Here is a 115343-nt window from a genome sequence, read left to right on the forward strand (position 1 = left end):
AACCCGCTCGACTTGCATGTATTAGGCACGCCGCCAGCGTTCGTCCTGAGCCAGGATCAAACTCTCCATAAAAGTGGTCCGAAGACCGTTATGTTAGAGCTGATTGCTCAATTGTTCAAACGTTTGGCTTCATTGTTTTGCTGCTCGTTGTTCAGTTTTCAAGGAGCTCGTTTGTTTCTTCGTCGTTCTCTTCTTCAAGAGGCGACTTTTTTAATATACCACATTGTCATGCATCTTTGCAAGCATTATTTTTTAATTTCTTGCTTGCCTTGCTTCTTTTGCTCATCCGCTGTGTTTCTTGTCTCAGCGGCGAAAATTAATTTAACATATACAGACAGGATAAGTCAAGGGGTTCGACAATATTTAATTTGAATCCTTAAAAACCCCATAATGAATTTCCAGGGAAAACAGCTCTTCCTCCGCCGGAACGGCTACTTCCTTAATGATGGATTTGCGCGCCAGCTTGTTTAACATGAGGGGAATATTCGCCGTAGACATGCCCTTCAGGAAAGGATGTGCCAGCAGCTCCTGAACGCTTATGGGCTTCTCTGCCTCCTCCAGAATCCCGATCAGGAGGGCACAGCAATCTTCCATTTTGGACATGACGGAAAATTCGCAGGCCAAGAGAACCAGCTCCACACGCTGCTTCAAGGTTTCCGGGCTCTCCGTCAATTCCTCGTACAGCTTGTACACCTCGGGGTTGCGTCCGCGGATCTGCTGCCACATGGTGATTTCGGGAAGAACATCCTCTTCAATAAGCGTAATCCGTCCCCAATGATGAATGGCCCGCAGCAGGCTGCCGTAAGCATCCAATATCTCATCGGCGAAGATAAACTCCTTGCATTGCAGCGAGCGCTTCAGGAATAAGGAAAACTCGCTCAGAAGCTTCTGCTGTTTAAGCAGTGCGGGATACTTCAGGAAGGAGGCGCGGATACCCTCCAGATAGTCGTCCCGGTCCACCCAGATGTCTCCCTCTATAATCAGACGCGTAACCGCCCGGTCATCACGCATGGCCAGCAAGTGTTCAATGTGGCCTTTGGACAACCGCCGTTCCTGGATGCGAATACCGTCCTGAATATAGTGATACGTGGACGAAGCAGGGCTCTCATCCTCCAGTACGACAATCAGGAGCAGATCATTGCCCTCTGTCAGCACGGAAAAGCCGCTGGCATTCCATAAAGCCACAATTCCCAGCAAGCCGCGCAATTGTGAAAGACCGGCAACAAGCTGCTCTTTTTGAGTAAGGATCTGGGCGTTCATTCATGTGTTCCCCCATTCATGCAATCCGTCCGTATGCAACCGGCAAACCGCCAATGGCAAGCCGCACGCTTTTACACATGTTTATTCTACGCGGGATTAACCTTTTCCTCCTTAAGATCACATGTTCGCAAAATTTTTTCGTGATCCTGTTTCATTACAATAAAAAACGGGCCGAGGAAAATCCCCAGCCCGTACTAAACGGTAAAACAATAAGAATTATGGCCGTTTCTCCAGCGTCTCCTTAATCAGCGGCCAAATACTTGCTTTCTCCTGCCCGCGGCTCCAGGAGGCTACTCCCGCCAGATCATAGGTTTTTACCAGCTCTATCCGCTTCTTCATGGATACCTCATCCTCGATCCAGATCCTCACGGTGGTGCTGCTGTCTTCCTTGTACTCCACATAATTTTGGCCGGATGCCTCATCCAGGGTAGGCTTCAGCTTTTTCTCTGCCAGCAGCTTGTCAATCGATTCCATGCCAACAGCCTTGGAGGTGACGGTGGTTTTGCCGTCCTTGGTTTTCTCTGTCCAGATCCGGGTGTAATACGGTACGCCTAACAGCAGCTTGGAAGCAGGAACGTCGTCCTCCTTCATAATCTGTACAATCCCCTTCTCCACCCACGGCAGAGAGGCCACAGAGCCCGCTACAGGGCTTGATCCCCAGTGCTCGTCGTAGGTCATGACCATCATATAATCCACCGACTCCGCCAAGGCTCTGCGGTCCAGGAACAGGGAATAGGTTTCGGAGCCGTCCTTCACCGTTACATCCACCGATACCACTGCCCCCTGCTCATGCAAAAAGGGTGTAAGCTCACGGATAAATTGGACAAAAACGGCCTTGTCTTTGAGATAGACATTTTCGAAATCCACATTGATGCCCTGAAGCTTGTAAAGCTGGACGAAGGACACAATCTGGCGGATCATATTCATACGCTTGTCGTAGGTGGACAAGGCCTCTGACGTCCGTTTAGGATCAAAACCGTTGTTGAACAGCGCCCATACCTGCAAATTCTGGCTCCGCGCCCACTGCATAAAGGAGCTGTCCGCGGTTTGCTTGATGGTCCCGCTGCCGTCGGCCAGCATAAACCATTGAGGACTAATCACATTCAGACCCGGCATAGGTCCATACTTGGTGGGGTCGGGAGTTTTGTTATACACCTGCTGCCAGGTTAAATTGATTTTGCCGCCTACAGGCTTCCATGGCACATACGGGGTTTCCGGTTTGGCAGGCTCCGGCAGCACCTCCGGCTGCTCCAAGGTCAGGTCCTGCTTACGCATATAGCCGGTATAACCGTTTTCCAACTGGACGAAAAACCAGTCCTCCGCATCCTTCCAGATCATCACCCGCTCACCCTGGGGCACATCGGTATAAATATCCGCCTTTACCGTAGGTCCGGCCCGCAGTGCACGGGTTTCATCGGGTTTATCCCCTTTCTGCTTGGCGGAAGCCCATGCGATAGCGTCCCCCTTCTTATGAACGATGACAGCGCCCGTATCGGATGACTGCCTTAGCTCAATGGGGTACAGCTCCTTGAGAGGCTCGATGGGCACATATACGGTATCTCCTTCTTTTTCAACGGGAAATTGAAGCTTGAAGGGTTTCTCATTAATGGTGCCGGTTAACTGGCTGGTCTTCAGCCGGATCACTTTATTGGCCGTGGTAACAATAACGGACTGGCTCTCCGCTTCATAATGAATAGTAGGATCGATTATAGTCCGAATCAGCTCGAAAGGAAGCTTCAGCCCGTCACCGCTGCCTTTGGCGGACGGCTTAAGCTCCTCGCCTTTATAGAATACGGGATTGCCCGGCTCGTTGAAGGTATAGTCTCTATGCTGGCTGCTGGGCCAATATACATGCCAATAATAAGCGGCAGCACCGGCAAGCGCGGCGGCAAATAACAACAGCGCAAAGGTCCGGAGCAGTCCTCTGGCGGACAGACGTCTGGCGGATCTCAAAACGTTTCGGTCACATCCTTCCTATAATGGTTAACAAAAAAGACATGCCCCGCTTATTGGAAAAACAGCGGCATGTCTATTATACTACACGATCCGACAAAAAGAAGTCACACAAAATCAGTGTTTGGTAGGATTCGCACATTCCTTGCACAGCCCGTGAACCTCAAAACGGTGCCCGTGAACGACAAAACCTGTAGATGCCGCGGCCATTTCTTCGACTGCGGAGAGGGGGGGGTACATGAAGTCCACCATTTTGCCGCAATTCTCGCATTGGGCATGATAATGATGGTCCATATTGGCGTCAAACCGGCTGGAATCATCGCCATAGGTCAGCTCCATAACCAGACCGGCTTCAATAAACACCTTGAGGTTATTGTAGACCGTTGCGACACTCATGCTGGGAAAACGCTCTTCAAGCGCCTTGTAGATATCATCTGCTGTAGGATGAGCGGTAGAATCCAATAAAAAAGAAAGAATGGCATGCCGTTGGGGGGTCATCCGTACCCCGGTTGTTTTTAATTTATCCAGGGCCTGTTCAAAACGATAATTCATACTTTCACCACCTAACAAGTATTTGTCAAGAGTCATTACTATGTTAAACTCATTGTACGGGTGGCGAAAAGTGATTGTCAACGACGTTCACCAATCTGTAAAGCTATTGGACAGGCAAATTAGTCTAAACTGTTAACGTAAATTTTATTGTTCGTGTCAATTTTGATTTGATGCAGGCCAGTGCCTAATATTCCGGTGATTTTTTTGCCTTCTACAGTCAGAGGCAGGTTCGTGTTGATGGAGCCGTACGAGGTGGAGCCTTTGACTTGTACGTCGGCCATAGCGGGAATATGCAGCTCGATGGAGCTGGTGGTATTTTTGAGGGTGTAGTCCCCGCCAACTTTGCCGACAGTAATGGAGATGGTTCCATTAGTGGCATTGGCCTTAATGCCCGCCTCCGCATCCACCACCGTAATTTTGCCGTTCAGTGTCTCGATATCCGCATCCCCTTGAACCCGTTGCACCTTCACCGCTCCGTTGGTGGTATCCACCTCCAGCTTTCCGCCCACAGCCATAGCCGTCACGACTCCATTGGTTGTTTCCACCGAGGCATCTCCCCCGATATCCGAAACATCCACCGCTCCGTTGGTGGTATCTGCCGTGATGTTCCCGTCAATGTCCGCTACCGTAATCGCTCCGTTGGTGGTTCTCACAATCAACACTTCTTTTACCGGCACATGCTCCGCAATGACCTTGCCGTTCAGAAGCTTCAGGTGATAATCCGCCTTAATGGCCTCCGGTACCGTAACCTGCAAATTGACCCGAGGCTTACGCTTATTAGGGAACCCGCCTGTATACTCCTTGGCGTTGGTCATAATCTTGAAGGTGCTGCCCCCGGAATAATCAATGGTGGATTCCTCTGCAATCCGGGCAGCTTCCGTTTCATCCACTTTATCCACCCACACTACAGCCTGGATGATCATGTCCTTTACATCGCCGCCGCGGATTTCCACACTTCCGTTGGGATTCTCCAGTTCTATCCGCTCTACTCCCTTGGGGAGGGGAATGGCCTGCTCGGGTTTATTGAAGCTGTACCCGCTTTCGGAGGAAAAGGACAAATTCAGGGTACTGATATTGAAATTCAAATTCCCCAGCCAATCCTTGGGCAGACGGTCAGCCTGGGTGATCCCTACCACCACGGCCGAAATCAGCACGGACAAAACCAGGCCGCCCCAATCCAGCCGGAAGGACGTTTCTTTTTTGCGGTAGATAAAATTAAACAGCAGATATTCAACACCAAGCGTAATTAAGAGTACCGGCCACCAATCCAAGAGCAATGCCATATATCCGGTGCCCCGGGTTTGATCCAGCAAAAGGAGCAGGCCCACCGACAAAAGCAGAAGCGCCGCTGTATACCGTCCCACCTTCAGCATGATTCCATCTCCTTCCCATCCTTCACCTGTAACCGGTCCCGATCAATGACTTATCTTTTTTTGGACTCATTCAAAAACAGCAAAAGCCCCACACCGATCAGCAGCACCGCGCCTACATAAGACCCCATAATCTTGAACAGGTCCTCCAGCCAGGCCGGTTTGGCGGAAACCAGAAACAGCACCACGCCGATTCCCATGAAGCCAATCCCAAACACCCCGGCATGAATTTGCTTGCCCAGTGCATCGGTACCTGCAGGCGAAGGCGGAATATGCCCTGCACGTACAGCCTTGCGGTAGGCGTTCACCTGGTCAGTGGATTGCAGCGCGTCGAACAGACTATAGAAATACGTTACCGGAATTAAACAGCCCAGAACCACAACCAGCGGCAAATAGGTATTCCCGCTGAAGTTGTTGGCTTCCGTGGCGAACACCATGGCGGCAATGTTGAAAATAAACATCAGCATGATCAACAGGCCCTTTTGCATCAAGCCCAAATAAAAGTGCCCCGTGCCGGGGACAAAAAAGGAAAACAGCCCCGCAAGGAACTTCCGTTTCAAGGGCAGGTTCAAAAACGGGTCCATACCCGGATACCCCATGTTGGGATAACCAAAAGGCTCCTGTGCCTGCTTGCCCATTGGGATACCCTCGTCGAAATAAGTGCGTCCCCCGGTATACGCGGGTCCGCTTTGCTCTGGAAAATCCATGTTTTATCCTCCTCTTGATATGTATTCACCGTTTAATTGAAGCTTCCAAACCACTGGCCTACAACCTGAAAGGCTGTCCCCAGTCTGCTAAACACATGGATTTCCAATGAGGCTTGATTCAGCGCCACCACAACCTTTAATGCGCCGCTGGCCACAAACAGATACGTAGCGGCAGCTGCAACCATGATGTTCACGATTTCGGATCGCAGGATCATTCTCCGCTTTACCGGCACTGGCTGGACCGTTCCGGATGTCCGCTGTTCCACCTCCAGCCTGGCTATCAGCTTGGAGGTAAAATCGTCAGTGAGAGATTCCGCAGCAGCGCTGTCGAGAAGAAGCTCCAGCCTTTCCATGTCCCTTACGCGGCGGGAGCACAACGGGCAAACCTCCACATGTGCGGAAATATGCTGCTTTTGCTCAGGAATCAGCCTTTGCTTCCGGTACTGTTCGAGCTGTCCGTCGTTGGGATGCACTGTCTTCATGTTGATCCACCTCCAGCCATCGTTCTTTGAGAAGCTGCTTCCCCCGATACAGGCGGGTTTCTGCGGTTTTCACCGGGATTTGCAAAAGCAGGGCGACTTCCGACAAAGCCATTTGCCTGTAGTGGTAAAGCACCAGCACCTCCCGGTATTTGGGCGGTAACCCGGCCAGGATGCCCGCTACGGTTTGACGCTCCTCGGACCGTACAGCCTCCGCCTCAGGCTCCTCCCGAGAATCGGTGAACCATCCCTTCAGCGTTTCCAGCACCGTTGTAACGGGGCGCCTCTTCTTCATGCGGAGATGATCCCGCACCGTATTAAGGGTTAGGCCATAAAGCCAGGTGGTGAATCGGGCATCTCCCCGGAAGTCCGGCAGATGCCGGTACAGCTTCAGAAAAACCTCCTGAGCCAAGTCCTCAGCCGTTTCCCGGATCTCCACCCGGCAGCGGATAAATTGGAAAACGCCGTTTTTGTGGCGGTCCACCAAAGCGGCGAAGGCGTCCATGCTGCCCTGACGGACCCGCTCAATCAGTTGTTCATCCGTCAGCTGCTCCATGCACTCACCTTCCCCTGCCGCGGCCATGTTTTTTACATCATTCTATTAGACGCCGGATTTCCGGCAATCCCTTCATTAAATCAAATTTTTTTAAAAAAAGTGTTTTCTTTCCGGGGGCTCCCCCAAAAGTAATCGGAATAAGCTTCGAAGCATTTGCTTCACTTTTGGGGGAATCGCTTACGCTCCGTATTCCACATACACTCCGGTAATAAACTTCAGCTCCCGGATTTCATCCGCAAGAAGCAGCGCCTTCATGCCCTTGGGCAGCTTGACGGACATGGTGACCCGCAGATCCACTTCATTTTCGTTGCGGTCATCTTCCTCCGTGGACAAGCGGATGATTACCACACCCTGCCGCTCCAGAAGAGATGAAATCTCATTAAGAACCCCATGTGTGCGGGTCGCATGGATTTTCAGCAGATAAACCCGCTTGGAGCTGAAGAACCGCTTTTCTACCGCATTCAGCATCCACAGACTGAGAAGCACCATAATAGTGCTGAGGATCGCCGGAAAATAAAATCCTGCGCCTGCAGCCAAACCAATGGCGGCAACCACCCACAAGGAAGCGGCCGTGGTCAGACCGGTGATGGAAAGCCCGTTGCGCAGGATAGTGCCCGCACCCAAAAAACCAATCCCGCTGATGACTTGCGCCGCCAATCTGGCCGGGTCCATATTGACGCCGGGCTGCTTGGCGAATTCGGGAAAGCCGTGGGCGGACAGCAGCATGATTAATGCCGATCCGAGGCATACCAGAATATGAGTGCGGAAGCCTGCAGCACTGCTGTTGCGCTCCCGTTCGAAACCTATAAGCCCGCCCAGTATAAGGGCGAGCATCAGCCGTCCGGCCATGTAAATCGGATCAAGATGCCAGGGACTCATGGCGCTTCAGCTCCTGTTCGCAGATGGTTTGCATTTCATTGTAAAGCTATATTATAGCAAGGGGGACCGGGAATAAAAACAGACCGGCAATTTTTTTGTTGCTCACAGTCCAAAAGTAGCCTACACTCTAGTTTAAAGGTTTCAATTAATCAGATTTCCACGAATGGAGTGTGCCATTTAACGTGACCAATCATATAGAGCGCCGCCAAGAAGTGCTGGTTTTTGCCGCCGAAACGGCCTTTCATCTGCCCCGCCTGGAAAGCGGCTTCTGGTTTCACCGGGATATGCGGGACAACCTGTATTATGCCATGCATCTGTACGCTGCAAGCACAGATCCGGAAGTAACCGTATCTTTTCCCAAGGATCAGGGAGCCCGGCTTGGCGAAGAAATACTGCTCTTAGTGCTGAAGCTTCAAATAAAAGAGCCAGATGCTCCTATGTACGGGCATTGGCCGCTGAATCTGGGGAATGACCCCTTTTCGGCGTCCCCCCATACCTTGCCCGTCGAGCTGTTGGGTTCGCTGATTGCCTGGTATCATCATTCCTTCGGGGCGAGAATGGGCATTGAGCTGCGGAGCGCCTTCGAGGAAGCTATGCGGCATGCCTATATGGGGGATTATTACCGGAAGCCGGTAGAATATTTTAACCACCATGAATCCAAATACATCGCCCAACAGATCATTTGGGGCGAGCTGTTTCGGGATGAGGCATTGGCGGCGGAAGGACAGGCCAATTTGCGTCTGCTGCTGGAAACCATCCAAGCTAATGGTATGAGGGAATACAGTGCTATGCCCTGGTTTTGGCATTGGGTCCAGTCCTTCTCCTGTGCCCGTGCGCTAGCCAAGGATGCGGATACGCTTCAGCTTCTCCATAATATGCTTGATTACCTGTGGGAAGTGCGGTCCCTTACTTACCTGAAGGGAGCATGGGCCGGCCCCCACTCCCGCGGTTTGGGCCATGATATCCCGGCTGACCGCAACACGCTGCTGGATTATGTGGAATATGGGGACTTTCCTTTGCCTGATTCCATTGCGCGCCTTGAGGCAGCGGGGATTTTGCCTGCATCGCCCTCTACGAAGGAAATCACCTTTGAAGCAGCAGCCAGAACCGATGTGCGGGAGGTGCGGCGCCTGATTCCGATTCATCCGCAAAATCTGGCGGAGGGCTGCTTGCACAGCTATACATTTATGACTCCGGACTTCGCTGTAGGCGGTGTGTGGGAACGTGCGACGGAGTTTGATAACGAGCAGCACCGTTGGGACGTGACCCTGCCCGCAAACCGGGACGGAAGCGTTAATAAGGCGTATTTTTTCCGGCCCGGCAACGGGTTTTCCGAAGGGGATTATCGGCATGAGGGCGGTCTGTCCCAGGTACTGTTACACCGCAATGCGGCAGTGTCCTTGTTTGCACCGTCTGAGGAGCCCGTGAAAGCGGAGCTGATCCTTGGTGTGCTGCCAAAAGGGGATTGGCTGTTCGGCGACCGGCAGATGGCCGGATTGGTGGGGGATGTGTATCTGGTGGTGCATATTATGAATCCTTATACCTGTGTGGAAAATGAAGAGCGGGGCTGCATCGAAGTCAGGTCCGAAGGCGGCGCAAACGGCGTGGCTGTGGAGGCCTTTACCGCCGGGACCGCATCAGCCCGCGGATGGGGCAGCTTGACCGAGGTGGCTGCCGCGGCAAGCAGCCAAGCGCAAGAGGGGCTGTTCAGCAGCATGGACGGAGTCCTTCAATTTACCGGCAAAACACTTGCAGACGGCACGGAGCTCCGGCTGGATATCTCAACGGGCGGGTCCGTAAAGCTGCGGACCATCAATGAAAGCCCGGTGTCCTTCGAGGGGTACACAGTGGCTTTATAGGCTGCCGCCGGCATCTCCGGGCGCTGCCTGTACGGCGGGCTTCGCGACCATCTCGTTCAGCGTAAGCCCGCCGATGGCGGGATGCTGCCGGATGGTCTCAAAGCCAAAGCGGCCGTACAGGGCCATAGCCGGCTCATTGATGGACACCGCCAACACGGCGGTGTCCAGCCCATCGGCGGCGGCAAGCTCCAGCACACGGCGCAGCAGGGCCGATGCAATGCCGCGGCGGAACATGCCCGGCTGGACCATCATGCGGCAGATATGCAGCCGCTCCGGCCCGGGCGGAGCCGCCAGCAGAGAGGGCTGCTCCCGCTTCAGTGAAACCGCGCCGGCCAGCCCTTCCTCCGTGAAGAAACCATAATAGACCTCTCCCGAAGCCCGCACGGACTGCGGGGATTGCAAAAGAGGCGGAATGTCGGCCAGGCCGACCAATTCCGCCTCTTTGTTGTATGCAGCCGCCTGAAGGGCAAGGAGCTCCAGCATCTCTTGGGTATTGTCCAAATCGATAAGCCGGACCATGTGTCTTCACTCCTGTCAGCTGTTGCTTAATACCTCAAGAATAAGCTTGTTGGCCAAAGCCGGGTTAGCCTTGCCCTTGGAGGCCTTCATTACCTGGCCTACCAGGAAGCCGATGGCCTTTTCCTTGCCGGCCTTGAAATCCGCCACGGATTGAGGATTGTCCGCCACGACCTGCTCAACGATGGATTTAATAGCCCCTTCGTCGCTGATTTGGACCAGCCCTTGCTCCTCTACGATCTTTTCCGGATCCTTGCCGGTTTCCAGCATGCCCTTGAAGACGGTTTTGGCGATTTTGCCGCTGATGGTTCCCTTTTCAATCAGGGAAATCATGCTTCCGAGGCTTTTTCCCGTTACCTTCGTTTGGGCAGGGTCCAATCCGTTGGCGTTCAGGTAACCCAGCAGGTCGCCCATAATCCAGTTGACGGCTGCTTTGGCATCGGTGGTGTATTGGAGACTTTCCTCAAAAAGATCAGCCAAGCTCTTGGAGGCGGTAATGACCTCGGCATCGTAGCCGGACAGTCCCAGCTCTGCCGTATAACGGGCCTTCCGGGAATCCGGAAGCTCGGGAATGCTGCCGCGGACACGGTCCTTCCACGCATCGTCAATATGCAGGGTCACCAAATCCGGGTCCGGGAAATACCGGTAATCATGGGCCTCCTCCTTGCTCCGCATGGAGAAGGTTTTGCCTTGGGCGTCATCATAACGCCGGGTTTCCTGAACGATTTTGCCGCCGGAACGGAGCACCTCCGCCTGACGGATTTCCTCGTATTCCAGCCCCTTCTGCACACCGCGGAAGGAGTTCATGTTCTTCAATTCTGCTTTGGTGCCGAACTGCTCCTGGCCGTAAGGGCGAAGGCTTACGTTGGCGTCGCAGCGCAGGGAGCCCTCCTCCATCTTCACGTCGGACACTTCGCAATACTGCATAATAGTGCGGATTTTCTCCAGATAAGCTCTGGCTTCCTCCGGGGAGCGCAGGTCCGGCTCGGAGACGATCTCAATCAGAGGAGTCCCCCCCCGGTTAATATCGACGAGAGAGGCATAACCGCCGTCCACGTGATTCAGCTTGCAGGCATCCTCCTCCAGGTGAACCCGGGTAATGCCGATGCGCTTTTCCACACCGTTCACTTCAATATCGATATACCCGTGTTCGCCGATGGGCTTGTCAAATTGCGAAATCTGATAGGCCTTGGGCAGGTCGGGATAAAAATAATTCTTCCGGTCGAATTTGCTGACAGAGGCGATCTGGCAGTTCAAGGCCATTGCCGCCTTCATGGCATACTCCACCGCCTGGCGGTTCAGCACCGGCAGCACGCCGGGATGTCCCAGGCAGACGGGGCAGGTGCGGGTATTGGGCTCGGCGCCGAAGGAGGTGGCGCAGCCGCAGAAAATCTTGGTTGCGGTATGCAGCTCCACATGGACCTCAAGGCCAATGACGGTTTCATACCGGGTTGCGGATGTGGTGGTCATACGGTTGCCTCCTTGATGTCGGCGGCCAGGGAAGGACGCAGGGTATGGTAAGCGGTGTTCTGCTCAAAGGCATGGGCTGCACGCAATACGGTTGCTTCATCCAGCGCCTTGCCGATAATCTGCAGGCCTACCGGCAAACCGCCGCTGTGGCCGCAGGGAATGCTGATGGCGGGAATGCCAGCCAGGTTCACCGGAATGGTGAGAATATCGTTGAGATACATGGTCAGCGGGTCGTCCACCTGTGCCCCGATGGGGAAAGCGGTGGTCGGAGCCGTAGGCCCGATAATTACATCATAATTTTGGAACACCTTCTCAAAATCCTGGCGAATCAGGGTCCGGACCTTCTGCGCCTTCAGGTAGAAGGCGTCATAATAGCCGGAGCTCAATGCGTAGGTGCCCAGCATAATCCGGCGTTTCACCTCGGCGCCAAAGCCTTGGCTGCGGGATTTTTTGTACAGGTCCAGCAGGTTCTCGGCATTCTCGGCGCGGACGCCGTAGCGGACACCGTCATAACGGGCCAGGTTGGAGGAGGCCTCCGAGGAAGCCAGGAGATAATAAGTAGCGACGGCATATTCCGTATGGGGCAGGGATACCTCTTCCCATACGGCGCCTAAGCTCTCGTAAACCTTGAGGGCAGCCAGCACCGATTCCTTCACGGCCGGATCAACACCGGCTCCCAGATATTCCTTGGGAACCGCAATGCGCAATCCCTTCACATCACCCGTAAGAGCAGAAATGTAGTCGGGAATCTCCACGTTCAGAGAGGTGGAATCCTGCCCGTCATGTCCCGCAATGGCCTGGAGCACGTAGGCGGCGTCCTCCACATTTTTGGTCAATGGACCGATTTGATCCAGGGAAGAGGCAAAGGCCACCAGACCATAACGGGATACCAGGCCGTAGGTAGGCTTTAATCCCACAATGCCGCAATAGGAGGCCGGCTGCCGGATGGAACCGCCGGTATCGGAGCCCAGGGAGAAATAAACCTCGCCTGCGGCTACAGCAGCTGCCGAACCGCCGCTGGAGCCGCCGGGTACATAGGCTGTATTCCAAGGGTTATAGGTGGGATGGAACCCGGAGTTTTCGTTGGAGCCGCCCATGGCGAACTCGTCCATGTTGGTTTTGCCCACCAGTACAGCTTGGGCGTTCTTCAGCTTGGACACGGCCGTCGAATCATAGATAGACTGGTAGTTGGCCAGGAATTTGCTGGCGCAGGTGGTCAGTGTACCCACCGCGGTCATGTTGTCCTTAATGCCTGCGGGCAGACCAAACAGCAGTCCCCGGTCGCCGCCGTTCTTCAGCTGCTTGTCCAGCACGGCAGCCTGTGCCCGGGCATCCTCCTCATATAGATGAAGAAAAGCGGAAACCTGGGGCTCCACATGGGCAATCCGCTGGTAAGAGGCGTCCACCAGATCAGTGACGGACAATTCCCCGCCCGTTAGCTTGTCATGCACTTCCTGCAATCGCAAATCAAACAATGACACGTGTAACCCTCCTAAGGGCTTTCTGTAAAGAAAGCCTGCATCGTAAGCATCAACTGTTTTCGCGGGAGCGAAAACTGGCATCGTAAGCATAAGCTAGGGCTTTCTGTAAAGAAAGCCTGCATCGTAAGCATAAGCTGCATTAAACCTCCGCTAATTTCGCGGAGCGGAAATTCTCCTTATTCCAAAACCGCCGGAACCTTGAATTGGCCGTCCTCTTCCTCCGGCGCGTTCAGCATAGCGACCTCTACGGGAATCGAAGGCTTCACTGTGTCCTCCCGCATGACGTTAAAAAGAGGCACCGCATGGCTGGTCGGCTCCACACCCTCCGTATCCAGGGCATTCAGCTGCTCTGCATACTTCAGGATGGCGTTCAGCTGGCCGGCATACACGTCCTTCTCCTCCTCAGTCAGCTCCAATCTGGCCAAAGCGGCGACATGCTCCACATCTTTTACAGTTATGCTCATCACTGCACCCCATTTTTCTCCAAAATACTTCATTCCATTATAGCCTACCGGAAAAATGAACTCAATTGCCGATTTCCAAAACTTCCGCCAGCCCCATGCTTACCTTAGTTAAGCCTCTTCCCAGTCTCCACCAGTATGGTCCATTCTAACGGCGGCCAGCGCCGCTATTTGCCACAAAAACGGCTTTTCCTATTTCTAACGGCGCCAGAAGACGCTATTTCCCCCAAACCACCCCATTTTGCCTCCCGTCAGCTCAAATAAAGGCTCCTGCCTCCGTTAGAATTCCAGCACCGCCATTTTCGGCATAATAACGGCTTCTGTGTCCGTTAGATTTTCAGTCCTAGCTCCGAGTCCTCTACCAGTTGCCCACCCCCCCAGCCGAAAAATAAAAAGCCGCCCCCATCTCCGGGAACGGCTCAACCCATCAAACAATCTTAAATCCAGGCCTTCAGCCCCACCTGGCGGATAAAATCCTCTCTGCTGATGACTTCCTTGTTGCTATCGCCATCTGCAGGGGGATTCTCCTCAGGGTCACCGTTCATCAGCCGGCGGAATAACGCTTCATTATGAGTAGCCAACGCAAAATCGATCAGCGCCTCCCGCTCAATCCGCTCCGCCTCCTGGGAAAGCAGCAGTTCCTCGGTCTCTATATCACTGCCCGTCACGAAAAAATGCTTATTCGTTTTGGGCACGCGAACCACATATTCGAATACATTATCCGGATTCCGGTCATACGCAATGATGTATCCGTGCTCTCCAATAGGCAGGTTTTGTTCAAAGCTGTCGGCGACAATAAATACCTTTTGACCCAATGGCAGCATACCGACTCCTCCTTTGCCTGGCCCGGATTAACCGCGCACAGTCTAGTAGCCTATGAATTTGCTTCTTATGTTACTAGAAAAATCCGGTTGTGTCCAATTGAAAGATTCGCACAAAAAAAGCGCCGCTTCCGTAAGGAGGGCGCTTGCTCTACTCCTATGTGCGCCGCCCTGTTCTGCGGACGGTGAAATAATACACAATTAAAGGAAGCGGGGCGTGGATTAGTCCCCAAAGCCCCCATAACCAAGGGAAACGGCCTCTTTTGCGGGCATCGATAAAAAGATACAGCGCTTGTGCGATCAGAATCGGCAATGCGAGTATAATAGCCCAAACTTGTGCATCCGTCATCCTTCCCTCACCCTTTCCTTTTCTTTTTCCTTATAGGCCAGGATAGCCGGGAGTAAAAAGCCTGCCCCATACAACACCATAAACAGCATCGGCATCTTAAACAGCATAAGCCCCATTACACCAAGGAGTGAGCAGGCGGCAGCCAAAAAAAGCAGCAAATCTCCCACGAACCGTTTGCGCAGCATACGCCGCTGCTCTTCCAGCCGCGCAGCGAAGGCAGCGGAGTCCGGCTCGGTTATGGAAACCGTCCGTTCCAATGCATCCAGACCGGAGCGCAGGAGCTCCGCCAGCTGCTGCTCCTCCTTCTCCGCAGAAAGATTTTCGTCCTTATTCATGCTTCCAGCTCCTTTCGCAAGGCCCTTACTCCGTTATGGACCCTGGACTTCACCGTACCTGCGGGAATCCCGAGAATTTCCCCGATTTCCTCGTAGGCATATCCGTAATAATGCTTCAATATAACAGACACACGATGCTCCTCATCCAGTGCGGCAAGGGCCTCCCAAATTTCCGTACCGGTTTCCTCCATCTGCTGCGCCTGCCACTTCAGCTTACGTACGGCTTGCTCCTGCTCCAGCAGAAACCGTTCCCTTTTTTGCTTGCGGGTATAATCGATGAATAACCGGGAGGCGATGGTCATCATCCAGGTGGAAAATCGGGATTTCCCGTTGTACAGCCGGATTTTCTCCATGCAGCGAAGCATGGTTTCCTGCGCCAGATCCTCCGCCAGATAAGGCTGCAGGGTGATTTTAACCAGATATTTAACCAAAAAGGTATAGTGAGTCTGAAGCAGGATTTGCATTGCTTGTTTGTCTCCGCGCCCGGCCTGCTCAATGAGCCTGCTTTCCTCGCCGTCCTGCAAGAATATCACCTGCTTTCTTGAACCCGCGGTAATTCGACTATAATACGACTGCCGGACAGAAATCGTTCATGCCGCCCATCAATAAAAACAGCCCACTCCCAGTTTTGAACGGTGATCCGCAACAGAGCCACTTTTGTCAAAGTGTCCCTCCTTGCGGGTCACAGTCCAGTTTAACTGGCGGCGGGCTGCCTCGAAGCTTACAGCACCAGCTCGGCACTGCTTTTTACCGTCCAATATACAGGCTTTAATACATTGTACATCCGGGGATACCGGACCTCAATAATCATCACAACACCGGGCCGGTTCAAGGTCACGGCATAGTTATAAGCAGGCTGCTCGTACCGGTACGGAAAAGTTTGTTCCGTCCCGATCACCTCCAGTGCCAGCACCGATACCTGCCCCTGCAGGAACGTATCCGGCAAGGGCACCAGCCCTTCATCCAGCCGTAGATTCTCCCGCAGGTACAGAAGGGCCGTCTCCCTGGCCGCATCCTTGTCCAGATCCACCCTACCCTGCGCCAGCAGCGTCTTGTCCACGGCTTGGGCTCCCGCATGGGCAGCCCGGTTAACCCCGTGCTTCAGATCAAAATACTGGTGCATGGCTAATTCCTCATCGGCCTGCAGCGCAAACAATGCCATGCAAAACGCAACCAGCAAAATAAACAGCAGAAGCTTGTTCATGGCACATATTCGCTCATTTTCATCCCAACCGCTCCCATCCGGTCCGAGCTTCCCGGGGAGCTGATTCCAAGAAGCCGGTCGACGCCGAACAGGTTGCCGTAGGGATAGGTAATCACCAGGCGCAGGCCCTCCCCCCGGGGAAGAGGACGGTCCGGGTCCATCGGGTCCCGTCCGGATTGGGCCGTTACCGTATAAGTCAGCTCATCCCGGTTAAACCCCACTTGGACCAGCCGTTCCCGGGAGGCCTCCAGCATGCTGCCGTCAATATACCCGTAGGCGCCGCTGGCACCCACCTCCAGGAGATAATCCGTTTCCTTCTGCAGCATGGCTTGGCGGAGAATAAGAATATGGCGGTAAACAGGGGAAAACATCAGCCACACCAGCATCAGCGAAAACAGCAGAAACACCAATATTTGCTTCATCGTATCAAGGGTTCAGCCGTTCGATAACGGGATGAACCCTGCCCCCTCCATCCCGCACCCGGCTTTCCATACCGTCAGGGCCTCCAATGGATGCCTGGTAGATTAGTACAATTACCGCTGTCAGCAGCAGCACAACCAGCAGTTCCTTCATAACACGACCCCTTCCCCTCTGCTCATCACGGCGATATCAAGGAGGTGATCTGCGAGTTAATGGACGAACCCTTGCCCTCAATTACGGCCTTGGTGCCGGTAGACGGCGCGGTGATTACTGTGGTGAACATCACCACAACCACGATTAACAACATAACGGTCATCAAAATATTGCGCATGAAAAATCCTCTCCATTCATTACGGGTATATGGTCTTAATTCAAACCCTGAAACAAACGCTGCCCTTCCTGAACCCAAGGGTATATAAAAATTTGAAAGGTATACATGATGGGAAGGGCCGCAATGACGAACAGCGCATATGAAGCGGATTCCTTGCGGCTGTCCCGCAGAAGCTCCAAACGCTCCTTGCAGTCATCCACCCGCCGTCTGAGCAAATTGTAATAGGCTTCATTGTCGTACAGCCTTAAATAATTCAGCGTTTCGGCAAAGCCGTATCCCTCCTCCGTCCCCAACCGGAGCCGGAAGTGTTCGATAGCCGTTTCCGCATCCTGATACCACTCATTAAGCAAAAGCTGCCAATCCTGCCTGATCAGACGGGTATACGTCATGCAGCGCATCAGCTTCCCGTGCAGGGGAAGAGGAGAAGCGGCAAAGTACAGAAGCTGCCGGGAAACGGCGTAAATCTCCTCCATAATAAAATTGGCTCTCCGCTTCTGTAATTGCTCCAGAAACGGGCGGTCCAGCCACAGACAGAACAGCAGTCCGGCCAGCACAGCCATAACCGCGTAGGGGGATATACTCAAGAGCTGTGCCACCACATCCCGCAAAAACCACACCGCCAGCAAAAGCAGGAGAGTAGCCCCCAACGCCGCCCTTCTTCCCAAACGGTACCATACCGGATGTATCCGCAAGCCCGCAGCCGCCAACAGCTGCCTCCGCTCCGCATCCCGTTCATTCCCGTCCCGTCCCGGCCTAATCCCCAGCAGCAGGGCTAGCCAATCCGGGGGATCAGATTGAGGTCCGCTCCCCGAACGGGCGCGGAAGCGCATAACCCGGGCAGGTCTGGATATCCCTTTCAGTAAATACAGGAGGGCAGCATAGCAGGTGCATGCCAGCAGCATAAGCAGCCCCGCCAGCACACCATACATCGTAAGCTGTTCCATTCCATGTCCCCCTCCTTACACACGCCTGATGGACAAATAAATCCCCATCAAAAGCGAGCCGAACATCAGCACAACCGCATTAAGGAGCATGTTTTTGCCCTCGGAGCTGTAAAAGTAAAAGCGGACAGAATTTTCATAGTTGAGCTTCAGGTTTACACCCATAAACAGCGCCAGAAAAAATGCGGGTGAAAAGCTGGCCAGCCGGATCTCCAATAGACGGTTCCGGGCACGCTGATCAAAAAGCTGGGCCCGGCGCATATCATCGATGAGCTCCTTCAAGCCCGAGGCCATATTCAAGCCCTCCTGCAGACCCAGCCGCATCAGATTGGCGAAATAATGGGCCCAGATATGTCCATGCTCCAGCTCAAAAATACGCAGAGCATCCTCCGGCTCCCTGCCTGCCGAAAGATTCCGCTGCAGCTGCTGGAAGCTGGGCTTCACGGAATAGGCCAGCCGGTCCTCGGCAATTACAGCCTGCAGCACATTGCGGAGATTGGGATGCTCCGTCAGCAAAAGCTGCTGGTAAAACACCTCGGCGGCAGGTAAAAACTGCAGCCGGGTGCGGAGTTGCCGGGAAAGCAGCTTAATCCTGAGTACCAGGTATGGTGCAATTCCGCAGACCGGCCCCAACACCGCCACTCCTTTCAGACTCTGGAAGAAAAACACGCCCAGAATGATCCCAGTCAATAACAGAAGCAAACAACAGGTGACAAATGCGCTTACAGACGGGAAGAAGCGGGTCACCTCCATCATGTCCTGAAGATGCCGACGGAAGGGGAGCCGGTGGAAGAACCGTTCTGCGGCAATTTTTTCTTTGCCGGAGGACAGCCGCGAACGGGCGGCATGCCGGTTTCCTACAACCAGCGCAAGACGCCGCAGCGTAATGAACAGCAGCATAAACAATAAGAGTGAAAGCGAACCCTGCAGGCTGGTCAGAAGCACCGGTTCATTCCTCCCTTCTCCCGGAGCCGCTCCAGCTTGGCATACCCCTCCGGGTCGGCCTGCCGGATTCGCTCCCTGGACCGTTGGGACAGCCCAAGCGGGTACTGCCAACTCCCGGCAGCGGGATCGTACCGGACCCAATCGCTGACCGTAACAGCCCCTTCGGCAAAGGAAAACTCACCGATACGGGTAATCCGGCGTTTCCCGTTAACCAACGCCATCTCGATTCCGATCTGGGTGACATATTGGGCAATCCGCCGGACCAGCCTGGCCGGCTCCATAGCCCGGTTCTCCATCAGGCACATATCCGCTATGGCGTCCGGCGCATCCTCCAGGGCACTGGCATGGACGGTGGTCATGCTGCCCTCATGGCCCCGGGTGCAGGCCCGGACATACAGAGCGGCATCCTGATCCCGGATTTCCGCATGGATGATCCGTTTGGGGGATTGCCGGAGAGCCAGCTTAAACGCCTGTGCGCCGTCATGCCGGGGATCATCCTCGTTGATTTCGTATTCCACACAATTCTTTTGCGGAAAGTCCCGCTTGATCCGCAGCTCGTACCGGGATTCGATGGTTACCAGCCGCTCATGGTCGGGCATCTCCCGGATCAGCGCCTTGATAAGGGTGGTTTTGCCCGAATTGGTGGAGCCGGTAATCACCAGATTGAAGGAGGCCCGCACCAATATCCGCATTAGCTCCGCCACCTCCTCCGGGAGTGTTCCGGTTTCAGGCCGGGACAATTCCTCCAGGTCGAACAGGGCTTGGGAATAAAACCGGATAGTCAGCGTAGGAGACGAGGTAAAGCCCATGCCCGTCATGGTGACCCGCGCCCCGTCCAGCAGGGTGACCTCCGCCCATTTTTTGCGGACATGGAGGGAGTCGCCGTTAAACAACACCAGATTCTGCTGCAGACGCTCCAGCTCCTTGGCAGATTGAAGCTTCACCGGCGATAGGGCGGGGTTTCCCTGCCGCACCTCAAATATCTGCTCGCCGATGACCTGAATCTCCTCCAGCCCGGACCTGTGGCGAAGCACCGTGTCCAGGACATTCCACCCGATCACCTCCGCAAAAGCAGCCTCGGCGAGGCTGGTGTACCGGGTGGAGGGCGGCGGCGGGCGGTGGATTCTTTTCTTGGCCAAAAGATCCACAATCATGCCCATAATAGCCCGGCGGGCAGGCTCGTAGCCGATGACAGCCCTGTTCAGGGTATCCGTGTAGATCCGGCGCTCCTCCTCCGTTTTCCCCCGGGGGGCCGCCAGCTCCTTGCGGATCTCGTCCATCAACACCCGGAACCAGCTGTCCTCCCCTTCCTGGCCGGGAGACCCGCCTCCGCTCCTGCGGCTTTTTTCCTCCTCCAGTTGGCGTCGTTTGTCCGCATAGGAGAGGACTGAAAACCGTTGTTCCATATTAACCTCCTTATAGGGAACCGCAGCATGGGCTGCAGTCTCATATTCATTGGTTCCTGCGTGGGGTCCGCCCTCCCAGGAAAAGCCGGCTTTGCCGTCCGAGCAAAGCCCATATCCCTTCCCCAGAAGCCGGCTCCTTGGGGGAGACCCCCAGCTCAGCGCACAGGGACAGAAGCGCCTGGGTAATCCCATCATTGCCGCCGATATATTCAGCCAGCCTGCCCTGGCCCAGCAGCCGCCTGAGCTCCGGGTCCGCCTTCACCACAGCCGCAAGACGCATGCCCGTTTCCTTGGCCGCATCCTGCGGGGTCAGGCCGTCGCTGCGGTTATGCTGTGTGACCGCCAGCAGGAACTGTTCGGAGCTCACACCGAACATGGGGGCCATCTGCTTTAGGCCACGGTTTACGTCCTCCTGGAAATGCCCCAGCTCCGTGGATGTGACCAGAATACGTTCATCCGCCTGCATCAGCGCTGCAAGCGTGGCGGCGTTATCCCAATAGGCATTGACTTCCACCACACATCGCGGAAAACACTGCGTGGCGATGTCCAGCAGATGGCTGATATCCTCCGGCTGAAAAAACTCCGCCTGCTCCCGCTGGAGCGAGCCAAACAGAACGTGAACACCTGGTACTCCCTTAACCTGTACCATGCGGGACTTCAGGAAACCGGGGGTCAATCCCCCGGAGCGCATTTCCGCCCGGATCTGGTCCACCCCGGGTGGGCAAGGATCTAAACCCGCATAATGGTGCAGCTTTGAGCTTTTCAAATTCAGGCATAGATGCCCCACCGGTTCGCCTGACAGCCGGGCCAGCAGGACCGCAGTGCCAAAGGCCACTACCGTGGTCCCGATATTGGGGGTGGAGCCGGTAAACACAATCAGCTTCCCGTTTCCGTTCATGGCTTCTCTCCTCCTTCCTCCTCCGGCTTGGATGCGGACAGGAAGGCGATTACCAGCTTGTTCTGCTTCGTTCCGCAGGCTTCGTCGATCACGCGCCATTGGTCCTCGGTCAGGTTCAAATTCAGCTGCTCCGCCTTACCATTGGCATCCCTACGGGAGGTATACAGCTTCTCCTTGTCGTTATTCACCTTGGCGATAATGCTCGGCTCCTTGGGATCATCCACCTCCGTATTGGCGGAGGACTTGATGGAGGCCACCGTTACCGCCTCCTCCAGCAGGCGGACCGTGCCGCTTTTGCCGGTAGCATAAACCGCCACCTGGTCCCCCGCCCGGATTCCTCCCGGAATGGACAGCACATATTCCTTGGGGACGGGAAAGGTGGCTTGTCCGGGAGCGGGCAGCAGGGAAAACCGGTCTATCTTCCAATCCAGGATTGGCTCACGTGTTCCCAGGGGAACCAGCGCCCATTTGCCCACAGCGGACTCCACCGTCTCGAGCATGCCTGGACGCAGCCCGCTTTTGACAACGGTGACCAGCTCCAGCATCCCTGCCTCCAGCCGGGTTCCGGCGGGAATAAAATCCTTCGGGGCTACAATGCGCACCGTTTGCTGCAGCTCCACCTGCCGGATTAAAATCATGTACACACCGTAGACCAACAGCACTGCCAGCAATCCCGCCACAAGGCTGTAGCCTAAATTTCTTCTTCTGGTCAACGCTCCCTCTCCTTTATGCCGGACGAAAAAAAGGACGCAAACCGGGGAAATTCCCAAGTTTGCGTCCTTCGCAAAACTAATGATCCGTTTATTCAAGTGAGGTTATCTTATCAGACATGCCCGGAATACGTCAAGTAAATATTTACAGTATTACCGGATAAAGCTTCCGCCGTATAGGTAGCGGTATGCCCAGGTTTTCCCCTCGATGGTGTCGATGCGCACTCCGCCGGATTCGGGCGAATAGGTATGCAGCATCTGGCCGTCGCCCAGGTAGATGGCCACATGGGTCACTTCCTCGGTCATGGGATTGACATTGGCATAGTCCGAGGCTTTGGAGCCGGCGTAGGACATAAAGAACATCAGATCGCCGCGTTTGAGATTCTTCCAATCCATCTCAATTCCGCCCAGCTCCTGGACGTATGCAGCCTGACCGCGGGAGTCGGCAGGAATGGCAGTGCGGTCACATTCCAGAAGGCCTGCAGCACAAAGTCAGAGCAGTCAAAGGTGGTAATGTCAAACCGGGTGGAGCCGAACTCATAAGGCGTGCCCATATACTTCATGCCTTCAGCGATAAAGGCTTCAATCAGGTCCGACTTGCTCAGCTTCATTTTGTAGACGTTGGTATTCAGCTTTATGTATTTGGTGCCGGCGCTGGCATACCCCTCGACACCTGCGGCATCTCTGACTTTAAACCAGCTGTCATTGGCCTTCTCCAGAACCAGCAGCTCTTCGCCCTTCGTGAGCATACGGACAACATCGCCTGAGGTGGAAGGGGCTTTTCTCATATTCACACCGTAAATGACTTCTGCGTTACTGGTGATCTCTATGTATTTGTCACTGGCGGAGACAAAACCTTGTTGGCCGTTCTGATCCTCAATCCGGTACCAGTAGGGGTTTATTTCATCCAGGACCTTAACTGTTTCGTTTTTCTTGAGCAGCCGGTAGAGCGTACTTGAGGTTGAAGGCTGGGACCGGAAGCTGACGCCAGCGATTACCTTGCCCTTCGTGGGGACCTCGTCCTCGGCGGCTGCTGCGGTGAGGGGAAGAAGCATAATGAGGAAGGTGACGGCAAGAAGCAGAGACAGGGTGCGTTTCATCATGTGGAACCCTCCATTAGGTATAATGTCGAAGTCATCGAAAGAGCACTCTTCCGGCCGAAAGAGTGCCCCTGAGGGTATCTTCTGTTCGGCAGCTGGCAGGCATTCCGCTTAAGCGGGGCAGCCCCTGTAGCTTTGCGTCACCGGCTTTCGCCGGGTTTGCCTTTATCGGAAAACCGGGTCGTCGATGTCTTCGTAATCCCATTATAAATTGAGGGGGTACTTGTCGAATATAGAGCAACAGACTCGATTTATGTCATTTCCTTCATGCCCCGGTACCTATTGACACACTGAAAAATTTTGGAAACTTTGTGGTGCTTTAGCCTCCGGTGGATTCAACTCCTCCTGCCTACCCGCCGTATCAAACAGCATCTTCTTGCGGAATTCATTAGGGGAGCATGCCTTGAATTTGCGGAACATCTTGTAGAAGTGGGCCATGTTGGACATCCCCACCTCTTCCCCGATCTGGGAAATGCTCAGATCCTTGGTAAGCAGCAGCCGCTCGGCCCGCCTGATTTTTTTGAGGGTAATATAATCCACGAAGGAAATCCCCATGGTTTTTTTGAAATACTTCACAAAATAATGGTAGCTCATATTAGCCAGCTTGCAGGCTTCCTCCACCTGGAGCTTGTCGCTCAAGTGTATATCGATGTAATCCAGAACCGGACGCAGCCGGATAATGTCGGAATTCTCCCGGGACGGGATGACCTTCCGTGAATCCGCGCGGAGCAAAGATAGAATGATCTGCTTGATCTGGATGCTGATGGCGATTTCGTAGCCGTCCTGCTTGGCCAGAAATTCCTCGTTGATGGATTGGATGCAGCGGGCAACCGTCTGCCGTACCTCATGGTTTTCCTGGAATATGTAATTCAGCCTGCTAAGAGGGACGGAAGGATCGGCAAAGTAGCGGTAATAAGGCAAACCGCTGTTTTCCAGATGCTCCTGGATATCAAATTGAAACACCAGATAAGAGCCGTTGTCGCAGGGATAATCCGTGTGCAGCTCATTAGACCCGATAAGAATCAGCTCTCCGGGCTGCAGGACAACGGGGGTTTCGTTGAGATAGAAGCCGTAGCGCCCCTGGAGCATCAGAATCAGCTCGATTTCCTTATGGTAATGCCAGCGCGTCACCTTCTGGTACGGCTGGCAGGAACGGACGGCATCAAAAATTTTCACCGCCAAAAATGGATGCTGGTACTGTATATTTTCCCGAATAGATTCCATAAGCGCCTCCGCATTCAAACCCTGTTGTTCTTTATTGTAACATAAGCATCCTGCGGAATAATACGGAGAAGCCTGAAGCGTTTTCTTTTCTGCCCTGCATTGTCCATTTTCCAGGAAATGCACAAGAATGTCCGTTCTCTTCCTCCCGGAAGCCTGCTATAATTAGAGCATGACAGACTATTACGGAAGAGCAATAAGCGGAGGACAGCGTATGGAAAGGCGTTTTGTGGCTGAAGCGGTTATGCTTGCGATATACGGCCAGCTCCTGGTGCCGGCTCAGCCGGTTGAATATGTAATGCCCTACTCCAGCCTGATGGAGCTTTATGATTTGTTGGAAAGTCCCGAGCCCATTATGTCTATGGAGGAGGATGACACCTATGTGCGCACATACATTAAGGGCCTGATCGGCTTTTTCGAGGAGCCCTTGAACAAGAAAAAAATTGAGCGCGCCTTGGTTTCCCCATGGAAAAAAAGCCCTGGTCTTCTTGTGAACCAGCGGGTTACCGTGACGGTGGTATATGCTCTGGAGAATGCCGAATACGGGGAGAGGTTTGATCCCATCGAGACCGATCTGATTCTTCTGTCTCTAAGAGAAAAGCTGCCTATTCTTACAGATCAGCTGGAATTTGTGGATAAGGTGATTCACGCCTCCATACCTGTGCAGGTATTCGACATTGAGGATTTCGATTATGCCGTTGAAGCGGATGTACCGATGGAGTTTTAGAAGAAAATCCCTGGCCCTGACAGTTATGTCAGGGTTTAATTATGCCCCGGAACCGCCTGTAAGCAGGCTTTCCGGGGTTTTTGATTTTTTCCGCGGCCCTCACTCAGGAGCGATTACATTTCGTTGTAAAAATTACCAACGAAATAAAGTGTTGTTGTATACAATCGAATATTGTCGAATCAAAACCTTACATGATATGATGCAAAATATAATCATTATAATTTTTTAACAATGATAAAAATGGAGGTGGTTCCAGCTTATACATTCTCCACCCACTGCGGCACATACATAAGACTACACCATGATCGATGAAACCCGGCCCGGATTTTAACACAACCACTAATCACCTGATGAAGGAGCATGCCTCTATGAAATGGTTCATGAATTGGAAAACGTCCACTAAGCTAATCTCCGCCTTCGTCCTTGTCGCCATTGTGGTGGGTATCGTCGGATTGTATTCCATCCGCAATCTGGGTCTGATGAACAACAACAGCAAGCAGCTGTACAATAATAACCTGATGTCCATCCAAACCTTGTCCGAAGCCCAAATCTCCTTTTTGAACGTGCGGGTTCTGACCCGGGATATCGCCACTGCCACCGCTAAGGCTGATAAAGACCGCATGAACAGCGAGGTGGATGCCTTAAACAAGAATGTACTGAAGCAAATTGAGGTGTACCGTCCATTGGCTACAACGCCGGAAGAGCTGGCCGTTTTGAAGGAACTGGACAGCCTTATCGGGCCGTATTACAAAATGATGGAAACCGGCATCGAGTTGGCTTACAAAAGCGATATTTCGGAATTCCAGCAGTATCTGAGCACTACCTTGGCGGTGGAGGGCAACAAAATCCGCGACCAGTTGGATAAGCTTATGGAAGTCAATGTGGAGCTGGGTGATAAAGCAAACGATGCTTCCCTTCAAACTTATACTGATTCGCGGAATATAACCGCAGCTCTGGTGTTGGCCGCTCTGATCATCAGCATCCTCCTGGGTTACGTGATTTCACGCCTGATTTCTAAACCCCTGAATCAAATCGTCACCCTTGTCGGCCGGGTATCCCAAGGGGATTTGCGGGACGAGGCCGATATTCACACCAAGGATGAAATCGGCCAGCTTGCCGACAGCATCAATGCCATGATTTATAATCTGCGGAGTCTGATCGGCGGTATCATGCAGTCCTCCCAAAGTGTGGCCGCCGCCTCGGAGCAAATCTCCGCCAGCACCCAGGAAATCGCCAGCGGCAGCACTACTCAAGCACAATCTGCCCAGTCCATTTCCGCAATGTTCAGAGAGCTCACCCTTGCCATTAATTCTGCCGCCCAAAGCGCGGAGGAAGCGGCCGAGCTGGCGGACAACACTGTGCAAACAGCCAACCAGGGCGAAGGCATCGTCCGAGCCTCCGCCTCCGGCATGCAGAATGTGAATGCCTCCATGAGCCTGTTGGAGGAGGACTCCCGGAAAATCGGAGCTATTATCGAGGTCATAGACGATATTGCCGACCAGACCAATCTTTTGGCCCTCAATGCAGCAATTGAAGCCGCCCGTGCAGGAGACCAGGGCCGGGGTTTCTCGGTGGTTGCCGACGAGGTCCGCAAGCTGGCCGAACGGAGCAGCGAGGCTACGAAGGAAATTACCTCCATCATCAAGGCCATGCAGGAAAATACACGGCAAAGCGTTTCCGCCGTATCCGAAAGCGCTGCTCAATCCGAAGAGATGAAGGAAGCCTTCCGCAACATTATCCGCACCGTGGACAACTCCTCCCAGAAGGTGAATGAAATCGCCGCCGCCTGTGAGGAAGAGGCCGCCCAGGCCTCCAGCGTGATGAGATCGGTGGAAGCCATCGCCGCCACCAGTGAAGAGACGGCTGCGGCCTCGGAGGAAACGGCTGCAACCTGCCAATCCCTTGCACATCTTGCCGACGAGCTGAATGTCTCCGTGTCCAAATTCAAAATCTAACAGATTCGGGTGTGAGCTTATGGCTACCGTTCAGCAGGACCAATATATCGAAATGACCGTGGGCGGCGAAAATTACGCCATTAAGATTGAGGATATCCACGAGATTATCAAAATGCAGGCGATTACGGATTTGCCCCACTCCAAATTTTATGTAAAGGGAATCATCAACCTGAGGGGAATGGTGGTTCCGGTGGTAAGTCTGCGCAATATGTTTGGGATGGCCGATGAGGCCTATACCAAAGCCACCCGGATTGTGGTTGTCCATCACCAGGAGGAAGCCGTGGGCATTATAGTCGATCAGGTCAATAAGGTGACCACATATCCGGAGGTACAGCCGCCGCCTGTTCAGATGGGCAGTGTGAACGGTGCGTTTTTTTCGGGCATAGGGCTCCGGGGACAGCATTTGGTCGGCATCCTGAAGCTGGATGAAGTCCTTCTGCAGGAATAAGGAAACGGGAGGCACAGCATAATGGAGGATCTTTCAGCCTACCGCGAAGCATTCATTGGAGAAATGGTGGATCAGCTGGAGCGTATGGAGCATTATCTGCTTCATTTGGAGCATGATACGTCCGCGGATACCATCCAATCGATTTTCCGCACCGCCCATACCATTAAAGGTTCATCCGCCGCCATGGGCTTTGATGAAATGAAATCCGTCACCCATGAGGTGGAGCATCTGCTGGATATGGTGCGCAGCAATAAGCTCCAGGCAGGCCGCAATCTGGTGAATCTGCTGTTCGAGGCCTTGGACCATCTGAAGCTTTTGCGCGACGAGTATATGGGGGAATCGGCTTTTTCGGATATTGCCTTCCTGCTGGTCAAGCTTCGGGAATTTGTGGACAATACCCCTTCCTTGGAAACCCCTAAAAAAGAGCTGAAGGAATTGACCGGGCTGACCCTGGAGCAGTCCCTCCGGCTGGAGGAAGCCCGGGAAACCGGGTGCAGCATCCTAAAGGTGCAGATGTCCCTCAGCTCCGGCTGTATCATGAAGGGCGCCCGCTACTACCTCATCATGCAGGATGTGCAGGCAAGATTCGGCGCTGTGCTCTATGCCGATCCGGCAGCCTCCGAGCCCGGAGCCGCATTCGATGATGAAGCGGAGGAAGCTTACAGCCGCGCCGTGTTTCTTCTCGCCACCCGGGAGAATGCGGAGACAGTGGCGGCCGGCTTGCGCGCCCACTCCGATGTGGAGTCAGCCGCAGCGGAGCTTTATCAGCCGCAGTCTTCCAGCGGGCCGAAAGCCTCTGTCCCCGCCTCCGCTGCCAAAGAGCATCCGGTCTCGGCGGAGGAGAAGCAGAATAAAGGCCCGCAGACCATACGGGTTAGTGTAGAACGGCTGGAGCATCTGATGAACCTGGTGGGGGAGCTGCTGATCGACCAGACCTCACTGGCGCAGCTGAAGCAATCCGTTACGCGTTCCCACCGCAATGAGGAGTTTGTGGAGCGGTTGGGGGATATTTCGGACCATATTTCCCGAACGGTCGGAGAGCTCCAGGACAGTGTGATGAAGGCGCGGATGCTGCCTATCCGGCATCTGTTCCAGCGGTTCCCGAGAACGGTCCGGGATCTGTCCCAGAAGCTGGGCAAGGAAATCGAGCTGGTGCTGGACGGAATGGAAACCGAGCTGGACCGGACCGTGATTGAGGAAATCGGGGACCCGCTGATCCACCTGCTCCGCAATGCGGTGGATCATGGCATTGAGATGGCGGACATCCGACTTGTCAACGGCAAACCGGCGAAAGGTACGGTACGCTTAAACTCATACCATGAGGACAACCAAGTGATTATTACCGTTGAGGACGACGGCGGCGGAATCCGTCCGGAGGCCATTCTGGAATCGGCCCTGCGCAAGGGGATCGTGACGGAGGAGGAGGCAGCCCATCTGTCGGACCAGGACGCCATTCACCTGATCTTCCGCCCCGGCTTCTCCACTGCCGCCCAGGTCAGCGAGGTGTCCGGGCGCGGCGTGGGTATGGATATTGTCCGCAGCCAGATCGAACGGCTGAACGGGATGATCCACATCGATTCCCGGCCCGGCACAGGCACCCGCTTCACCATCCGCCTCCCCCTTACACTGGCTATTATTACAGGATTGAAGGTGAAGGTCTCCCAACGGGATTATATGATCCCGATGACCAACGTCGTGGAGATTGTCCGGGTGTTGGACAAGGACATCAAAACCATCCAGGGACAGAGTGTACTGGTCATCCGCAAGGAAACCATCCCCCTGGTCTGGCTGAGTGATGTGCTGAATTATGAACGCCCCCTCAAGCTGAAGAAGCATCAGCCCATTGTGATTGTCGGTTCGGCCGAAAGGAAAATCGCCTTGGCGGTGGATGAGCTTCTTGGCAATCAGGAGGTTGTGATTAAGACGTTGGGCAGCTACCTGGGCAAAATCCCCTATGTAGCCGGAGCCGCTATTCTGGGCAACGGCCGGGTGGCGCTGATTGCGGAAATCTCCTATTTGTTCCAGATGCTCAAAGGATAACAAAAAGCTCTCCGGCTGAATGAACAGCAGGAGAGCCTTTTTGTTTTTTTATGACACCGATGCGGGTTCAGAGGGGTTCTATTCCGCAAGCTGCTGCTGCCTTTGGTGGCACTACACTCTGTGCGCGGCTTTTTACCAGCGAAGCTAAACTCGAAAAATCATATACAAATTTCCTGATTGTTATAAAATACCCTTTTGTACTCGATTTTTCATATCAAATCTTCCCATTCCGACCCAGTAACCCGATTTATAGTTGAAAAATCGTGTTTAATCCATCACTTCAGCCTGATTTGCCCATTTTATATATGAAATTTCATGTTTGGGTGTAAACCGGGAGGGGAGTGTAGCTTGCCAAGTAGGGTTTCGTCCGATTTGTCGGACAGCCCCTTGCTGTTCTATTTACTCGCCCATAATCTGCTCAAACCATTCCCAGCCGAAGCCTACATGCTCCGGCTTGTGGGAATCGGAGCCGTACACAAGGGGAATTCCTGCCCCGCGGCACTGCTTCAGAAACCACTCCGGCACATACGGCTTACCGCAGGTCCCCACCCGGAGACCGGCTGTATTCACATCGAGGCCGAAGCCTGTTTCCGCCAGCAGGGGGAGCAGCTTCTCCAGCCTGCCGCGGATGAAGCCATCCTCTAGAGGCGGAAGCACATTCTGGAATTTCTCGATCAGATTGATGTGTCCGATGCGTACTCTGCCCGGCAGACCTGCCGTTTTGGCCCATTGGATCGCCTGCTCCACATGATCGTAATATTCCGCCGCCACCGCTTCCATAGTCCCGTAGTAGTCAAGCAGCCCCTCGCGGAAATCCTCCGACGTAAAATCGATGCAGCGCATACCGCCTTTACCGGGCAGGTAATGGACCGACACGACAATATCCTCCAGGGTGTTCAGCCAAGGCTCCAGCATCGCTTCGGAATACGCGGCAGCGCCATGAAGGTAATCCACCTCCAGCCCTGCCGGAATATCGATAATCCCCGAATAACGCTCCTTCATCTTCCGCACATAGCGGAAATATGCCGGAAGCTCGGCCAGGGGCATGGCCAGCTCCTCCATCAGAGCCGGATTATCGATCCACCCCTTGGGCAGAGGCGGATGCTCCGTTATGGAATAGCGCTGGAAGCCCTGCTTCACAGCCTCTTGTATGTATTTTTCCTGTGGTTCCGGGCTGCCGTGCCTGCAAAAGCGGGTATGGGTATGTCCGTCCCACTTGATCATAGGCGTTTCTCCGGCAGGGGCAGCCACTTCAGCACATCCTGGATGCGGTTATCCCAAATCTCCCAGCTATGGCCGCCAGGCCCTTCCGCGTAGGTAAGCTCCAGGCCCTTCTCCTGCACATGGTCGCGGAACCGGATATTGGGGTCGTACAGGAAGTCCTCCGTGCCGCAGAACTGGTACAGCTTGGGCTGCTCCTTCCCGGAAGCGGCAAGCTCCGTTGCCAGCTGGAACAAATCCGCCGGTGTGCCGTCAATTCCCCCGTAATTTCCGAACAGCCATTTGAACTCATCGCCGGGATGGGCCTGAACCGCCCACTTCACATCCATCACCCCCGACAGACTGGCCGCGGCGGCGAAGCGGTCGGGATGGGTCAAGGCCAGCTTCATGGCCCCGTAACCTCCCATGGACAAACCGGCGACATAGTTATCCTCCCGTTTATCCGACAAGTGGAAGAAGGAACGGGCAAGGGCCGGCAGCTCCTCGCTGACGAACTGCCAGTATTTGTGGCCATTGGGCATGTCGGTATAGAAACTCCGGTTCACCGCAGGCATCACCACCGCCAGTCCCAAAGCGGAGGCATACCGCTCAATGGAGGTGCGCCGCATCCAGATCGTGTGGTCGTCGGACAAACCATGGAGCAGATACAGCGTGGGATGTTTGCCGCCCCGCTCGGCGGATTCCATGCCGATCTGGTTTTTGGCCACCTGGGGCAGGATCACATACATGGACGCCGAGACGCCCAGGGAATCCGAGAAGAAATGACAGTCCATAAATGCCATGGGATTGCAGCTCCTTTTGGATAGAGGAATAAATGAAAAGTAGTCTCTACGGCAGCACGTACACAATGATAGCAAAAAAATGGCAGATGCTCCCGCCCAGCACAAACAAATGCCAGACGGCATGGTGGTAAGGAAAGCTGCGCCACACATAGAAGATGGTGCCCAGGGTATAGAATAATCCACCGGCTACCAGGAGAATAACCCCGCCCTGCGCCAGGTTATGGGTCAGCGTATTCCAAGCGAATACAATGATCCAGCCCATGGCGATATAAAAAATGGTAGAGGTGAACAGAAACCGTTTGGTGAAAAAGGCCTTAAAGGCGATACCCGCCAGTGCGATGCCCCACACGATGCCGAACAGGGTCCAGCCCAAGGGTCCGCGGATCACATTAAACAACAGCGGCGTATAGGTGCCGGCAATAAACAGATAGATGGAGGAATGGTCGAAAATCTCGAACAGATCCTTGACTTTACCCTCGGGAAAGCTGTGGACCAGGGTGGAGCAAGTATACAAAATAAGCATGGTAACGCCATAGATGGTGAAGCTCACCACATGCCAGGCGCTGCCGTCCAGACTGGCGAATACCACCAGCAGAACCAAAGCCGCGACACTCAGCAAGGCGCCAATTCCATGGATAATGGCATTGGCGATCTCTTCGCGCCGGGTATACACATGTGTGTTTGCCACTGCAAATCCTTCCTCTCCATATGCTTGATCCTACCCATTATACTCCAATCCGCAGCCCAAAAGCACCCTTCCGCAGAATAATGGAACCCGTTGCTTTTGGTTCCATCCGCACCTATCATATAGATATTGCGGCATTCGGCCGAAAAATCTGAGGGTTCCGGGGTGTTGTTGGATGTGGTGGTTATGGATTGCCCTGCCGCTGGCTGCGATAGCTGTGGCGTTTGGCGTAGCCTTGTGGCATTTTTCCGACAAGGTGGTGCAGATCAAGGTTTGGGATGCGGAGCGGATCCTCCGGTTCGAAGCAGACAGCGGTGTACTGGACTTGGCCTATCTGGAGGCGCTTCCCAAGGAGGACGTGACAATCACCTCTCCCTATGGGTATGCCCTCTCCGGCTGGTTCATTCCCTGCGGTGAGGACAGCAATAAAACCGTGATCCTGGCACATGGCGTAACCCGCTCCAGATTGTCCTCCATCAAATATGTGGAGCTGTTCCGCAAACGGGGCTATAATGTGCTGGCTTACGATCACCGCCGGCATGGTCAAAGCGGAGGAGCCTCCACCACGTACGGCTTCTATGAAAAAGAGGATCTGCGCGCCTGGGTGGATTGGGTGTTCCGGCGTATGGGCCCCGGCGCGGTGGTGGGCACCCACGGGGAATCCATGGGCGCCGCTACCGTGCTGCAGCATGCCGCCACCGATGAGCGGCTGCGGTTCTGCATTGCGGATTGCCCCTACTCGGATATTATGGGGCAGCTGGTCTACCGGCTGAAGGTAGAATATCCGGGAGTTCCCGTGTCCCCCACCATACCGCTGGTGGCGCTGCTCTGCCGGCTGCGCACCGGAGTGCGGCTGGATATGGCAGAATCCTTGCGCAGTCTTCCGTTGGCGGCTACACCGGTGCTGTTCATCCACGGCCAGGAGGACAGCTACATCGAGAAGCGGATGACCGAGGAGATGTTCCGGCTGAAGCAGGGGACGAAACGGCTGTACCTGGCTCCGGATGCGGACCATGCAGAAGCATATATGAAAAACCCCGACGAATACGATCGTATCGTCGGGGAGTTTTTGGAGGAAGCCGGAGTATAGGCGAACTGCAAAAGTGCAGTTATTTTCCGCCAGAGCGGTTCAAGCCGCCGGTTCGCCTGCAAAAGTGCAGTTATTTTTTGTAGAAAACCCGGTTGGCCGGTTACGGAGTGAATTTAGCTGCACTTTTGCAGGAAGAGGCTCCCATTGGAGCCCTCCCGGCTAAAATAGCTGCACTTTTGCATTTGGGCAGCTTGGGCCGGGCTGGTTCGGAGCCATGGAGCGTCCGCCCCCTCCGGCAGGCCAAGCCCCCGCGCAGCAAAAGGTGTATCTTGCGGCGGTTAAGCTTTACCCCGTCCGCCCTGGAGCGCCGGCTCCTCCTCTGGAATCGGTGTATACCGCCCCGGCCAGAAGGACCATTTGCCGAGAATCCGGGTCAGGGCCGGCACCAGGAACGGTCTTACCACAAAGGTGTCCAGCAGCACGCCGATTGCGGTAATGATCCCGAAGTGAACCAGAATCTGAATGGGCAGGGTGCCCAGTACCGCAAAGGTGCCGGCCAGAATCAGGCCTGCGGAAGTGATAACCGAGCCGCTTTCCATAACGCCCTCCCGGATGGCACGGGAGAGGGGCATGGTGCGGCTTTTTTGCCAGATGCCGGAGATCATGAAGATGTTGTAGTCCTCACCCAGCGCCACCAGGAATACGAATGCATAGACGGGAATGAAGCCCTGGATGGCGTCGGCGCCCAACAGATAATGAATGACCAGCCAGCCCAGCCCCAACGCCGAGAAATAGGACAGGAGCACGGTGGCAATTAAATACACCACTGCAATGATGGACCGCAGGTACACCAGCAGCAGCAGGGCAATCAATATTATGACCGCCGGAATAATAACCGAGGCATCCCGGTCACCCGTCTCACGGGTATCATATTGGGTGGCCGTTTGTCCGGAAATCCACACCTTGTCACCAGGCTCCCCTATGCCTGAACCGCCCAAAGCCTTCTCCATGGCGGTATAAAATTGCGGAATGGTGTCCATGGCCTCAGCCGAATACGGGTTCATGTTCAATTCTACATCATAAGCGACGAGGGTAGGGTCTGTTTTGCCCGCTACCGGATCGGACACCTTGCTGACGAAAGGCAGTGCCTTCAGCGCCGCTGCACCGTCTACCTGCTTGCCGTCAGTATCCAGCATCACCTTAATAGGCGCGAGCTCACCGGGGCTGAACTGCTCGGCAATTACCGCAAAGCCCTGGCGGGATTCCATGTCCTCCGGAAACGAAGACAGGGTATCAAAGGTGTAGGAGATGCGCGGCGCGAAGGAAGCGAGCACCCCCAGCAGGATAAATGCAGATAAGGCGACGGTCCATGGCTTTCTGACAATCCAGCCGCTGAAAATATTGCTGTACGGGTGGGGATGCCGTGCGGGCGGAACGGGCTTGCCGGTGCGGGCCGCCCTCTCCTCCTGCATCTCCCGGGTCCGCGGGATGAAGGGATAGAAGGAGGTCCGGCCGAGCACAGCCAGCAGCGCGGGCACCAGCGTCAGGCTGGCAATGCCCATAACCAGAATGGACAGGCTGAACGGTACCGCAAACCGGTGATACGCTCCGTATTTGGCCAGAAGCAGCGCCAGAAGAGAAAGCACGACAGTAAATCCGCTCATGGCAATGGCGCCCGAGGAATCGCTGATGGCGTTAAGCAATGCCTTGCTCTTGTCCTTTTCCTCCTTCAGCGTCTGCCGGAAGCGGGCGATCAGGAAGAGGCAATAATCTGTTCCGGCGCCGAACAGGAGCACCGTCATAATAGACATGGCCTGGGAGTCCACCTCGATCCAGCCCATGGAAGCAATCCAGCCGATAAGGGGATTGACCACTGCGTAAGCAAAGCCGACACCCACAATGGGGATCAACGCGAGGATCGGCGAACGGTAAATCAGGAGCAGAATAACCAGCACCAGGAGCACAGTGCCGATCAACAGGGACACGTCCGCGCTTTTGAACAGTCCAACCGCATCCACCTGGATGCCGACAGGTCCGGATACCCGGGCGCTCAGCTCCGCACCGTCGGTTTTGGCGGCGAAGGGGTCGGCGCCCAAGAGAGCTGCTGTTTTTTCCTTCAGGGTTTCCAGATCGGCTTTAAGTGCCTCCGTATCCGACCCTTTTTGGAAAATGACGGGCAGCACCAGCGTGCTCTGATCCTGTGACAGCTGGCTGCGCAGCGCCTGAGGCGGCATTTTGTGCAGAGGCGGCACCACAAGCTGGTGGGTCAGAGGCGCCTGCTCCAATGTGCGGGTCACACTCTGGATGCCTGCCAGGTCCCCATCCTGCATCCCGCCGGAGCGGTGCCATACCAAAAGTGCGGGTACTCCGGCGTCACCCGGGAATTCCCGTGCGGCTAAAGCCTCGCTGACGACAGATTGTGTGTCCGCAGGCAGATTGGCCGCGTTGTTGTTTTCCTGGCTTTTGGCTGAGGGCAAGAGCATGCTTAATCCGCCCGCCAGCAAAATCCAGATTAGAATGGTTACCCATTTGGTGCGGGGCCCGGCTACCGTACGGCCGTATTGCTCCCATAAGTGCTTCTTGGACATGAACCAACGCTCCTTTGCCGATTGCGGCTTATAGCTTTCAAAGCTGCTTTTATTTATAATTAATACAACAATCCCATTATATATACCGACGGGTTAATTATTCAAGGGGAAGTGAAGGGTTTGGATCAAAAAAGAAAACGTCCTCCCGGACGTCCGCCGAAAAGCCCGGAGCCGCAGGCCGGAATCGAGGCACAGCTCCTGGAAGCGGCAGCGCGGCTGTTTATGGAGAAGGGCTATGAGCAGATCTCTCTGGAGCAGATCGCAGTCGACTGCCAGGTAACCAAAGCGACGATCTATTACTATTATTCCAATAAAGCGGTGCTGTTTACCCAAGCTGTGGTTCATTTGTTGGGTCGTGCAGCCGATATAACGCGCCTTATGCTGGCCGGCCCCGGAACACTGAAGGAGCGCCTGGTTCAAATCGCCACCGGACATCTGGCCGAAACCCGGCCTGATCTGATGACCATGCTGAAGGAGGCGGAGTCCCGGCTTTCCCCGGAGCAGGTGCAGGAAATCCATCACGCAGAGGGCCGGATCCACCACATCATGGCGGAGGCCTTCCGGGAGGCTGCCGGCCGTGGGGAGCTGAAGCCTCTTTCCCCCAGTTTCCTGGCCTTCTCCTTTTCCGCCCTGCTGATGCTGGGCAACCGTGCTGTACTGATGGAGCAGTATCCATCCGTACGGGAATCCGCCGAAGCGATTGTGGAGCTTTTTTTGGAGGGGGCTGCAGTTTAGGGCGTGTCTGAAAACTCGCTTGAGGGCACCTATTAACGCCTTTTCGCCCCTGACTTCGTTACTTGCCCTTGACGTACCCCCGGTACGCCTGCGGGCAAGTGCCTTGCCATGAACGAAAATTCGCTAACATTTGCTCCCCTCGGAGTTTTCAAACACACCCTAGGCCTTCATCAATCTGTGTAAACCATATAGAGCCGTCCGGACATTCAGCCCTATTCCATGGCTGCTTGTCCGGGCGGCTCTATCTTTTTTTGGTAGAGAAGGTATAGAAGCGTAAAATCCGGCCATGCTAGTAATCATACAGCTAGCCATTGCAAGATTCATAGATTATCTCATACCGGCGGTGTTCCGCTGGAAACCAATTCATGGAGGATGATGGATGCGATGAAACGCCACATGCGCTATACTCTGTTGCTGATGCTTCTCCTGAGTATTGTCTCCCCCAGCGGAAGCGCTTATGCCCGCCAATTGCTCAGCGATGAGGAGTGGGATGTTCATATTGTGCCGGCTGCCGCGGCGGAGGCTCACTCTGTAGACCTGATAACCATTGCTGACGAAACGGCGGCTCCGGCACCAAAAGTGGAAAACTTAACCTATGTCGTCAGTTCAGGGGATACACTCTCCAAAATCGCCGGCAGCTTCGGCACTTCTGTAGCAATGCTACAGGACTACAACGGAATATCCAATGCCAACTTTATCCATGTCGGACAAAAGCTCAAAATTCCCGAGATGCCTGTACCGCTTCTGGAAGGCAAGGAGCCGGTGATTGAACGGGTCCTCTCCACAACCCTTACCGCCTATACAGCCGGCGCTGAATCCACAGGAAAAACCCCCTCCCATCCCGAATACGGGATCACCTACAGCGGTGTACGGGCGGAGGAAGGACGTACGGTAGCGGTAGATCCCAAGGTTATTCCGCTGGGCTCCACCGTTTATATTGAGGGGGTAGGCATCCGCAAGGCGGAGGATACCGGTTCAGCCATTAAGGGGTCCAAAATTGACGTATTCATGAATGACGTGGGTGAAGCCCGTACATTCGGCGTCAAGCGCAATGTCAAGGTGTTTGTATTGGCTTCGGTGTAAGCCGCTGCACCCGGAATATGCCGCTGACCGGATAATGGTCGGAGGGATACCGTCCGTTATACTTGGAGCGGATCACATCCCCGTGCAAGGGCAGCAGGCCAAATCCGCCGAATAAATAATCGATAGGTTTGCCCAGCCGGCCGCCCAGGAAGCCATGATGAGTTTTGCCTGCATGCTGGGGGTCGGCGAAGGCATTGGCCAAAGGGCTGCGCTCCCCCTCCAGCTCATCCTCTCCCGAGAGGAAACGGATAACCGGATGCTCGGGCCCCGCGTTGAAGTCCCCGGCCAAAAGCACAGGAGTAGGCCCGAAGCGCTCCTGATGCTCCCGGATGGTCCGCCAGACCAGCAAGGCGCCTTGGCGTTTGGCGGTCCGTCCGATATGGTCCAGATGGGTATTGTACATAAGAATCGTAACCGCCGGATCCTTCAAAAGCTTCAGCTTGGCCCAGGTGCATATGCGGGGGAAGCGCGCATCCCAGCCGATGCTGCCCGGGACCTGGGGCTGCGGGGAAAGCCACAGCTGGCCCCATTCCAGGGGAACCAGCCGTTTCCGGTGGTAGAAGATGGCATTGTGCTCGCCGCCGCCATCCTTGTTCCGCCCTGTCCCCACGTAGCCGTATTCCGGCAATAGCGGGGACAGCTCCGCCAGCATACGCCCGGTCAGCTCCTGAAAGCCTACCAGACAAGGCTTTTGGGCGGCCACGGCCAAGGCGGCGCTCTCCCGGCGGAACACCCACGACCGGTGGAAATCCAGGAGCCGGCAGACCCGCAGGTTAAAACTCATAGCTGTAATTTTCACGGAGGGATAGTCATCCTTTCAACCGCATTCGTTCCCTTTATTATGAGCGTTATGCGGCTTCCGGCGCAACATGGATTCTGAACTCAATCGGATTTTCCTGTTCCCGCATATGCAATGGCGTCCATCTGCACCTTTAGTCCGGTGGGGCCGCCATGATGGGCGAATTCAGTAGAAATGGTTTTGCGCGCCGGGTACATTCCCTTGAATCTGCGCTTGAACACCGCCTCCATCACAGGAATATCCCATACATCCCGCAGAAGAATATCCAGTTTAACCACATGCTCCAGAGTTAGCCCTACCTGAGCAAGCCTGCCGTTCATATCATTCAAGGCGCCCTCCACCTGCTGCTCAACTGTTCCGCCCACATTGCCTACACAAAAACTGAGGAACACAAAACCGCCTGCCTCCACAATTTCGGAGTAGGCGTATTCCTCATTGATATTGCTTCTGACGATGCTTCCCTTGTTATTGGCCATGTTAATCCGCTCCTCTTCCCTATTATCCGCTCTAGGGATCTGTCCGACGGAGTGGTAGTGGTGAATAAATATTTATCAGGTTTCATTCCTTACCGGGAAGGAGTGTCTTGGATGCTCAAACACGTTTTGTCGGCCTTGATTGAATGGAATCTATAAGGGTTCAAAGCCGCCAAAAAACTCGCTCCCAAGTCAATCCTTCCCTCACAGTCATTCCACATAAATATTTATTCATTCTTTTAGTCAGACTCCCAACGGATGAGCCTATTATAGGAGAGGAATCCGGACAGCTGTATGTCGTTATTCGGCAGAACGGTACAGATTCACTATATCCCTGGCCCGGGATAGCAGCTCCTGTCTGACGGCTTCAGGCTCCAGAACCGTAACCCTGCCTCCCAGCTCCAGCAGCACACCGAACCAGCCCCGCTCGTTTTCCGGAAGGGAAAGCTCGGCCAACAGCGTATGGCCCTCAGCCGACCTGCTGATATGGGCAAACGGAAAGGACTCTTCCACCAGAATCCGAACCTCCGGGGCAAAAGCCAGCTTCATCCCCACGTAGGGACGCTCCTTCTCCGCTTCGGCCCACTGCTGCTCGGCCTGTCTGTGATCCCGGGAAACAGATTCCCCGGTAACGGTAAGATCGCGGATACGGGATAGACGGAACAGCCGGTAGGCTTGCTTTTCGCAGCAATACCCTAAGAGGTACCAGGCATGCCATTTGTACGTGAGCTGCATAGGCTCCACCAGCCGCCTGGTGCTGAAAAGCTGTACGTCCGTGTAGTCAAAACGGACGGCCTTTCCGCTGCGGATGGCCGCATCCAGGGCAGCCAGACGGTCCCCCGCCTCAACCCCCTCCCGCAATACACTCAAATCCAGCTGAAGCCGCTGCTCCGCAGCCGTACCGTCGGGAGCCAGAGAGAGCATCTTTTCCAAGGTCGCCCCCACCTCCCTGCTTTGGTAAGCGGAGCCAAGACCTCTAAGGGCGATTATCAGCTGGACATAATCCTCGGCACTGAACAGCTGCCGGTTCAGCTTGTAGGTATCCAGTATTCTGTAACCCCCGGCGGTGCCTAAGATAGAGGCTACTGGAACACCAGCCAAACCCAGCGTCTCCATATCCCGCTGGACCGTACGGATAGATACCTCGAAGCGATTCGCCAGCTCCCGGGCGCTGACCGTGTCCCGGTTGAGCAAATAAATCAGCATTCCCAGCATTCTGTCGATTTTCATCCGGCTGCTCCCTGTCCGGCGGGGATGGTTCTACAGCTCATGGACGGTGACCTCACTGCGGACCATAAACCGGGCGTTTACCCCAGCCTGGCCGATTCCTTTGGATATGTAATATGCCCCCTGCGGGGAACGGTGAAGCCCTTTGTAGATGCCCCGGGCCGGAAGCTCACCCTTGGGTTTGAAGCGGAAGAAAAAGGGAATATTCAGTTGTTTGCCATGGAGATGTCCCGACATGAGATAATCGTAGCGTTTCCCGATATGCGGGACCACATTGGGATCGTGGGTGAGGACGATAATGGTGTCGGTGGGTTTGGTCTGGCGGAAGGCCTTGCCGATTTTGCTGTGGCCGGTACCGAAATTGTCGATGCCAACCAGGGTGCAATCCGGCAGGCGGAGCGCTTCGTTGCGCAGAAGAGTAATGCCATAACGGCTGAGCAGCTCCAAAAGCCGGTTCATGCCGCTTTTCATCTTATAGTCATGGTTGCCCAAAACCGCATAAACGGGCACACCCGAAGCGGATATGACCTTTAGATAAGGCTCCAAGCGGGGTAAATACCAGGTTTTGCGGGTAAAATCCCCTGTCAGCGAAATCCAGTCCGGCGCCTCCTCCCGGATTGTCCGCTCCAGTCTGCGGGGGCTGATCCGCAGCTTCTCCACATGAATGTCGCTGATCTGCAGGATCTTCTTGTTCAAGCCGATGGGGTGGCTTATCCGTTCCAGCTTGAGCCATTGGGTAGGTACAATCAAAAAGCCGTATCCCGCCAGAGCGGCAGCCGCTCCCGGAATGATCCATTCCAGCATAGTGCGCCTCCTTCCCGCCGGTTGTTTGCCATATGTCCCGGGAAGGACCACCTTCAATAAGCCGGGGCCGGCATACATACAACCTCATATGTATATGCGTTGAATTCTATTTTACCGCAGGATTGGCAAATTCCCAAAGGAATGTTGCGGTAAAATCCCGTTTTGAAGGTCAGCTTTGCCATTTCGGCAGGCACTCTCTGCTTGCAGCAAATGCAATACACTTCTGTATGCATAGGACGGTTCTCCCCTTTTTCCGATATGTAGCCACCATGGTACAAATTATGGTATGATACGTTACGGATCAACATTTCCTCCATAATACGAAACATTTCGTATCATGTCAAATCTTTTTGTCCATTCTTGTCGGGGATTGTATAATGATTGCGAATTATAATATGCGGGGTGATAAATTTGGAGAACAATGCAAATAAACGGATTTTTGCTTTTATCGGGTCCTATGCGGAAGCAGAGGAAGATGGTGTGTATGTAGCCCTGTTTCACCCGGTGCATGGAGAAATGACCATCACCGACCGTATACAAGGGTTGAAGAATCCCACGTTCCTGGACGTTGATCCGGAAAAGCGCATCCTCTATGTGCTCTCCGAAGGCCAGACGGGAGGACGCAGCGGGGTGGCGGCCGCTTTTTCCATCGATCCGGAAAAAGGTCGACTGACCGAGCTTAACCGGGAACGTACAGTGGATTCCCCCATCTGCCATATCCAATTGGACAAAAGCCGCAAGTGTCTTTTTACGGCCAGCTACCACGGCGGTTTGGTCGGGGTGAATTCGGTGCTGGAGGACGGACGGATCGGCCCATCTGCACAGGTAATCACACATACCGGGTCCAGTATCCTTCCCGCCCAAACCCAGGCCCGGGCCCATTCGGTGTTTGTAGATCCCGACAACCAATTCGCAGTGGTGTGCGATCTGGGTATGGACAAGATCGTCAGCTACCGGATCAATCCGGAAGCGCCGTCGCTGACAGAGACAGCCTCGGTGGATCTGCCCCCGGGTTCGGGGCCGCGGCATTTTGCCTTCCATCCGGAGCTGGCGGTGGGTTACTCCATCAATGAGCTGAACTCCACCATTACGGTGTTTCGTTATAACCGGACAAGCGGTGCCCTGATACCGGTTCAGACCATCAGCACGCTGCCGGAGGATTTCGCTGGCGAAAGCGCCACGGCGGACATCCATATTTCCCGGGACGGGCGCTTCGTATACGGCTCCAACCGTGGTCATGACAGCATCGCTGTCTTTGCTGTAAGCCAGTCGGACGGGACACTGTCGCCGGTAGAGCATGTGCTCACCCAAGGCGGACATCCCCGCAACTTCGCGCTGTCGCTGGATGACCGGCTCTTGCTTGCCGCTAACCGGGACGGCAACAATATTGTGGTGTTTGAGCGCGATGCAGAAACCGGGCGTCTGTCAGCCAACGGCCGCAGTCTGGTGCTGTCCAAGCCGGTCTGCATCAAATTCGCCGACTTGTCGTAGGCCCGTTAGGGGATATGTAGTGGCAGCGCAAGAAGCCGGGCTTGCCCAGATGCCGCTGTATCGCGGAAGACGGGCTTGCTGGCGGAGGCTCAAGCTGCGTGATGCTGTATGGTGGCTTGTTGCTGAGATGTTAGTGGTGCGTGATGCTGTATGGTGGCTTCATTGCTGGAGATGTTTGTGGTGCGTGATGCTGTATGGTGGCTTCGTTGCTGGAGATGTTAGTGGTGTGCTGCTATATAGCGATTTTATGAGCGGGAGCCGTGCTTCCGCTCTTTTGTATGGGCAGGTTTTGACAAACTATGGTCTTAGGCTGTACTCGCCTCCACTGCGCGCTAACGGAACTCAGAAGCGCTTAGAGGGGGAAATCCGAGTATTTTCCAATTTAACGGAATTCAGCGACCGTTAGAAGCCTTTTTTGCATCCAATGGGAGCCAAAAAGCTCTGTAAGAGCTCCTGAGTTCCGTTAGGTTCCAAACACGCCACATTTCACCGGCTAAGGGCCGCTGAGTTCCGTTAGATTCCGGGCCTGGCCGTAGTGAAACTCAAACAACGCGAAACCCAAACAGCCCGGAATACCCCAACGGGTACCCCGGGCTCACCTCATAAGTCTACCTTACCCTTCATACTCTGCTCTCTCATAACGTCTTACCGCTTGCCTGCCCTGCCGGATGACGCCGCCCAGGGTTCTTCCTGCGCTGCTCTCCCCCGGTTCCAAGGGAATTACCGTCAGGCCCAGCATGGTATGGTTCAGCTTGTATAGAAGATCATGGGCCTTCTTCTTCCCGTAGAGGGAAATGTAGGGTTTGCCCTGGTAGCAAATCGCCCATTTCAACGGATACTTGCGGTCTTTCTCCGCAGTGGACAAGGAACGGTTGGACGGGTTGGTGTAGGGGCGTTTTATCTGCATAAGCTCACGATCTCTTCCCAGGACATGGTCAAACGCTCAATATCGTCCTCCACCAATTCGCTGCCGGTTTGCACCTCGATGATTTCCAGGTCGGTGAAGGCCCGGATGCTGTGTTTGGCCCCCACCGGAATCTTCACCACATCCCCCGCCTGCAGGCTGCCGATCCGGTCCTCCAGCACAAATTGGCCGCTTCCGGCGATGACCGTCCACACCTCGCTGCGTTTGGCATGGGTCTGGTAGCTCAGGTTTTTGCCGGCGGAGATGCAGATGCGTTTGGTCAGCACCTCCTGACCCTCGGGGAATTTCTTGAAATCCAGCACCCGGTATGAGCCCCACCGTCTCTCCTCGTACATGGGGCGCTGCTCCAGATGGCCGATGAGATCCTTTACCTTGGGACTGGCGTTTTTGTCCGCAACCAGAATGCCGTCCGGGCTGGCGGATACGATAATGTTCGATACCCCCAGCACCGCAATCGGAATGTCCAGCTCATTGATCATATGCACATTCTTGGAATCGCCGCAGATGGTGCCATTGCCAATAAGCGGAGCCTGGATTTCCTCCGTCAAGGTGTTCCAGGTGCCCAGGTCCTTCCACTCGCCTGCATAAGGAAGCACCACAATTTGCTCGGCCTTCTCCACCACCGCGTAGTCGAAGCTGATCTTGGGCAAACGGTGGTATTGGCGCAGCATTTCCTCGTAATGGATGGGAAGCCCCAGCTCCATCAGCAGGTTGATCATATAGTTCAGCTTAAAGGCGAATACGCCGCAGTTCCAAAGCGCCTTCTCCGCAATAAGCGCCTCCGCCTTTTCGCGGCTGGGCTTTTCGGCGAAACGGCTGACCATCATCACCTCAGAGGTATCGCCGCTGTCCGCTTCCGGCACCACATAGCCATATTTTTCCGAAGGGTAGGTGGGCTTCACCCCCATCAGCGCCAGGTCGGCGCCGGTGGCCGCTACCGCCCCCTCCAGCTCCTTGATTTTGTCGAAGAAGCTGTCCTCCACATAGGGGTCCACCGGAAGGATAGCCACTACTTCGTTCAGGGATACACCCTGAATGGAGTACAGGTAAACCGCCGCCAGGGCAATAGCCGGGAAGGTATCCCTGCGCTGGGGCTCCACAATGACGGACACCTCCGGGCCGATTTGGCTCTGGATCATATCCACCTGGCCTCTGCCCGTGGCAATGGAAGCGTGGCGGGCAAGACCCGCACGGCCCATCTGCCGCCATACCCGCTGGACCATGGACTCCATGTTCCCCTGATCATTTTGCAGCACCTTCAGAAATTGTTTGGATCTTGCGTCGTTGGATAAAGGCCACAGGCGTTTGCCTGAGCCGCCGGATAACAGGACCAGCTTCATGGCGGTTTCCCCCTTTAAGGTAGTGGTTGTATGTGGAGCATCATGGTTTGAGATTTGGTCGATAAGCTGACGCTATGCGTTGGACTCCGCTGTACCGAATTTCACCGGCACCACCCGTTTGCCTGTGGCATCCTGGACCACCTGCTCCAGCTCCTGGATAAAGCGGGTTTCCTCGAAGGCCTCCGCATGCTGGCGGATCTCCGCAGGATCAAACTGGTCAGAGTTGAAGGAACGGAGGACATCCGCCAAGGATTCAATGGTTTGTTCATCGAAAAACAGACCGTTCAAGCCGGGCACCACCGTATCCAGCGCCCCGCCCTTGCGGAAGGCGATAACCGGCTTGCCGCAGGCATTGGCCTCCAGCGGAGTTATGCCGAAGTCCTCGAAGCCCGGGAACAGCAGGGCCTGGCAGCGTTTCATGTAACGCTCCACCTCTTCGTCGGGAAGCCGTCCCAGGAAGGTGACGCTGGGGCCGGCAATAGCCTCCAGCCGGCTGCGGTCGGGGCCGTCGCCGATAACCACCAGCTTTTGCCCTGTATAGGAGCAGGCCTCTACGGCCAGATCGATGCGCTTGTAGGACACCAGACGGGAGACGATAAGAAAAAAATCCTCTGACTCCGGCTCCACCTGGAACCGGTTGACGTTCACCGGCGGGAAAATCACCAGCGCGTCCTTGCCGTAATGCTCCTCAATCCGCCCCTTAACCACCGTGGAGTTGGCAATAATCTGGGTGACCTTGCGGGAGGTGGCTTTGTCCCACAGCCGCAGGGGCATCACCAGCATCCGGGCGGCCGTCCGCACCAGAGAAGGCACCTTTACGGCTTCCATATAGCTGTTGAAATCCCAGGCGAACCGCATAGGCGTATGGCAGTAGCAGATATGCACCGCTCCTTCATCCACAGGGGCACCCTTGCCGTAGGCGCTGCTGGAGCTGATGACCACGTCGTAGCCCTTCAGGTTCATAGAGGATACGGCAAAGGGGTACAGCCAGAAAAACAGTTTAAAGCGTTTGTTCACGCCGGGAATACGCTGCATCCAGGTGGTGCGGATGTCCGCGTCCTGAAGCTCTGGAAGCAGCTTGTCCCGGTCCACGATGGTGGTGAAAATCGGAGCGTCGGGGTACATCCGGTGAAGCACACCCACCACCCGTTCGGCTCCGCCCATCTGGTTCAGATAGTCGTGGACAATGGCCACCTTTTGGCCTTTCCCGGCTGGGGCGGCAGGAGCGGGAAGGGCTCGCGCCTGGCGCTGAATGGCAGGCAGGGTGGCGTAAACCTCCTCCACCCGGGCCGCTGTCCGCTGGATGGTGAAGAGGGCCTTGACCCGGTCGGCAGCATTGCGCCCCATCCGTACCCGCTGTAGATCATCGGCCAAAAGACGGCCCGCCAGATGGACCAGCTGCTCCACATGACCGGTTTCGTACAAAAATCCGCTCTCCCCGTCCTCGATAATCTCCGGCACACCCCCGGCCCGGGTGCCCACAACCGGAACACCCTGGGACATGGCTTCTATGATGACCCGGCCGAAGGGTTCGTTGTCCGAGCACAGAAACAGCAGATCCGCTGCCGCACAAATCTCCATGACGTCTTTACGGAAGCCGGTAAACCGCACTCTGTGGGCGATGCCCAGCTCCTCCGCCCGATTGCGCAGGGCAATCTCATATTCGATGTTCTCTTGCCGGAACTTGGCCTCTCCGACAATCCACAAATATACATCGTGGCCGTTTTCCCAAAGCCGGGACGCCGCCTCAATGGCATCCTCCTGGCGCTTCCAGGGGGTGATTTGCCCGATAATGGCAGCCACCTTGGCCTTCTGCGGGGTGGACAGCTCCTCGCGGATGTTGTGGCGGTGATGGCGTTTTTCGCGCTCATTCATTTCCTTCAGCTCCACCCCGTTGTGGATCAGGTGCAGCCTTCCGGCCAGCGCCTTCCGGGCGAAGCCTTGGGTGACCGGTTCCGAGATGCCGATGACCGAGCTGCCCGACATCCAGGCCAGCAGATTGACCGCCTTGCCCATCAGTCCGCCAGGGGGCATATCCCGCACATGCCAGATCACCGGCAGGCCGTGATGCCAGGTGAACAACGAGGCCATCATCCCTGCCCGCAGGGAGTTGGCGTGAATCGCATGCACCTGTTTTTTGCGGACGGCACGGGAGAAGCGGAAGCCGGATTTCAGCATACCCAGCATACCCGCCGCCAGCTTCAGAGGGTTCTTGCTCATCCTGGCCCGGTAGCTCTCAACCGGCTCAACGGCGATATCAGCCTCCCGGGCCCGTTCCAGCAGTTCCCCCTCCGGGGCGAAAATCACCGGCGTGGTGTCCGTAAGATGACGCGCCGTGAGAAGAAGGCTGATTTCAGCGCCGCTGACATCGCTGGTGTGGTTATAGAACGCTACGTTCATAAACAGCCCCCTTTTCCTTTTCCTGCACTGCCTGTTCAAAAATGCCGCTAATGGCGGCGGCCGCCTTTTCCCATGTATAGTTAGCCAGCACAAATTCCCGGCAGGCTCTTCGCCCCGGTACAAAGCTGGAGCCGTTCAAGGCCGAAATGATCCGGGCCGCAATGGAGGCCGGCTTGTGGTCGTCGAACAGGAGCTCAGGCGACAGGCGCTCCAGAATTTCCTTGGTCCCTCCATAAGGCGTGCCCAGGACGGGTGTCCCGCAGGCCAGCGATTCTACCGTAACCAGGCCAAAACCCTCCAGGGTCACCGTCGGTACAATGCTCAGATCCGCCGCCTGATACCAGCGGACCAGGTCTTCATTGGAGACACGGCCCAAAAGCTTCACCGCCCCGCCCAATCCCTGCTGGTCGATCAGATCCTGCAAATGGCCCCGAAGCGCTCCGTCCCCGGCAATGTACAGCACCGTATCCGGCTCCGCATGGACCACGGCGGCCATCGCCCGGATCAGATTGTCGATGCCCATCCGGTTCACCAGCCGCCGGGCGGCGAACAGCACCTTGGCGCCGGGTTTAAGCCCCAGCGCTCTACGCAGCTCCTCCCGGTTGTCCGCCGGGCGGAACCGTTCGATATCCGGCGCCCCGGGCACAATATGGACCGCTTCGCCGGGAACTCCGTAATCCCGGGTGAGAATGTCCCGGAAGTATTGGCTCAGTACAATAAAGTGATCCGAACGCCGGTAGGACAGGAGCTCCACATTCTTTTTCAGCTGGTAACGCACCTTTTGACCCCAATCCAGACCCGCATCCTCTACCAGGGATTCCTGCGCCCATGGCCCGTGGAAGTGGGTCACAATGGGAATATGCGCCGGCACCATGTCCCGCGTCACCATCGAGCTGTACAGAGCGAAATGTGGGTTAAACACATCGGGCTGATGCCGCAGCAGCTCCGCCTTGGCTCTGGCACGGAAGGCCCTGGTCCGGGCCAGGGTGGACAACCGTTCCGGCTTATCCAGGACGTCCCGGATATAGGCGGGGGCGGCGATGTCCTCGCCGTGGGCGGTTACCAGCCCTCTTACTGTATGGCCGGTAGCGGCCATGGCTTCCAGATAGTCGGCAAAATACCGGTTTAACCCGCCAGGGGTGTGATTGATCCAGCCCATTCCCGTTGCCAGTATGTCCATGCTTTCACTGCTCCTCTGCAAAGTTTTCCTTCTTACTTCTGGCCTTCCGCGTACTGCAGGAACTCCTCCGGATTGCCGAACAATCGGCGTGCCTCCTTCAACTGCGCTTCCTCCCAGTCCCACCAGCGGGACCGTTGAAGCCGCTCGCAGATGTCCGGACCGAAGCGGCTTTTGACCGGCTTGGCAGGAATGCCGACGGCAATGGCATAAGCGGGAATATGTCCCGTAACGACTGCGCCCGCTCCGATAATGGCACCATCGCCAATAACGGCTCCCCTCAGTATCTGGGCACCCGCCCCGATCCACACATCATTGCCGATCACCGGCTCGGGCTTCGGCTGGCTCCAGCCTTCCTCCCTGTCCTCAACCGGCAGTGTGAAGCCGCCCGGCGAATACCAGAAGGGATGGGTGGACACCGCATCCACCGGATGCTCGTCACCGCCAATTCTCACTCCAGGAGCGATGGAGCAAAATGCGCCGATTCTGCCGGAATCTATCTCCACGCCTTCGCGGATGTAGGTATACCGGCCGACGGATACGCCGGGATTGATCCGGGTATGGTGCATGACATACACCGTGTCGTGAATGCCGGTCTGCATCTTCTGCTTCTGCGTCTTCCAGTAGCTCATATACCCGTCCAGCCGGAGCGCGGCCTGCATTTTCCAATTCACGATACTGCTCATGGCACCACCCCGTTATGAACTCAGCCGCTTCTCCGCCTGTTGGGGAAGCGAACCGTATAATCTGACAAATTCCTCCACATTACCAAAGCTTGCAGAAGCCGCCTGCAGCTTCGCCTCATCCCATTCCCACCAGCGGATTTCCCGAAGGGCAAACCGCAGGTCATCATCCTCCACGGCATACTTCAGAAGCTTGCCGGGAATGCCGCCAAACACCGCATATGCCGGTACATGGCTGCCGACCACACTGCCTGCCGCGATCACGGCTCCGTCTTCAATAATGGCTCCCCGCAGAATCGTGGCTCCGGCCCCGATCCATACATCGTTGCCGATTACCGGCGGGGCTTTGGTCTGCCCCCATCTCCATACCGGCGATTTCAGATCGTGATGGGCGGGGGAATACCAGAAGGGATGATGGGAAGCACCGCTGACCGGATGCTCATCCGCCCCGATGGTCACGTTCCAACTGACGGAGCAAAAGGAGCCGATGGACCCCGACTGGATCATCGTGTTATGCCCCACATAGCTGTACCGCCCGATGGACACGGAGGGGGCGATCCGGCTGCCCGTTTCCACACAAACCGTGGGATGGATCAGCTCGTTCTCCGGCTGGACTGACCAATACTGGATAAAACGAAGCAGCTTGCCGAAGCGTCGGGCCAGCTTGATTTTGGTAGACCGATTCATGTCCAGCTTCCTCCTTTATCATCAAAAGTGCCGGCGTCCGGCTGTCTAACAGACGTCAGAGCCGCTATTCGGCTGAAATAAGAGCTCCACCAAAGGTAACGGAAGCCACAGCCTTTATTTCAGGAAAAATGGCGGCCTCGGAGCAGTTTTGCTGCAAATAGCGGCTCTGGCTTCCGTTAGTTTTCTGGAAACGCGTTAACCGGCCGGTTAACGTCCGCTGCTTCCATTAGAATTCCGGGAGTGGCAGAAGCGCCCTTCCCGGAACGCGTCCGGGAAGCAGCTGCGGGTACTGCGCTCCCGCATCAGCCAACGTTCCACACCGGCTTCAGCAGCTCGGCGTACCGGCGGGTGCACCGCGCCGTATCGTATTCCAGCGCCGTCGCCCTGGCTGCGTAGCCCATCTGCCGGCGCAGATCCTCGTTGCCCTTCAGGAGGGCGATACATTCCGCCAGAGCATCCGTATCCCGACTGGGGACAATAAACCCGTTATGCCCGCTGTCGATGACATCCTTCATGCCCGTCATGTCCGTGACCACCGTCGGCAGTCCGGCAGACATGGCCTCCAGGGGAGCCAGGCCGAAGCCGTCCTCCACCGAGGAATGGACATACATGCTTGCTCTGCGCAAGGCGGGCAGCGGATCGCCGGGAGCGCAGGTGATTCGGACGCCCCTGCTGCGGTATTCCTCCAGGGACTTGGCAATGGAGCGCCAGCCGATGCCGCCTACCAGCACCACCTCAATATCCGGGTCGCCCAGCTTTTCCACCGCATCCAGAAGGTAGTGATACCCCTTGCGGATAGAGATCTGGCCAACCTGGATGATCCGGAATACGCCGTCCCGCCCCGCTTCCCCCGCCTCCGCAGCCGGAGAAAACCGGGCGGTATCGATGCCCAAGGGCGAATACAGGATGCGATTCTCATCAAAGCCGCGGCGGAGAAAGCTTTCGGCCTGAAGCCGGGAGGCGACGGTAATATAATCCGCCAGCTCGTATTCCCGCATCACCCGCTCCATCCATTCCCGGGAGAAGGGATTACCGCCGATATTCCGCTTTTTGTGCTCAGCCTCGGTAATCAGGTATACATCCTCCGCATGTGTGGTGGCCGCCTCCAGCACGGTTACGCCGCCGTTTGCCTTGACCTTGCGGAAGGTAGCTTCGGCAAAACCGGGAAAGGAATGATACACACTGTAGCAAGATGGGTAAACGTCGGCAACGGCCTTGTCAAACTGCATCCCGTTCCAATACACCTGCTTAGAGGGAAGCCAGCGTACGGGCGTATACCGCAGCCATTTGTCCCACACCGGATTGGGCACACCCACAAATCCCGGCTTCTCCGGGGTTCCCCGGCAATAGACCCCGGCTTCCACACCAACCGTTTCCATCGCTTTGCAAATAAACTGCAGATGTCCTCCCAGTCCCCCCATGCCGAAGGGAGTGGAGCATCCGGCCAACACCTTGGTATTCACATGACCACCCGCTTTGATATAATTACCCCCAAAAGTGAAGAGGCGCTCTGTAGCTTATTCCGATACCTTTCGGGGGAGCCCCCGAATAACTCATCCCCAAAAGTGAAGGGAGGCTCTGTTGCCTATTCCGATACCTTTTGGGGGAGCCCGCCGATATACAGCTGCAATGCTTCGATGATGTTTATGCGCCTGTATTCCGGCGCCGCTTCCGCTTGTGCCGGGACCGTAAGGACCGCTTCGGCTCCAGCTCCAACGCCTGTTACCGTGCCTTGGCGCAAATGGTTCCACGCCGATTCCACCGTATCCGCCAGATCATCAGCGTCCGCATGGCGGGAGACATAAATGCCGTCCATCCATTGGCTCCACTCCGGCAGGCCGCCGGAATCGAATACCACCACCGGCTTGCCCAGCGCTCTGGCTTCGGGCACCACCAGCCCTGCCGGCTCCGGCCAGATGGAGGGCACAACCGCCACATCCGAGCGTTCGTACCACTGGTGAACCTCATGCCCGGCCACCTTGCCCACGAACTGGACGGCATCGGCGATTCCCAGCTCCTCTGCCATGCTTTTCAGCTTGCCGCTGTACCAGCCGTCCCCGACTACCGTTCCCGTGGCGTCAATGCCTCTGTCCCGGAGCAGCCGGATGGACTTGAGGAAATACTGGACGCCCTTGGTGTATACCAGGCGGCCGATGTAGAGAAGCTTCAGCTCCTTGGCGTCGGAGGCCACCGGAGCCAGCTCCGGATAGAATTGGGCCAGCCCGCCCAGTGTGTTGTCGAAGATGATGACGTTGTTTTCGGGTATACCATCGATAACGAGGAAATCCTTCAGAGATTTGCTGACCGTATAGATTCTCCGGCAGGCCTTCAAGGCCTTAATGGCGGAGTTGTACTGCACAAGTCCTTGAAGCGCAGCCTTGGGGCTTGTGCTGGTGCCGCACTTGCGCATGTACCAGCGGGGCAGACAGCCCAGACCTCCCGGCTTGCAGCAGATTTCATCCTTATCCCGAAACAACCTTCCCCCCGCCGGGCAAATGGGCGCATGCACCGTAGCGAGAATGGGATACGCCTCCGCCAGCCGGTGCACGATTTCGCTGGAGCGGGTGCTTTGGTGCCAGATAATCAGGTCCGGCCGGTAATCGCGGATGGCGGCTTCCCAATTCTCCATCGCCCCCACATGAACCACGGGAACCGCTTGGGCGCCCCAGTCCGTCTCCTCCGCCTCCAGCGCAGTGATGACCGTATCATGTCCTTCGGCCATCAGCTCCAGCGAGAAGTTATAGACAAACCGCTCCAGGCCGCCGAAGTTGCCGAAGTAATCCACCATTTGCAGTATTCGCATCGTCTCATCATCCTATCGATCTAAGCTTGGCGCTATCCGCCTTCCGTTCCGCACAATGCTCATAATAGGCCAGCGTATCCTCGGCAATCCGGCGCCAGCTGTAATCCTGCGCCTTCTCCCACGCCCGGGCCCGCAGCCGGTGCAATAACTCCCTATTTTCCAAAAGAGTGCCCAGCGCTTCACTAATCGCCGCCCCGTCACGGGCAGGAACACCCAGGCCGTTATCCATGTGGCTGATAATATCATTGGGGCCGGGAATCAGGCTCGCTACGGGAGCCAGCCCGCAGGCCATCGCCTCCAGAAGCGACAACGGCATACCCTCACTCAGAGAGGGAAACAAGAGAATCTGGTGTCCGGCCAAAAGCTCCGGCAGCGCGGAATGCTCATAACGGGGAACCACATGAATCCGGCTGTGAAACCGGGAATCATAATCCGCATGCACCTTTTCCGGCGGGCACTGGGTGCCCAGGAAGGTTACCTCCGCGTTGGGGTAACGCTCCAGAACAGGGGCCAAACCCTTGGCGGCAAACTCGGTTCCCTTGCGGGGAATATAACTGCCGATAAAAGCAATGCCCACCGGCGTATCCTCCTGAAGAGGGGTAGGCGCAAGCGGCAGGTCCAGGAGATAATCCGGCACCCCGTTGCCGATGACCCGGGAATGGTGCAGCCCGAAGCGGTCGGCAGCGTACCGGTATTCATCCTTATTCAGAAGCACCGCCCCGTCCGCCTGCCGGAAGGATTGGGCCACCTCCCACAGCCGGTATCCGCCATGATAGATGGGATATTTCCACGAAAGCTTCATTTCACCGAGCCTGGCCCGTTCTACTCTGGCTTCGTGGGCCATATGCTCCAGCCCATGGCTGCGGGTGACGGCTACCGTGTCTCCACCCCTTTGGCGCATCCGAAGGTGGAACCAAATATCTCCGCTGGAAGCGTCGATGACATCCAGCCGCCCTTCTCTCTCAAGCTTCCGGCACCGGGCATGCAGGTACTGGGGATAGAGCAGCGTAGTCAGGGACTCCGGCAAATCCTTGGGCAGTTCATCGAAGGAAAACAGCTCCACGTTATGCCCCAGCTGCCGGTATTCCTCGGCCAGCCGGTAGGTGACGCCGGGAGCCCCGGCATTTTTGTCCATATAATGATGGATGGAGAGCAGAATATTCACGTGCGTTGACCCTCCTTCAATTGAAGCTGCTGCCTGGATGGGGCATCTGCATCCGTATCCGCATGGCGGAGGTAAAACAGCACACCCTCCAGCTGCCCTTTCATGGAGGGCAGGAAGGTCTGCATCACCGCCCGGTCACCCTTGGCGGCTCCGTAGAGCATCCGCGCCACCCCCGGCATACGGCGGTCTCCCACCAGCACCCCGTAGGCGATCCGTGCCGGACGGCGGTAAGCCGGCAGTCCGTGCAGCAGCGCCACGCTGAGATTAAAGGAGGCATTGGCCACCGCATCCCGCACAATGGCATTGCGCTGGTCGATATCATGGCGGGTCGCAGGGTAATGGTCTACCCGCAACTGCGGATCATAAATCAGCTTGTAGCCCAGCCGCCGGATGCGCAAACACAGGAACACCTCAAAATGCACCTGCGCCCCTTTTCCCTTCATAAAGGCCGGGAATTTCACCAGCGGTGTGCGGAAGGACATATTCACACCCTTCAGCACATCTACCTCCCGGGGACCGCCATAACCCTGGTCATGGTTGCCGATGAGCTTGCCGTACCAGGTGACCCGGCCGACTACCGGCTTCTTGATGGTCTGGTCCCGGCCGGTAATCATATCCCGGCCGCCGACCCCGCCCACCTCCGGGTCCCGGTAATAGTCCAGCAGCCGCCTGGCCCAATCCTTCCAGGGCACCGCGTCATCATCGATGAAGGCGACAATGTCGCCGGAGGCATGCTCTACTCCCGTCTGCATGGCGTGGATGACGCCGGGTTTGGAAACCTGCACGTGGCGCTTGATGTAACCTGCGGGAGCCCCCTCCCACTGTTCCACAAACTCCAGCGTGCCGGCATCCTCCTCACGGCAAACCACAATCACTTCATCCGGCCGCCGCTCCTGGGCGTCGATGCCCGCCAGGCAATTGGCCAGCTCCTGCGGACGTTTGTAAGAAGGGATTACCACAGTTAACATCATGCTATCTACCATCCTTTATAAGCACATTTCATTGGGGAACCTTAGGCAAGGGCTTCTTCAGCTGAAATCCGCGCAGGAGTGCCAGCACCTCTCCCGGCTGGAGCCGGAACAGTCCGGCAACCGGGACCTTGAGCTTTTTGGCCTGGACGATCAGATATCCCCACTTGGCCAGGTTTGCCGTACCCAATGCCCAAGCCGCTCCGGCAGCGCCTGTAAAACGAACCAGAATCAGCAGCGCCCCGAAGCCGGTGACCAAGCCGATAATTTCCGTCTTGCTCAACACATTGAACTTGCCCTCGGCGGCGAAAAAGTTAAGCAGAATGGAGTAGCCGATTTTCACCGGCGATGTGAGCAGCAGAATGATCCCCAACAGCACCGCTTCGGAAAACTCCTGTCCGTACATAAACGGAATCACAAACGGCAGCACCAGACAGCCGCAAGCGGCAGCCACCGCCGTCCCATAAAAGAAGATGGCATGGATCCGGCTGACCTCCCGCCTCCGCTGCTCCCCGGAGAAGTCCATCAGGCGCGGCGCCAGAAATACGTTCAAGGCTCCGTACAGAATGGAGGGGAGAATACTGCCGATGCTGGAGGCGACGGTGTAGATGCCCAGCGCATACGCGCTTAGGGTCAGCGACAGCAGAATCTGATCGAAGCTTCCGCCGAACACCTGCACCAGTGAGGATGCGTAGATTTTCACACCGTATTGGAGGAGCATTTTCGCATTGGCAAACAGCCGGGTAAACTTAGGTCTCATCACCTTAAAGATCCAGTAGATGATGAGGAAAAAGGTGCCCGCTCCCCAGATGACATTCAGCAGGATAATGTTGAACACGGTGACATTGCCGGTAAGAATCAGCCCGGCTAGGGCTGCCAGTGTGCCCAGGGGATTGAGGATCCGGGTGAGCAGCACCTTGCGGAAGCTGTTGAAGCTCTGCAGAGTGCCAATCAGACCGTCCGTCATCACGGCGAAGGGCAAGGCCAGCAGCGCCAGCTGCCCCAGCAGAATCATCTCCCGGGTTTCGCCGGACATAATCACCAGAGTCAGGAGCTGGCAGATGACCAGGGCGGCCAGCCCTACCAAGGCTCCCGTCATCAGAAAAGCGCCGAAGATTTCACGCTGCTTTTCCTTGAAGTTTTTGCCCAGGTAGATCATGGCGCCGGGAAGCCCCAGAGTGGACAGCCCGGCGAACAGAACCGCCCAGCGGGTAGCCATCGCCAGCTCGCCACGCCCGTACGGGCCCAGATAACGGGCCATGATAATACCCGTACCCATATTTAGCGCCATCACCAGAATGTTGACGGCGAAGCTGGAGAAGAATAATTTTTTCATAGGCTATCCGTTGGCCATCCTCTCTTCCATAACATGGGCGAACCGGTCCGCCATAATCCGTGCGGTAAAGCGGGAATCGATGGTTTTCTTCGCCTCATCGCCCACCCTGCGGGTCAGGTTCCGGTCTCCGTAAACCTCGGCCATATAACGGGCCAGCTCCTCGGCGCTGCCGTCGTAGAGATAACCGTCTACCCCGTGCCGGATAATTTCGGCGGGACCACCCTTACCCACAGCCAGCACCGGCCTTCCTGCTGCCATCGCCTCCACCACAACCATACCGAAGGGCTCGAACAGGGAGCTGTGCACCACCGCATCGCTGGCGGAGATGAACCGCTCCACCTGATGCTGATGGCCGGCGAAGATGACCTGCTCCTCAAGGCCGCTGCGGGCAACCAGATCCTTCAGCCCGGCTTCATAATCCTTTTCCACTCCGAATTGCGCTCCGCCTACAATCAGCAGGCGTGCATGCTGACCGGCCAATGCTTCCTTGAAGGCTTCGATTACCACATCAGTCCGTTTCCAGCGCTGGAGTCTGCCGATGAAGGCAAACACAAAAGCATCCTCCGGGATGTTATACTCCCGGCGGATGGCCGTCCGCAGCTCGCTGCTATAGAAAAATGTCTCCTTGTTGATGCCGGGATAATTGACATCCACGTATTTTTTGGGACTTAATGAAGCCTGGGCGTCCCGGACGCTTTGGGAGGGACAAAGGATAGCCTCCGCCGGAATCCGGCTGACCACCTTGTCGAAGAGCGTTCCTGTGGGAACCCCATGCTGCCACCAAATACTGGGTTTGCCCTCCAGCATAGCAGCCACTCCTCCGTAAAAATGGGGCTTGGGCGCCCAGCTCACCACCATCTGCGCTCCCGACTGGCGGATCACCCGGCGGATGAAGGAGATGCTTTTCCAATATTCTCTGGGGCTGCGGATGCGCCCGGAGTTGACCACATGGACATTGCAGCCAAAACCCTTGGCCGCCTCCACCAGCCTGCCCTCCGACAGGAAGATCATTTCCACCTGGAATTTTTCCTTGTCCAGATGGGCCAGCATATCCATCAGCACCCGTTCGGCGCCTCCCAGCTCCGCTACGTGGTTGACTACAACAATCCGTTTTCCCGACATATGGACGTCTCCTTTATCCTAAGAAGTGAGCTTTGCATTCGCTTCACCTTGGGGAGCTGGTTTTTCCTGCGGCGGCATAAAGGCCAAGCCGGTGAAGAGCCAGAATATTACGGCGCTTAATCCCTCTAGCCCTCCTCCGAAGAAGAATGCCGCCATCAGCTGCAGGATCGTGGACAACGCAAGAGGCACATAAGGATTATCCTCCTGCGGTATCGACCGGATACGCCGGTAATAGAGCAGTACGGCCCGGAAGAACAACAGCCCTCCGATCAAGCCGTAGGTAGCGAAGGTTCCCAGGTACCCGTTGTCTACTGAACCAAGGCCTGCGAAACCCTCCCCATCCCCCAGCTTGCTGGAGCTTTGGCCGATACTGCCGAAGCCCATGCCAAAAGGCTGCTTTAGGATCTCCGGCACCGCATGGAGCGCCAGCCCGATGCGGGCGTTGAAGGAGCCGTCCTCCTCCAGATTCCCCAAGGTTCCCACCCGATCCGTCAACTGCTCCGAATTGGGCAGAAGCGGCAATGCCAGCATGGCAGCAGCCGATACGGCTGTCAGGGTAAGGATGATTTTCAGGCGGCTTGCGCTTTTGGCGAAAAGAACATACACCAGAATGCCCACGATCAGGGTCACCCAAGCTGAGCGGACCAGCGTGGTGCCCAGGGTGGAGAGCACGATGAGAATACCCAGCAGCCCAAAAGGGCCCCGCCATTTGCGGTTGACCACCATGGGAATGAGAGCCGAGATCAGGAAGATGGCCAGCGGCCCCGTCGAGTTCATGGTGGAGAACACCCGGAACTGCATGGGAGCGGGCTTGCCCAGCGAAATCATCTTGGCTCCGTACATCCACATGAGATCCCAAGGCGGAAGGTAGATGTACTGAATCCAGCCGTAAATGGAGAGCAGCACCGCCAGCGTGGCGTACATGGCCATGAAGCGGTCCTTCTCCTCCCTTTTGAGGGGATGGCTGATCAGATAAATGAAGATACACAACGGCGCTACCGCCGTCAGCACCGTGTACAGCCCCGCCGCCTGGTTGATGACAATCCCGATCACCGCCGCATATCCGAAGGGAATCAGGAAGGTGGCGATCATGGAGCGGATGGGCTTGTTCTCCGGAATCCCTTTATTCAGGATCCTCAGGAGCAGCATGCCTGTGGTCAACAACGGCAGCAGGCTGATTAACGATACGGCATGATAATAGCCCATATAGTAGTCAGCCAGACGCCTGATTTCCGGGGCTACTGCCCACATAAGGCTGATGTAAATGAGAAGCCCGTTGCCCTTGGCCAAAGCCAGAAGAAACGCCGGCAGCAAAAACGCGGTGAGGCCGATGAGCTGCACCACCATGGTTTTGTTGAAGGAGGTATACTTCCCCAGGTATAAGCAGCCGCCCAGCATAATAGCCGCCATAATCAGGTTGCGCAGCCAGACCTGCCGCTGCAGCCAGTTCACCATTAACGTCAAGCGGTCAGTCACTACATCCCAAAAACGTAACCCCCAGTTGAAAATCGGATTATCAAACATAGGCCAGATACTGGCGGATGATAGCAGGCCAGGAATGGTCATCCGCCCATTCCAAAGCCGCTTCCACCATGTCCCGGTGAGCTTGGGGATTCAAGAGAGCGCCGGTCAGACTATCTGCCAGCTGGTGGTCCTGCACGATGCTGCCGAACCTGCCATGCTGGAGAATTTCATTGGCACCCGGGTTGGGGGTGGTAACCACGAGAGTGCCGCTTGCCATTGCTTCCAGATAAGGGATACCGAAGCCTTCGTAGGTGGAGGGCATGCTGAATACATGGGCTCTGCGGTACAGACCGGCCAGCTCTTCAATGCCCAGGTTCTTATAATAGGTGACCCCTTCCGCATCAGGCCCTTTATCGCTGACCATCCACAGCTGGGCCTCCGGAACTTGGGGTTTGATGACAGTATTGAACAGCTCCAGCAGCCATCTGCCCCGCTTGCGGCTGTCCAGCCCGCCGACGAAGAGGATCGTCGGAGCCTCTTCCTTCGGACCGGGATGGAAGATCCGGCGGTCCACAGGCAAATGCACGATTTTGTCGGAGGAGCGTGTGGGATACAGCTTGCGGGTGTCTGCGGAGTTAAACAGCGTGGCATCGGACCGCAGGGAGGAGAAAAGCTCCAGCAGATACAAAAAAGACAGGTTCACCTTGCGAACCAGTCTTTTGTTATGCTGCATTTCCCTTAGGGCGCTGCCGTGCATGATGCGGAGCCACTTGGCGCCGCTGCGCTTCATGGCCCAATCGTCGCCGCTGGAGAGCACCAGGTCATATGGGCGGAAGTCCAGCTTCCGGCTCTTGAGCGGAGCCACATAATACCGGTAGAATCTGCCCTTTTCCTCCTCGCCCGCCCCTTCCACGATAATGGTCTTGTAATCCACACCCGGAATGGTGGGCTGGGAGGTAAAGGCTGTGACATCATGCCCCATCTCCGAAAGGGCACTGCACAGCCGGTGGTTGAAGTGGCTGACCCCCCCGGTTTTTTGGTTCACCCGGGGGAGCTCAAAAGCCACAACCGCTATTTTTAATGGAACGATTGTGCTCATAGGCTAGACACTCTCCAGATTCAAGTTAGAATTTCAGTGTAACGGGCCCCTCTTCCTTGCGGGAGGTGCCGGGAATGCCGATGCCGTGGTAGTCCAGCCCGGCCCGGGCATTTTCGGGGATGGCGTTGCGTCCGTCAATGAGCAGCGGCCGCTTCATCAGCCCCGGCGCTGCAGCCGGTACGGTGCGCAGATATTCCGGCCACTCCGTGACCAGAAGGGCCGCCTCCGCATCCTGGAGGCATTCCTCGCAATCCTTTGCGAAGTGGACGCCCGCCGGCAGCAGCTCCTTGGCCTTCTCCATGGCTATGGGATCATGGACCCACACTTCCGCGCCCAAGGCTAGCAGCTCTTGGATCACGGGAATGCTGGGCGCCTCCCGCAGGTCGTCGGTGGCGGGTTTGAAGGTCAGCCCCAGCACTGCGATCTTGCGGCCGGCCAGTTCTCCCAGCTCCCGGCGCAGCTTCTGGACCATCATATACCGCTGGTCGTTATTCACCTCGATCACAGCGGACAGCAGCTTGAAGTTGTAGCCGCTGGTATCGGCGATGTACTGCAGTGCCCGTGTGTCCTTGGGGAAGCAGCTGCCACCGTAGCCGATGCCGGCATTCAGGAAGGCCGGCCCGATCCGGTGGTCGGAGCCGATCACCTCGGCAATCTTCAGCACATCTGCTCCTACACAGTCGCAGACATTGGCCATTTCATTAATGAAGGAAATCTTCATGGCCAGGAAGGCGTTGGCCGCATATTTAGCCAGCTCTGCGCTTCGCAGGTCCACATGCAGGAAGGGGATCTTCTCCTGATCCAGAAGCGGTTTGTAGACGCTCTGGAGAATGCGGGCCGCCCGTTCGCTGCCCCCGGCCACAATCCGTTCGGGATGCAGCGTGTCATATACGGCCCGCCCCTGCCGAAGGAACTCGGGGTTGGAGGCGATATCCACCACCTGCCCCATCCCTCTTCTGCGGATTTCGTCCATAAAGCGGTCCGCCGTTCCTACGGGGACAGTGCTTTTGTTGACCAGAAGCGTCGGAGTGGCCTTATGTGCCAGGGTCTTCAGTACATTGTCGAAGGCCTCGTGCAAGTAGCTCAGGTTGGGAGAGCCGTCGGCATTGGCCGGTGTCCCCACGGCAATAAAGACCACATCCGATTCCAATATGGCTTCCCGGTAGGAGGTGGTGAAGGTCAAACGGGAGCGGGACTTGGCCATCAGCTCCTCCAAATCGGGCTCGTAGATCGGCGGTATGCCCTTGTTCAAGAGCTCTACCTTGGCTTCATCAATATCCGCACACACAACCTTGTGCCCCAAGTGGGCCAGGGCCACGCCTGTGGTCAATCCCACATATCCTGTGCCGATTACCGAAATATTCATGCTTAACGCTCCCAACGTTTAATTTTTCATGGCTTATCTGGGGGCTCCCCCGAAAGGTATCGGATTAAGCTTCAGAGCTTCGCTTCACTTTTGGGGGATAATTTTAGTACGCGCTGTTCGGCGCGATCATGATCTTGACCGTACGGATGATCAGCTTCACATCATAGAAGAAGCTGCGCTTCTCTATATAATGAAGGTCCAGCTCCACCATCTCGTCGAAGGAGAGGCTGTTGCGTCCGCTCACCTGCCACAGGCCGGTGCAGCCCGGTGTAACCAATAGACGCTGGCGGTCAAAGTGGGAGTATTCCTCCACTTCACGGGGAAGGGAAGGCCGCGGCCCAACCAGGCTCATGTCTCCCCGCAGCACGTTCCACAGCTGGGGCAGCTCATCGATGCTGGTTTTGCGGATGAAGCGTCCGATCCGGGTAACCCGGGGGTCATTCTTCATTTTGAACATGGCCCCGCCAACTTCATTCTGATCCAGCAGCTCATCGAGCAGCGCTTCCGCATTGGCTATCATCGAGCGGAATTTATACATGTGGAATTCCCTGCCGTCCTTGCCCACCCGAACTTGCTTGAAGAAGACGGAGCCTTTGGGATCTTCAAGCTTGATGAGAGCCGCCACAATTGCGAACAACGGGGTCAACAGCAACAACCCGGCGAGCGCGCCGAAAAAATCCAGCAGCCTCTTGGTTGCCAGATACAGCTTGCGTTCGTTGGGATTGACCGATGCGGCTGTATCGGAATATACAGCCCGGGATGGCAGCGCCTGTCCATCGAATGAATAATTAGGCATGATTCCACACTCCTTTTTAACCGATCACACGCGGCATAAATTCTTTAGTATTGACCATCCGCTCCAGCTCCTGCATCAGCGGCTGGCGCAGCTCCGGATTGCATAGGGCAAATTCCAGCGTCGTCAGGATAAAGCCCAGCTTCTCGCCCACATCATAACGTTTGCCTTGGAAATGGTACGCGAATACCTTCTGTGCATCATTCAGCTTCTGAATGGCGTCAGTGAGCTGGATTTCGCCGCCCGCTCCTTTTTCCTGAAGATCCAGGAAATCAAAAATCTCCGGTGTGAGCACATAACGTCCCATAATTGCCAGATTGGAGGGCGCCGTACCAAAAGGCGGCTTCTCTACAAAATTCCGGACCTGATACAGTAGGCCATCCTTCATAATTGGGTCTACTATGCCGTAACGCTGGGTTTCCTGGTCGGATACCGGCTGGACGCCGATGACCGAGCAGCCCGTCTTTTCATATTGGCTGATCAGCTGCTTGGTGCAGGGCTGTTCTCCGCTGACAATGTCGTCTCCCAATAACACGGCGAATGGCTCATCCCCGATGAAGCGACGGGCGCACCAGACGGCGTGGCCCAGTCCCTTGGGCTCCTTTTGACGGATATAATGGATATCCACCTTGGAGGAGCGTTGTACCTCCTCCAGCAGCTTCAGCTTGCCTTTTTCAACAAGTGTGCTCTCCAACTCGAAGGCATGGTCAAAATGATCCTCGATAGCACGTTTGCCTTTTCCGGTTACAATGATGATATCCTCGATGCCGGAGGCAACCGCTTCTTCCACGATATATTGGATCGTGGGTTTGTCGATGATGGGCAGCATTTCCTTGGGCATGGCTTTGGTAGCCGGCAAGAAACGGGTTCCCAAACCGGCAGCAGGAATAATGGCTTTTCTGACTTTTTTCATTACGGTTCCTCCTTATAAAGATAATTGGAATGTTTGCTGCGACTTATGGAAGTGGATAAAAAAACAAGCACACCTTCCTTGCCTGGTGGTGGGGAATGTAGGCTTATTTTTCCATCCACTTGGTTGTTTGTTGTGAAAAGGGCATTGAACCCGTCCTCACATCATACCCTTGACGATTAACGTCTAAGGCCCCGCGGGCCCACAGCATGACCGAGTGCCTACAGTGATACAGGTGCAGTAGACATTACCTGCCGCTTGTGACTCTTGCCGGCTGCGGCAGCCGTTATGGAAGCTTGCGGGGCTTAACGCCCTGCGTAGGAATCCAGATTGGCTTTATTAATCTTGTTAAATACCACACCCAGCAGGCGGGCATTCACATGCCTCAGGTACGCCTTCACCTTCTTGCCGGCCTCCCGTTTGACAAAACCCTGCTCCACCACGAGAAGCACCCCGTCAGTCTTGGCTGCGATAATCTGGGCATCCGTTACGGACAAGGCAGAAGGAGTGTCCAGGATAATGGTGTGGAAGTCCTTCTTCAGCTCCGCCAGCAAAAGATCCATCTGGTTCATGGTCAGAAGCTCCGCCGGGTTGGGCGGTTGGGTGCCTGACGGGATGACGCTGAGATTGGGAATGTGGGTCGGCGTTATAATCTCGGTAAGCTCCGTCTGCAGGGCCAGATAGTTGGCCAGCCCTTTTTTGTTGTCCACCCGGAGAATCCGGTGAATGGAGGAGTTGCGCATGTCGGCATCGATCAGGAGAACCTTCTTCCCCGCCTGGGATAAGGAGATGGCCAGGTTCACGGCGGTGGTGGACTTGCCTTCCCCCCGGGAAGCGGAGGTGATCATGATAATCCGCATCTCCTTGCCAACGGAGGAAAATTCGATATTGGTCCGGAGCGTCCGGTATGCCTCGGCAATGGAGGAATCCGGATTCACGTCCATGATGACCGGTTGATCAGCGGTTAAGCGTGGCATATGGTTCACCTGCTTTCAGTGGGGTATGTCGTTTCATATCCTTCTTCTCAATGGCTGTAACGGATGCCAGCACCGGTACATCGAACACCTTGAGGATGTCGTCCTCGGTTTTGATGGTGTCATCCATGTATTCCAGCAGGAATACCAGACCAACGGAGAACAAAAGTGCGATGATGAAGCTGAGCAGCATATTGGAAATAGCGGGCGAGTTGACCGGCTGCGGATTGTTCAGCATCGGGGCTTCCGTCAGAAGGGTAACATTGTTGATTTTCATGATGCGGGGAATTTCGGAACGGAAAACCTCGGATACACCGTTAACGATTTTTGCGGTCCGCTCATAGGCCAAGCCGGAGGCCGAAATCATCATGATCTGCGTGTTGTTCACCGAATACACATTGACGGTCCGGATCAGCTCATCGGAGGTAGCGTTCAGCTCTGGATATTTGGCAACTACCTTTTCCATAATGGCGGAGCTGCGGATGATCTCCTTATAGGTTTCAATCAAGCGGATGTTGTTGTTCATCGCTCCGGTATCCATGATCTCCACACCGGAATCATTGCTGAAGGTCTGATTGATGACCAGCTTGGAGGAAGCCTGGTACTGGGGGGTATACCGGTCGAAGGTGTAAAAAGCAGTCGTTGCTGTAGCAGCTGCTACACAAAGCAGGATCAGCCAGAGCCTCTTCTTCACTGCCCGCCAATAGTTTTTCAGTTCCATACCTCATCCTCACTCCCAATCTGTTAATATAATCAACTATTTCGCATGCGAAGTTACGTTTCGTATCATCGCCTGAATCTAACTTTATGATACAATTTGTATCTTGTCAACTGTAATTGAGAAAATGTCGCATTCCATCACTGGTTTTCTTTTGTTTTCATAAGTGCGCGAATGTTGTCGTGATACGGAACGAAGCAATCTATATCCACTAATTTATGTTACACATTGTATCTTGTCAATGCCACATGAGCGATTTCACAAATAGAAGCGCATACAGTTTCAATGATTACGCTTCCATATATATAGAAGAGATTTTTGTGTACGAAACCGGGATGGCCCGCCGTTGGAGACGGGGGAACGTTGAGATGGTTGCGGATGGGTGAGGCGAGCGAGGCAAGGTTGGTCACGGGAAGTCCGCGGCGGTTGGATGGGTTGGATAGGTGGGGTGTGTTGGATGGGTGGGGACGGAACGTTGGATGGATGTGATGGGTGCCGATCGGTGGGATGGGATCGTTGCGGGCGGTTGCGGTGAGGTTGGTCACGAGCGGTCTGCGGCGGTTGGGGGGCGGTTTGCTGCTCTTGTGGTCCATTATCCCTTTGGCTCAGGGAGGAAGTGCCTCTCTTGTGGTCCATTTTCCCCTTGGCTCAGGGAACGGACCAAGTAGGAGAAGAGGTTTCTCAAGGGAGTGTGCGTAACGGAACTGAGCGGCTCTTAGAGTAACTTTTGTGGAGTATTTCCGCTCTGACGGAACTCAGAAGCGCTTAGCGCCCCATGTACGCCTCTTTTACCCCAATAAAACCGGCTAAGGGCTTCTCAGTTCCGTAAGAATTTCAAAACCCCGATTTTGCTGCTGTAAGAGCTTCTGAGTTCCTTTAGAGCAGGGAATGCTTAGGTCCCATTTGCTTATGGGTACGAATTACCGTGGCGTGCCATAAAAGGAACATATTACTCTGTAACCCCAAAAAGCAGATAGACGCAGATTACTGGTAACCCCCATTAGCTCATAGACGTGGGTTGTCTGGTCCCCCATCAGCTCATAGACACTGGTTACCTATTCCCCATTAGCTCATAGACTCTAACAGGGAAACGCCTCCCCTAGGCTCCCCCTTGTCACCGCTGCCATTTGCCAACCGGGCGCCTCCCCTCCCGCAGGCAATCAAAAACCCGCCGGAAGGGGCGGGCCTTGGTAAAACCTTCACGTGATCTGCCTGATGCCGCTGTCTGCGGGTGGAGCCGGCTGATCCTTAAACTGCATCTGGTAGAGCTTGAAGTAGTGACCCTTGCGGCGCAGGAGATCCCAATGGGTTCCGGTTTCCACGACCTTGCCGTGATCCATCACCGCAATGAGGTCAGCGTTCTGGATGGTGGAAAGCCGGTGGGCGATGACGATGGTGGTCCGCCGGTGCATCAGCCGGGCAAGCGCCTCCTGGACCAGATGCTCTGTCTCCGTATCCAGCGCCGAGGTGGCCTCGTCCAGGAGCAGCACCGGCGCATCCTTCAGGATAGCCCGGGCAATGGCGATGCGCTGCCGCTGGCCCCCGGACAGGCGGGCTCCCCGCTCCCCTACCTGGGTGTCAAAGCCCTCGGGCAGCCGGTTGATAAAATCCAGGGCATTGGCCGCTTTGGCCGCCTGCATAATCTCCTCCTGGCTGGCACCCAGCCGACCGTAGCCGATGTTCTCACGGATGGTGCCGGAGAACAGGAAGGTGTCCTGGGGCACATAGGCAATAGAGCGCCGCAGCGTTCCCAGGGGAATTCGCCCCATGGGCATTTCGTCCAGCAGCAGCTCTCCCTGATCCGGCTTGTAGAAACCCTGGAGCAGGCTGAGCAGAGTGCTTTTGCCTGCTCCGCTGTGGCCTACCAGCGCAACCACCTTGCCCGCCGGAACGGTAAGATTCAGCTGCTCCAGCACCGGCACACCATCCTCATAGGTGAAGGACACATCCCGGAGCGTAATTTCAGGAGGATACGGGCCGCCGGATAAATCTTCCCCAACCGGCTCCGCAGCCGAATCCATCGCCGGCTCCTCTTCCCGCAGCATGCCGTCAGACTGCTCTATGGGCGGGGAGTTGAAGGGGGGGCTTCCTGCTGCCGTCCTGCCGGTGGGCGTGGCGGGAAGAGGGGAGCTTCCTGCTGTGGAGGATCTGTCTGCCGGTTGATCATCCTCCTCGGGGAAGCCGGGTTCCGCCTTCTCCTCCAGCACATGGACGATCCGCTCCGCAGAGGAGAGGGAACGCTGGAACCCGCCCCACAGCCCAGCCAGGCCGGACAAGGGGGCAACCATCTGGTGCATCAGATTATTGAAGGCCACCAGATTGCCCACCGACATGGTCTGCTGCGCCACAAAATATGCGCCCAGCCCCATGCTGAGGAAAAAGGTGGCGGAGCCAACAGCCGCTGAGCCTACCTGAAACATCCCCCGGATGCGGGCCTGCTTCATCTCCAGCCCCATCAGATGGTCGTTATGCTTCTCATACTGGCGGGTCATCAGACCGGCCAGGGTAAAGGAGCGGATAATGGGACTGGCGGAGAAGGTCTCATGCAAAAACCCCTGCATCCGGCTGAGATACTCCTGGATCAGACGGGTGTTCCGGCGCAGCAGCTTGCCGAACATGCTCCCCGCCACCGCTGCGACCGGGACCAGCATCAGACAAATCACGGACAGCCGCCAATTGATGGTCAGCATGTACAACAGAGATGCCAGCGCCATCAGGGGCAGCCGGATCATCTGCACCAGATTGCCGCCGATGGCGCCGTCCAGATTATTAATGTCGTTGGTCAGCCGGGAGACAAACTCGCCGGAATGGTGCCGGTTATAGTAGCGCGCCTCCAGCCGGACCATATGCCCGAAAATGGTGTTTTTCATATCCCGCTTGACCTGCTGCACCGCAGCGGTTCCGATATAGCTGGAGAGATACGTCAGCATACTGTTGATGATCACCACCAGAATGCCCTGCAGCAGCAGCTCCGTAATTTTGCCCACATTGCCGCTTAGCGCCGCATCGGTCAGCTGCTGCAAAAACCAGGTGAAGATCACGGTCATGCCGATCCCGCCCAGCATATACACAATCAGCTGAATATACAGCCATTTGCTCGGTTTGATAAAGCGCCACAAGAGGGCAATGGGCCGCTTCATCTCGCCCAGCTCCAGAAAACGCCGGAACATCCGGATCCGGCTGCCGCGCCGCTGTCTTCTCTCCACTGCGCTCATAACGAACCCCGCTTCTTCCCCGCATGGGGATGTTCATATCCGGCCTCGCGCGGTTTGCCCGCAGAAGCCGGTCCACCCGCTGCGGCCTGCCCTCCCTTCGGCTGCCGCAGACGACGCAGGCCCCGCTCCGCCCGCAAATACAGGCGGATGATCCGGGACAGCCCCGGCCGGCGCATCAAAAGCCGCCCCCACCAGCGGGCGAGGCCTTGATCCGCATGCATCACAAACCGCCTCTTGCGGATATCCGTCATTTTTCCGATAATCTGATTGGCTCTGGCGGGCGCATCCGGGTTGAGGTTGGAATCACCCTTGCAGATATACAGTGTCTCTCCCCCCGTCTCCGCCACGCGGATTAACCGGTGTCCCACCAGACGCCCGTCCGCCTCCGCCACCAGAAGAATATCCCCCAGGGAAGGACGGTCCGCCAAAGGAACAAACCGGCAGCGGTCCCCCTCCCGGATCAGCGGGCGCATGCTGGTGCCGCTGGACGGAATCTCCAGCTCTCCGATTTCCCGGATCAGTCTGGCAATGGCCTGGGTGTCAGCCTGCATGGCGGATCATTCCAATTTCCTGCATATGAAGCAGAAAAGCCTCAATATCCCCTTCCGCTTCCTTGCTGTCGATCTCATAACGCGTGGCAATATGCCCGGCCAGGGAGGAAACCGTCTGCGGCTCCTTCAGCAGACCCCAGCATACACCGCCCACCTCATTGATTTTGGTCACAGTAAATTGGTCGGGGTGCAGGATAATCCATTCCTGATCCAGCTCTACAGCCTCCGAGTCGGTTGCGCGGATAAAGGTCGCCATTAGCAGATCTCCTTCCAGAATGCGTCGTTTTTTTGAAAATACAGCTCATACGCCGGAATATTGGCAATAAGATGCTGGAACAGCTTCATGATCTTCACCGTATCACTGGGCATGTGGGGCCAATAAAAAATCTTGCCGAACAGCTCCATCATGGCAGCAGACTTCCCCAGCATGATCCGCTTGATCTCCGGGGACTGGCGGAGAAACTGGATGGCCGCCAGCTCGCAGCCGTCCCCGTGGTACGGCATCTCCAGCCCGCTGCGGAAGGGGGAGTCGAACACCGTCACCCTGCCCTCCTCCACCTTCAGGATGGTCGCTTCATCGGACAGCACCTGCCGGGGCAGGGATAGCCACGCCACAGTGGACTTGCCTGCGCCGGAGTGTCCGGCGAAGAGATACGCTTTGCCCGCCTCCATCACACACGAGGAATGGACGAGAAGCCCCCAGCCCTTGTGCACAATATAAGAGCTGTACAGGTTCATCAGGGCATGCTTCAAGGCAAAATCATCGTATACGGAAATCTGGGCCTGCCCGAAGTCTTCGGAAATCCGGATCCGGTAATCCGTCCGCCGGAAGAAGATCTCCCCCTCCTCCACCGAGGAAGCCACTTCAAAGCTGACAAAAGGCTCGCCATACCCTGCCGCCAGCTCCACCTCCAGATCAGGCGCTGCGCCGGAAACCCCGTCCAGAACCTGGAACTTGGTGCGGATATAGGCCTTCACCCATTCCGTTTCCGCCAAAAAGCGGATATGATGCTCCCCCACCCGGGTATCGATCATCGCTATCATGGTCCGTCCTCCTTCAATTCCCCTCAAAGGATGAATATTTGGCCGTATGCTCGTAGATCTGCTTTTGCGACATAATGGTATGCTTCAGGGTATCGAAAATCTGGAACTTGAAGAAGGAGACATACCGGTAATATTCCATATCCTTCACGCCGGTCTGTTTTTTGACGATGGCGGAGTAGGACCACGCCGTCTCCACAAGGGGAAAGGGCAAGGACCGGGAAGCGGGAAGCTCGGGAAACAGCCCGCAGGCAATGGACAGAGCGATTTTCACCCGTTTGGCCGTTTTATCCGATGCCGCTTCCCTCAGCAGCCGTCCCATATCGATGCGTGTCCCTGCCGCAGCCAGAATCTGGACAATATCCATCACATACTTCATGGAATCCATCCGGTGGCGCATGCCGTGCAGGCATATAAAATACAGTGTATGAGTGGGGCTAAGCTCCTTCACGTGGCGGTAGCCCGCAATCTCCCCGGCCTCCTCCCAAAATCTCCGGTCATCCAGACTGGACCAATTCTTCTTGTCCAGCGTCCAATGCAGCTCCACAGCCAAGGCATCCTGGCCCGGCCCTGTCGCCTTGGCCAGCACCACATGATTATGTACCTGCTTATCCTTTTGGAAATGGAGAGCCTCCACACATTGCTCCGCCCGCTTCAGATCCTCCGGATGGACCAGAAGATCGATATCCGAACTGGGACGTGAAGCCATATGGCCGAAGTACCCCTCCGCAAAACGGGGACCCTTCAGCGGAATCACCGGAATTGCCGCAGCCTCAAAGGCGGCGAGGATTTCCCGTTCCATTTTTTGAATATAAAGGTTTTGAACCAAGGACTGCTGGTAATCCTGCTTCAGGGCGCTCCGGAAAAAAGCGGGGGTCTCGTCAAGCAGCCCTTTTCCCCGTAAAAAATGGCAGATCTGCGGCCCCACGCCGGACAAACGGATGTCCTTCAGCGCCAGCTTATACTCCTCTTCTCCCCAAGCGGGAAGAGGCTTCCCATTTCCGAAAATCGGCTCCAGCAATGCGATCAATTGGTTCAAACCCCCCGGTCTTATCGTGATACATTTTGTATCGTGATTTTACTTTATTACAGGTCATTTCCGAAGTCAAGGCCAACTGGAAATTTTAAAGCAAAGGCGCCCTTATCGGGCGCCCGTTGGCAGCTATCGGTTATGGCCACAATACTCCTCTGACGTCGTAATCCCATCGGGGATAACGGGTGGTGAGGCCTTTGGCCTCCAGGGAAATCTTGACTCCCTCTCCCACCAGCAGATCGGGAATAGTCACTGTCACCTTCTCATTTTTCTTCACAGCCACGGTTTTGCCTTGAGAGGAGGCCGGAGCCACCAGCTGCTTGGGCTGGCTTTCACTGCCCCAATACAGCATGACGGTTTGCGCCGAATTGTAGCGGGAGACATACTGATGGTTCAGATCATAAGCCTCTCCCGCCTTCAAATCCGCATCTCCCCGCAATAAACCTGCGCAGGGATTAATTACATTTTTCCCGTTGATGGTCAATTCATTGTTGCAGGCGCCGGATTGGGCCAGGAAGGTATACCGTTCGGAAAACTGCGGGATCACGGTTCCGGCCCAACGGTAAGAGCCCGTTTTGGGCGGCAGATCACCGTTGTAGTTGATGTTGGAGACACGACGTTCATATACCTTCTTCTGGAAGGCCGCATCCTGGTAATATTCCTCCTTGAAGCTGCCCTTCTGCCTGTACGGATAGGTGCCCCAGGTGATCTTGGCGGTTCCGTCCACGTTGGAGACGAAGGTCAGCTCCGTTGAGCCGTTGGCATTTTTCTTCATGACAGGAGAGGAAATGACCGGCCCCTCCGCCGCCTCATCAATCAGGAGGAAACGGGGATAATCCACGGCATCCACCTGCACCGTGATGGTGGTATCCGTCGATTTGACGATTCCCAATCCCGAGGTGGTGCCGGTTATGGGATCATAGCTTTGAACACGGGCCCCCTTGCCGTTCACATTGGACAGGGTAAGCGTGAAGGCTTGCGGCGGCAGAGCGTATCTGGCCGGATCGGACACATTCTTCGTCGTATCCCAAACCTGGGCCACATCCCGGGTCACCACATAATACCCGATGGCAAACTTGCCGGCATCCAGCTGGTAGGGGAGGACAGCGAAGTCCTGGGACATATAAATATCCGGGTTCTCCTTGGTTCCGTTGCCCTTCACCACAACCTTGGGATTCTTCTGGGTCCATTCCTCCACCTTCAGAGGCCGCGGGTTTTCGATGTCCACACCGGGCTGCATCAGCTTGGTTACATTAGCGATGGCCGCCAGCTGTGCGCCTGCTTTGGCCCGGACGGAATCCGTCAGCACATACTTGGCCTCCGCCAGCGCCGTGAAGAAGGCCTCCGGAATCACACCCAAGGAGCCGTCGCCGCCTTTGGCCGCGTAGATGGTATAGGTCTCGATGCCCTTATGGCCGAAAAAGGCGAAGCTGCGCAGGGTTGTTTTGGCTCCCATGCTGTGCATCAGACCGGCATAACCGGGATGTATGGAGCTCACTCCCAAGGACTGGAGCGCCTTGGACCATCCCTGACGGTCGAAGTTCCCCTCCGTCATCCATACCTCCGCCTGTTTGCCGTTGCCCGGATTGGCGTAGCGGAAATGCATCGGGAACGAATTGGGGAAAGGCTGCAGATCCCGGACCACATTCTCGGTTTTGTAGCCGGAGAACCAATATTCAGGGAAGGAGGCAATATGGCTGGGTACAAAATTGCTCCCCGGCACAATCTTGTTGGCGGAATTGGGCTTCAGTGTGCCGTCCATCGTACCCAGGGCATTCAGTGTAGGTTCATCTTTTTTGGAATAGGCTTGCGGGTTAATCAAGGAGTTATTGTCCATATAACCGGTGTAATAATGACGGCTGAAGCCGCTTTGTCCTGACCACTGCTCCACTCCGTTGTCCCATGGACGCTGATTGGAGAAGCCGCTGATCACCCGGACACCCGGCAGATTGTTTTTGGAATCAGCGACAAGTGCGGCCGTATGCGGCAGCAGCACCTCGGAGCCCTTGATTTCCCGGTCCCCCTGCTTAAACGTGTGGTATTGGGAGAACTCCAGCTTGGGTGAATAATAATTGTTAATATCCAGAAAATGGGATCCAAAGGTCATTTCATTCCAGACCTCCATATCAAACCCGGCATCAGCAGAATTTCCGGTATTCATCACCCGCTTCACGAAGGAGGCCGTATTCTTCACATAAGCGAGCCAGCCGTCCAGCGTTTCCTGGGCTGCAGGGTTGGGGGTACCATCTGCAAACACCGTTCCCCCTATGGGCTGGACAATAAGCTTGTTTAATTCAATGGCACCCGCAGACAGGGCCTTGGGAAGCGGCGCAGACAACTGGCAGATTCCGGTAGCTGGATCGCAGCCGGTGATCACCGGATACATGGTCTGGTAAGCCATTCCCTTCAGTCCCGTATAACCGGGGACAATGCCGTTTATGTTGTCCACTTGGATTTCCGTGCTGTCTTTAGGGGCAGCCTTCACCAATTGAACCTTCCAGCCTTTGGTCGGAACAGGGTTGCCGGAATTGGCGTTCAGGAGAATGAGGGGACGGATGTTATGCTTTTTGAGGGCCTGCAGAATAGTGGTAAACTGCTGCTCCCTGGCCGGGTCCAGCTTGGAGGGATCATCGTAGGTGTAATTCCCCCAGTTGATTTCCACACGGGCAGTTCCGAAACCCGCCTCCGACAGAAGCTGTGCCGTAGCATCCGCTTCATCAGGACTCACATTGAAGACAATTCCCAGGGTTTCCCTCCATCTGTTGGCATCCCAGGTGTCCATATACGCCCGCCATGGCGAGTAGTAGAAGGAATGGGTGCCAAAATCAATTTCCTGCTGAATCCAGTCAGCATAAGGCATGGTCGTCCCTCCTTGTTTCGTGATGTTTTCCCCGGCGGCGAGGGCGGTCGTATCGGGGAAGATACGGGAATCTGCGGAGGGATAAAAAATAAGGACGGCAAGGAGCACAAGACATAACATGAATTTTGCGGCGGACAGCGGTTTCTTTTCCAACACAATTCCTCTCTTTCGTGCCCTCGTCATATGCTATGCCCACAGGCGGACGGGGGACTCCATTATTTGTCCCATTTAGGGACTTTTCTTTTGGAAGCAAATTTATTATGATATATATATGATACACATTGTATCGGAAAAACCGGGGAGTTTCAATAATTCCTGCTTATACCATCTCCTCGAATCGGCGACTTTATCAGGATATTGCATATTCCAAGGCATAAATCGGGATCTACTTTGGACGGAAGGCGATATCTATAATAAAAGCTTATGTATAGAGAAAGGGGTAAGATATGATCACCTGCGGGGAACAGATTACCTATTTGCGGGAGCAAAAGGGACTTACTCAGGAGGAGCTTGCTAACAAGCTGGGAATTTCCCGTTCCGCCCTCTCCCATTATGAGAAAAATCGGAGAGAGCCGGAGTTTCAGCTTCTGAGTGACATTGCGGATTTATTCGGGGTATCCCTGGACTTCCTTTTCGGGCGAACACCGAAGCATACGGATTATGAAGAAACCCGTGACCTGTAGGACATCCGATTGCCAAAAAAAAGATTCTGCAAAAATCTTGCATTTCGGCTTTACAAGTGAAAAAGGATCTTGTATATTATCTACAAAGATACATTTTGTATCTTTAATACGAGAAAGGGTGATACAATATGAAGCTGAACTATGTGAAACCGGCAGTACTGGAGCATGCTCCCATCGCTTTCGAAACAGCAGTGTCTTCCTGCAATCCTCCCAGCGTACCGGTTAATGCTCCCGGCATTGGGGATATCTGCGTGAACCCTGACCAAACCTGGGAGCCTTACAACCCGTAAGATGGCCCACTATGGACAGCGGGCATCCATATAAGGGCGTTCCCCCTTCTTTCCCCAGTTTGCCGGGGACGCCCTTGCGGGATGCACGTCTACAATTGAAGAAAAGTTCACTCCGGTCTGAGGCGTTGTCTCAGGCTTTTTTGTTTTGTGATAAACTGGTAGAAGCAACCATCATCATCCCCCAACTAGGAGGCGTTACCGGAATGGATCCCCAATGGCTGGTCTGGGCCAAGCAGATTCAGGCCATATCCCAATCGGGACTGGCCTATGTGAAGGATATCTACGATAAGGAGCGTTACGAAATGCTCCGGGAGCTTGCAATTGAGATCATGGAGCAGTATACAGACGCAGACAAGGAACATATCCGGATGGCCTTCGCCTCGGATACGGGCTATGCCACACCCAAAACCGACATCCGGGCCGTTGTGATGCAGGAGGGCAAGCTTCTTTTGGTGCGGGAGCGGACCGACGGCGGCTGGGCCCTTCCCGGCGGCTGGGCGGATATAGGGTACTCCCCGTTCCAGATAGCTGTGAAGGAAACCCGGGAGGAGTCGGGCTACGAGGTGAAAGCCGACCGGCTGCTGGCTGTATTGGACAAACAAAAACCACGGGCACCCGCCGTCCCCGTGGCATATCTACAAAATATTTATCGCCTGCTCCATTGTGGGAGGCGCCGCTGCAGCCGGCGAGGGTACCCTGGAAACCTCCGAGGTGGGCTTTTTCTCTCCGGACAGCCTGCCCCCCTTATCGGCAGAGCGCAATACGGTAGAACAGCTGCAAACCATGGTCCGGCTATATCTGGACCCCCAAGCCCAGCCATTGTGTGATTAACTCCGTTTTCAGCCCCCGCGGCGGTGCAGAAGCTCCATCTTTTTGTCCCAGGCGGCAATGCTGAGATCCACCGGGTAAACGGCCGGGTTCAGCTTGCGCAGATATTCCGGCCAGAACAGGGACAGCTGCTGCTTGTGATAGAGACGGATTTCCTCCAGAGAAGGCAGCTTCGAAACCAGCTCCCCGTCACGGAAGACGGGCTGCAGCAGGGCCATCGCTTCGTAGTCCTCCACAAACTTGTGCAGATAGGGGTGAATCGGGTCGAACAGCTTGATCCGCGCCCCCTGCTTCACATCCTCTTCCCCGTCCAGGGCAATGTAGTCCGCCTCGGCTTTCCTCGTTTTCCTGTCCACAATCCGGTACAGCTCCTTCTTGCCGGGGGTGGTCACCTTCTCCGGATTGCCCGAAACCTTGATGACCGGCTCATAGCTGCCATCCGCCTTCTCACGGGCCGTGAGCTTGTAAACTCCGCCCAAGGACGGCTGGTCTGCAGCGGTAATCAGCTGGGTCCCTACACCCCAGGCATCAATCCGCGCCCCTTGGGCCTTCAGGTTAAAAATCACATGTTCGTCCAGATCATTGGAGGCCATGATCTTGGTGTCCGGAAAGCCTGCCTCATCCAGCATCCGTCTGGCCTGCTGGGACAGATAGGCCAGATCCCCGCTGTCGAGACGGATGCCCGACAGCTTCTTGCCTTGGGCGGCCAGCTTGCGGCCTACCTTGATGGCGTTGGGCACGCCGCTTTTGAGCGTATCATAGGTATCCACCAGCAGCGTCACCTGATCGGGCAGCGCCTCGGCATAACGGAGGAAAGCCTCCTCCTCTTCGGCATGGGCCTGGACCCAGGCATGGGCATGGGTGCCCTTGGTAGGAATGCCGAAGAGCTTGCCGGCCCGCAGGTTGGAGGTGCCGTGGAAGCCGGCGATATAAGCGGCACGCGCCCCCCATATAGCCGCGTCCGCCTCCTGCGCCCGGCGGGTGCCGAACTCCAGGAGCGAATCCTCTCCTGCCACCAGTTTCACCCGTGCGGCCTTGGTGGCGATGAGGGTCTGATAGTTCATGAAGTTCAGGATCGCCGTCTCCACCAGCTGCGCCTCAAAAATCCGGGCCTCCACCCGGATCAGCGGCTCGTTGGGGAATACCAGCGTCCCCTCCGGCACCGCATGCAGATGGCCGGTGAAGCGGAACTCCCGGAGCGCATCCAGAAACTCCGGCCGGTAGTTCTCCTCCTGCTCCGCCAGGTACGCCACATCCTCTTCGGTAAAGCGAAGCTCCCGGATGTAGGCTGCAATCCGCTCCAGACCGGCAAACACGCCAAAACCGTTGCCGAAGGGCAGCTTGCGGAAATAAGCCTCGAACACCGCCATGCGGTTGTGGGTTCCCTGCACCCAATGGGCATACATCATATTGATCTGATATTTATCCGTATGAAGCGCGTAATCGCCGTAGCTCATGTTAGTCCCTCCTTTGTGTCCTTACCCTCTCTTATTCCAGGCTTCCGTTTTCCTCTGCACCCGCTGCCACTACCGTTGCTCCCAGGGTACCCCGGAAATGCCCCAACGCCCATTCATGCCCTGCCGGGTTGAAGCTGGCTACGGCATCCTCATGAACGACCAGCTGAAAGCCTTTATTGTAGCCGTCTACAGCGGTGTGGAGCACACAAATGTCGGTGCACACCCCCACCAGGTGAAGCTCGGTAATGCCCCGCTCCCGGAGACGCTGCTCCAGATCTGTTCCGCAGAAGGCGCTGTATCTGGTTTTGTCCATCCAATAGATGCTGCTCTTGTGCTGCTCATAAACCTGCTCGAGCTTTCCGTACAGCTTGCGCCCATCGGTTCCCCGGATATTATGGGGCAAAAACAGCTTGCTCTCGGGATGCCAGGGATCATTGCGCTCATGCAGATCCACTGCCATCACCACAAAATCCCCCTGCTCCGCAAAGTCCCCGGTCAGCCGGCTGATCCGGTCTTCAATGGCAATGCCCGGTTCGCCGCAGGGCAATGCCCCCGTTACAAAATCCACTGTATAATCAATCACAATCAGCGCTCGCATATGCTTCATCCTCCCTGACTGCCTGAGGCAGCTTATTTTAACAACATAATATTATACTTTTGATATTATTAATATGACATTATTAAGCGTTGGTGTCAACTAATTTAAAATTATTTTAGACCGTTTGTCACCTTTTTTCCATTCTGAGCATAAATATGTTTTGTTGAATACTGATGATACGAGGTGGAGAAACGTGCTGTTACTGGTGGACAAAAAGGACCGAGCCCATGCCGTGGCTACTCTGGACCAGATGGGACTCAATCAGATCGCCGACTGGATCAAAGCGCTGCCCGAGAACAAGTGGGAGCAGATGTTCCATTCCCGCTGGCCGACGCTGGCCAAACAATGCGGTATTTTGGAAGAAGAGCAGGTTTAGGCCCATCCTCTCTCCCATATGCCCCATCCGGCGATAATCCCGCCTTCCTTCCGGGGAATGCGGGATTTTTTTGGTATACCCGGATTACCCTGTCCGAATACGCAAAAGCCGCCAGGTGAAATTACACCCGACGGCTTCTTATTCTTTAATGGAACGAAGAGGTATCCAGCTGGGGCGGAACCAGACCTGCCATGTCATAGCAGAAGGAGCGGATCAGGAGGGCTTGGGTTCCGGCATTCATGTCGCCCTCAGCCAATCCTAGTCCAAGCGGTACGGCCTTGGGCATCTCCGGATAAAATTCCCCTTCCTTCACCTGAGCCACATTCGTGGCGGCCGGGGAATGGCCCAGCTCACGGGAGAAACCGCCGTCAGCCTGACGCAGCCGTCCCATGTTGCGGATTGTAATTTCGAGAATTTCCTCGAATTCCTCCGGAGGGATCTCCGGGCGCATGTACCCCAGCAGGTTAATGGGATTGCGGATATAGCACATATCCCGGGCGGTTTCCTCCCGCAGAATGCGGAGCATGCTCCGGTACATCACTTCCCCGCGGGGCATGGGCATTCCATAGCGGCTGTAGAAGGTCTCCAGCTTGAAGGACCCCGAAATGCGGACATATCCGCTTCCTGCACCCCAAAGCCCTGTTTCCGGATCTTGAATCCGTGCGAAAAAATCGAAGGCCCGTTTCAGATATTCCTTCTGTTCGTCCTTCGGCAGCTGGCCGATATAGGGTCCTGAGTTGCACAAACGGTCACAGCCCCGCCAGCTGTTGGTCAGCGGCATAGCATTCAACCAAGCTTCATAGGTATCCGGGGATTTCATATATTCAGGCATCGTGTTCATTTTTTGAGGAAGCGGGTACAAGGGAGCACCTCCCAGCTTGCGCAGGGCACCTACACTGTAGCTCAACGCCCGGCCCACCATCACATCGTCATCCCGCATATCGGGATTTTCTTCATAGAAATAACCGCTGGCGGAATCCTGCTTGTTCTGGAAGAAACGGATCGCCTTCTCTTTCTTCGCGGCTTCCCATCCTTCAAGCAGCCCGACCCGCTCCAGTATATTCAAGGCTTGGGAGGAGGATTCGATATCCGGAAGCTGGTTCAAGCTCCGCGAGCTGCGGGCATAGAAAAAACCGCCGCTTTCGTGATCGTACTGCCCCTTCATCCATTCGAAAAAGCCGTCAAACAACCCGTCCATTTGGTTAAGAAGCGCCACTGTCCTATCGGTAATGACCTTCTGGTTTGCCACGCCCATCGTCTCCTTCGCAGTAAAACCTCGTTGTTTTCTTCCCTTTTCGTTTCACGTGTGCAATGTGCCGGACATGCATCAGGTATACATTTTCCGGTGAAGCTCCCGGTACTGGCCCGGCGTCATTTCTTCCTGCTTGCGGAAGGAACGGATGAAATTCTGTGAATTCTGGTACTGCAGCCGTTCGGAGATTTCCTTCACCGTCATGTCCGTTTCAATCAGCCATTTCTTCGCCATAGTGAAACGGAATGCCGACAGGTAATCGCTGAAGGTCTGCCCTGTCTGATTGCGGAATACGCTGCTCAAATAATTGGCGTTGTAATGCAGCTCCGCGGCGAGGCCCTCAATGGTAAGCGGCTTGTCGTACTCCCGGTGAATCCGGTCCAGGATAATATCCGAGATGTTCTGGTACTGGGAAATCTGCCGTTCCTGGAACAAAAGAATCAGCGGATGGATAATCCGGCTCCAGAACCAGTCCTCTATTTCCTTGGCCAATGGCAGCTTCTGCAGCTCCTCATAAAGGGATTCTCCTCCCTCGATGAGCTGGTTCAACCGCACGCCGGATTCCTGAATCATCACCAGGGTGTTATTCAAAAGCTTGTTGATGGGCACCTGATACTCCTGCGGCGTCATCTCGTGCTTGAAGATCACGGTCATCAGCCGCTGCAGCAGATGTCTTGCCTTCTCCTCGTCCGCCAGGCGGATGGCATCGAACAGCTCGCTTTCCGTCAGCCACGGATAGTCCAGATTCTGCTGGGGAAGACCGCGATTCATATGGGCATAGTGAATAATAACCCCTACCCCCAGGTGGATCCGGTGCTTCAGCGCTTCAAGCCCTTCGCGGAAGGCCACGTGGGTATTCTTCAGGTCCGTAAACGGCAGACTGATGCCGATGCTCACCGTCAGCTTCAGGATGGACAGCACCATCTGCTGGATGGATTCCGTCAGCCCATAAATCCACGTATTAAACTCTTCTACGGGGAGGTCACTGCGGCCAACGATCAGCGAAACCGTGGAATCGAACACCACCGGAGCCAATCTGTACTCTTCAGGGACAAGCTCTTCTATCATATTCTGAACCGCAAACAGAAGAAGGTCAATATCTTCTTTACGGTAATGGGTCTCATCCAGCGTATCGATTTGGACTACCAATACTGAATAAGGATTCCAGTCCTTGATTTTGGACAGGTACCCGAACTGCTCCATCTTCTCCAGTATGTCCTGCTTCCGCATGGTTCCCTGGAACAGCCGGATCAGGAAAAAGTCTCTGGCCTGCTGCAAATACCGGAAGGATTCCTGCTCCAGCCTTGTTTTGGAGGTAAACAGATCCTGGAATGAGTTGCTGATGATATCGAACTCATTATCCTTGGCGGACATGACAATATTGCCGGTAGTCTGGCGTACCAGCTTCTGGATGGGTGTATACATTCTCCGGGAGAAGAACCAGGCCAGCGTCATGAATACGGCCAGCAGCGCAATCACTGTGGCAATTGTGATGTTCCTTATCTTGACGGCTTCCTTCGTCAGACTGTCGATGGATATAATGGAGACATACACCCAATTGTTCATATCCGAACGCAGATAGGTGGCGGTGTAATCCTTCTTGTCCACCTCCGTCTGATATTGGCCGCTTTTGCCCTGCAGCACCATGGTATTGGGAATAAACCCTGTGCTGCGGGCATATTGCCCGATCATCCCAGGATCATTGTGGTAGACAATCCGATCCTGGTCATCCAGAATCATCACTGTTTCCGATTGCCGCGGGGTATAATTAATGATGGACGGCATGGCGCAGCTGGAGATATTGGCGAAGGCCATCCCTGTTTTATAGGAGGAATACGACGGCAGCTTCTGCACCAGGCTGATGGTATACGGGCAAACGTCCACATTAGCCTTCATTTCGCTATAAAACCAGAGCGTGTTGTTGAGCACCCAGGAGGAATTGTTCAACAGCAGCATCTGGTTGGAAATCTGCGAATAATGAAGGTATTTATCGAATTGATAAAATCCGGAGTTCTTCATCATCCAATTCTGCTCCAGATTGACGATGACAACATCCTCCAGATTCGTATAGAAATTTTGGGTATTGAGCATCTCCTTGCGCAGGTCCTGGTACTGAATAAAGTCCTGCTCCGTCAATGCACTGCCAAAGACCCGGCTCATAGCGGAGGAATCCACCAGCTGGTTCATGGCATGCTTAACCGTTTGCAGTGTCTGCTCGACATTCGAGCTCATTTGGCTTAAAATTTGGTGTTGGCTCTGGTTAACCTGCTTCTTGATTTCCCGGGATGCATTTAGATAGGAAGAAAATCCGATAATCATGACCGGAACAATACACAGAACAAAGCTGAACACGGTCATTTTGGTCAAAAAATTGGATTTCCCCACAACCTTCACTCCCACGTCGGTTCATTCATGATATGATAGAAATATTGTACCAAGCCTTGTCCACCAATAGCAACTCCCGATAGAAAGGAAATCCTATATATGAAGGTAAATTTGAACAAGCGCATTTGGATTCCGGCGCTGGCGGTTATTTTGGCAGTCTCTTCAGTTGTGGCCATTGTAATCGTCACCCGGTCCGGGGATTCTGCTGACGGAACAGCACCGCCCGGACAAGCCGGCCAATCGCTTAGTATTATGCTGCCGCTTCACCAGTCAACTGCGCCTCCGGGAAGCCTGATCCAAGAAATTCAGGCCCGCACAGGCTATGCGCTGGATATCAAGTGGATACCGGACGAAGTGTATTCCAACCGGATGATGAATAATCTGGAGAGCAAGGAAAACTCCCAGGCCATATTCGTCAAACCTACGGATCTCACCGCCATCAAAAATGCCATCCGGTCGGACATGTTCTGGAACATCGGGCCTTATCTCGACCATTATCCTAACCTGCGGACCCTGGAACAGACCTCGGCAAGGCTGATGACCCTCGAGGGTAAAATATACGGACTCTTCAACGAACGTCCCGAATCTCGCCAGGGCGTTATTATCCGCAAGGATTGGCTGAATAATCTGGGCCTGACCGAACCCAAAACTTTGGATGAGCTGTATAAGGTGCTCAAAGCCTTTACGGAGCAGGACCCGGACGGCAACGGAAAACCCGATACCGTGGGGCTTACGGACCGCAACGACCTATATTACGGGGCCTTTAAAACGTTAAGCTCGTACTTCGGCACTCCCAACGGCTGGTCGTTATCCGGAGGCAAACTCACACCGGAATTCGCCACGCCGGAATATCTTAATACGATGAATTATATGAAGAAGCTGTATCAGGAACAGCTGGTCAATACGGATTTCCCCGTCACCAGCAAATCCGTGCAGCGTTACCGCCTCATTACCGGCAAAGCGGGTGTCTATATAGGCAGTTTGGCGGATGCTCCCCGGTTATTGGAAGAAACCCGGCAGGTCAATCCTACAGCGGATTTCACCGTCATTAACCGGATTCAGGGACCCAAGGGTTACGGCATCTGGTCGGTTTCAGGCAACGGCGGCATGTTTTTCTTCTCCAAGAAGAATCTGAAGAACGAGCAGCAGCTCCGGGATGCTTTGGACTTTTTTGACCGGACGATGGAGCCGGAAATCAGCAATCTGCTTTATTACGGCATTGAGAACACACACTACGTTCTGAAGGACGGTTTGGTAACCTACAAGGATAGCGCCATGTATGCCCGGTCCAATGCCGAAGTTCTGCCGCTGAACTCCCTATTGGTATCCACCGTGAATAACCCGAATCTGTACAAGCGCGACCCGGTAAGCATTGATCCGCTGCTGGCTGAGGCTAACACATTGATCGAGGATAATGCCACCATGCTGATTGAAAATCCGACGGTTGGGTTGTCCTCCAACACCTATGACGCCCGCAATGTAGAGCTGGATTTCATCATCAACAATGCCACCTACAATTTTATCCTTGGCAAAATCGACGAAAACGGCTTCCGGCAGGAGATTGACAGCTGGATGCAAAAAGGCGGCTCAGACGTCATTCAAGAGCTGGAGGATGCGCTCCGGACAAGCCGGCCTTAGACCCGTCATATGTAAATGTTCTCTGGTTCCCCCGTAGGAGACCGACACGAATCACAGGAAATCCTGTCGATTCATGCATAGGTTCTCCTGTAATTGGGGGAGCCTTTTATTATGCAAGGAAACCGGAGCCTCTCCGCCTCCTGGTGTCATCACCTCAGGTGTAACAGGGATAATCATTAGCCCAGATTCCCGTTTCTACTGGGTTTTTGCCCAATTTTGATGGTCCGCGGCGGTGTAGTGTGGGGCAGTGATTATATTCAAAACGCAATCCCGTACCGTATAGTTAGTCGTGTCAGAACAATCGACAAACGCAACACAACAGTTCAAAAATGGAGGTTATGATCAAATGGCAAAAAAAACACGCCAATGGGTAGCAGCGTTGACTACTGTAGCAGTAGCCGGCGGATTACTGGCAGCATGCGGAGATAGCAGTGACAAGGGCGCAGCTGACGGTGGAGCTTCCCCAGCAGCGACAACTCAGGGACCTGTGAAGTTTACGGTAATGGCCAACTTGCAGACTCCCGAAGTCCCTTCCGACAAACTCGAAAAGTATATTGAACAAACCACCAACTCTCAAATTGAGATCCAATGGGTACCGGACGGATCTTATGATGAAAAGTTCCAAGCCGCTTTCGCAACCGGCACTCTGCCGCAGGCTGTTTATCTGAAGAATGCCGCTTCCTTTATTCTGATGCGCGATGCCATCAAGAACGGTCAATTCTGGGAAATCGGGCCTTTTCTGAAGGACTACCCGAACCTGAGCAAGCTGGATACCAAAATCTTGGACAACACTAAGGTTAACGGCAAAATCTACTCCTTGTACCAAGAAAGACAGCCTGCCCGTTCCGGTTTGATCTTCCGTAAGGACTGGCTGGACAAGATCGGCGCAGCTGCTCCGACAACCACCGACGAGCTGTACAATGTACTGAAGAAGATCAAGGAAGCTGACCTGGCCGGCAACGGCAAAACCATTCCGCTGGCTGACCGTAACGACCTGGTATATGGCTCCTTCAAAACTGTAGCCACCATGTTCGGCACTCCTAACGGTTGGGGCGTTGTGAACGGCAAGCTGACTCCTGACTTCATGACCACCAACTACATGGATACCTTGAAGTTCTATAAGAAGCTTCACTCTGAAGGCCTGATCAACCAGGACTTCCCGGTTACCTCCAAGAACGACCAGCAAAACCTGATGTACACTGGACGTTCCGGTGTTTACATTGGAACCATGGGCGATGCGAAGACCATGCAAGACAAAACCGCTCCTAACTTCCCGGACGCAAAATACGACGTTTCCAACGATCTGAAGGGTCCGGACGGCAAGAAAACAACTTGGGGCACCAACGGCTACGGCACCATCCTGCTGTTCCCGAAATCCTCTGTGAAGAACGAAACCGAGCTGAAAGCCATCCTGGGCGTATTTGACAAGTTCTACGGCAAGGAATTGGCTGACGTTCTGAAGTTTGGTCTGAAGGATCAAAACCACTATACTCTGGATGCTGATAACAAGATCGTATCCAGCACCGACACCAAGCTCATCGAAAAGGAAGTTCGTCCTTACCTGAACATGGCGCTGGCTGAAACCACCAACGTTTCCCCGCAAAAGTATGCTTCCGCTACTCTGGAAAAGGCGAATAACCTGTCCAACGAAGCTGCCAAGTTCATGATCACTGATCCTACTGCTTCTCTGGATTCCGCAACCTATGCTGAGCGCGGCACCCGTCTTCAAGAGCAAATCAAGGATGCAACCTACCAATTCATCATGGGCAAGATCGATGAAGCTGGCTACAAGGCTGCTACCGACAAGTGGCTGAAGGATGGCGGACAAAAGATCGTTGACGAGTTCAACGAGCAATACGCTGCAATCAACAAGAAATAAGTTTTTCATTCTTCGAACGAAGGCTGGACTAACCCCGGCCTTCGTTTGAAGGGTTGATTTATACTTTGATTATTTAGGAGAAGGAGATACTGCTATGAACAATACGGCTGCTGAAGCGGGGCTGGTGAAATACAAAGAATCCAGCGGTAGAAAGTGGAAAAGAATCGTCCGTAACCGGTATATCTATTTAATGATTCTTCCTGGAGTTCTTTACTTTCTGATTTTTAAATACATTCCCATGTTCGGTCTGGTCATTTCCTTCCAGGACTATCTGCCGTACAAAGGAATCATGGGCAGCGACTGGGTTGGCCTGAAGCACTTTTCGCGACTGTTCAGTGAACCGGAGTTTTGGAATATATTTAAAAATACGATAGTGGTATTTGTCGTTAACGTAACCTTCTATTTCCCGATACCGATTATTTTATCCTTGATGCTGAATGAAGTTGGCAATGCCTTCTTCAAACGTTTTGTTCAAACTCTGGTTTATATTCCCCACTTCTTGTCCTGGGTTATCATCGTATCGATTTCCTTCGTTATGTTCACCATGGACGGAGGTATTATTAATGAAATGCTCACCTATTTCGGATTTCAGCCCGTCAACTTCCTGATGAGCTCCGGCTGGTTCTATCCCATGTATGTCCTCCAGGTTATCTGGAGAGAAGCAGGCTGGGGAACCATCGTATACTTAGCCGCTATGGCTGCAGTAGACCCCGGACTGTATGAAGCCGCCCGGATGGACGGCGCAACACGGATTCGCCAAATTTGGCATATTACGCTTCCCGGCATTCGCACCGTAATTGTGGTTATGCTGATCCTGAAGGTCGGCAGCGTGCTGGATACAAGCTTCGAACATATCTTCCTCTTGCTGAACTCCATGAACAAGGACGTAGCGGAAATTTTGGACACTTACGTGTACACGGCAGGCTTAAAGCAAGGACAGTACAGCTTCAGTACCGCCGTTGGTTTGTTCAAATCCGTCGTCAGCTTCATTCTGGTTATGGGTTCTAACTGGTTGGCGAAAAAAGCTGGCGAAGAGGGCGTATACTAAAGGCTCTTCGCAAGAAAGCCAACTTCGTAAGCAAACGTAAAGGTCGTTCTTACTTTAAGGAGGAAGCAGGATGATTCAAGATAAAACACTGGGCAATCGAATATTCGACGCCATTAACTATTTGCTCCTAACCATAGTCGGACTGGTAACCGTACTGCCCCTTGTGCACGTACTGGCCGGTTCAGTTACCACCGTTGAGGAAATGGCCCGCAAGCCGTTCGTATTGATTCCCACTGAGTTCACATTGAACGCGTACAAATATATTTTGTCTACACCGACTATTTTTAAAGCCTTGGGCGTTTCCATCTTTGTAACGGCCATCGGAACCCTGATCAGTATGTTTATTACGTCCCTGATGGCATACGGGCTGACCCGCCGCGATCTGGACGGCCGTAAATTCTTCAACCTGATGGTCGTTTTCACCATGTTGTTCCATGGCGGTTTGATCCCGTCCTTCTTGGTTGTAAAGCAAGTAGGTCTGATTGACAGCTTGTTCGCCATGATTATCCCTTCCGCTGTCAGCGCATTTAACCTGATCATTCTGCGGAGCTTCTTCCAAGGCCTTCCCGAAGGTCTGGAGGAATCGGCGAAGCTGGACGGCTGCGGAGACTTTGGCATTCTGTTCAAGATTGTATTGCCCTTGTCCCTGCCTTCCATCGCCACCATCTCCCTGTTCTACGCTGTAACCTACTGGAACTCCTACTTCAGCGCCATTATGTACATCAACAATGCAGACAAATGGCCGGTGCAGGTATTGCTGCGTCAGATCGTTATCGCGGCGAGTGGTATGGCTGCCGATACGGACAACGAGTTCATTAAGCCGCCGGAACAAACCATCAAGATGGCTGTTATCGTTGTATCCACTCTTCCGATCCTGATGGTTTACCCGTTCATCCAAAAGTACTTCGCCAAGGGCGCATTGGTTGGTTCCGTAAAGGGCTGATCCATAATTTCCCTCATGGCAAGTTGCCAGCTAAATGTTAGCTAAAATACAAGAGCAGGTTATCGCGAAGATAACCTGCTCTTTTTATGCAGATATGGCTGCACCCAACCTGCATCTGGGGGCATTTCTTCTGCCCGCTTGGTCTAACGGCGGTGGGAGACCTTATTTCAACAAAAATCCCCCATCCAAAAATCTAATGGTGGCCAGAGCCGCTATTGGGGCAAATCCCCCCGCAGCAAGCTCTTTTTTAGCACAATAACGTCTTCTGCTTCCGTTAAATTTGCCAGCCCTCCATTTTGAGCCAAATAGCGTCTCTCACCGCCGTTAGAAACACAACCATCCGCTACTCTGAAATAACATGATTCTAGCCGGCAGGCCAGATAGGTTATGGAGCCCCGAAACCGGCAGAGCCGGTTTGAGGAACTTTTTCGACATTTCATCGGTGGTCATCAGTACGGCGAGAACCATAGCATGAGTGGCTATGTGGAGAGAATAGTTACCCTGGGAAAAATAAAAAACGGACAGCAGAGAATGTCTCCGCCATCCGTTTCCTGAAATCTAACCAACGCACCCTGAGAGATTCGAACTCCCGGCCTTTTGATTCGTAGTCAAACGCTCTATCCAGCTGAGCTAAGGGTGCATATGGAGCGGACGAAGGGATTCGAACCCTCGACCCTCGCCTTGGCAAGGCGATGCTCTACCACTGAGCCACGTCCGCATCTGATTTTTACTCAGGAATATCAGTATAGCATCATGTGTGAGAAAAGACAAGCATTTTTGTTAGGAGAAATCGGCTCATACGCCCTCGTATGGTGGGTGGCTCTTCATGCGGACAGGTAATCCGTTATTTGGCCAAAAACCGGGCTTTGCGTGATTTCGCGGACACACGGTACGTTATTTCACCATCCCTCCGCCCAAACAAGCTTTTATCAGGCAGATAACGGATCCTGTGTCCGCTTACCCTGACATCTAACCCTTTACGGGCCAATAACGGCTTCTCTGTCCGTTTAGACCGTGAGCCAGCCAGGTCAATAATAAAAGGTGCAAAGCCAATGGCTCTGCACCCTATGCCGCCGGATCGCAATTAATAATTTTCGCTGGCTACCTCGAAATAGTCTTTTTCAGCCTGACAGGCCGGGCATTTCCCGGGAGCCGCCGGACCCTCGTGGATATAGCCGCACTTGTCGCATTTCCATTGGACCTTTTCTTCCTTCTTGAAAACGGCGTCCGTTTCCACATTGGCATACAGCTTGCGGTACCGCTCCTCATGATGCTTCTCGACAGAAGCGATCAGCTTGAAAGCGCCGGCCACCTCCGGGAAACCCTCTTCCTGGGCCACCTTGGCAAATGCCGGGTAATGCTCGGTCCATTCTTCATTTTCGCCCTGGGCGGCTGCCGCCAGATTATCAAGCGTGGTGCCCAGTGCAACCGGATAAGCAGCGTGAATTTCAAGACCGACGGGAAGCTCACCCTCGAAGCCCGCTACCAGCAGATTGTAAAAGCGTTTGGCATGCTCTCTCTCATTTTCTGCAGTTTCCATAAAGATTTTTTTGATTTGATGGTAACCTTCCTTCTCCGCTACCTCCGAGAAAAAGGTGTACCGGCTTCTGGCTTGGGATTCCCCGGCAAAAGCCTTCAGCAGATTCTCTGCCGTTTGTGTGCCTATTAAGCTTTTCATTGTGTTATCCTCCATGTTTCTCTATCTATAAATATATGTATCAAAACTCCTTCTATATTGTACCATGTTTCACAAGGATAAATCGCTATGCGGCAAAGGTTAGCCAATCGTTCATATTTCGGAGCCGTTCTGCGCGTCGGACTCCCCAACACCGGCAGAATCCGGTACAATAGACAGGCTGCCTGCTGTGGCGGACCTGCTTTCCATTACGTACATTAGAAAGGAAACCTTGTATGCGTTCCAAACCATCTTTATACAATCAAACTGCCTTGACCCTGCAATTTAATTTCACATCCGATACGAAATCAGGCTACATCCAGGTCCAAAACCATGGTGAACCGCCTGCATACGATGAAACCCGGGGCTGGGGCTTTGTCCGCGAAACCTGCGCGGTTCCGCCGCGGCCGGTACAATGGGAGGGTATTACAGCGGAAGCAACAGGCTTCTATGCCGCCGCCCAGGATTTTGATGCTCCCGCCGGATTGGAGCAGGAGCATTACAACCGCTTCGGAATGGCTTTCCGGATGCGTATTCCCCCCGGAGCCTACCAGATTGAGGTCATCACCGCCACTCCTCCGGAGACAACAGATGTGTCCGTTTCCGGTATGCACCCGGGCCGGCTCTTGGACAAAGGTTACTGGGATGCCGCGGGTCTTGTCCCTATCCGCCATCACGCCTCCCGTTCCACTTCCTCCACCGAACAACTGTGGCGCTGCCATTATGTAAACGGGCGAAATTTCCTGGATATTGAAATTGAGCCCACCCAGCCCGATTCCGCCGTAGGAATCAGGGAAATCCGGATTACCGCACTTCCTCTTCCGGAACGGCCGGCTGGTGTGCTCCCCGCCGTCTATACCCTTGGGGACTCCACGGTCAAATCCTATACCTTCGAGGAAGCCCCCCTCTGCGGCTGGGGACAGGTGTTTGACGATCTGTTCGATCTGGACCGGGTTCGGGTCATCAACTACTCTATGGGCGGCCGCTCCTTCAAAAACAGCTACTGGGAAGGCCGGTTTAATGATCTCCTGCTCTCCTCCTATCCCGGTGACTACCTCCTGCTCCAATCCGGCCACAATGATGAACGGCAGGATGAGCTGCACCGCTTCGGCCGGGGCAATACGGAGGTCACCTACGAAGAGTACCTGCGGGAGGTGTATCTGCCCGCCATCCGCTCCCGCGGCGTAATTCCCGTATTGGTTACCCCGGTATCCCGGGTGAACGGGAAGGCGCAGCCGGGTGATGTGTTCGCCGATTCCTTCCAGACCCGGCGGTTTCCCGTCATTATGAGGCAGGTGGCCCATGAAGAGGGAATCACACTGTTGGATTTAAACGCCCGTAGCGTAGAGTATTACAACGAAATTGGAGCGGAAGCCACCATCGCCCTGTTTATGTCCCTGGAAGCCGGGGAAACGCCGGGCAAAACCAATGACGGCAGCTTCGCCAACGGCCACCCCGCCAACAAAATCGACGCCACCCACTACAAGGAAGCGTTGGCCCGGCAATTGGCCCGTATGGTAGCGGAAGAGCTGGCGGAGACAGGCTCCCGGGGAGACCGGACAGCCGCTGCCATTGCTGCATTCCTGCGGCCTGAGGTGAAAGCCGCCATAACGGGGCATAATTGGGCTCCGCTCTTTCCCCAGATGGCCGCAGACACTACCACCGGACGGGGCGCTTATTACCGGAACCAGATTGAGAAGCTGCTTCAACTGGGCGTGCTGGAGAAGAATGCGGACAACTGCTTCCGTCCGCTTGAACCCATGAATATGGAGGAATTTGCCCGCGCACTAACTAAGGTTCTGGGTATAACCACTCCCTCAATCTCCGGCTTCCCCTCCGGAGACCTGACCCGAGAATGTATGGGTGTGCTGCTGGCCAGAGGATATCACGCCGCATTTACCGCAAAACCCGCCTATATGACGGACTATAACGGAGCCACTCTTTTGCCCGGCATGCCCGGTTATGATCCCAATCTGAGCTCCGGCGCCCAAGGTGTCCGATATGATCCGGTGGTTCCGTGGGAGCAGCTGAAGGACAAGGACCAGGCGGATGCCAAGCTGGCTCCGGAACTGAAGGACGCATATGAGCTGGGGCTGATCCGCTCCGAAAACAGCCTTGTCCGCGGCCGTATGGAGAACAGCGACCTGTTGGAGCCCAAGTTAACCGTCACCCGGGAAAAAGCCGCCAAGACCCTTTATTTCATGTGGGTGCTGGCCCGTCCCGTTAAGCAGGAGAATGACTTGGCTCATTTATAACCTGCAAAACGAAACACCGCCTTCGGGCTCAAACCGGGGCGGTGTTTTTGTAGTCAGCGCATCACGCGGCTGTACGCCTCCTTATATTCCCGGGCAATTTGGTTCCCGCCGGCCAGCCGCCAGCGCTCCACCTCCGCCTTCCAGCCCTCCTCGTCAATTTTCCCCATGATATAGAGGGTCTGGGCATCGGCAATCTGCAGCTCCAGCTCCTTGCCCCGCTCCGCATACGTAGGGGAATCCAGCGTCAGCGCCGGATTAGGAACGGCGTACTGCTCGTTCTCATAGCCGATCTGCTTGCTTTTGCGGGCCAGCGCCGTATCCTTGGAGGGTCTGTCCATATGATACTGCTCATCCCGGTTGGGGAAGGTGTCCCGGTACGGCTTGACCTCCCGGTAGTCCAGATCCTTGTTCAACGGAACCGTAAACTCTCCCTCTACTCTGTAGTGCCTGCCTTCCACACCCTTCACCAGCACATTAACCATAGGCGGATCCAACAGCTTGTCCAGAAAACTCAGGATCTGCCGGAGCTCCTGCTCGGTTTTGACGGCGCTTTTCGGAAAAACCAGCATCCCCGCATTGCCGCCTTCATCGGGTACGCGGATACCACGGGGGCCCTCCAGCGGCGCACTGTCCACCCGGGCGGTGGGATTCAGCTTTTCCAGCTGGTTTTGGATCGTCTGGGCGTTGCCCCCGGTCAAACGGAAGGCGGCCTTGCCGGATTCGTAAGCCCTGTCAATGGTAGAGGCGTCCACCACGGCGAAGTCCGGGTTGATCAGCTTCTCGGCATAGAGCCGCCGGAACAGCTTCAGGGTATCCAAATATTCCGGAGCGGCAAATTCGGGGATGAAGTTCCCCGCCTGATCCACTCCCCATTTGTTCGGGGCCCCCTGTGCAACCGCAAACCGGCTTAAGGTGGAGGCTGTGCCCTGGTTGTAATTTTTGTCCAGCATCATGCCGTAGGTGTCCTGCTTGCCGTTGCCATCAGGATCCTCCAGTGTGCCTGCACGGATTACCCGGTACCAATCCTCCAGAGTTACCGGCAGCGTCCCGCCTTGGGCGTCCAGCCAATCCTTACGGTACACAAGGGAAACCCGGCCCATGTTACGGAACAGGGGAATGCCGTACAGCTTGCCCTCCACCGCCACATTGTCAAAGAAGGCACGGGGCTGGGCGGAGAAGTTCCGGTACTGCTGCAGATAAGGGCCGATCTCCCAGAACAATCCCGCCGCAAGCGAGCCGATCACGGCAGGGGTGTAGTTCACCTTCAGAAGCTTGGGCAGCTCCCGGGACGCAATCATCACATTAATCTTGTCGTCGTATGCAGTGGACGGTACCCACCCGATCTTCAACCGGACACCGGTATACGCCTGAATGGCCTGCTCGATGGGATTGCCCTCCTTGGGGATTTCCCCAATCTGGTTGGTCACCATGCTGAGTGTCACAACCGGCTCCTCTTCAACCCGGGTTCCGGCTCCGCCGCCATTCCCCCTAAGCCCATATGCGGCCACAGCCGTCACAAAGACTCCTGCCACTGTCACTGCAGATAACACGGCCAGCCTTTGTCTCATGGCTCCTCCCCTCCTTCCGCCGCATCCTGCGCGGTACTGCCGCCGCCCTTGTCCGCATGCTCCCGGTACTGGCCCGGAGTAATCCCGTGCACCTTGCGGAAGCTGCGGATAAACGCGCTGTTGTTCTTATATTGAAGCTTGGCGCCGATCTCCGCGATCTTCAAATCTGTAGTTTGCAGCAGAATTTTGGCCATATTCATCCGGTACTCCGACACATAGTCGCTAAAGGCAATGCCCATTTCTTTTTTGAACACACGGCTCAGGTAAAAAGGGTGAAAATGCATCATGGCCGCACAGGATTCCAGCGACAGCTCCTTGTCGTAATGGCTGTGGATGATGTCGGCCATTTGCTGGGCGATATTGGTATATTGATGCTCATTGCGTTCAGTGAGCAGTTGGATCAGCGGGGCAAACAGCCTGGTCTGGAACCATTGGAGCAGCTCCTCTCGGGTTTGCAGCCGCAGAAACCGCTGGATTTCCTTTTCCCCCTCGAGAACCTGATGAACGGGAACACCCTGATCCTGGGCAATCTCCAACAGCCGCATGGCCAGCTGCAGGAGCGGGATATGATACTCCGCCCGGTCGCTGCTTTCATCCAAGAGCATACCCATATACTCCCGCAGCTCCTCCTCCGCTTTGTGAGGCTTCAGCTCCCGGACGGATTGGGCCAGCTGCTCCTCCACCAGCTTCAGCCGGGAATAAACGGCAGCCCCAGAACCCTTCCTAATCACAAAATCATCGTAATGCACAATAATGTCCGTTCCAAGATTGATCCGTGCCTTCAGCGCAGCCACGCTCTCTCCGTACGCGCTGACAGTGCCCGAGAGGTGGGTAAAGGGCCGGCTCAGCCCAATGCTCACCTGGAATTTCAGGTAATGGGCTACCTGGGAGCGGACGGTTTCCGCGAAGCTGTAGAGGATGGCTTTCCCCGTTTCCTGGTCATCCGTCTCCAGTGCCAGCAGCGTCACCTGGGAATCATTCAGGAGGATGGGATTGAAGCGGGAATGGGCAGGCAATAGCTCCTCCACCATATTGTTGACGGCGAACAAAAGCAGCTCCCGGTCCTGCTCCTGAAAACGGCTGTCCGGCATGAGATCGATTTGCAGAGCCAGCACACCAAGGCTTTTCCATTGGGCGGGAAAGCCATACAGGGCGGATTTGCGCATATATTCATCATCCGACATCTGGCCTGTAAACAGCTTCAGCATATAAAATTCCCGCAAGTGGGCAGTTTGTGATTTCATCTCCTTGTCCAGCCGGTTGCGGGAGGTGGAGAGAAACTGCAGGCTCTCCCGGATCTGCTCCAGCTCGTTTTGGCCAGTGCGGTCCAAACCATCCCCTGGCGCTATCCCCTTGGAGAATTCCAATAAACGGCGGATCGGGCGGTACATGTGGCGGGTGCCCAGGAGCGACAGCAGCAGAACAACGGTAAGAATCAACAGGCAGGCCAGCACAGTGGCCCAGGCAATTTTGGAGCTTTCCCGGGTGATATCAGCTACAGAAACCGCAGAAACGTATGTCCAGCCGTTCAAGCTGGAGGTCCGGTAGGTAATGCCCGCCTTGTGGCCGTTTAATTCCGAGTAGAAAAATCCGGTCACCGGCTCCAGCCCTGCCGCTCCCTCCTCCGAAAGCCGGCTCACCTGACTGGAGATACGGAGATTGATAGCTTCATAGTGACGCATTTCCTCCACCGGGGAAAGGAAAGCGCTGCCACTTCGATCCAGAATATATTGGGTGCCCAGGGCATTATCCGGTGTCAGCAGGCTCCTGATATCCGCGGCGGAAATTTGCAGTACCAGCAATCCTTTTGGCGTGGTGCTGCCGGGAATCATGGGGATTTTTTGGACCAGCCGGATCATATCCGCAGGGTTAGCCGGAGCTTCCTCTTCCTCTGCCCCTGGCGTTCTGCCAAGACTGCCAACGCTGTTGAGACTGCCGGAGGACCAGAAGAAATCCCGGCCGTTCCGGGCATATGACAGAAATTCAGCACTTTCAGGGTGGTCCCACAGCGTCTCCAACGCCTGATGGTTAATCATCCAGTTATGCTCCAGATTCACCAGATAGGCCTGATTGATAATCGTTTGGGTCTGCAGTTGGAATAGCTCGGTCATGAGGCTGCGCACGTCCCTAAAGTCCTCTGCCGTCATCGGCTTGTCCATGGCCGCCTTGACCAGGCTGGAAGTGGCGAACTGCATGGCCGACATCTCCATAGAGCGCAACGTCTGCTCCACTCGGAGCTGGGTCTGGGCCAGCAGCTGCTCATTGGCTTCATTTACTTTGTTTTTAATATCATGGGCAGCGATGTAATAAGAGATGACTCCGATCAAAATCGCAGGCAGCGCTCCCAAGAGCAGACTGTACATTAATAAACGGGTCAGGTATTTATGCATGGGCGGCCCCCCCTTCTCTGCAGCATGCACCTCTTCGAACAGTCCGGTTACAGGAAAAGCAGCCCTACCGCAAGAAATGGCCGGCAGGGCTGCAAACTGGACACGTGCTACTCGTCGTTCAAAGGCAAATATTCGAAATAGTCGAAGTCGGCATAATTGCTGCTGCCGGTTCCATGGGAGGTAGCATACAGGCCCATCACGGAGCCCGTAAAGCCTCCTGCCACATCGGAGCTGAGGAGGGTGCCGTCTGCGTCTTCCACCAGCGGCTGCCACTCCTCGGACTGGGTGGCGTAATAGAAGCTGTAGCTTTGGCCAACCGCCTCCACCTTCAGGTAGATCCGGCTGTCCGGCTCCGGGAGCGGCCCTGCAGCCAGCACCTCGTCGGTACCTGCCGTTCTGCGGATCAGGCGGACCGACTTACTACCACCGGCCAGCGCCACTTCCATCCGGTACTGGTACTCCGTATTCTGCAGCAGCACCACACCTGCGGCCTCCTGCTCGGTTTTCGGCTGGAACTCCAATGCAGTCCGTGCGGCGAAGCTCATATGCTCTTGGCGCCGTCCGACAAAGGCCGGATTGGCCTCCTGCATCAATGTCTCCGGCTTCAGCCGCAGGCGCAGATAGCCGGGACGTTCCTCCAAGGACCAGAAATCCCCCCGCGGCGTACGAATGAACATCCAGGTGTAAGCGAGACGGTTGCGGTCAAAATGATCACAGGCCGGAAACGGCGAGAACCGCTGCTGTGGAAGATTGGGACGCTCCATCTCTATCTCCACCATACCCTTACCGGCATTGACCACCGGCCAGCCGTCCTCCCATTCCACCGGTACCAGGAAAGATTCCCGGCCCAGGTTGCGGTAGTAGCCGCCATAAGGCCGTGAGCCCAGGCAGACCATCCACCAGTCGCCGTTCTGGGTTTCTATTAGATCACCATGTCCCACGTTGGAAATGGGGTGGCGTTTGCCCAGATGGCGGTGGGTCAGAATGGGGTTCGACTTGCAGCCCTCGTAAGGACCAGTCAGGCTTTGGCTGCGGGCAACCGTTATGGAATGGGTGTGCCCGGTGCCTCCTTCGGCAATCAGGAGAATGTACCAGCCGTCCACCTTGTACAAGTGAGGGCCCTCCTGGGCATGGATAAATTTCAACGCACCGTCCCAAAGGCTGTACTTCTCGCCCACCAGCTTGCCTTGGGCCAGGTCCAGCTCCTGCAGATAAATCTCCATATGCTTGGGGTACTGCTGTCCGCCGGGAGGCTGGCGGTTGGCCATAATGTAGGCCTTGCCGTCATCGTCGAAGAACAGGGAGGAATCGATGCCGGGCGCCTCCGGCAGCCAAACGGGATCGGACCAGGGACCACTGGGGTCCTCTGCCGTCACGTAGAAGTTCCGTCTGGCTCCGGTGACACTCTCCACGAAGGTAGTAATCATGTAGAAGATGCCTTCATGGTACCGGATGGTCGCGGCATAAATTCCCTTGGAGCAAGGAGTGCCGTCCAGATCCAGCTGGGACGGCCGGTCCAGCACATGGCCGATCTGGCGCCAATGCACCAGGTCCTTGCTGTGGAAGATCGGCACACCCGGGAAATATTCGAAGGTGGACACCACCAGATAATAATCATCGCCTACCCGGCAGACGGACGGGTCCGGATTAAAGCCGGGAATAATCGGGTTACGAAATGTCGCCATAGGGTTTATACGCTCCTTTGTCCGCTTACGCCTTCAAGAGATCGAAGCGGAGCCAATCCACATCGGCATAACCGCTCTCGGTACCGGCGGTTGGTTTCAAAGCGAACAGTCCTACCTTGGCTCCAACCCAGCCTCCGGGTACAGCCGTAAAGGATTCGCCAAACGGGATATAGGTTTCATTGTCCAGGCTGTAAGAGAAGGTGAAGACCGCTTCCAGTCTGCATTCCGTCCGGAGATACACGGTTTTTGTGCCGCTTGGCAGGTCAATCACCGCTTTTCGGCTTTCGGCAGGAGCTGTTTCCTTGTCCTTGTTGCCGAAGCTGTCCACATAAACAAGCTTGAGGCCGTTATCTGCCGCTTCCACAGCCACATAGGCATAGTCATGTCCAAAGGCAGTCAGTCCCGCCGATTCGCCTTGAGCCAGATTCAGCTCCAGCTTAGCGGTAGCCGCAAACTCAGGTGCCGGAAGCTTCTGGCAGAGAACATGGGGAGCATGATAAAGAATGCTGCCTCCTTCGGGAAGCGCCTGGGTGTACAGCCGCAGATATCCCGGATTGGCTTCGAGGGAGTACCACTCTTCCTTGCGGTTGCTTTGCCATTGCCACTGCAGGCCCAGCACGGCTGCGTTGAAGTCATCGCTGGTTTCCGGAACTGCAGCGGGATATTCCTTGCCTACATTGGGCTTCTTGCACACCAGCACCGGCTCGCCGATACCGTCTTTGTTCTGGTTCACACCCATAACCGGCCAATCATTCTCCCAGCCCATAGGCTGAAGGTGGACGATCCGGCCATATGCCTCTCTGTCCTGGAAGTGGACAAACCAGCTTTCACCGGAATCCAGATCCACGTAGCCGCCTTGGTGGGGCCCGTTCACCGGAGTTTCTCCTTGATGCAGCACAATTTTGTCCTCATAGGGGCCGTAAACAGACTTGGAGCGCAGAATGGTCTGCCAGCCTGTCGGTACGCCGCCTGCCGGAGCGAAGATATAGTAGTAGCCGTTACGCTTGTACATCTTGGGGCCTTCCATGGTCGGATGTTCTATTTCCCCGTCAAAAATCACTTCGCCGTCGTCCAGCAGAGCAGTGCCGTCCGGCTTCATTCCACACATCTTCAGCCGATGCTTGATGCCGCAGCGGCTTCTGGCGAAGGCATGGACCAGGTAGGCTTTTCCGTCATCATCCCAGAACGGGCACGGGTCGATCCAGCCCTTGACCTCTTTGACCATATGAAGAGGTGTCCAGGGTCCTGCCGGATTCTCGGCGGTGGTCATATAGATGCCTTCGTCAGGGGCGCTGAAGTAAATCCAGAACTTGCCGTCATGGTAACGGATGGCAGGTGCCCATACACCGTCGCCATGACGTACACAGCCGTCATAACCGCCAGGCATACGGTCCACCGCATGTCCGATAATGGTCCAGTTGACCAGATCCTTGGAATGAAGAATCGGCAGCCCCGGCGAGCTGACGAAGCTGGAAGCCGTCATATAGAAATCGTCGCCTACGCGTACAATGTCCGGATCGGAATAATCCGCATACAAAATCGGATTCTGGAAACGTCCGTCTCCCAAATCCGCCTGCCATACAGGGGTAAAGCTTTGCTCAGTTGTCATCTGTGGTTGTGCTCCTTTCACAAAAGAACGCCTTGTAATGGGTGTCTGATCTCAATAGTTTAACATACATGCATAAAAAATCTTTGAATTCAGTTGATTACTTTCTCATTTATTATACATATTTGTTTGTTCATTAAACAAATTAACTTCGTAACTTTTTGTGGCGCTGCGGTTTTGGCAAGGATCACCTTTTTTCTGGTTTATTATCCATTATACACCTGAGGCCCCTTCTTAGTTTAGACCTTTCCCGCCGGAAAAACCGGAAATTTCACTTTATTCCCCAATAAATTTCCTTTTCCATTTTCCTCTTATCTCATATACTAATTATGGATTGAACTAAAAAATTTGAGAGAGCAGGTATATCCATGTCATTTGTCAAACACCGATGGAGATCCAGGTGGACGGCGCTGCTGGTGGCCGGCGCGCTGCTGACCTCTATCCTTTCTCCGGCTTTGCCCGCAGTCCAAGCAGAGGAAGCCGCTTCAACGGCCAGAACTGCCCAGTATTCGGATTTAGCCTCCAGCTATGCGGCCAAGGAAATTGCCGCTCTGACGGCCTCGGGTATTCTCGATGGCTTCGATGACGGCACCTTCCGTCCATCTGAACCGGTCACCCGGGCCCAATTCGCCAAGGTCATCGCCAGCATCCTAAAGCTGAAGGCAGAGCCGGAAATTGCCGCCCGCTTCCGCGATGTCCCGGCCAATGCCTGGTATGCCGGTTATACGGGGGCACTTGTGAAGGAAGGGATTACCGACGGCGTAAGCGAAAGCGAGTTTGCCCCGGACCAGCTGGTGACTCGGGAAGAACTGGCCACCTTCTTCATGCGTGCGCTCAAGCTCAGCAAGTCAGCCCAGTCCCTGCCTTTGGACTCCTCCACATTTGCCGATTTCAACGACATTTCCCCCTGGGCCCAGCACTACGTCTCCTTTGCCTACAAGATCGGGCTCCTCCAGGGCTCCCAGGATGCAAACAACAGCCTCGTATACCGCCCCAAGGCGCAAGCCGACAGGCAGGCACTGGCCAGATTGGCATATGAGCTTCTGGAGAACAAAGATACATATCTCAACAAAGCGGCTGGCCTCACCACTCCAGCCGCTTCCGTCAGCCCCACTCCTTCCCCGTCTCCGTCCACCGGTTTTATGGGCGGGGGCGGCGGTGGCGGATTTGGCGGCGGTGGTGGAACCATCCCTTCACCAACGCCTACTGCAACTCCTACTGCAACGCCTACCGCAACACCTACTGCAACTCCTACTGTAACGCCTACCGCAACACCTACTGTAACACCTACCGCAACGCCTACCGCAACGCCTACCGCAACGCCTACCGCAACGCCTACCGCAACGCTCACTCCTGCTCCGGCAGATGGCAGTACGCTGAACGACCTGCCCGCCGGCTCCTTCACAGGGAGCTTTACGGTTGCGGCAGGTTCAACTACATTCGGACCTGAAACGGGAACAGCGGTTATTTCTGGTACACTGACAGTGAATCCGGGACAATCCGGCCAAGTAACATTGCGTAACATACAAGCAGCTAACCTGAAAGTACTCTCCGGTTCAGATCACTCCATCATTCTCCAAGGTGTGAATATATCCGGCACTTTGACCGTCAATACTGGTGACCAGGATACGCCAGTGCGTATTCTCTCCCAAGCAGGCACCTCCATTGCCCAAACCTTACTGGAATCGGGGGCTATCTTGGAAATACCTGCCGGTTCAGCCGGTGATGTAACCATAGGGAATTCTGCCAGCGGAAAAACAATTGAGCTTCGCGGCAGCATCAACGGAACTGTCCGCAGCCTGGCACCCGGCGCGCATATTCTCGTACGGGACGGCGCCTCTATACATAGTCTGATCATGGAAGCCAATGGCCGCGTTCAAGCCGATGGAAATGTCAGCGGTTACGGCATTCTAAATTCCAATGTACAGGTGGATCTGAGTGGTGCCCAAGTAGCTGTACTTAAGGAAAATACAGAATCGGCGGCAACGGCATCGATCCAGGCATTGGGATACGCCTCCAACCTTACTCTTGAGCATATAAAGAAGGTTTTGGAAGCCCGGAGCCAATATAATGCACTGAAGGCATTGGGCTTAGCCGATGGATTCCCAGGCCCACTGAAGCAACAGCTGGAAGCCGCCCAAGCCCAAATAAGGACCCTCGCCAAAGCTCAGGCGGAGAAGATGCTGGGTGAGTTGCCTGCATATGAGAATTTCAACTGGTCGGACAGAGCCAATTTAGAACCTCAGCTGATTGCTGTCCAGCAGACTGTTGATATTGCCGTATCATGGGGAAATGTAGACTGGGAATTGACCGGCTATCAAAACTGGCGCTTTTTGAAGGATCTTTTCTCCTTCAGATACCTCTCCTTAAACATCCAAATGATAGAGGGGAACATAGCCGTAGCAGGAACCTCCGTTCCCCGGGCATTGGTTTCCTTGGACAAAATCGTCGAGTCCCCGGAAATCAAGGTGGTCCATCTGGGAGAGACATTAACTGATGACAACGGAAATTTCTTGTATATGGATGATTCTCATTTCCCTCTTAAGGGTGGGGAGAAAATTAGCTTAACCGTCAGTAATCCGGAGACAGGCTATTCCACTCAAACAATTTACATGGTCTCAGCTTCTTCATCTAAAACCGAATCGCCTCCTGTCATAAAGACTTACTATGAAGGTGATCCGCTGGAAATAGACTACGGTTTAAATTTTGCCGATTATCAGTATTTGTTGATTTTAAATCAAAATAAACAAGTGCTTTATAGCGGAGTTGCAGTGGCTCATAACAAGCTTTCTCTTTACTTCGATGGGCCGATAAAGCCTATTCCTGGCGAAACACTAACTGTTTATGCACAAGGCCAATATCAGTACAGAGCTATCAGTGACCCGGTACGGGTCAAAGTGTTGGCCAACTCTGGAAATTCCCAACAACCAGTTCTATCTGAGGTTTATGATGGGGACTTCATGATTACCCTGCCTGCTCCCGAAGGTACTAATGTCACAGTGGAACGCAGCGGCCAAATCCTTAGACCAATTTGGAATTACAATGGTACAGTGTTAATTCAGCTAACACAAGAACCGCTGAAGCAAGGGGAAGAGATTACCGTCATTTGTAAAGAACCCGGCAAAAACCCCAGTATCCCGGTTACAAAGCAAGTGCAGCCTACTGCCGGCAAATCTGTACAACCTGCTGCAACCCTTACAGATGGGGACGGCATGGTTACCATTTTTGGCAAATTCCCCAGCGATTCGTCGCTCTTAATCCGATGGGGCGACAGCAGCACCTCTCCGGCTATGGTTTTCCCATTGGGATCGTCACCAGACGGCAGCTATGATTTTTACATGAACTTCTCTACAGATTACATGTATGATAGATCGGTCTACCTGTTTCTTAAGAGCCCTGGTAAAGGAATTAGCACTGCCCAGAAGCTTTCTTTTACCCCAAAAACAAAATTGCTTTCCTCCGGGGGTACCCTCTTTACAGACAGTGTAAATCTGAAGGTTACTGCTGAGCCTGAGTCTCTTGTATCTCTAAAGAAACAGGACGGGACCATCGTTTACGAAAAGCGAGGAACTGCAGACAGTAAAGTGATCCTTCTGGACAGTATGCATTTGAAGCAAACTCTGCGGGACGGTGAAGCTGTTCAACTTACAGCTACCGCTCCAGGCAAAAAACCGAGCAAACCGGAAACCCTCTATGTTGCATCCAATCAACAAAAAACTGCAATTCCTGTAGTGGCCGGTACTCTCGTGCGTGGAATGGAAAAGCCGGTACTCTCCATTCTTTCGCAAGCCTATAAATTTGAAGCATTTATTGAAACGCCTGAAGGAGTGGAAGTCAGCGTAGATGAATTGTCTCCAAGGGCAGAATTCGGCCTGGACAAACAATTCACTCTGGACCCGCAGCTGATAAAGGGCGCAACCAAGCTGCTGGTTTCCATTAAGGAGCATGGCAAGGAGAAAAGTGACCCTGTCGAGGTCCCCATTTATGATGCACCCAAAGGTACTTTTTTGCAGACTGTTACCCAAAACGTCTATCAAAGCACCAATGCTTCAGAATTCATAAATGGCTATGCGGACCCGTTTTCAACTGTTATTGTGCAGACTGCCGATGGACAAACCATCGCACAGGGAGAGGCCACTATACTGGGCAGCTTCCACTTGAATGTGCCTTATAGTAATCTTGTGCCGGATACCCTGCTTCATTTGACGGCAAAAGCACCCGGTTTACCTGACAGCAATACTGTTACCCTCGCTGTATATGCGGCCCAAGGTGAAACCTCGAAGCCTATTGCTGCGGATTTTGTGGAAAGCGGGGGAACCATGATCAAGCTGGATTTGGAGGCCCCTGCCGGTTCTTTTGTTACCATCTACAATCACGACGGGACATTGCTCGACAGCGGATATTGGAAGGGTGCAGCCGGCAGCGGCATGGTAAAAAGCACCATCTATTTTGATGTCGGGCAATTGGATCAAACCTTGAGAATCACTGCACAATTACCCGGTTGCAATGTAAGTGAAAATACCTGGGTGCATGTCCGAACTAGTGAGATGCCCGAAAACATGTTTTTTCCTGCGATTACGAAGACGCAATATGATTATCCTTCGGGCATGACAAAAATCTCAGGATATACGCAAGAACCCTTTACCCTTATCCGAGGAGGCGTTGTCAAAACAAATTCCGATGCCAACGGCAATTTCGAACTTTACGTGCGCACAATCCCGTTGATTGTAAAATCGATTGAATTCCAAGCGCCCGGCAAAAAGTCCGTCACCTATCCTATTTATATGATGCCGGAAACCCCCTATATGTATGAGCAAAATGATAGTGGCAGTAATGTTGGTGGCGGCGGTGGCAGCAGTATTGGGATAGGTCCAAGCCCTGTCAGTCCCGGCGGGGGTTCAGAAGTAACCAATCCATAACTTTTGTTACTAGAAACAACACAGAGTTCTTTTAAAATAAATAGTGAGTACCAGCTAAACTTTACCGCTTGTTGCCTGCCATCCGCAGCTGACAAGCGGTTTTTTATTATATGGACGGAATTACAAGCTGGATAAAGGTTCTTCGGGTGGATTATAGGCCTTATCCCAAGTAGAACCGGCCAGATGGCTTTTATTCTGTCTCCTAGCCTCTAGCGGAACTCAGCGACGCTTAGAAGCGGAAAAAAGCGGTTTTCAAAAAATAACGGAACTGAGAGACTCTTAGCGGGGGCAAGTTGCTGATATTACTTGCTCCAGCAGCGCTAAGAGTCTTTTAGTTCCGTTACAATTTAAAAACCCGGAATATTCGTGTTTAAGAGCTTCTCAGTTCCGTAAGCGCGGCGCCTACGTTTTATCCCATAGCGTTTGATCCAGTAGAGCGCTAAAGCTATGCAAACCTACAGCCACACGAAGCGTCATGTTCCCGCTAGCGCCTACTGCGGACCTTCCTTGTACGCGGAAGGTCAACCTTTGCCCTTGCCGCCGCGCCCGCCGGGCTTCACGGCGCCCACCAGCCGCGCCACCAGGCGGTTGGCCCGCTCCGGCGGCCCGCCGCCGGCGCCTGCCGCCCCGCTGCGCCCGGGCGGCTCAACCCCATAGCGCGCCTCGCCATATTGGCGCACCAGCTCCCCCAGCGCATCCCGCTCCTGCCTTACGGCGGGATGCGCCTTTTCCAGCCGCGCGGCGTACTCCCGCGGCGTCTCGGCCGGCTGCGCCGGCCAGCCCTTCTCCTCCATGCCCCGGAGGAGAGTTTGGTACACCTGCCGGATGCCCGTGGCAGCCGGCACATAACGGAGCCGCTGCGGCGTTGGCTCCTTCATCCGCACCAAACGGATGGCCGGATTGGCCATCACCTCCAGCGGCTTCTCCCGGGAGCGGTACCGGTACATAGCCGCCGCCAGCAGCAGAACCACAACGACCGCAAGCCCCAGCCAAACCACGCCCGGAATATGGGCGGAGTCCGCCAACGCTTCCAGGTCCTTGGGATCAGGAGCGCCCTGTTCTGTGGGAATCGGCAGGATTTTCTGTTCCAAGATGGGCAGGGTAAAGGTAATATCCACCCCCAGCCACTCCAGCAGCATAAACACGCCTGCCCCAACAGCGGCAAAAGCCAGCATGGCCCCCGGAAACACCAGCAGCAGCGCAAGCAGGGCAAGCACAATCCCAAGGAGCAGCAGAATGCCCCTCAGTCCCGGCATGCCGTAGGCGCCGTCCAGCCGTTGGGCGTAGATAAGGCTGAAGCCGCGAATGAGCAAATACAATACAGCTGCAGCCGCCAGAAGCGGCTGATCCGCCGTATGGCCGAAACCAACGAAGATCAGTATCGGAACGGCAAAACATTCCCACAGAAAAAAGCCTCGTAACCGTTCACTTGCCCTTTGGGAGCCCTCCAGCCAAAATCCCGCCCGGATCACAAAAATAAACCCAAGGGCCGTCTCCCAAACCAAAAACCCCGATCGGTCCAGCAAGGTCAGCATGGAAACTGCAGCGATGAACATAACCAGAAAACCTCCGATTACCGCAGAGCGGGCACCATACAAACCAGACAGCCGGTTCATTCCCAGGCCCAACAGCATCACAAACGGCGCAAACACCAGCAGCATAACCCGTTCAGCGAACGCTCCAGCGGAAACAAAGGGCAGCAAACCGCATAACAGCACCGCAGCTTCCAAGGCAAAGAACAGCCACTCCTTCATCCTCCCGTTCTTGACTCCAGCTGTTCCAACCTCTTCCTGGCTGCCCCCACCGTTTTCCACATGCTCCTGGCTCGGCTCATTACGGTAAACGCTCACCGTACTTCCGCTCCCTGACTCACTTCCATACCCGCTCTCCAATCGCCCGCTGCTCCGCTCATTTCCATTCCTATCCCCCATAAGCCATCACCTCCTCCCGGCCGGGAGACTGGCCGTCTCCCGCTTCCCCGGCTCCGCCGCCGCGGGTGTTCCCGCCCTCCGGTGCCAGATCAATCACATGCACCGGACAGCCCTGCTGCCGGAGCATGCTCAAAGCCCGGGTACTCTCGGCATCCCGGTAATCCGTCACCAGCACCACCGTATCTCCGGGGCGCTTGGCCCGGCCCGCTGCCTGGAGCAGTTCGGCCTGGGAGCAGGAGGTATACCGGGACAAGGAGCCCAGCCGGTTAGCCAGCCGCTCAGGCTGTACAGGCCCCGCGGCGGGCAGCAGCTCCGTAGAGCCGCCCAGACTGTCCGACAGATTGGTCATAAACCCAACCTCCGCCTCTTCACCCGCCAGCTGCACAGCCAGTTGACGCACACGCTCACACAGCCGGTCCAGCCGGTCCCGGGCCGCTACCGCCCACTGCTCCTTCCCCATCTGGCCGTTCAATAAAAGCCATATCCGGGCATCCGTCGTATACCCGAACTGCTTCACCATCAGTCCGCCGGTACGGGCAGTGGCAAACCAGCTCACGTTCTTCAGCGGGTCCCTGCTGGTATACGGTCGCACTCCGGTAAACAAACTGGGATCCTCCTGGATAAAACGGCGCACGCGGATTTCGCCCATCAGCCCGTCCAACAGTCTGCGTTCCGCCCCCGGTGCCAACCGGGCAGGCCGGACAATGACCTCCATTTGCGGATAAACCGTCAGGAAGCTCTGCTGCAAGCCCAACAGGTCCATACATTCCAGCATCGCCTGATTCCACCGGGCCACTCCCCGCCGGACCGCTACTGCCGGTACGATCAGCTCCGCCGACTGACGGGCCAGAAGATAGGTATCCAGCCGGACCCTGCGCTCTCCGTTGCCGCCCACCACCGCAAGCTCATCCGGCAGCACAAAATCCAGCCGGACCTTGGGGCAGGGCAGACGGGTGGGATTGACCACCCGGATCCGGATCTCCAACTCCTCGCCGGGGTCGGCATAATCCCGGGATACCCGCACCTCCAGCCGGATGCGGGGGTATATCCGCCTCTCCCAGAAGTTAGGTGCAGCCCACAGTCCAATAAGGAGCATAACCAGTGTCAGCCAAAGCAGCAGCCACATGCCGCCCCCCTCCTTTCTCCGGGAAGGGACAGCCTGCCCCATCCTTTTGCACCCTGCTCCAGTGTTCCTTTCATAAACCCTACCTCAAGCCCCCGCCTCATACAGGCCTTGCCGCCAGCTCCGTAGGAACCGGAATTTCTGCCAGAAGTGCCGCCAGCACCTGCTCCTCAGTAAATTCCCGGGCGCGGAATTCCGGCGTTAACTGGACACGGTGGGCAAAAACCGGAATGACTGCTTCCTTCACATCATCCGGGGTCACATAATCCCTTCCGTCCAGGCTGGCCAAGGCCTGAGCCACAGCCAGGAGCGCCAGGCCCGCACGGGGGCTGGCCCCGAACAAGAACCGCTTGTCCTCCCGGGTGGACCGCACCACACGCAGGAGATAGTCCTCCACCTCCTGTGAGGTCCGCACCTGCCGGCATTCCAGACGGCATTGCCGCAATAGCTCCGGGGTAATCACTGCCTGTGGCATCTCCGGAGCCGAAACCGAACGGAACCGGTGAAGAATACGAGACTCCTCCTCCAGGCTGGGGTAACCCAGACGCACCTTCAGCAGGAAACGGTCCAATTGGGCCTCCGGCAGGGGAAATACACCCTGGGATTCTACCGGGTTTTGAGTAGCGATAACGAAGAACGGCTCCTCCAGCCGCTCAGACAGCCCGTCCAGGCTGATTTGCCCCTCCGCCATCGCCTCCAGCAGGGCAGAAGCAGTGCGGGGCGTAGCCCGGTTTATTTCATCGAAGAGAAGAAACTGTGTGAAAATCGGCCCCTTCCGCAGGCTGAACTCCCCCGTCTGCGGCTGGTAAACCAGCCCGCCCAGCAGATCCTGGGGCAGCAGATCCGGCGTAGCCTGCACACGCGTGAACCGCGCGTCGAAGCCGCCGGCCAATGCTTTAGCCAATGTAGTTTTTCCCGTACCCGGCACATCCTCCAAGAGCACATGGCCCTCCGCCAAAAGCGCCGCCGTCATCAGCCGGATCGCCTGCTCCTGTCCCACTACCTGCTTGCCTATCTCCGCACGCAGGCGGTTGTACAGCTCCTTTATTCCCACCATGCTCCCAACCAACTTTCTAGGCCGTGTCTGAAAACCCGCTTGAGGGCATCTTTCACCGCCTTTTCGCCCCTGGCCTCGTCACTTTCGCTTGACGTACCCCCGGTACGCCTTCACGAAAGTTCCTTGCCATGAACGAAAATTCGCCAAAATCTGCTCCCCTCGGAGTTGTCAGACACACCCTGGTAGATTTGTTATATAAAAGGATACCACAAACCCGTTGGCATCCGGCAAGTAAAATTTCCTCCGGCATGGCAGCCGCCTGCCTGCTTGTATCCCCCGCATCCGATCCACTATAATGGGAGAGAACTGACGTATTGTGCTTTTTCTGGAGGAGTTTGCGATGATCACCCTGCTCAGCTGCGGCTACAATTATGCCCATCCCAATGGAATACGGATCGTCCGCCCCAATGGTTCCGATGACTATGCCTTTGTGCTGTTCCGCACCCGGGCTGAGATCGTGGTCAATGACGTGCCTATGACCGTTGACAAGAATACCTATATCCTCTTCCGGCCGGACACCAACCATCTGTACCGGGATGTGGAGCTGCCTTTTATTAATGATTGGTTCCACTGCAAAAAAGAAGGGCTGGAGCCTTTCCTGGCATCACTGGATTTCCCTCTGGACACTCCCGTCAAAGCCGCCGACCCGCTGCTGATTTCCAAGACCATTATGGAGCTGCAAAGCACAAGCCGCCAAACCGGCCCTTACCGGGATTCCATTCTGGATGCCGACTTGCGTTCTCTGCTTATGAAGCTAACCGTGTGGCGCACCCATGATCAGGCCCTTCCGGAGAAAACAAGCCGGTACTACCGCCAGCTGACGGACCTGCGCAATGAATTGTACAGCTCTCCGGGCAACCGGCATAAGGTGGAATCCCTGGCCGCCTCGGTAAACTTAAGCAAATCCTACTTCCAGCACCTGTATAAGGAGCTGTTCGGGGTTTCCGTGATGACGGATATTATTAACGGCCGGGTGGATTACGCCGGCTACCTGCTGAACAATACCCAGCTGTCCGTCACGTCCATCGCCACCATGTGCGGCTACGACAACGACACCCACTTTATGCGCCAATTCAAAAAAGTCACCGGACGCACTCCCAGCCAGTTCCGTGGGGGGCCCGTATAAAAACGCCTGGAGTCTCGGAAAAGCTGTACGAACCTGCCTGATCTGTTTCGTCATGTGTATTTCCGGCGGTGACCTTAGTCCTTGATGATTCTAACGGCGGCCACAGCCGCTATTTCAGCGAAAACATGCCTTCCAAAAATCTAACGGCCGCCACAGCCTCTATTAGGCCCCATTGCCCCATCGTAAGCCCCTTTTTAACCCAATAACGTCTCCTGCTTCCGTTAGATTTTATAAACTCCTGTTTTGGTGCAAATAGCGGCGCTCACCGCCGTTAGAAATAAAGCCATCCGCAAACGACAGCACACGCAAGCGGCACTCCTTCACCAAAAAGGAGTGCCGCTTTCTTTTACCCGTTGACGGCTCCCTTCCACAGTCATATAATATATCGTAACGATATATCGGAGGGATACATACAGATGCTCAACTACATCGTATTAGGCATGCTTTATAACGGCCCCTTAACTGGCTATGATGTGAAAAAATGGATCGAAAACGGCATCGGCGTTTTTTACAAGGCCAGCTACGGCAGCATTTATCCCACCTTGAAGCTGCTTTCCGAGCAGGAGCTGGTGCGCCTTTGTCCGGAGGAGCAAGGCTCATCCCGGCAAAAAAAGCTCTATGAAATCACCCCGAAGGGCCGGGAGACATTCCTCGATTGGCTCAGCCAGCCCATTGAAGCCGAGGATAGCGGCGGCAAACAAAACCATCTGGCCAAGGTTTATTTTTTCGACGTGCTGCCGGAAGAGATTGCTTCCCAACAGCTGGCGGAATATGAACGAAAAAATCTCGACTACCTGAACCGCCTCCTGGCGCTGGAGCGTTCCTTTGATTCCCCGGGCAATCAGAAGCATCATTATTATAAAATGTCCACGCTGTATTATGGCATAGGCATTGTGCGGGAGACCCTGCGCTGGTGCCGCCACGCAAGGCTGAAGCTCCCCTTCCGGGAGCTATACGAAGGAGGTATGGCTTATGAAACCGAGTGAGAACCGGATCATCCCCATTGATCTTGGAGGAGTCAACAGCTATCTGGTGGAAACGGAGCAGGGATTTGTGCTGGTGGATACAGGCGGTCATCTGGTCCTGGACCGTACCTTTGACAACCGGAGGCAAAAGCTGCTGGACGCCCTGGAGACGCATGGCTGCACCCCGGGCCGCCTGCGCCTTATTCTTCTGACCCACGGAGATAACGACCATGCCGCCAACGCCGCTTACCTGCGCCATAACTTTCAGGCCCCTATTGCTCTGCATCCTGCAGACCTGCCATTGGTGCAGAGCCCGGACCTGCCGCTTCTGATGGCCAGCTTCCGTTACCGTTCCCCAATACTCCGCATTATCTTCCGGGTGATGAAGAGCAAGATTACGCTCGTCACCCGCAAAACACTGGATGACTTCGAACGTTTCCAGCCGGATCTTCTGCTGGAGGACGGAATGGAGTTAAGCGGCTATGGCATTCATGCCCGTGTCGTCAGCCTGCCCGGCCATACTCCCGGCTCTGTGGGGCTGCTGTTCCGGGACGGCTCCTTTCTGTCCGGCGATACCCTGGTCAACAACAAAAAGCCCGCCGGCGCTCCCAACGCGGCAGACTTTAAGGCTTTATCGCAAAGTATAACCCTGCTTAAGGGCATGAACATTCAAACCGTGTATCCCGGTCACGGAACATCCTTCAGCTTCCGTGAGCTGGGATGAGCCCCAGTCCGCAGACTGAAGCTTTTGTACATCCTTATCAAGAGAAATAAGCGGCGGATTCCCGCACAACAGCAGCCATGGGCAGATGATAGGGACATTTCTCCTGGCATAAGGGCTGCTCCCGGCAGGGCTCATAGTCTGCGCAGGAAAGCAGCTTATCTTTATGCTTCTGGTAGAAGCCGTCTCCCTTCGGCAGCAGGCCAAACTCATCCCGCAGCCGGCTGGAGATCATCACATCGGGAATCGGGATCCCCAGCGGACAGGTGCAGTAGTTGCACCGGCGGCAATCATGTCCCCCTAAACGCCCTGCCAGGGCCTCCAGCTCTGCCTGCTCCTGCTCCTCGACCTCCTTCTCGAAGGCCCGGAGATTCTGGCGGACCTCCTCAGCGCTTGCCATACCGGACAGCACCACATGGACATCCTGGCTGTACGGATAACGTAAAGCCCGTTCCACAGGCTGGAAGAAACCTCCCGACAACGGCTTCATGGCCACTCTGCCCATCCCAAGCTCGGACAATGTAGGGATCAGGTCATTCACGGCGAAGGGCTGGCCCAGGTTCAGGTGAAACAACGTCGTATCAAAACGGCCGGAGCGGACCCAGCGGGCCAAAAGCTCGGGACGGTGTCCCGTAATCCCGATAAACCGCACCTTTCCTTCCCGTTTGGCCGCAAGTGCTGCCTGGTAGGCACCATCCTCCGCCATCGCCGCGTTATATTCATGTGGACGATTTACATAATGGATCTGCAGCAGATCAAGGGTATCCGTCCTCATTCGTTCCAGACTCCGCTCAATCTCCGCTTTGGCGCCGGCATAATCCCGCTGGGCCGTTTTGGTGGCCAAGAAGAATTCCTTCCTGCGGTGGGAGATGGCTTGTCCGATAATTTCTTCGCTATTCCGGTATCCCGCCGCGGTATCCACATAATTGATGCCCAGGTCCAGAGCCTCATTCAATGCGGTATGTGCCTGTTCATACGGCACGCCGGGGAGATTCATAGCTCCGAAGCCCAGAGCCGATACATTCCAGCCGGTAGAGCCCAATTCACGGTATCTCATCAGCATGCCCTCCTCGCTTAGTTACTCGTTACGACCAATCGGATCGTTAGCAGCTAATCCTGATTTTAACACAGCACATGAGGATTTTCCTGCGAATTGAACCCAAATCCTTAAAGGCGGTTACCCTCAAAAAAAGCTGAAGAAGAATGAAATTGATGTAAGCAGCTATTGCATGAACCCCCGTGTCCCCCGGATATCATAAAGCCCCGGCGCCAGCCTTCTGGCATTCCGGGGCTAAACACATGCTACGGCCGCATCTGCTGATACAGCCGGTAAATCATAACCGCCGCCTGGGCGCGGCTGGAAGCTTCATACGGAGCAAACCGTCCGTCGCCCACACCATCCGCAATACCGGTTTGCTTCAGGAAACGGACAGCCTCCCGGGCATATCCGGCTAACTCCTGCTCATCGGCAAACGCGCTGTTTTGCCCTTCCTGCTTCAGCTCGCCCTCCAGCTGCCGGATCACGCGGTACAATACCACCGCCATATCCTGGCGGCTGATCTCTTCGTGGATGCCGAAGCTGCCGTCCTCCCTGCCCTGCACAATACCCAGCTCCTGGGCGGAGGCCAGTGCGGCGTAATACCAGCTGCCCTGCTCCACATCCGCCAGTGTGGACTTCGCTTCCGTGCGGGTAAGGTCAAAGGCATTCATCAGCATGGTGACAAACTCCGCCCGGGTGACCCTCCCCTCAGGGTGAAACTGTCCTGCGCCGATGCCGCTAACCGCCTCCCGGGCGGCCAAGGCTTCGATGCCCTCCTGTGCCCAGCCGAACCCTGTCAGATCGGTAAAGGCTACCTCGTGGTGTACGGCTGCAAATTTGCCCAATTCATGCGGCTGAAGCAGTATTCTCTTCGTTGCCGGATCATAACGGCTATTTTTCAGCACCTTCAGTTTTTCAGCTTTATCGCTCCATGTAAAGACAATCACTTTATGGGGCTTTTCTCCAGGCTGAAGGGAATAGTCCAGCTCCACCTTCACTTTGGATGTACCGAAATCTGATACCTGCCTCCCGTTCAAGGTTAAAGCAAGGTCATACACATCGGCCCCGTGCAGCATAGCTTGGGCTTTCCCGTCCGAATCAGCCCTGGGTGCCTTCGCGATCTGCAGCTTAACCTTCACACCCGCTTCCCCCTGAATGGCAAGCAGCTCTGCCGGTAAGGTCACAGAAGCTAAACCGGCGGCATGGATACGGATAGCTTTTATGTTGCCTGCTTCCCCCCGGCTGGCGAAGGTAATGGGCAATTCCACCTCCAGTCCCTGCAGCGGCTCTGTGGAGGCAATCTCGATATCCACTGTGCCCGAAAGCTCTCCAGCCTGCTCCACTGCCTTCTTTACATCCGTCTCCCGCAGGACCAGACGGGAGATACCGCCGGCAGCAGGAGTCACGGTGACTGCAAGCTTTCCTTGGCCGACGGAATCAGCAGCCTTCCCCGGATCTGGCGAAGGGCCTGAGCTGCCGCCGGAATAGACTGCCGGAGCTAGGGGTGTTCCGGTGACCGTTATGCCGGATGACAGGTTTCCTGCCTGGTCCCGGGTGCTGATCCGGTAGGTGTACGATATCCCATTGTCCAGGCCGGATATGATGATGCTCCTCTGCCCCGCAGGGACATACACCGCTTCCGTAACGGAAGGCACGGGGTTCTCCCGTATGATGCGAACCGATGCCAGATCCTCATCCGGGGGATCAGACCAGGCGAGTGTCAGCTGCCCGTCTCCTGGGCTTACAGCAGCTGCGGTCACCTCACCTGGGGGTGTGATATCCGTTTCACCGGGCTCGACTGGCCCTTCCACCCGGATGTTCACCTCATCCGTCCATTGCCCATCTGCACTTATGGCTGTGACTACCGCTTGCCCCGGACTGACAGCCGTCACCAACACATGAGTTTTCCCGTCGATAGGCTGGTATACAGCATCCGTCACCGTGGCTACTGCGGGATTGCTGGTTGTAAACTGTATGGTCTTGTCGCTGGCATCCTCCGGATGAACCGCTGCCCACAGTGGAAATTGATCCCCCGCCTGGATAACAGCAGGCATTCCGTAGGTATCAATGGATACACTGGTTGCCGGCACAGTAGGAATAACAGCTTGGAGGGACAAGGCTGCGGAGAAGGTCTGACCTCCCCGCTCCACGGCATCAATTTGAACCTGATTGGCGCCTTCCTGAAGCGGAAGGTTCAGACGGAAGGTATTGACATAATTGCTGCTGTACGGTGTGGGAATTTCCGTTCCATTCACCCGAACCTTCAACAGGGCTCCTTTATTCGTCCGGCCTGACACCCCATACACCAGCCCTGTTACCGTACCGTCCATTTGATCCAGCTTGATGATTGGCGGTGCCGCATCTCCGGCGGTTGATCTGTTTTCATGCGTGGCACCGTAAGGATCTGTTGCGGCCAGAGAGAACTTCACGGCATCAGCAATGGTGATGTCGGTTCCGTTGGTGGTCAATTTCACATATTGTCCGGTGCCGGGAGCAAATTTGTATGTGCCCAGGTATACCCACATATTGTCAACGCCATTTTGATGAATGCGTATGGAATTGTCCTTCCCGCCATCATAGGCAATTTCCAAGGGAATGTTGTAGCCCCGGCTGCCTGGCGAATTCCAAAGCATGTATACATTGTATTCACCGGCTTGTGTAACATAAGGCGTCCACTTGGCCCATTTGCCGGCAACATTGTTGTCATGGAAATAATTAAGGCCAAAGCGTGATGTCGTATATTGGCTTACCGACCAGCCGCCGTCCGACGTAAACCCGCTGTCCAGATTGTCTACAATCAGCTCCACACGGCTGTCCGGAGATGTCCTCACCGCAAGCTCCGCAGAGGCTCCGGACATCAGCCTGTTGATATCCGCTGCCTGGAGCTTGTAATAATAGGTAGTATTCTCTTTAATCCCGCTCCAATCGGTATATTGGCTTGCTGTCAGCATCGTACCGATCCGGTTCGTTTCCGAAGGCTCAAATTCCGGCGTTTCGCTGCGGTACAAATTGTAGCCCAGCAGGTCCGCCTCCTGATTTGGCTCCCAGGCCAATCGAACCTTTACTGCTGTGGATTCAAGAGCATGCAAGCCCTGCGGTATGGAGGGAGGTGTTGTATCCTTCGCTTCCTGTGTGGTTGCAGTCACAATAGCGCTGAAGCCGGACAGATTGCCTGCATAGTCCATTGCCTGGACCTTGAAGCTGTAGGAGGTTTTCTCCGCGAGCCCGCCCACACTGTATGAGGTTCCGTATGTTTCCGCAAGAATTGATCCATTCCCATCGGAGATCCGGTACCCCTTAATCCCCGAACCTCCGGTATCCGTTGCCGCATTCCACGAAACATCCACAGATGCTTTCTTGGCAGCTGTCACCCGCAAGCCGTTTGGCACCGAGGGAGTTTCCGTATCCGTATAAACGGGCGCAGCAAGCGGCTCGGTTCTGGCGCCGTAGAGCAGACCGCTGCCATTGGTGCCGACGTAGACCCGGCCGTGAACCTGGCGGTCTCCGGTCATGGCGTTGGGGTCATTTCCGGGGAAGGGCTCATCCACACTGGCCTTCACCCAGGTTTCCCCCATATCATCGGAGCGGAATATGGCTTCCTTGGCATGCCCCGCCACCTTCCCATAGACGAATACGGCCGGATTCAACCTTCCGGGAGCATGTTTGCCAAAGCTGAACAGGAATGCCGTCTCTACGCCCTCAACCTTCGCGAAGCTTTTTCCTGCGTCGCTGGAACGGTATAATCCCTGGTTATTGAGGCCGACCCAGACCTCTCCCATGATCCCGGGAGCCGCCTCCACATTATGCCATGCAGTGGATTGTGCAGGCAGGGCTCCTCCCGGACTCCAGGAAATGCCTCCATTAGTGGTGACGTACATGCGGCCGGACTTGTCATACAGATAAAAGATACTGCCGTTCACCTTATCCGAGGACAGCGGCTGATAATAATTCCCGAACACGTTGTCACCGGACAGTCCCCCCGACGGTGCTCCCACACCCCGCTGCCAGGTAACCCCCCGGTCAAGCGTCACATACACATCACTGCGCTGGGGCATCCAGATGATGTTATCGGGGCTGGTAGCTGATACCGCCACTCTTCCTCCCTGAGCCTTTTTGTAAGGCAGCGTAGCGAATCCGGTATAGTTTACGCCTCCATCCAGGGAATAGGCGCCGTTGCCCGGGCTTTCCCGGTTATCCCCATTCCACCCGTACGTTCCCACACGCACGACATATTCCGGATCGGTTACCTGCACATCGATGCCCGTAGTGGTCATCAGTCCGATTGCGCTGCTGCCCGTAAAATAGGTAGATGCAGGAAAATCAGTCAGCGAAACATGATCGAACCCCCCGTTATCGGCAATGCCGCTGTGCAGAATCGCTCTCCCCCCGGGAGGGCTGGTCAAATTACTGACATTAACCGTAGACTCCAGGCCTTTGGCATAATTGGTCCATTCCGAAGGCGCCACCGTAATGTCGTCAGTCCTCCAAGGGTAATACCAGTCCGTAAACCACACCCGCTTGGAGTTGTAAGGGTCAATCACAATCGAAGAGGTTTCCGAGGACCAATGCCAATCGGGCATCCATGGCGTGCTAATATTGCGGGTATAGGTCAATTTTGTCCAGGTGGCGCCGCGGTCTGTGGAACGGTAGATCGGATTGTTATGCTCCCCCATACCACGTGCTGTCATGATGACGTTCTTATCCGCATGGTCTACGGTGATGCCGATAAATATTTTCCCCGCTTCCCCTGGAGGTGTCAAATCCACCCAGCGATTGCCCTCCAGTCTGGCAATCCCTGAGCTATGGGTGACATACAGGTAGCCGTCCTGGTCGATAAGGGCCTTCTTAGGCTTCACCGGGCTGCCGGACAGCAGCGTCCAGGTTGCTCCTGCATTGCGGCTGACATATACACCCGTATTGAAAGCGCCTGCATAAATGGTCTGACTGGGCTGCCCGTTCCCGCC

Annotated in this window: 95 protein-coding genes, 2 tRNA genes, 1 rRNA gene, 2 pseudogenes and 1 riboswitch (1 of these 101 running past the window's edge); of the genes and pseudogenes, 22 read left to right on the forward strand and 78 right to left on the reverse strand. The window is 55.1% G+C overall.

Annotated elements, in window-relative coordinates; genetic code table 11:
* The 9 genes from ACI1P1_RS25945 to ACI1P1_RS25985 form a co-directional block, all read right to left on the reverse strand.
* Positions 1-72 (reverse strand): 16S ribosomal RNA (locus ACI1P1_RS25945); the annotation flags it as partial.
* Between the two features lie 291 nt (positions 73-363).
* Positions 364-1260: a nucleotidyltransferase-like protein gene (locus tag ACI1P1_RS25950; RefSeq protein WP_416219414.1), complete on the reverse strand. Its 897-nt coding sequence runs from the start codon at positions 1258-1260 to the stop codon at positions 364-366.
* A gap of 216 nt (positions 1261-1476) precedes the next feature.
* Positions 1477-3213 (reverse strand): glycosyl hydrolase family 18 protein, encoded by a 1737-nt coding sequence (locus ACI1P1_RS25955; protein ID WP_416219415.1) that lies wholly within the window; start codon positions 3211-3213, stop codon positions 1477-1479.
* Positions 3214-3330: 117 nt separating this feature from the next.
* Positions 3331-3765, reverse strand: coding sequence for a Fur family transcriptional regulator (locus tag ACI1P1_RS25960; protein WP_113022442.1), 435 nt, complete (start codon positions 3763-3765; stop codon positions 3331-3333).
* A 119-nt stretch (positions 3766-3884) separates the two neighbouring features.
* Entirely contained in the window at positions 3885-5138 is a 1254-nt protein-coding gene (locus ACI1P1_RS25965; protein ID WP_416219416.1) for a DUF4097 family beta strand repeat-containing protein, read from the reverse strand.
* A 50-nt stretch (positions 5139-5188) separates the two neighbouring features.
* Positions 5189-5842 (reverse strand): hypothetical protein, encoded by a 654-nt coding sequence (locus tag ACI1P1_RS25970; RefSeq protein WP_416219417.1) that lies wholly within the window; start codon positions 5840-5842, stop codon positions 5189-5191.
* Between the two features lie 32 nt (positions 5843-5874).
* Positions 5875-6324, reverse strand: coding sequence for a cupin domain-containing protein (locus ACI1P1_RS25975; RefSeq protein WP_416219418.1), 450 nt, complete (start codon positions 6322-6324; stop codon positions 5875-5877).
* On the reverse strand, positions 6260-6877 hold the full coding sequence (locus tag ACI1P1_RS25980; RefSeq protein WP_416219419.1) for an RNA polymerase sigma factor: 618 nt from the start codon (positions 6875-6877) through the stop codon (positions 6260-6262). Before ACI1P1_RS25980 ends, ACI1P1_RS25975 begins: the two co-directional genes overlap by 65 nt.
* Before the next feature lie 177 nt (positions 6878-7054).
* On the reverse strand, positions 7055-7756 hold the full coding sequence (locus tag ACI1P1_RS25985; protein ID WP_416219421.1) for an MgtC/SapB family protein: 702 nt from the start codon (positions 7754-7756) through the stop codon (positions 7055-7057).
* 182 nt (positions 7757-7938) lie between these two features.
* On the opposite strand from ACI1P1_RS25985, the gene ACI1P1_RS25990 reads away from it, so the two are divergent.
* A complete protein-coding gene (locus ACI1P1_RS25990) occupies positions 7939-9615 on the forward strand; it encodes a hypothetical protein (RefSeq protein WP_416219422.1) in 1677 nt (558 codons plus the stop codon).
* On the opposite strand, the gene ACI1P1_RS25995 is transcribed toward ACI1P1_RS25990, so the two are convergent.
* From ACI1P1_RS25995 to ACI1P1_RS26090, 20 genes are all read right to left on the reverse strand, one after another.
* Complete coding sequence (locus ACI1P1_RS25995) at positions 9610-10134, reverse strand: GNAT family N-acetyltransferase (RefSeq protein WP_416219423.1); 525 nt, start codon at positions 10132-10134, stop codon at positions 9610-9612. The two genes, ACI1P1_RS25990 and ACI1P1_RS25995, sit on opposite strands and share 6 nt — an antisense overlap.
* 15 nt (positions 10135-10149) lie before the next feature.
* On the reverse strand, positions 10150-11601 hold the full coding sequence (gene gatB, locus ACI1P1_RS26000) for an Asp-tRNA(Asn)/Glu-tRNA(Gln) amidotransferase subunit GatB (RefSeq protein WP_416219424.1): 1452 nt from the start codon (positions 11599-11601) through the stop codon (positions 10150-10152).
* Positions 11598-13082, reverse strand: coding sequence for an Asp-tRNA(Asn)/Glu-tRNA(Gln) amidotransferase subunit GatA (gatA, locus tag ACI1P1_RS26005; protein WP_416219426.1), 1485 nt, complete (start codon positions 13080-13082; stop codon positions 11598-11600). The genes gatB and gatA overlap by 4 nt, the downstream gene beginning before the upstream one ends.
* 176 nt (positions 13083-13258) lie before the next feature.
* Positions 13259-13546 (reverse strand): Asp-tRNA(Asn)/Glu-tRNA(Gln) amidotransferase subunit GatC, encoded by a 288-nt coding sequence (gatC, locus tag ACI1P1_RS26010; protein ID WP_416219427.1) that lies wholly within the window; start codon positions 13544-13546, stop codon positions 13259-13261.
* 434 nt (positions 13547-13980) lie between these two features.
* Positions 13981-14367 (reverse strand): ATPase, encoded by a 387-nt coding sequence (locus ACI1P1_RS26015; protein ID WP_416219428.1) that lies wholly within the window; start codon positions 14365-14367, stop codon positions 13981-13983.
* Positions 14368-14521: 154 nt separating this feature from the next.
* On the reverse strand, positions 14522-14713 hold the full coding sequence (locus ACI1P1_RS26020; RefSeq protein ID WP_416219429.1) for a transcriptional regulator: 192 nt from the start codon (positions 14711-14713) through the stop codon (positions 14522-14524).
* A complete protein-coding gene (locus tag ACI1P1_RS26025; protein ID WP_416219430.1) occupies positions 14710-15048 on the reverse strand; it encodes a YxlC family protein in 339 nt (112 codons plus the stop codon). The genes ACI1P1_RS26020 and ACI1P1_RS26025 overlap by 4 nt, the downstream gene beginning before the upstream one ends.
* Positions 15045-15581 carry an RNA polymerase sigma factor SigY gene (gene sigY / locus ACI1P1_RS26030; protein WP_416219432.1) on the reverse strand — a complete coding sequence of 179 codons (537 nt, stop codon included), beginning with the start codon at positions 15579-15581 and terminating at the stop codon, positions 15045-15047. The genes ACI1P1_RS26025 and sigY overlap by 4 nt, the downstream gene beginning before the upstream one ends.
* 188 nt (positions 15582-15769) lie before the next feature.
* The gene (locus tag ACI1P1_RS26035; RefSeq protein ID WP_416219433.1) at positions 15770-16252 is read right to left on the reverse strand and encodes a hypothetical protein; all 483 of its coding nucleotides are present in this window, start codon (positions 16250-16252) and stop codon (positions 15770-15772) included.
* Positions 16249-16674 (reverse strand): hypothetical protein, encoded by a 426-nt coding sequence (locus tag ACI1P1_RS26040; protein ID WP_416219434.1) that lies wholly within the window; start codon positions 16672-16674, stop codon positions 16249-16251. Before ACI1P1_RS26040 ends, ACI1P1_RS26035 begins: the two co-directional genes overlap by 4 nt.
* Before the next feature lie 4 nt (positions 16675-16678).
* Positions 16679-16825, reverse strand: a complete 147-nt coding sequence (locus ACI1P1_RS26045; RefSeq protein WP_416219435.1) for a hypothetical protein — start codon at positions 16823-16825, stop codon at positions 16679-16681.
* A gap of 25 nt (positions 16826-16850) precedes the next feature.
* Complete coding sequence (locus ACI1P1_RS26050; protein ID WP_416219436.1) at positions 16851-17003, reverse strand: hypothetical protein; 153 nt, start codon at positions 17001-17003, stop codon at positions 16851-16853.
* Between the two features lie 35 nt (positions 17004-17038).
* Positions 17039-17947 carry a hypothetical protein gene (locus ACI1P1_RS26055; protein WP_416219437.1) on the reverse strand — a complete coding sequence of 303 codons (909 nt, stop codon included), beginning with the start codon at positions 17945-17947 and terminating at the stop codon, positions 17039-17041.
* Between the two features lie 15 nt (positions 17948-17962).
* A complete protein-coding gene (locus ACI1P1_RS26060) occupies positions 17963-18889 on the reverse strand; it encodes a type II secretion system F family protein (protein ID WP_416219438.1) in 927 nt (308 codons plus the stop codon).
* On the reverse strand, positions 18880-20295 hold the full coding sequence (locus tag ACI1P1_RS26065; RefSeq protein ID WP_416219439.1) for an ATPase, T2SS/T4P/T4SS family: 1416 nt from the start codon (positions 20293-20295) through the stop codon (positions 18880-18882). Before ACI1P1_RS26065 ends, ACI1P1_RS26060 begins: the two co-directional genes overlap by 10 nt.
* A 46-nt stretch (positions 20296-20341) precedes the next feature.
* Complete coding sequence (locus ACI1P1_RS26070; protein ID WP_416219440.1) at positions 20342-21193, reverse strand: AAA family ATPase; 852 nt, start codon at positions 21191-21193, stop codon at positions 20342-20344.
* Complete coding sequence (locus ACI1P1_RS26075; protein ID WP_416219441.1) at positions 21190-21906, reverse strand: CpaB family protein; 717 nt, start codon at positions 21904-21906, stop codon at positions 21190-21192. The genes ACI1P1_RS26070 and ACI1P1_RS26075 overlap by 4 nt, the downstream gene beginning before the upstream one ends.
* Before the next feature lie 150 nt (positions 21907-22056).
* Positions 22057-22299: an NlpC/P60 family protein gene (locus ACI1P1_RS26080; protein ID WP_416219442.1), complete on the reverse strand. Its 243-nt coding sequence runs from the start codon at positions 22297-22299 to the stop codon at positions 22057-22059.
* Entirely contained in the window at positions 22266-23006 is a 741-nt protein-coding gene (locus tag ACI1P1_RS26085) for an SH3 domain-containing protein (RefSeq protein ID WP_416219443.1), read from the reverse strand. Before ACI1P1_RS26085 ends, ACI1P1_RS26080 begins: the two co-directional genes overlap by 34 nt.
* Positions 23007-23090: 84 nt before the next feature.
* Positions 23091-23177, reverse strand: a riboswitch (cyclic di-GMP riboswitch).
* 105 nt (positions 23178-23282) lie between these two features.
* The gene (locus tag ACI1P1_RS26090) at positions 23283-24227 is read right to left on the reverse strand and encodes a helix-turn-helix domain-containing protein (RefSeq protein ID WP_416219444.1); all 945 of its coding nucleotides are present in this window, start codon (positions 24225-24227) and stop codon (positions 23283-23285) included.
* A 211-nt stretch (positions 24228-24438) separates the two neighbouring features.
* Between ACI1P1_RS26090 and ACI1P1_RS26095 the strand changes: the two genes are divergently transcribed.
* From ACI1P1_RS26095 to ACI1P1_RS26110, 4 genes are all read left to right on the forward strand, one after another.
* Complete coding sequence (locus ACI1P1_RS26095; protein ID WP_416219445.1) at positions 24439-24951, forward strand: ADP-heptose synthase; 513 nt, start codon at positions 24439-24441, stop codon at positions 24949-24951.
* Positions 24952-25319: 368 nt separating this feature from the next.
* The gene (locus ACI1P1_RS26100; RefSeq protein ID WP_416219446.1) at positions 25320-26906 is read left to right on the forward strand and encodes a methyl-accepting chemotaxis protein; all 1587 of its coding nucleotides are present in this window, start codon (positions 25320-25322) and stop codon (positions 26904-26906) included.
* A 19-nt stretch (positions 26907-26925) separates the two neighbouring features.
* Positions 26926-27354 (forward strand): chemotaxis protein CheW, encoded by a 429-nt coding sequence (locus ACI1P1_RS26105; RefSeq protein WP_416219447.1) that lies wholly within the window; start codon positions 26926-26928, stop codon positions 27352-27354.
* Positions 27355-27375: 21 nt separating this feature from the next.
* Positions 27376-29394, forward strand: a complete 2019-nt coding sequence (locus ACI1P1_RS26110; RefSeq protein WP_416219449.1) for a chemotaxis protein CheW — start codon at positions 27376-27378, stop codon at positions 29392-29394.
* 399 nt (positions 29395-29793) lie between these two features.
* Here ACI1P1_RS26110 and hisJ read toward each other — a convergent pair whose 3' ends face one another.
* The 3 genes from hisJ to trhA are packed head-to-tail and all read right to left on the reverse strand — an operon-like array spanning position 29794 to position 32085.
* Complete coding sequence (hisJ, locus tag ACI1P1_RS26115) at positions 29794-30618, reverse strand: histidinol-phosphatase HisJ (RefSeq protein WP_416219450.1); 825 nt, start codon at positions 30616-30618, stop codon at positions 29794-29796.
* Positions 30615-31397 carry an alpha/beta hydrolase gene (locus ACI1P1_RS26120; RefSeq protein WP_416219451.1) on the reverse strand — a complete coding sequence of 261 codons (783 nt, stop codon included), beginning with the start codon at positions 31395-31397 and terminating at the stop codon, positions 30615-30617. The genes hisJ and ACI1P1_RS26120 overlap by 4 nt, the downstream gene beginning before the upstream one ends.
* Before the next feature lie 46 nt (positions 31398-31443).
* Positions 31444-32085, reverse strand: a complete 642-nt coding sequence (gene trhA / locus ACI1P1_RS26125; protein ID WP_416219453.1) for a PAQR family membrane homeostasis protein TrhA — start codon at positions 32083-32085, stop codon at positions 31444-31446.
* A gap of 172 nt (positions 32086-32257) precedes the next feature.
* Here trhA and ACI1P1_RS26130 point away from each other — a divergent pair, with 172 nt between their 5' ends.
* Positions 32258-33172 carry an alpha/beta hydrolase gene (locus tag ACI1P1_RS26130; RefSeq protein WP_416219454.1) on the forward strand — a complete coding sequence of 305 codons (915 nt, stop codon included), beginning with the start codon at positions 32258-32260 and terminating at the stop codon, positions 33170-33172.
* 278 nt (positions 33173-33450) lie between these two features.
* On the opposite strand, the gene ACI1P1_RS26135 is transcribed toward ACI1P1_RS26130, so the two are convergent.
* Positions 33451-35700, reverse strand: coding sequence for an MMPL family transporter (locus ACI1P1_RS26135; protein ID WP_416219455.1), 2250 nt, complete (start codon positions 35698-35700; stop codon positions 33451-33453).
* Positions 35701-35820: 120 nt separating this feature from the next.
* On the opposite strand from ACI1P1_RS26135, the gene ACI1P1_RS26140 reads away from it, so the two are divergent.
* Entirely contained in the window at positions 35821-36435 is a 615-nt protein-coding gene (locus ACI1P1_RS26140; RefSeq protein WP_416219456.1) for a TetR/AcrR family transcriptional regulator, read from the forward strand.
* A gap of 384 nt (positions 36436-36819) precedes the next feature.
* On the forward strand, positions 36820-37518 hold the full coding sequence (locus ACI1P1_RS26145; RefSeq protein ID WP_416219457.1) for a 3D domain-containing protein: 699 nt from the start codon (positions 36820-36822) through the stop codon (positions 37516-37518).
* On the opposite strand, the gene ACI1P1_RS26150 is transcribed toward ACI1P1_RS26145, so the two are convergent.
* The 4 genes from ACI1P1_RS26150 to ACI1P1_RS26165 form a co-directional block, all read right to left on the reverse strand.
* A complete protein-coding gene (locus tag ACI1P1_RS26150; RefSeq protein WP_416219458.1) occupies positions 37490-38317 on the reverse strand; it encodes an endonuclease/exonuclease/phosphatase family protein in 828 nt (275 codons plus the stop codon). The genes ACI1P1_RS26145 and ACI1P1_RS26150 overlap by 29 nt on opposite strands.
* 83 nt (positions 38318-38400) lie before the next feature.
* A complete protein-coding gene (locus ACI1P1_RS26155) occupies positions 38401-38793 on the reverse strand; it encodes a RidA family protein (protein WP_416219459.1) in 393 nt (130 codons plus the stop codon).
* Between the two features lie 297 nt (positions 38794-39090).
* Positions 39091-40020: a helix-turn-helix transcriptional regulator gene (locus ACI1P1_RS26160; protein ID WP_416219461.1), complete on the reverse strand. Its 930-nt coding sequence runs from the start codon at positions 40018-40020 to the stop codon at positions 39091-39093.
* Positions 40021-40050: 30 nt separating this feature from the next.
* A complete protein-coding gene (locus tag ACI1P1_RS26165) occupies positions 40051-40821 on the reverse strand; it encodes a metallophosphoesterase (protein WP_416219462.1) in 771 nt (256 codons plus the stop codon).
* A 411-nt stretch (positions 40822-41232) separates the two neighbouring features.
* Between ACI1P1_RS26165 and ACI1P1_RS26170 the strand changes: the two genes are divergently transcribed.
* Positions 41233-42312, forward strand: coding sequence for a lactonase family protein (locus tag ACI1P1_RS26170; RefSeq protein ID WP_416219463.1), 1080 nt, complete (start codon positions 41233-41235; stop codon positions 42310-42312).
* 613 nt (positions 42313-42925) lie between these two features.
* On the opposite strand, the gene ACI1P1_RS26175 is transcribed toward ACI1P1_RS26170, so the two are convergent.
* From ACI1P1_RS26175 to ACI1P1_RS26295, 25 genes are all read right to left on the reverse strand, one after another.
* Positions 42926-43219: a hypothetical protein gene (locus tag ACI1P1_RS26175; RefSeq protein ID WP_416219464.1), complete on the reverse strand. Its 294-nt coding sequence runs from the start codon at positions 43217-43219 to the stop codon at positions 42926-42928.
* Positions 43210-44577, reverse strand: coding sequence for a sugar phosphate nucleotidyltransferase (locus tag ACI1P1_RS26180; RefSeq protein WP_416219465.1), 1368 nt, complete (start codon positions 44575-44577; stop codon positions 43210-43212). The genes ACI1P1_RS26175 and ACI1P1_RS26180 overlap by 10 nt, the downstream gene beginning before the upstream one ends.
* A gap of 72 nt (positions 44578-44649) precedes the next feature.
* Positions 44650-46977, reverse strand: a complete 2328-nt coding sequence (locus ACI1P1_RS26185) for a glycosyltransferase family 4 protein (protein ID WP_416219467.1) — start codon at positions 46975-46977, stop codon at positions 44650-44652.
* A complete protein-coding gene (locus ACI1P1_RS26190) occupies positions 46958-48157 on the reverse strand; it encodes a glycosyltransferase family 4 protein (protein ID WP_416219468.1) in 1200 nt (399 codons plus the stop codon). Before ACI1P1_RS26190 ends, ACI1P1_RS26185 begins: the two co-directional genes overlap by 20 nt.
* A gap of 32 nt (positions 48158-48189) precedes the next feature.
* The gene (locus tag ACI1P1_RS26195) at positions 48190-48840 is read right to left on the reverse strand and encodes a CatB-related O-acetyltransferase (RefSeq protein ID WP_416219470.1); all 651 of its coding nucleotides are present in this window, start codon (positions 48838-48840) and stop codon (positions 48190-48192) included.
* Positions 48841-48852: 12 nt separating this feature from the next.
* Positions 48853-49524: a CatB-related O-acetyltransferase gene (locus tag ACI1P1_RS26200; RefSeq protein ID WP_416219472.1), complete on the reverse strand. Its 672-nt coding sequence runs from the start codon at positions 49522-49524 to the stop codon at positions 48853-48855.
* Between the two features lie 302 nt (positions 49525-49826).
* Entirely contained in the window at positions 49827-50987 is a 1161-nt protein-coding gene (locus ACI1P1_RS26205) for a glycosyltransferase family 4 protein (RefSeq protein ID WP_416219473.1), read from the reverse strand.
* A gap of 122 nt (positions 50988-51109) precedes the next feature.
* Complete coding sequence (locus ACI1P1_RS26210) at positions 51110-52327, reverse strand: glycosyltransferase family 4 protein (RefSeq protein WP_416219474.1); 1218 nt, start codon at positions 52325-52327, stop codon at positions 51110-51112.
* Positions 52328-52334: 7 nt separating this feature from the next.
* Positions 52335-53492 carry a glycosyltransferase family 4 protein gene (locus tag ACI1P1_RS26215; RefSeq protein WP_416219475.1) on the reverse strand — a complete coding sequence of 386 codons (1158 nt, stop codon included), beginning with the start codon at positions 53490-53492 and terminating at the stop codon, positions 52335-52337.
* Entirely contained in the window at positions 53489-54463 is a 975-nt protein-coding gene (locus ACI1P1_RS26220) for a glycosyltransferase family 2 protein (RefSeq protein WP_416219476.1), read from the reverse strand. Before ACI1P1_RS26220 ends, ACI1P1_RS26215 begins: the two co-directional genes overlap by 4 nt.
* A 28-nt stretch (positions 54464-54491) precedes the next feature.
* Positions 54492-55796 carry an oligosaccharide flippase family protein gene (locus tag ACI1P1_RS26225; RefSeq protein ID WP_416219478.1) on the reverse strand — a complete coding sequence of 435 codons (1305 nt, stop codon included), beginning with the start codon at positions 55794-55796 and terminating at the stop codon, positions 54492-54494.
* Between the two features lie 3 nt (positions 55797-55799).
* Positions 55800-56918 carry a glycosyltransferase family 4 protein gene (locus ACI1P1_RS26230; protein ID WP_416219479.1) on the reverse strand — a complete coding sequence of 373 codons (1119 nt, stop codon included), beginning with the start codon at positions 56916-56918 and terminating at the stop codon, positions 55800-55802.
* Positions 56919-56936: 18 nt separating this feature from the next.
* Positions 56937-58394 carry an O-antigen ligase family protein gene (locus ACI1P1_RS26235; RefSeq protein ID WP_416219480.1) on the reverse strand — a complete coding sequence of 486 codons (1458 nt, stop codon included), beginning with the start codon at positions 58392-58394 and terminating at the stop codon, positions 56937-56939.
* Positions 58395-58434: 40 nt separating this feature from the next.
* Entirely contained in the window at positions 58435-59481 is a 1047-nt protein-coding gene (locus ACI1P1_RS26240) for a glycosyltransferase family 4 protein (RefSeq protein WP_416219481.1), read from the reverse strand.
* 25 nt (positions 59482-59506) lie between these two features.
* Positions 59507-60847: a UDP-glucose dehydrogenase family protein gene (locus ACI1P1_RS26245; RefSeq protein ID WP_416219482.1), complete on the reverse strand. Its 1341-nt coding sequence runs from the start codon at positions 60845-60847 to the stop codon at positions 59507-59509.
* A gap of 103 nt (positions 60848-60950) precedes the next feature.
* A complete protein-coding gene (locus ACI1P1_RS26250; protein WP_416219484.1) occupies positions 60951-61643 on the reverse strand; it encodes a sugar transferase in 693 nt (230 codons plus the stop codon).
* A gap of 16 nt (positions 61644-61659) precedes the next feature.
* Positions 61660-62553, reverse strand: coding sequence for a UTP--glucose-1-phosphate uridylyltransferase GalU (galU, locus tag ACI1P1_RS26255; RefSeq protein ID WP_416219485.1), 894 nt, complete (start codon positions 62551-62553; stop codon positions 61660-61662).
* A 302-nt stretch (positions 62554-62855) separates the two neighbouring features.
* Positions 62856-63527 (reverse strand): CpsD/CapB family tyrosine-protein kinase, encoded by a 672-nt coding sequence (locus tag ACI1P1_RS26260; RefSeq protein ID WP_416219486.1) that lies wholly within the window; start codon positions 63525-63527, stop codon positions 62856-62858.
* The gene (locus ACI1P1_RS26265) at positions 63508-64245 is read right to left on the reverse strand and encodes a YveK family protein (protein ID WP_416219487.1); all 738 of its coding nucleotides are present in this window, start codon (positions 64243-64245) and stop codon (positions 63508-63510) included. The genes ACI1P1_RS26260 and ACI1P1_RS26265 overlap by 20 nt, the downstream gene beginning before the upstream one ends.
* A gap of 1196 nt (positions 64246-65441) precedes the next feature.
* Complete coding sequence (locus ACI1P1_RS26270) at positions 65442-67457, reverse strand: ABC transporter ATP-binding protein (RefSeq protein WP_416219488.1); 2016 nt, start codon at positions 67455-67457, stop codon at positions 65442-65444.
* Complete coding sequence (locus ACI1P1_RS26275) at positions 67454-68008, reverse strand: S24/S26 family peptidase (RefSeq protein ID WP_416219489.1); 555 nt, start codon at positions 68006-68008, stop codon at positions 67454-67456. The genes ACI1P1_RS26270 and ACI1P1_RS26275 overlap by 4 nt, the downstream gene beginning before the upstream one ends.
* Positions 67998-68264 (reverse strand): PqqD family protein, encoded by a 267-nt coding sequence (locus tag ACI1P1_RS26280; protein WP_416219490.1) that lies wholly within the window; start codon positions 68262-68264, stop codon positions 67998-68000. Before ACI1P1_RS26280 ends, ACI1P1_RS26275 begins: the two co-directional genes overlap by 11 nt.
* A complete protein-coding gene (locus tag ACI1P1_RS26285) occupies positions 68264-69052 on the reverse strand; it encodes a hypothetical protein (RefSeq protein ID WP_416219491.1) in 789 nt (262 codons plus the stop codon). The genes ACI1P1_RS26280 and ACI1P1_RS26285 overlap by 1 nt, the downstream gene beginning before the upstream one ends.
* Positions 69053-69065: 13 nt before the next feature.
* Positions 69066-70079 carry a nucleotidyltransferase domain-containing protein gene (locus ACI1P1_RS26290; RefSeq protein WP_416219492.1) on the reverse strand — a complete coding sequence of 338 codons (1014 nt, stop codon included), beginning with the start codon at positions 70077-70079 and terminating at the stop codon, positions 69066-69068.
* 139 nt (positions 70080-70218) lie between these two features.
* On the reverse strand, positions 70219-72942 hold the full coding sequence (locus ACI1P1_RS26295; RefSeq protein ID WP_416219494.1) for a hypothetical protein: 2724 nt from the start codon (positions 72940-72942) through the stop codon (positions 70219-70221).
* A 446-nt stretch (positions 72943-73388) separates the two neighbouring features.
* Here ACI1P1_RS26295 and ACI1P1_RS26300 point away from each other — a divergent pair.
* From ACI1P1_RS26300 to ACI1P1_RS26310, 3 genes and pseudogenes are all read left to right on the forward strand, one after another.
* Positions 73389-73586 (forward strand): annotated as a pseudogene (locus ACI1P1_RS26300) (helix-turn-helix domain-containing protein); the annotation flags it as partial.
* 167 nt (positions 73587-73753) lie between these two features.
* Positions 73754-73915 (forward strand): hypothetical protein, encoded by a 162-nt coding sequence (locus tag ACI1P1_RS26305; protein ID WP_416219495.1) that lies wholly within the window; start codon positions 73754-73756, stop codon positions 73913-73915.
* A gap of 203 nt (positions 73916-74118) precedes the next feature.
* Positions 74119-74746, forward strand: a pseudogene (locus tag ACI1P1_RS26310) (NUDIX hydrolase).
* Between the two features lie 8 nt (positions 74747-74754).
* On the opposite strand, the gene ACI1P1_RS26315 reads toward ACI1P1_RS26310, so the two are convergent.
* Together ACI1P1_RS26315 and ACI1P1_RS26320 are read right to left on the reverse strand one after the other, a co-directional pair.
* The gene (locus tag ACI1P1_RS26315; RefSeq protein WP_416219496.1) at positions 74755-76200 is read right to left on the reverse strand and encodes a nicotinate phosphoribosyltransferase; all 1446 of its coding nucleotides are present in this window, start codon (positions 76198-76200) and stop codon (positions 74755-74757) included.
* A 31-nt stretch (positions 76201-76231) separates the two neighbouring features.
* A complete protein-coding gene (locus ACI1P1_RS26320; protein ID WP_416219497.1) occupies positions 76232-76798 on the reverse strand; it encodes a cysteine hydrolase family protein in 567 nt (188 codons plus the stop codon).
* Positions 76799-76991: 193 nt separating this feature from the next.
* Here ACI1P1_RS26320 and ACI1P1_RS26325 point away from each other — a divergent pair, with 193 nt between their 5' ends.
* The gene (locus ACI1P1_RS26325; protein ID WP_416219499.1) at positions 76992-77174 is read left to right on the forward strand and encodes a hypothetical protein; all 183 of its coding nucleotides are present in this window, start codon (positions 76992-76994) and stop codon (positions 77172-77174) included.
* A gap of 145 nt (positions 77175-77319) precedes the next feature.
* Here the strand turns inward: ACI1P1_RS26325 and ACI1P1_RS26330 are convergent, their stop codons facing one another.
* Both ACI1P1_RS26330 and ACI1P1_RS26335 read right to left on the reverse strand, forming a co-directional pair.
* Positions 77320-78423 (reverse strand): hypothetical protein, encoded by a 1104-nt coding sequence (locus tag ACI1P1_RS26330; RefSeq protein ID WP_416219500.1) that lies wholly within the window; start codon positions 78421-78423, stop codon positions 77320-77322.
* A gap of 78 nt (positions 78424-78501) precedes the next feature.
* Entirely contained in the window at positions 78502-80811 is a 2310-nt protein-coding gene (locus ACI1P1_RS26335; RefSeq protein ID WP_416219501.1) for a helix-turn-helix domain-containing protein, read from the reverse strand.
* A 99-nt stretch (positions 80812-80910) separates the two neighbouring features.
* On the opposite strand from ACI1P1_RS26335, the gene ACI1P1_RS26340 reads away from it, so the two are divergent.
* The 4 genes from ACI1P1_RS26340 to ACI1P1_RS26355 all read left to right on the forward strand — a co-directional run bounded on the left by ACI1P1_RS26340 (position 80911) and on the right by ACI1P1_RS26355 (position 86319).
* On the forward strand, positions 80911-82449 hold the full coding sequence (locus ACI1P1_RS26340) for an extracellular solute-binding protein (RefSeq protein ID WP_416219502.1): 1539 nt from the start codon (positions 80911-80913) through the stop codon (positions 82447-82449).
* 346 nt (positions 82450-82795) lie between these two features.
* A complete protein-coding gene (locus ACI1P1_RS26345) occupies positions 82796-84328 on the forward strand; it encodes an extracellular solute-binding protein (protein WP_416219503.1) in 1533 nt (510 codons plus the stop codon).
* A 94-nt stretch (positions 84329-84422) separates the two neighbouring features.
* Positions 84423-85376, forward strand: coding sequence for an ABC transporter permease (locus ACI1P1_RS26350; protein ID WP_416219504.1), 954 nt, complete (start codon positions 84423-84425; stop codon positions 85374-85376).
* Between the two features lie 70 nt (positions 85377-85446).
* Positions 85447-86319: a carbohydrate ABC transporter permease gene (locus ACI1P1_RS26355; RefSeq protein ID WP_416219505.1), complete on the forward strand. Its 873-nt coding sequence runs from the start codon at positions 85447-85449 to the stop codon at positions 86317-86319.
* Positions 86320-86885: 566 nt separating this feature from the next.
* Here the strand turns inward: ACI1P1_RS26355 and ACI1P1_RS26360 are convergent.
* From ACI1P1_RS26360 to rbr, 3 genes are all read right to left on the reverse strand, one after another.
* Positions 86886-86959 (reverse strand) — tRNA-Arg (locus ACI1P1_RS26360).
* 3 nt (positions 86960-86962) lie between these two features.
* Positions 86963-87037 (reverse strand) — tRNA-Gly (locus tag ACI1P1_RS26365).
* 366 nt (positions 87038-87403) lie between these two features.
* Positions 87404-87997, reverse strand: a complete 594-nt coding sequence (rbr, locus tag ACI1P1_RS26370; RefSeq protein WP_416219506.1) for a rubrerythrin — start codon at positions 87995-87997, stop codon at positions 87404-87406.
* A gap of 233 nt (positions 87998-88230) precedes the next feature.
* Between rbr and ACI1P1_RS26375 the strand changes: the two genes are divergently transcribed.
* A complete protein-coding gene (locus ACI1P1_RS26375) occupies positions 88231-90249 on the forward strand; it encodes a GDSL-type esterase/lipase family protein (RefSeq protein WP_416219507.1) in 2019 nt (672 codons plus the stop codon).
* Between the two features lie 53 nt (positions 90250-90302).
* Here ACI1P1_RS26375 and ACI1P1_RS26380 read toward each other — a convergent pair whose 3' ends face one another.
* The 4 genes from ACI1P1_RS26380 to ACI1P1_RS26395 all read right to left on the reverse strand — a co-directional run bounded on the left by ACI1P1_RS26380 (position 90303) and on the right by ACI1P1_RS26395 (position 97501).
* Positions 90303-91817 carry an extracellular solute-binding protein gene (locus ACI1P1_RS26380; RefSeq protein ID WP_416219508.1) on the reverse strand — a complete coding sequence of 505 codons (1515 nt, stop codon included), beginning with the start codon at positions 91815-91817 and terminating at the stop codon, positions 90303-90305.
* Positions 91814-94207 (reverse strand): helix-turn-helix domain-containing protein, encoded by a 2394-nt coding sequence (locus ACI1P1_RS26385; protein ID WP_416219509.1) that lies wholly within the window; start codon positions 94205-94207, stop codon positions 91814-91816. The genes ACI1P1_RS26380 and ACI1P1_RS26385 overlap by 4 nt, the downstream gene beginning before the upstream one ends.
* Positions 94208-94314: 107 nt before the next feature.
* Positions 94315-95892 carry a glycoside hydrolase family 43 protein gene (locus ACI1P1_RS26390; protein WP_416219510.1) on the reverse strand — a complete coding sequence of 526 codons (1578 nt, stop codon included), beginning with the start codon at positions 95890-95892 and terminating at the stop codon, positions 94315-94317.
* Between the two features lie 25 nt (positions 95893-95917).
* A complete protein-coding gene (locus ACI1P1_RS26395; protein WP_416219511.1) occupies positions 95918-97501 on the reverse strand; it encodes a glycoside hydrolase family 43 protein in 1584 nt (527 codons plus the stop codon).
* 413 nt (positions 97502-97914) lie between these two features.
* On the opposite strand from ACI1P1_RS26395, the gene ACI1P1_RS26400 reads away from it, so the two are divergent.
* Positions 97915-102417: an S-layer homology domain-containing protein gene (locus tag ACI1P1_RS26400; RefSeq protein ID WP_416219512.1), complete on the forward strand. Its 4503-nt coding sequence runs from the start codon at positions 97915-97917 to the stop codon at positions 102415-102417.
* A gap of 521 nt (positions 102418-102938) precedes the next feature.
* On the opposite strand, the gene ACI1P1_RS26405 is transcribed toward ACI1P1_RS26400, so the two are convergent.
* From ACI1P1_RS26405 to ACI1P1_RS26415, 3 genes are all read right to left on the reverse strand, one after another.
* The gene (locus ACI1P1_RS26405; protein ID WP_416219513.1) at positions 102939-104348 is read right to left on the reverse strand and encodes a DUF4129 domain-containing protein; all 1410 of its coding nucleotides are present in this window, start codon (positions 104346-104348) and stop codon (positions 102939-102941) included.
* Entirely contained in the window at positions 104338-105474 is a 1137-nt protein-coding gene (locus ACI1P1_RS26410; protein ID WP_416219515.1) for a DUF58 domain-containing protein, read from the reverse strand. The genes ACI1P1_RS26405 and ACI1P1_RS26410 overlap by 11 nt, the downstream gene beginning before the upstream one ends.
* 97 nt (positions 105475-105571) lie before the next feature.
* Positions 105572-106528 (reverse strand): AAA family ATPase, encoded by a 957-nt coding sequence (locus tag ACI1P1_RS26415; protein WP_416219516.1) that lies wholly within the window; start codon positions 106526-106528, stop codon positions 105572-105574.
* Positions 106529-106868: 340 nt separating this feature from the next.
* Between ACI1P1_RS26415 and ACI1P1_RS26420 the strand changes: the two genes are divergently transcribed.
* From ACI1P1_RS26420 to ACI1P1_RS26430, 3 genes are all read left to right on the forward strand, one after another.
* Positions 106869-107654, forward strand: a complete 786-nt coding sequence (locus ACI1P1_RS26420; protein WP_416219517.1) for a helix-turn-helix domain-containing protein — start codon at positions 106869-106871, stop codon at positions 107652-107654.
* A gap of 416 nt (positions 107655-108070) precedes the next feature.
* Entirely contained in the window at positions 108071-108640 is a 570-nt protein-coding gene (locus ACI1P1_RS26425) for a PadR family transcriptional regulator (protein ID WP_416219518.1), read from the forward strand.
* Positions 108627-109343, forward strand: coding sequence for an MBL fold metallo-hydrolase (locus tag ACI1P1_RS26430; protein WP_416219520.1), 717 nt, complete (start codon positions 108627-108629; stop codon positions 109341-109343). Before ACI1P1_RS26425 ends, ACI1P1_RS26430 begins: the two co-directional genes overlap by 14 nt.
* A gap of 37 nt (positions 109344-109380) precedes the next feature.
* Here ACI1P1_RS26430 and ACI1P1_RS26435 read toward each other — a convergent pair whose 3' ends face one another.
* Together ACI1P1_RS26435 and ACI1P1_RS26440 are read right to left on the reverse strand one after the other, a co-directional pair.
* Positions 109381-110397 (reverse strand): aldo/keto reductase, encoded by a 1017-nt coding sequence (locus ACI1P1_RS26435; protein WP_416219521.1) that lies wholly within the window; start codon positions 110395-110397, stop codon positions 109381-109383.
* A 245-nt stretch (positions 110398-110642) separates the two neighbouring features.
* A protein-coding gene (locus ACI1P1_RS26440) for an S-layer homology domain-containing protein (protein ID WP_416219522.1) crosses the window boundary here: on the reverse strand, positions 110643-115343 show its 3' portion. 714 nt of this gene lie beyond the right edge of the window; 4701 of the gene's 5415 nt are visible here — the last part of the coding sequence; its start codon lies off the right edge, out of view; it ends in the stop codon at positions 110643-110645.

The organism is Paenibacillus mesotrionivorans (assembly GCF_046098205.1).
GTDB lineage: Bacteria > Bacillota > Bacilli > Paenibacillales > NBRC-103111 > Paenibacillus_AR > Paenibacillus_AR mesotrionivorans.

Coding starts and splice junctions, on each gene's coding strand:
- ACI1P1_RS25950 (WP_416219414.1), bottom strand. CDS start 1,260: ATGAACGCCCAGATCCTTACTCAAAAAGAGCAGCTTGTTGCCGGTCTT.
- ACI1P1_RS25960 (WP_113022442.1), bottom strand. CDS start 3,765: ATGAATTATCGTTTTGAACAGGCCCTGGATAAATTAAAAACAACCGGG.
- ACI1P1_RS25965 (WP_416219416.1), bottom strand. CDS start 5,138: ATGCTGAAGGTGGGACGGTATACAGCGGCGCTTCTGCTTTTGTCGGTG.
- ACI1P1_RS25970 (WP_416219417.1), bottom strand. CDS start 5,842: ATGGATTTTCCAGAGCAAAGCGGACCCGCGTATACCGGGGGACGCACT.
- ACI1P1_RS25975 (WP_416219418.1), bottom strand. CDS start 6,324: ATGAAGACAGTGCATCCCAACGACGGACAGCTCGAACAGTACCGGAAG.
- ACI1P1_RS25980 (WP_416219419.1), bottom strand. CDS start 6,877: ATGGAGCAGCTGACGGATGAACAACTGATTGAGCGGGTCCGTCAGGGC.
- ACI1P1_RS25985 (WP_416219421.1), bottom strand. CDS start 7,756: ATGAGTCCCTGGCATCTTGATCCGATTTACATGGCCGGACGGCTGATG.
- ACI1P1_RS25995 (WP_416219423.1), bottom strand. CDS start 10,134: ATGGTCCGGCTTATCGATTTGGACAATACCCAAGAGATGCTGGAGCTC.
- gatB (WP_416219424.1), bottom strand. CDS start 11,601: ATGACCACCACATCCGCAACCCGGTATGAAACCGTCATTGGCCTTGAG.
- gatC (WP_416219427.1), bottom strand. CDS start 13,546: ATGAGCATAACTGTAAAAGATGTGGAGCATGTCGCCGCTTTGGCCAGA.
- ACI1P1_RS26015 (WP_416219428.1), bottom strand. CDS start 14,367: ATGCTGCCATTGGGTCAAAAGGTATTTATTGTCGCCGACAGCTTTGAA.
- ACI1P1_RS26020 (WP_416219429.1), bottom strand. CDS start 14,713: ATGACGGATGCACAAGTTTGGGCTATTATACTCGCATTGCCGATTCTG.
- ACI1P1_RS26025 (WP_416219430.1), bottom strand. CDS start 15,048: ATGAATAAGGACGAAAATCTTTCTGCGGAGAAGGAGGAGCAGCAGCTG.
- ACI1P1_RS26035 (WP_416219433.1), bottom strand. CDS start 16,252: ATGAACAAGCTTCTGCTGTTTATTTTGCTGGTTGCGTTTTGCATGGCA.
- ACI1P1_RS26040 (WP_416219434.1), bottom strand. CDS start 16,674: ATGAAGCAAATATTGGTGTTTCTGCTGTTTTCGCTGATGCTGGTGTGG.
- ACI1P1_RS26045 (WP_416219435.1), bottom strand. CDS start 16,825: ATGAAGGAACTGCTGGTTGTGCTGCTGCTGACAGCGGTAATTGTACTA.
- ACI1P1_RS26050 (WP_416219436.1), bottom strand. CDS start 17,003: ATGCGCAATATTTTGATGACCGTTATGTTGTTAATCGTGGTTGTGGTG.
- ACI1P1_RS26055 (WP_416219437.1), bottom strand. CDS start 17,947: ATGGAACAGCTTACGATGTATGGTGTGCTGGCGGGGCTGCTTATGCTG.
- ACI1P1_RS26065 (WP_416219439.1), bottom strand. CDS start 20,295: ATGGAACAACGGTTTTCAGTCCTCTCCTATGCGGACAAACGACGCCAA.
- ACI1P1_RS26070 (WP_416219440.1), bottom strand. CDS start 21,193: ATGAACGGAAACGGGAAGCTGATTGTGTTTACCGGCTCCACCCCCAAT.
- ACI1P1_RS26080 (WP_416219442.1), bottom strand. CDS start 22,299: ATGGATTGGAAGAATCTCAAACGCGGCGATCTGATGTTCTTTATGTCC.
- ACI1P1_RS26085 (WP_416219443.1), bottom strand. CDS start 23,006: ATGATGAAACGCACCCTGTCTCTGCTTCTTGCCGTCACCTTCCTCATT.
- ACI1P1_RS26090 (WP_416219444.1), bottom strand. CDS start 24,227: ATGGAATCTATTCGGGAAAATATACAGTACCAGCATCCATTTTTGGCG.
- ACI1P1_RS26095 (WP_416219445.1), top strand. CDS start 24,439: ATGGAAAGGCGTTTTGTGGCTGAAGCGGTTATGCTTGCGATATACGGC.
- ACI1P1_RS26100 (WP_416219446.1), top strand. CDS start 25,320: ATGAAATGGTTCATGAATTGGAAAACGTCCACTAAGCTAATCTCCGCC.
- ACI1P1_RS26105 (WP_416219447.1), top strand. CDS start 26,926: ATGGCTACCGTTCAGCAGGACCAATATATCGAAATGACCGTGGGCGGC.
- ACI1P1_RS26110 (WP_416219449.1), top strand. CDS start 27,376: ATGGAGGATCTTTCAGCCTACCGCGAAGCATTCATTGGAGAAATGGTG.
- hisJ (WP_416219450.1), bottom strand. CDS start 30,618: ATGATCAAGTGGGACGGACATACCCATACCCGCTTTTGCAGGCACGGC.
- ACI1P1_RS26120 (WP_416219451.1), bottom strand. CDS start 31,397: ATGGCATTTATGGACTGTCATTTCTTCTCGGATTCCCTGGGCGTCTCG.
- ACI1P1_RS26130 (WP_416219454.1), top strand. CDS start 32,258: ATGTGGTGGTTATGGATTGCCCTGCCGCTGGCTGCGATAGCTGTGGCG.
- ACI1P1_RS26135 (WP_416219455.1), bottom strand. CDS start 35,700: ATGTCCAAGAAGCACTTATGGGAGCAATACGGCCGTACGGTAGCCGGG.
- ACI1P1_RS26145 (WP_416219457.1), top strand. CDS start 36,820: ATGAAACGCCACATGCGCTATACTCTGTTGCTGATGCTTCTCCTGAGT.
- ACI1P1_RS26155 (WP_416219459.1), bottom strand. CDS start 38,793: ATGGCCAATAACAAGGGAAGCATCGTCAGAAGCAATATCAATGAGGAA.
- ACI1P1_RS26160 (WP_416219461.1), bottom strand. CDS start 40,020: ATGAAAATCGACAGAATGCTGGGAATGCTGATTTATTTGCTCAACCGG.
- ACI1P1_RS26165 (WP_416219462.1), bottom strand. CDS start 40,821: ATGCTGGAATGGATCATTCCGGGAGCGGCTGCCGCTCTGGCGGGATAC.
- ACI1P1_RS26175 (WP_416219464.1), bottom strand. CDS start 43,219: ATGCAGATAAAACGCCCCTACACCAACCCGTCCAACCGTTCCTTGTCC.
- ACI1P1_RS26180 (WP_416219465.1), bottom strand. CDS start 44,577: ATGAAGCTGGTCCTGTTATCCGGCGGCTCAGGCAAACGCCTGTGGCCT.
- ACI1P1_RS26185 (WP_416219467.1), bottom strand. CDS start 46,977: ATGAACGTAGCGTTCTATAACCACACCAGCGATGTCAGCGGCGCTGAA.
- ACI1P1_RS26190 (WP_416219468.1), bottom strand. CDS start 48,157: ATGGACATACTGGCAACGGGAATGGGCTGGATCAATCACACCCCTGGC.
- ACI1P1_RS26195 (WP_416219470.1), bottom strand. CDS start 48,840: ATGAGCAGTATCGTGAATTGGAAAATGCAGGCCGCGCTCCGGCTGGAC.
- ACI1P1_RS26200 (WP_416219472.1), bottom strand. CDS start 49,524: ATGAATCGGTCTACCAAAATCAAGCTGGCCCGACGCTTCGGCAAGCTG.
- ACI1P1_RS26210 (WP_416219474.1), bottom strand. CDS start 52,327: ATGCGAATACTGCAAATGGTGGATTACTTCGGCAACTTCGGCGGCCTG.
- ACI1P1_RS26220 (WP_416219476.1), bottom strand. CDS start 54,463: ATGATGTTAACTGTGGTAATCCCTTCTTACAAACGTCCGCAGGAGCTG.
- ACI1P1_RS26225 (WP_416219478.1), bottom strand. CDS start 55,796: ATGAAAAAATTATTCTTCTCCAGCTTCGCCGTCAACATTCTGGTGATG.
- ACI1P1_RS26230 (WP_416219479.1), bottom strand. CDS start 56,918: ATGTCGGGAAAACGGATTGTTGTAGTCAACCACGTAGCGGAGCTGGGA.
- ACI1P1_RS26240 (WP_416219481.1), bottom strand. CDS start 59,481: ATGAGCACAATCGTTCCATTAAAAATAGCGGTTGTGGCTTTTGAGCTC.
- ACI1P1_RS26245 (WP_416219482.1), bottom strand. CDS start 60,847: ATGAATATTTCGGTAATCGGCACAGGATATGTGGGATTGACCACAGGC.
- ACI1P1_RS26250 (WP_416219484.1), bottom strand. CDS start 61,643: ATGCCTAATTATTCATTCGATGGACAGGCGCTGCCATCCCGGGCTGTA.
- galU (WP_416219485.1), bottom strand. CDS start 62,553: ATGAAAAAAGTCAGAAAAGCCATTATTCCTGCTGCCGGTTTGGGAACC.
- ACI1P1_RS26260 (WP_416219486.1), bottom strand. CDS start 63,527: ATGCCACGCTTAACCGCTGATCAACCGGTCATCATGGACGTGAATCCG.
- ACI1P1_RS26265 (WP_416219487.1), bottom strand. CDS start 64,245: ATGGAACTGAAAAACTATTGGCGGGCAGTGAAGAAGAGGCTCTGGCTG.
- ACI1P1_RS26270 (WP_416219488.1), bottom strand. CDS start 67,457: ATGAGCGCAGTGGAGAGAAGACAGCGGCGCGGCAGCCGGATCCGGATG.
- ACI1P1_RS26275 (WP_416219489.1), bottom strand. CDS start 68,008: ATGCAGGCTGACACCCAGGCCATTGCCAGACTGATCCGGGAAATCGGA.
- ACI1P1_RS26280 (WP_416219490.1), bottom strand. CDS start 68,264: ATGGCGACCTTTATCCGCGCAACCGACTCGGAGGCTGTAGAGCTGGAT.
- ACI1P1_RS26285 (WP_416219491.1), bottom strand. CDS start 69,052: ATGATAGCGATGATCGATACCCGGGTGGGGGAGCATCATATCCGCTTT.
- ACI1P1_RS26295 (WP_416219494.1), bottom strand. CDS start 72,942: ATGCCTTATGCTGACTGGATTCAGCAGGAAATTGATTTTGGCACCCAT.
- ACI1P1_RS26305 (WP_416219495.1), top strand. CDS start 73,754: ATGAAGCTGAACTATGTGAAACCGGCAGTACTGGAGCATGCTCCCATC.
- ACI1P1_RS26315 (WP_416219496.1), bottom strand. CDS start 76,200: ATGAGCTACGGCGATTACGCGCTTCATACGGATAAATATCAGATCAAT.
- ACI1P1_RS26320 (WP_416219497.1), bottom strand. CDS start 76,798: ATGCGAGCGCTGATTGTGATTGATTATACAGTGGATTTTGTAACGGGG.
- ACI1P1_RS26340 (WP_416219502.1), top strand. CDS start 80,911: ATGAAGGTAAATTTGAACAAGCGCATTTGGATTCCGGCGCTGGCGGTT.
- ACI1P1_RS26345 (WP_416219503.1), top strand. CDS start 82,796: ATGGCAAAAAAAACACGCCAATGGGTAGCAGCGTTGACTACTGTAGCA.
- ACI1P1_RS26350 (WP_416219504.1), top strand. CDS start 84,423: ATGAACAATACGGCTGCTGAAGCGGGGCTGGTGAAATACAAAGAATCC.
- ACI1P1_RS26355 (WP_416219505.1), top strand. CDS start 85,447: ATGATTCAAGATAAAACACTGGGCAATCGAATATTCGACGCCATTAAC.
- rbr (WP_416219506.1), bottom strand. CDS start 87,997: ATGAAAAGCTTAATAGGCACACAAACGGCAGAGAATCTGCTGAAGGCT.
- ACI1P1_RS26375 (WP_416219507.1), top strand. CDS start 88,231: ATGCGTTCCAAACCATCTTTATACAATCAAACTGCCTTGACCCTGCAA.
- ACI1P1_RS26380 (WP_416219508.1), bottom strand. CDS start 91,817: ATGAGACAAAGGCTGGCCGTGTTATCTGCAGTGACAGTGGCAGGAGTC.
- ACI1P1_RS26385 (WP_416219509.1), bottom strand. CDS start 94,207: ATGCATAAATACCTGACCCGTTTATTAATGTACAGTCTGCTCTTGGGA.
- ACI1P1_RS26390 (WP_416219510.1), bottom strand. CDS start 95,892: ATGGCGACATTTCGTAACCCGATTATTCCCGGCTTTAATCCGGACCCG.
- ACI1P1_RS26395 (WP_416219511.1), bottom strand. CDS start 97,501: ATGACAACTGAGCAAAGCTTTACCCCTGTATGGCAGGCGGATTTGGGA.
- ACI1P1_RS26405 (WP_416219513.1), bottom strand. CDS start 104,348: ATGGGGGATAGGAATGGAAATGAGCGGAGCAGCGGGCGATTGGAGAGC.
- ACI1P1_RS26410 (WP_416219515.1), bottom strand. CDS start 105,474: ATGTGGCTGCTGCTTTGGCTGACACTGGTTATGCTCCTTATTGGACTG.
- ACI1P1_RS26415 (WP_416219516.1), bottom strand. CDS start 106,528: ATGGTGGGAATAAAGGAGCTGTACAACCGCCTGCGTGCGGAGATAGGC.
- ACI1P1_RS26420 (WP_416219517.1), top strand. CDS start 106,869: ATGATCACCCTGCTCAGCTGCGGCTACAATTATGCCCATCCCAATGGA.
- ACI1P1_RS26425 (WP_416219518.1), top strand. CDS start 108,071: ATGCTCAACTACATCGTATTAGGCATGCTTTATAACGGCCCCTTAACT.
- ACI1P1_RS26430 (WP_416219520.1), top strand. CDS start 108,627: ATGAAACCGAGTGAGAACCGGATCATCCCCATTGATCTTGGAGGAGTC.
- ACI1P1_RS26435 (WP_416219521.1), bottom strand. CDS start 110,397: ATGAGATACCGTGAATTGGGCTCTACCGGCTGGAATGTATCGGCTCTG.